The following is a 113,457-nucleotide window of genomic DNA, read 5'->3' as shown; positions in this document are numbered from 1 at the left end:
AGAACATAATCAGCCTGCTCCCCGACAATCTGATCAGCGATTTTGTACTGACAGCCCATTGCATCAATCGTGACAGTGGAACCTTCAATATCCAACAAGCCCAGTTCGATAATCGACAAACGGCTATCATGGACGCTGCTATTGAACAAAGCGAGCCCATTCTGGAAAAAAAAGCCGCTGTTATTGCGTCATCTTATGTCAATTGTGTACTTCATCAGGGACGTGAAATACCCAGTATTATTGCCGCCTTAGCCGGTTCCCCTGAGCTGGAAAAAATCAAGCACGAATATGCAAAAATTTTTATAGAAAAATGCCGGATAACACTGACCCCATATACCAAAGGAGGAACTATTACAACTGCAAGCCTCTGGGCAATGCTTGGTGCAGCAGAAGTATTATCCTATGCAGCCGCTAACGATGACATCACTGCTACCCAAGCGGAAAAAGAACTGTTCGCAGTCATCGTTGCGATGGTTGAAAGAAGCCTGTAACTGCTTCCCCGTTGGAATGTCACCCGCAAAAAATCAACTGCATAAAGGCCAAAAAAGGAAGAGAAATAGAACTTCTCTACTTCATTCTTTCAAAAATTCTTTGTGGTTCCTCAGCGACTAAAAACACTTGGAACACAGAAACAAGAGAGGCATTTAGCCTCTCCTATTATTTCTTGTTCTTACCCTATGACAGATTTGGAATTAGGCAACAAAAGCGGCTGTCCAACCTTAGCAGGTTGTATATTTTGCTGTAGCTGCTCATAAGCACCGCCGATATCAGGGAATGAAGCCATAGCCTCGCTCAGCTTGACCAGACTCGGGCTTTCCGCCTCTAAAACAGGAGTGACGGTATGAGCGGCAATATCTGGCTGCCTACTGACCCAGGATAAATCCACTAACATATTATGAGTATCTTCTTGTTTACTCATGCTCTCAACTAGATGCGCCACGTCAATCATCGAAGTAACGCCCGCCAGATTAATATGTAAATGCTGATGAGATTTGGCCTGGTTACCAAATACCTGACGTACCACCAATGCTGTTCCAGTGCTGGAATCAGTCAACATCAGGTCGTCATCGTGTCGGTTAACGAGAATACTTTCCGGATTGGCTAGCGGTAAGATCAGACGATCTAAAGATTGTCCCTGATCGTCATTATCGATGATCACCGTACGGTAATGAGTCCACATCTCTTTACTGAGCTGATAGGTATCGTGATTGGCCCCACCATACAGCACCAGACTATCGATACCATCAATAATCGGTAACGTTAGATTATCACTGGCCTCACCTCCTTGGAGTAATAAGGACGAATTGATTCGCTCTATTCCAATAGATTTATTGAGTATTTTTACCCCACTACTATCGCTCTGGTATAACTCCTGAGTCAGTTGGTTATACACATACGCCGCTTTATTTTTGGCATCGATTCCCAGAAAACGCAAATTGCCTGAGGCAGGAATTCCATTCCCTGAAAATATCTGACCGCTGTCAACATCAAACCAGTCTTGCATATTGTTATTCTGCAAGGTCAGAACCCCTTTGGCATGCCATTGATTGGCAAGTTCAGTCAGTGCCTGTGACAAGTGAGCCGCATTATTCTGGTGCCAATCTTTGTCAACGCCGATTAACCGCAATTCACCGTTATTAGCTCGTACCAGGATCTCGCCCTTGACTGTGATCAGACGTATGCCAGCATCTACCTGTTGCGCCGCCTTAAGAGACAACTCAGGTGTCAACTCACTGGCAACAGGAAGTTGTGCCGAAGCATTAAGTACGAAGCCGGAGTCAAAAGCATCAGCCAATGCTTTCGTAGCCATAGTTGGCTGGCGATATAGCTTACCACTTTCAGGTTCAAAGAGCCGTGCAGAAGTACCATCAGCTTCGAACCCCAGAAATTGTAGTGATTTACTCTGTAGCATTGCTGAAGCCATCACAACTTGTCCATTGTGATACCACACGGGCAACAAGCTTTTGCCGTCAGTGCCTTTGACTCCAAATACTGCCAGAGTGGCCCCGCTATTTGTGACACTAGCCAGATCCTGCCACCAGTGGGTATGCCCCTTGAGCCAATGCTCGTTAACTGCTTCGTAGCTAAGCTGCCCCAATGCATCAAGTTGCGCTACGCGCCCATCCTCGGTGATAGCGAGCAGGTTACCATTCAGGTTGACTACATTGGCTAACGGTGGTGTGTTGATGCGCAAGGCAGTGGGTTGATTAGCATCAAGAACAGCCTGACCTGGACCTTCCTGACGGAACAAAGCATTCTGCTCTTTACTGTAGAAGAAAAACACTTCCGTGCCAGAGGGATGGGAAATACTCCCCGCTAACACGAGATCAGCCGGGATCTGCCAGGCACTGCGAGTCTGTTCGTACTCTTTAAAGTACAAGGTTTGTTCTTTCGGTGGTGCCAGATTCGGTTTAATCAGTGTTCCATCACTGGTACGTATCCAATAGCGGTGTGCCACACCGGCTGCATCCGTACCGAATAGGGTGACCAACTCGGCACTGGTCGGTTCGATCAGCCGATCACCCAATGTATACACCGAAGTTTCACGTTGAGTGCTATTGCTCTTGTAACCCTGAAGTATAGTCTTAAGTTCTTCATCATGCCGATCTGTGCGTGCGGAAAGCTGGAGTAACTCATCATCACCCACCACACTCACTAACTCCATTCGGTCACCGACGATCCGGTAGCCCAACTCAGCTTCTCTCTCCTTCAACTGATAACGGCGCGCCAGATAGACCGCATCTCCTTCTTGCCATAACCGACTGATCTGGCCAGCATTCTGGTTGAACCATGGCTCAAACTGCGCGTTGACTTGTCCAGTGGCAATGTCTACCCTCCACGCTACCGCATTATCGGCATCATAGAAATAAGCATGGTCGCCCATTACTGCCCCCAATTGGGCATGTTTAGCTTTTTCGTGAGTAGTATCGGTGAACAGCATTCGCTTGTTGGAGACGTCATAGAAAGCCCGGCCAACATCATGCCCGTTGTGATTGTAGTTCTCCACTACCACATACTGCCCGTGTAACTGATGCGCCTTGGCCAGATCATTTAAGTGTTGCTCAATTTGCTGTCCAGGTACTTGCCACTTGCTCGCATCCTCGCTTATCACCTGAGTTGTCAGATTGGAAAAATCGACTTCACTAACTTCATTCTTGCCGTTAACTATCAATACCTGACCATTTTGAGAGGGATCGAGTTCGACCACTACGCCACCGACTACCAGTCGGTTTTTCGAAACGCTGATAGTATCACTGGCGAGCTGGCTGCTATCGATGATCCAGCGCGACGGTACATTACTACTGCCATCCGCATTGGTGACATCACTGATGAGCTTCACGCTGGTGCCTTCATTCAACCCTATCAGGTACTCACCTCCTGCCCCCTTGATTTCGTAATGCAGATAGCCTTGCAGTTCCTTGGGGAGCTCAGGCACTATCAGTTTCCTGTGGTGTTGATCGAGCACCACTTCGATCGGCGTTGCTACATACTCCTGATGAATCCTGCGGATCGTCGCTTCACCTGGGAAGATGTAGAAATCGTAATCGAAGCGTTTATCCTCTTCGAGTCTGCGAATAACATCAAAACCCGTATCGTGACGTGTTGTTGCACCAGGAAGTTGCATATATTCGTACCTGATGAAGGATTTAGGTGTCCCCGGCAGGATGAGTACGCTGCTATCACTGTGATCAAGTTTATGAGAAACATCCTTGTAACCGATTCCGCTACGTACCTCGATCGCCTGGCTGCGATCATGAACCATCTTGGGAAAATCGCCGATCCAGAAGAAATAATTGATTTTTCCTGAACCAGTAGGGCCTGAATGGGTGCGATAAATGTACTGACTGTCAAAGTCAATCTGATTATTGCGTAAATCCAGAGTCTTAATCACAGCGCCGGCTAATGGTATCAACACCTTCTTCTCGCTGTCATACCGATAGCCATTGCCCTTGTAAGCCTTGTCGAGCGTATCGAAGTAACGGCCTACCGCCTTAACATCCTCAGCAACAGCACCAAACGCTTGCGCCAGCGCGGTAAAGCCCACTGCGAGCCCGCCAAGGATCACTCCTGCGCCACCAAGTACAGCAGAGGCCGTCGAGGCGCCAACCAGCCCTGCACCAACCCCGGCAGTACCTGTAACGAAACTGGCTGAATCGAACGCTAGCTGGGTTCCGAACACAGCCTTCTGTGTATCCGTTTCGGCATGGGCGAGCTCATAGGCATCCAACCCAACCAGAGCCCCACCAAGAAGCACGCCTATGCCTTCATTAGCGGTATGAGCCAGAGTTGAAGAAAACTGATTGAGTGAGGTTTCAGCAACCATCACTTCACCACGTAATGCCGTGCGCACCAACTTGATAACGTTGGTGACATCGTTCGCTCCTGCGTGAATCATCTGGGCGTAGTTAAGGTAACTATGGATCTTAAGTGCGGTGGCCAGATCAGGCGAAGTACTCCCATGTGCCGCATCGTTGCGCTTCTTGTCAGCAAACCACTGGATTAGCGTCTGTACTGCAAATCCAGCATTCAGGCCATCAACCGGAGCTGCCTCACCGCTTATTCCATTGAACCGTAACTGGCCGCGCTCAAGGTTAAAATGCTTGTCCAAAGTGAGGATATGTTCATCAACGAAACGACGGAATTCGAAAAAAGTGGCATCATTGCTGTTCACCAAACGCGTCTTCTCCAGGTGATCGCGATTGATGAATTGGATACTGTAACGGCCTTCCCCCTGCTCCTCAATACTGCTAATTACTGGCATCCAACGCTGGTCAAGATTATTTTCCTGAGTAAGCTTTGTAATGGCCTTGTCGAATTTTGCCCCCCACTGCTCAGTATCAAGGGTAGTCAATGCGGTGCGTAACTGAGCATCCTCAGCAATTTTTACTTGGGCATTGACCGCTTGCTTGACCCATTGTCGTTGTTCTATCACAGTGGCAAGTTCGTCGGGACGGATCAAGTCAGCAACATTTAAGCCATTGCCTACAGGTACTCTTGCCATCTTGGTGGGATCGATCTCCACCAGATTAAAGGTAGGAGCAGACTTACTACCAAACGCACTGTAGTGAACAGCCAAGCCACGCTTGACTAAATGTTTTTCCATCGCATGTAAGAGATTGGCTGAATTATCGAATGCGAAAATCCCGAAATTTGGATCATAGAAATAGTAACGACGCCCTTTAACTCCGACAGTGCTCCCCACCATCATGGCATGGTTTTGGGTATTAAGGGCGAACGTCGAAGTGCCCGTCGCTTCCTTCAACAAAGAAACAACCTTAGACAAGGTAACCTTCTCTTCCAGAGCTTTTGACGCTTGACTGGCCTCAATATTAGAGTGCAGTCTTACCAGACTGTTTTTTAGCAGCGTGGAACTGCCAGCCTGAGGGGAAGCCGCGGCAAAGAAGAGTTTCTCCACCAGACTATTGATACTTGCTTCACCACCGCTGGCTAGTGCTACCGCCATAGCTCTGACCAGGGGATAACAGCGACCACCAGATGCATCTCCAACCAACGACAGATAAAAATCTTGGGGTATCAGACGACTGAAGCTGCTACCGGCACTCTGAAAGTCCTCGCTGAACACCGCTGTCTGCTTCAATACTTTGTCGATATATTCAGCCCGGCTAACTTCAGTGATACGACCACTCAAAGCTCCCCGCTGTTTAGGGGTAAGCGGGCTGTCAAGAAACAGTTTTTTCATCTCCAGGATTGACATTCCATCGTTAAAACCTGGAATGGTAGTATCCTGAAAGTTCTGTAATCCATCGGTGAACTCAATACCCCTCGGTCCACTCCGCTGGTAGGCTTCGGCAATAGCATAACGCTCACCCACGTTATAGTCGCGTTCCTGACCGCCGCCCTGAATAGATGTATCATCAATACGCACCACTGCATCTATACCGTTCTTGAACTTGATTTGCTGCCATAACCAGCTTTGTTCGACAGAGAACACTTCGCGCAAAACCGAATCGTATTTTTCCTTGTAGTACTCCAGTGTGATATTGATATACTTTATCTGTTCATCAATCTGAGCAATCTTAGAACTGTTTCTGGTGTTTCTCCGAACCTCATAGAGTGCACTTCTTTCATCTACCAACTGCTGAGTTTCTGCTCCTATCGCCTCTTGGATCTTATTACGCAACCCAATCCACGCAGAAATTGCCGGATGATGAGGAGAAAATTCTCCCTGTTCATATACACTACTAGAAACCCCTTCAACGGACACACCAAACTGAGCAGCAATCTTTTTGAGTTTTTGATGAATTTCCTTACGATAAGTAGCGAATTGAGCCTTGTTACGCTCAGTCGCTTGACTGTCAGCGTTCTGGATCAATATCGGTTCCTCACCACTGCGCAATTTCGGCCAAATATCCTGACCTTCTCGCTGATACTCCTGGCGTTGGAATACCAATTGCCATTGACCCTCAACGTATTGCATATATGCCGCGGCGAGACCTTCAGCAGTGTTTGCTACCTGATAATCCTTAAAATCCACTGCCATGACCACGTTATCGTATAGCAGCGAACTGTTGACTCGTCCGTCGTGATAGACTCGGTAAGTATCAGCATTAAGATCGGTCACCACCAGTGAACATCCTGACAACGATCCAGTGAACAGAAAACTTCCCGGAATTGTATGCTTGGGAATGTCTACATAGGCCGGCAACACATTAGCCTGGTTTGCACCGTTGTAGCCAAGGAAATAGGCTGGTACGCTGTTAGCATCACTCCTTGCTATCTCATTCGAGCTTCGATCAGAGTATTCGATCTCATATACGCCTGACTTAACTTTTACCAATTTGGCGTTTCCCTCTGCCGGAAGTCGTCCTGCTCTAACCAGTGTCTCAGCACTGATAGTGTTGGATTTCGCAAATAACTCAGGATTGCTAGCAAACTGTTGGATATCAGCGCTACCTTGACGGGATACCGCCTGAGCAGACATAAGCAGCGATTGATTGCTGTTATTGGGCATGACAATTCTCCTTATAAAAAAATCCTACTGATGATCTTTACGGGGTTACTTTTTCTTTCATCTGCAAGGCCCACAGTCGGGCATAGAGCCCGCCTAAAGCGAGCAATTGCTCGTGGCTACCCTGCTCAACAACTTGCCCCTGATCGAGTACCAAAATCCGATCAGCATGGCGCAAGGTATTGAGGCGATGAGCAACACTGATCACAGTGCGACCTTGAGCAATGTGCTGCAAGTTAGCTATCACCGCCGCTTCCGATTCATAATCCAAGGCACTTGTGGCCTCATCCAGCAGCAAAATACCGGGATTAGTGAGCAAGGCTCTGGCCAGAGCGATGCGCTGACGCTGCCCACCAGACAGGAGTGCTCCCTTCTCACCAACTTGGGTGTTATATCCTTGTGGCAGGTTGCGAATAAACTCGTCTGCCCCAGCCAAAGTTGCTACCTGAATAACTTCAGCATCACTGGCTTGCGGTCGACATTGGCGGATATTTTCTGCGACCGAGCCTGAAAACAGTAAACTCTCTTGTGGTACGACACTCATGTTGCGACGCAGCTCTACCGGATCTGCAATTGCCAAGTCGATCCCATCTACTAATACTTGTCCATGCTGGGGAATATAAAGGCGCTGTAACAACCGTGTCAGGGTTGATTTGCCCGAACCTGATGGCCCGGTAATACCAACAAATTCACCAGGACTAATTTCGATATTGAGGTTACGCAATACTTCCTGACCTTCCTCATTGTAGCGAAAGCGCACACCTCTGAAGCTCACCCCACCCTGTAATCTGGGGATTGAAGCCAGACCTCCGCTACCGCTTTCTTCCTCTTCATCGAGGATGTCACCGAGCCGGTTCAGTGAGATTAAAGTGTGTTGAAAATCCTGCCAGATTTGGGCTAAACGCAGGATCGGTTGGGTAACGTGCTCAGAAAGCATATTAAAGGCCACCAGCTCCCCCAAACTGAGTTTTCCCTCCATCACCATAATAGCTCCCCACCACAGTAACAGGGCGGAGGTCAGTTTCTGGATCAGCCCTATCCCTTGTCCGGCGAGGAGTCCTACCACTTTGGCGCGAAACGAGGAACGAACAAACGCAGATAGCTGGTGCTCCCAACGGCGCGCGAAACCCGCCTCAGTAGCGCTAGTCTTAATCGTTTCAATGCCGGTCACTGATTCGATCAGGAAAGCGGTGTTGTCAGCCCTTAACTCATATTCCCGCAACACACGGGCACGCAGCACAGGCCCAACTACCATCCAGAATAGGAAATAGAGCACCAGAGAGCCGAGTACCAGCCATGTTAGCTCAGGGGCATAGAAAAACATCACCGCCACAAACAAGCCGACAAAAGCTAAATCCAGTACCATCGTCAGTGCAGAACCGGTAAGAAACTGTTGTATCTGACTCATTTCGCGCACTCTGGCAATAATTTCTCCCGTCTGACGCTGCCGGAAATAGTCCATTGGCAGGGCGATTAAGTGCTGATAGAGACGACTGGAGAGCTCAGAATTGACTTTACTGGCAAGGTTAGCGAACAGCCAGGAGCGGAGGAAACTATAAACAGGCTCGCACACGGCCAGGATCAGCATGGCAAACCCTAGCACCTGTAGACTTGACAGGCTGCGACTGACCAAAACCCTATCGATCACATTCTCGAACAACATGGGAGTGACTAAGGCAATCAACTGTAGCATCAAAGACACGAGGAGAACGTTTCTGAACTGAGCGGCATGTTTACGAATGGAAGGCATAAACCAGCTAAAGCCGAACTTCTGTCGTTTCGGTTGCTCAGCCGCTTCCGCCAGCAACACAACCCTGCCTTGCCAGTGGTCGGCGAGAATAGTCCGGGGATAGTGCTTCTCTTTACCCAGATTTGGCTGATACAAGACAACAAACTCGCCTTCAACCCTTTCCAGTACTAACCAACCTTGTTCTGTATCCAATAAGACAGGCAGGGGAAGATGTTCGAGACGGCTCATATCTGTGGTGATATAGCGAGCCCTCAAACCGATCCACTGGGCACAACGGCAAAGATCTTGGTAGTCCGTGCTCCCTTGGGTACGTCCGAGACGGTGACTCAATAACTTCGGCTCCACCGCCACATTGAAATGGTGAGCGGCGTAGGCCAGAGCCAAAAAACCACTATCTACTACTGTGGACTCGTCTCCGTTAGATGGCTCTAATAGGATAGATTCGATGGTTGGCATTATCGTTCCCTCAATGCTTCGGACTGGTACTGTTGCAGCGGGCTGATCAAGTAATCGATCACCCGTCTATCCCCGGTACGGATTTCAGCGGTAACACTCATACCTGCTTGTAATGCAACTTCGCTCACATCCACTGCGATAAAGGTTCGTTCCATTCGAACCCGTGCCGGAAATACCAGCCCCAGTTGCTCATCCTTAACTGCATCCTTAGAGACATGAGCTACCTTACCCCGTACGGTGCCATAACGGGTATAAGGGAAGGCATCGACTTTAATTTCTACCGATTGACCAGCGTGCACAAACCCCACATCCTTGTTCAATACCATCACTTCGGCTTCAAAGAGCGTATCATCAGGGACTATCACCATCAGTTGTTGGGCTGATTGCACTACGCCCCCCAGCGTGTGGATCGCCAATTGCTGCACCACACCATCGACTGGTGCCCGCAGGGTATACAAGCGCAATCTCTCACGGGTTTTAATTAACTGCTGTGTCATAACAGCAATTGCAGCCTGCGCTTCATTCAATTGGTCATAATATTCACGGTTGATCTTGGCCAGATAGTGCTCTCGCCTTTCCTGCAATCCCTGATATTGCTGTTCAAGGACAGTCAATTCGGCATGTTGTTGAGAAAGAGAACGTTCTACTTCCAGCCTTTCTCTCTCTTGCCCCAATAGCTCAACTTTTGATAACAATTTCTTGGTGGCCAGAATTCGGTGCGCTTCAAGGCGCACCTTGATATTGACAGCAAGATCCTCCAACGCGGAGATATCAGCACGACGAGCATATTGGTTCGCTTGGTTAACCTTCATTTCGCCATCCAAACTTTTTAGATTGGCAACCACTTCTTTCCAGGTACTCGCCAGATGTTCTCTCGCCTGCACGGCCTGTGCTGGCGGCGTACTTTGCGGAACCACAAAATGTTCGATAGGGGCATCGGTCAACAGGGCCCGTAACCTCGCCTGCTCCAACTGTTTGAAGTTAAGCTGCTCCTGCAACTCCTTCAATTCGGCTTCAACGCCTATGGTGTTGAGTTTGATAAGTACATCTCCCGCTTTTACTCTCTGGCCGTCGCGAACCAATATCTCCGCAATTTCACCGACTTCAAGGGGCTGAATCACCTTTGAATTGCTGGACACAAGTAGTTTTCCCACAGCATTCGCATGAATATCCAGACGACCAACAATTGACCAGATTAAAGCGATTAGAAGTATCAGAGTCAGTGCCACCGCAGTGAACCTTGCCCAAGGTGCTGGAGGACGTTCGACGATCTCCAGGTAGCCAGGTTGAAACTCGTATTCGTCACGGGTACGCTTCGGTGCCTTGGGTGAACAACGTTCTTGACGCCAGATCAAAAAGGTGGATTTCAGGTGCTTTAATGCCATCACACAACCTCCTTCCGTAATTCCTGTTGCAACTGCCACAGTCTGGCGTAGCAACCCTCCTTAACCAGCAACTGGTGATGGCTGCCCGATTCAGTGATCTGGCCCTGTTCTAAAGTGATTATGCGGTCACAATCACGCACCGTAGACAGGCGGTGAGCAATGGTGATAACGGTGCGTCCCTGAGAAATCTCAGCCATGTTGGCCTGGATTAAGGCTTGAGACTCATCATCAAGGGCGCTTGTCGCCTCATCAAAAATCAAAATCTTGGGATTAGCTATCAGCGCCCGAGCGATAGCAATACGTTGGCGCTGCCCCCCGGACAGAGAGCTACCCGCCTCAGCCAGCACAGTGTCATAACCCAGAGGTAACTGGAGGACAAAATCATGAGCACCCGCTAATTTGGCTGCTGTTATCACTTCCTCCAACGAAGCAGTGGGATTCTTGAGTGCAATGTTATGGCGCACACTGCGGTTGAACAGGTAATTCTCCTGCAACACAACCCCGATCTGGCTACGTAGGCAGGTAGGATTTAGTTGATGTAGAGGAATGCCATCGATCAAGATCTCTCCTCCATCTGGAGCATAAAGTCTCTGTAGCAGGCGGGCCAGAGTACTTTTTCCTGAGCCAGAAGGACCGACTATTCCCAAGGACTCGCCAGCGCTGATATGCAGAGTTATCCCTTTCAATACAGGCTCTTGATCGGGTTGATAACGGAACACCAAATTACGCAGCTGTAAATCACCGTTGAGCGGCGTCTGGGGATAAATATCTCCCTGTGCCTGCTCAACAGGCAGATTGAGCATGTCGCCTAGTTTGTCAACAGCGACTCTGGTCAGGACAAACTGCTGCCACAGGTCGATCAGTTTAGCGATAGGTTGGCTGATGTGTGACACCATCATATTGAACGCGATTAGCTGACCAATGGTAAGCTCCAGAGCAATAACCATATTCGCCCCTAACCAGATAATCCCGACACTCGTTACCTTCTGTAGCAACATTACCCCGTGGCTGACGAAACTATTAAGAACCTGAGTACGAAAACTAGCTTCAACCATATTTGCAGTCTGGGACTCCCACCGTCGCTGCATATTTGGCTCCACTGCCAAGCTCTTGATGGTTTCGACACCGCTAACAGATTCGTTCAAAAAGGAGGTATTGCAGGCCGCAGTCTGGAACTGCTGTTCAATCCGCTGTTGCAGTGGTTTAGAACTCAGCCAGGCCAATAAGAAATAGAGGGGTAATAACGCCAGCACCACACAAGTTAGAGGCAATGACAGCCAGGCCATTACCCCGAAGAAAACAAAGGTGAATGCGACATCCACGCATAAGGTCAGCATAGAGCCCGTCAAAAAGTCACGAATACTGTCAAGCTCTTGCACCCGAGTGATGATAGCGCCTACCTGTCGGTGCTTAAAATAGAGCAGAGGCAAACCCAGCAAATGCCGGAATAGTTTAACGCCCAAGGCAATATCGATACGGTTAGCAGTATGAGCGAACAGGTATTCACGCAACCCTCGGAGTATCACCTCGAACACCCCTACCACTATTAGCACTATCACCAGCACGTCCAGGGTGGACAATGCCCTGTGTACCAACACCTTGTCCATCACTACCTGAAAAAGCAAAGGAGCCGCAAGAGCGAGTAGTTGCAGCATCAGGGAGAAAATCAGTATCTCACCGAGGAGGTGGCGGTGATGAATAAAGGCAGGAATAAACCAGGAAACATCGAACCTGTGGCAACCTTCCCGCAACTGGATCACTTCACAACTCCATCTGGCTTCAAGCTCATCAATGGGAAGTACTTCAGGTGAAGCGGAATAAGGAGACTGGGTCAGAGCCTGATCAGGAGAAAGGCGTACTAATACAACAAATCCTCCCTGTTTGTCTCGAAAGGCTAAAGGTAGTTGTTTTGGTGTTAGCTTATGGAATTTTAAACGGCATAATGCCATATCAACATTATGTATTTTACCGTATTCTTTTACTGCAAATTTCAGCTTGCTATCAGAGGATAAAGAAGGTGTTTCTTGAGCTTCACCTTTAATCAACTGCAACAATAGTCGACAACAGTCAAGGGCAGAAGACAACGTATCGGCAGATATATTGTCCTTATCAATCGCAGCTCCCATCATGTGATTCCATTCTCATATTATTGGAAAAAAAACATATTAGTAAGATGGTTAATCCACATTAACTAACGATATCTATATGGCTGTGGAAAAAAATTTTCCATAGTCAAAATAACTCAAATTTATGATTACCATTGATGATAATTATCAATACTATAATTATTGCCAACGTCAATCCAGAAAAATAATTCCATTTTAAATCAATAAATTAATTTAAAATGGCAATATTTGTTATTGGATTGTTTTTTATTTCCGCCTGTTTTGTATCTAAATATGGTGCAATAAATAAACCTCGAAAAGAGACTATTTATTGGCAGAAACCTCCATGAAAGATATAAGTCAGCAATAATTGTCATGTCCTGCTACAGGAGACTATATAACATCCCCTTGTACCAGATAGGTTGGATATATGACGATGATTAAACAACGATTAAATGCCCTTCTCCATTACATTGATAAACATATCGATACACATATGGATGGAGAAAGTTTGAGTAACATTGCAGCTTGTTCCAAGTACCACTTTCACAGATTATTTTCCGCAAATTATGGTATCGGTGCTGCTGCATATATCAGGCAAATTCGATTGAAGAGAGCTATTTATGAGCTGGCATATAACGATAATTCAGTAATCGATATGAGAAATTATCTCTTGTTGAAGTAAAAATCGTCAATTTTCCAGAAACCACTGTGGCAGTTATGGAACACAAAGGTTCACCATCAAATATTGGCAACACAATTAGGGAGTTCAAGGAGTGGAGAATAAGTAACAAATTATCCCCAGAGCGTTACCGAACTTTTAATCTTGTTTATGCAGATCCTGCAAACATTGCTCCACAAGAATATCAGTTTGATTTATGTGTAGAAGTTTCGTCGAAGTTTGAGGTTAAGAACGCAAAAATCATACTAAAGACCATTCCATCAGGAAAATGTGCTTATATTAGATACACTGGCTCAGATGATGGAATAACCTCCATAGTCAATTATTTGTATACAAATTGGTTATCAGAACACAATCAAGAAGTTCGGGATTTTCCACTATTTTTTGAACGGGTAAAGTTGTTTCCAACCGTGACTGAAGCCGAAGCTGTCACTGATATTTACCTGCCCCTAGCGTAAGACGTCTTGTAAGTTATTGCTAAGTTAGCTTGTATATATTGGCTTGATGATAGTTCCAGTCTCTTAATCAGATACCTCCGATTAAGAGACTGGCTACTATACATTGCCCTGGTGTGGGCGAGTAACATTTTAATTCAAAATAACGAAAATAATTTGTCTGCATAGAAGGAGAAGTGTCTCCCTAATCTAATGTTCAGACAAAATATAAATTTTATCTTATGTTTTGATAATGAAATTAATACACCAGACAAATATCAAAATCAACATATAAAAACACAAATGTTGATTTTTATGATGAACAAGTGTGTCATTATTTAATGATGAATAAACAAAAAAACAAATAAATAAAATTAACTTACTGATATTATTAAATATTATTTAAACCATGATATATCTGTTGTCAATAGCAAGGCAAAAAACAAGCATATTATTTACCTCATATATAACATGGTTATTAACCACTAAGTTGTATAAATATTCACATGATAAATCTATGTGACAAGGGGGTTTTCCCATATCTAAACCGTTCTTCCACTATATCTCCAATGATTATCCAATTATCCAGATTCTCTCTATTCGATTCTTTGAGATGAAACTGCTGCTGTTTTGGATCGAAACCTAGTTTAGGATTGTTATTCTGGTAATTACCTCTCCTGATTATTAATAAATCTCCTTCATTATGTTTACCTGATAAATCATCCTCAAGTAAAACGGCAACAATATTAGGCCCTGTGCCAAAATAATAGGTCAGTTGCCTGCCAACAATTAGGGAGCCTATTTTACCGTCCAAAAATTCAGAAGTAATACATTCAGATTGCATAAATAATGGAACAGCACAGGGATTCATGTTCCCTTCATAAGAAACGATCCCATCCAAACGCTCTTTTTCTGCGATATCAGTTGATTCAATTTCACTATATGATATGCCAAAGAAATTGGAGATTTTCTGTATTGTGGAAGAGTGAACGTTTTGAACCCTATCTTCTAAGATATTATAAATAGTTGTACGATTAAGACCTGTTTGCTCACAGAGCGATACTCTTGTTTCCCCTCTGGAATCAAGCAAATATTGTAAATTTTTTCTCAGGTGTTCCATTTTTTGCTTCTTATACATACTAACGCCCAGAAAAATATATAACTAGCTAATTTATATTAATTTTTAGACTAATCTCTTTTTATAAAGACAAGAAAGGGTGAAAAACACCCTTGCCATTGAGCAGTAAATGTGATAGCAATTTTTCGTGAATGCAATTATTTAATAAAAATTAAAAATTATTTAATATAGAAAATATTAATTGAGTAAGTTATATTTTAGGAGAGATTAGCAAAAAAGCAGAAAAAAATAGAGGAAATATGACTTATTCCGGTATTTTAGATTTCTATTTACCAATTACCTTGAAAAATTAACGTTGATGAATATGGAATCAATAAAAGTAGAAAAATAAATATAAACATCCTTATTTGCAATGAATAAACTAACAATTATTTGAGATAAAGATGAGCTTATCCTATAAAAATAATGAACCCTATTTCAAAGGGCTAATTGCCATGATGGAACATCTCAGCGATCCTTGGGGTATTAAGGATTTGGGCTCCAGACATATCTATATGAATAAAGCGGCTTATCTTTACACCAACACACCAAAATACTTTGACATTGAAGGTAAGCTAGACTGTGAATTTCCAACTGATTGGTCTGACGACCAATTTTCACAAGATCTCAAAGAACATGACCGGAGAACCGAGGAATCAAAAGATAGAGTTTCCATTATCGAAACACATTATTGGTATGGAAAAATCAGTTTGACCCCTTTTATCAGTGAAAAATTTCCCGTGTATAACGATGAAAAAGAGTGCATTGGGATAGTTTGGAATGCTAAACCACTAAATAACCTCTCTCCCTTAAAATACATTAATCGCCACAAACCCAGCACACTCACCACAGAAGCGACTACAGACCTGTTTACTCGTAGTGAGCTGGATATCATCTTCTTCATGCTGCAAAGACGCACAAATAAGGAAATTGCCCAAATATACAACGTGAGCCATAAAACAATAGAAAATAGAGTTTATAACATCTATCAAAAAGCGAATGTTCATTCACTCCAGCAATTTGAGGAGTTTTGTAGACACCTACAATTAGATAGCTACATCCCAGAACGTCTAATTGAAAAAGGCGTTCTATTTCTCTAAAAAAAGTCAAAAAAAGTGATGGTGATACTAAAAATTGAGCACTGTCCACTAAAGCGGGTACCACAAACACAACGTGTATCACTGTTAAGCGTGGCTATTGTGCATATGGGCATGTTGACGGCATTGGATCAATTTATGCTTGGAGCTGTGCTCGGTGACTCGATGGCTTTGATCGATGCCTTTATTGCTATTTTTATTGGCAGCTTGCTCTTCGGTATTGTCACGTTTGGGCTTGGTTTTGCGGGAATGCGCGAAGGCTTATCCGGCAGCCTATTAGCTCGGTGGTGTGGTTTTGGCCGCATAGGGTCTGTATTAATTGGCCTCATGGTTGCAATCAGCTTATTAGGCTGGTTTGGTATCCAAAATGCAATTTTCGCCCATTCCCTTAATTTTGCCTCCGGCGATAGACTCGGGTTTGGCTGGGCTGCGGCGTTCTCTGGCACTTTGTTGACAATACTGGTCGCCTTTGGTTTTAAGGCATTGCGTTTTACCGCCAGAATCGCTGTTCCTCTGTTTATTTTGCTGATTGCTTATATCTCCACTACCGTGCTATCTGGCAATACTGGTCAACAGCTACATGAGATTATCAAGTTACCTCATTATGGTGACACTTTAACCATTAGTGCGGGTATCACGATTGTCGTGGGTGGTGCGATTGTTGCAAGCTTAATGACGCCTGATCTGACTCGCTACACCAAATCAGGCAAGCATGTTTTGGGGATCACCTTGCTGACCATTATTGTGGGAGAATTTGTGATTAATGGCTTGGCTATCCTTATCGCAAAAGCTCTGAATACATCAGATGTTGTTACTATTATGTCGCAAGCCGCAGGAGGCGCGGGGCTTTTAGCTGTCGTTTTCTCCACATTGAGGGTCAACGACTTGAACCTGTATTCTTCATCATTAGGCATTATCAACGCCGTAGAGGGTATTACTGGCAAAAAACTCCGTTATCCCCCAACAACCGCAGTGATTGGAATATTTGGAACGCTACTTTCTATTCTGGGTATCCTGGAACGGTTTGTGGATTTCCTGACTGTATTAGGCGTTGTTTTCCCACCCATTATTGGAATTATGTTGGTTGATTACTATATTCTGCGTTCCCATCGCAAGGTGTTGGATGAGAGCCGAGAACAAGGCATACTTCCGTATGAAACGCCAACTATCGGCTGGGCTGCCATTATTGCCAGTGTTATAGGCAGCGTGATTGGTCTGGAAGCAGAATGGGGTGTTCCAGCAATTAATTCATTATTGCTAGCGAGCTTAACCTATGGGCTATTTAAGTCAGTTTGTAAACATGTTTAGCATAATGCATCTATGATGATATTGCTCCCCGAATGGGGAGCAATACTTAACGGCTAGCATGTTTCTCTGCATATTCTTTACCATTAACCCATTGATGATCTTTTTCCCAGGTAAATAACCATTTGCGTGTCGGGCCAGCCATAACATTGAGGTAGTAACTGTCATAACCCGCGATGGTAGCCACGGGATGATACCCTTTTGGCACCATCACTACATCCTTGTTATAAACCGCCATTGTTTCATCCAACGAGCGATCGTCGGTAGGCGTGCAAATATCAACAACATCAATATTCGGATCAGCAACTAATTCGCGCCAGTCACCTGTCGAGCGCCTAAAATCGAGTGCTTTTGCCTGATTGCCAGCATGTTTTGCAGTCACATCAGCAACCATTTCACGTATCAATCGACCCCTGAGCGGAAATACTGTATTAGGTATGCTCTCCAGCTAACCAACTGAAATTTATCGTAAATACACCTTACCCTTTATGTGAAACATTTATTCCAAATTAAATTTAAATTTCAATTCGTAATCCAGTAAGGACAATAAAGGGGTTGTGTCAGGGAAAATCAGCTTTTATTTTTTCGAAATAACTCCCTGCCTGTCTGGTAGAAAAAATAACCCAATATGCAGGCTGCAAATACATAATAGAGCGCCATCACATAAGCTGGCACGTTCTCGGCAAGGAAAATATACATGGAGACAACAATCAGTGTAATTAGACACCCTGCCGGTTTAACCATCGACCAAGGTGTAATATCCACCTGTTCTGTATACACTTCCTGATAAGATTCGGCAGGGAAAAAATACCCAATCGTCAACATGAAAATGATATTCACGACAAACAGAATGCCAACTAAATGGAAGAAGTGAATATTGAATTTCAGGATAAAGTGACAAATGATGTAAGCCGACATACCAAACAAAAGCCCCAATTTTGCTGCAATTGGGGGAACCCGTTTTGGCTTCAGTGGCATTCGGATTGATTCGCGGCTTGTAAATATTGACGGTAAATAAGGTCACGGAAGAGTTCAGACCACCGCTGAATGTCGAAAATACGGCTCCCACAACTACTGCTGCAAAGAAACCAACCAGAACTTTGGGTAATACCAGTTGCACTAACGCAGGATAAGCATTATCTGGATTATCTATTTGACCATTAAAAATATGGAATGCAATTATCCCTGGTAAGATAATAATGGAAGGAATAATGAGCTTAAATAAAGCACATAGCATTACGCCTTTTTGCCCTTCAGCCAGGTTCTTGGCGCCCAATGATTTTTGCACAATGGATTGATTGGTACACCAAAAGAACATATTAGAGATAAGCAGCCCCGTGAACAGAGTCGAGAATGGAACAAGTGAATCTTCACTGCCGATGGAATTAAACTTCTCTGGGTGGGTCTGATAGACATCATTTAATCCTTTCCATACACTGCCATCTCCCACATACAACAGGGCAAATACCGTTACCATCAAGCCGCCCACAATCAAGCCTACGCCATTAATGGTATCGGCCACTGCAATCGCTTTGATCCCACCAAAGATTGCGTAAATTGCCCCCAATCCTCCCACGCCCCAAACCATGATCCAGAGTGCCGTGGTTTTATCGACCTGAAAAACCCGGGAAACCTGAAACAGACTTTCCAGAGCAATCGCGCCGGTATACAGAACGATAGGTAATAATGAGATCACATACATCGCCAAAAATAGAATTGAGGTAATTAGCAACGTATTTTTGTCAAACCGACGCTCAAGATATTCAGGAATGGTCGAAATGCCTAATTTCAGATATTTCGGCAAGAAGTAAATAGCAAATAGGGCAATAGTTAGAGCCGCAATCACTTCCCACGCCATAACAATTAATCCAGTTCTGAACGCCAGTCCATTCAGGCCGACCAAATGTTCTGTAGACAGATTCATAAGTAACATGGAGCTACCGATATATATTCCAGTTAAGGAACGCCCACCAAGAAAATAACCTTCGGTCGAATCACTTAATTGTTTGTTTCGCGTTTTATAATAAGCAAACCCGGCTACCAATAAGGTAAAGCCAATAAAAGAAAGAAAAGCTAACATATATCCTCCACCCTGATTAACCGTTTTCAACGCCTTGAAATCTATTTTGGGGATAAACGGTCTGTCACAGTTACGGTGGCTGGAACAGATATGGTAATTCTGATGAAATAAATGTTCCAGCAATGTTTATTATTGAATTTTATGGTTATAGTTTGATTTTTTTACCGGATTGCAAGGATTCAAACGCTTTGTCTGCGAGGTATAGAGCCCGTTCTCCATCAATACCACTAGTTTCAGGCATTGCCCTTCCAGCCATGACATCAACAAAATGGCTCCATTCTGCGATGTATGCCTCACGGTAACGTTGCAAAAAGAAATGCTCTGGCTTCGCGGTGGTACAACCGTTTTCTCCCCAGAACTCCACACTGTTTTCCTTTATATTTCCGGCAGTCAGAAGTCCCTTCTCACCATGTAGTTCTAATCGTTGATCGTAACCATAACCAGAACGACGGCTATTGGTGATAGTTGCCATTGCCCCCGATGGAAATTTCATGACAATAAATGCAGTATCTATGTCGCCAGCCGTACCTATAGCAGGGTCAACAAGATTGCTTCCCTGAGCATAAATAGCACATGGTTCCTCACCAAGAATAAAACGCGCCATATCTAAGTCATGAATGGTCATGTCTCTGAACATACCACCAGACACACGAACATATTCTGCGGGTGGCGGGGAAGGATCACGGGAGATAATAAGTAAGGATTCTGCCTTACCAACCGTTCCTGCATCAAACAGGTTTTTCAGCCGACGAAATTGCGGATCGTAGCGACGATTAAACCCGACAAACAGAGGAACCTGACACTCTTTTACCGTCGCAAGACACTGATGAACTCGTTCAAGATCAAGGTGAACCGGTTTCTCGCAGAAAACCATTTTATTGTGTCGGGCAGCCAGTTCTATCAGATCGGCATGGGTGTCCGTTGCTGACGCAATCAGCACACCATGAACATCAGGATCTGACATCGCTTCTTCGGTAGTCTGTATTTTGGCCTGATATTGATGTGCCAATGTCTTAGCACTTGTCAGATGTGGATCTATCACAGAATAGAGGTGAGTTTCTTTATGGTTAGCAATGTTAACAGCGTGAACCTTCCCAATTCGCCCAGCGCCAAATAATGCAATATTGAACATGAATGCTCCTTGATACCTTGGTATCTGCTTTTTGGTGTGGATGAAAACATATCAAATAAAATATTTATTTCAATTTTGTTTTATTTGAAAATTTTATTTTTTAGAGCTGGCTCATATAACTTTCATCTGGGAACACCTTGCCAATAATTTCCTTCATGATTTATTTCTCAATATTGTCATTTTAGGTAAATTATAGTTTTTTTTCGTAAATATGATTTTTTAATAAATTTAAAAAGCTAGATTGCCATTTTTCATAAAAATATTTTCTAAGGCTATGCATGCAAGATTTCTTAATAAACAAAATGAGTTTATCCGTAAATAGTGAAACTCTTGAACATATACATGCGTTATTGATTAGCCAAGGAGGAACATTATTGGCAGAAGAATATTTCTCAGGTCATGACGAAGTATGGGGTGAAGATATTGGCAAAATAGATTTCAATAAAGATACCTTACATGACATAAGATCAGTGACAAAAAGCATTGTCTCTATTTTATATGGCATAGCTATGGAATATCAGCAGGTTCCTCATTTAGGAAGCCCGATAATTGAGCACTTCCCCGAATATCGCAAAGATGCTAATTTCGATCATATTAATATAGAACATGCGCTTACTATGACAATGGGCATAGAGTGGAATGAAAATTGCCCTTATCATGATATCAGCAATGATGAAATAGGTATGGAATTGGCACAGGATAGATATGGATATATTTTTTCCAAAGCAGTGACAGGTAGAGCTGGTGAAACATGGTGTTACTCGGGGGGAAGTACTGCTCTCTTAGGTCGCATAATAGAAAAATATACGCATTGCACTTTGCCTGAATTTGCCAATAAAGTATTGTTTAAGGAATTAGGTATTACGAACTTTAAATGGCATAAAGGAATAGATGGCGTCGCATCTGCGGCTTCTGGATTACGTCTAACTGCGAGAGATTTATTGAAGATAGGTCAGTTGATATTAAATAAAGGCAGATGGTCAGGAAATGACATTGTTCCTGCCATATGGATAAAAGAATCTATTACCCCCCGATTTTTCACAGGGACAGAACATTATGGCTATCTTTGGTATATTGATCAATATAAATCCCCTGTAAGTGGTCATACATATGATTGGTACGCGGCATTTGGCAATGGTGGACAGATATTATTGATTATCCCTGATCTAGAATCTGTTATTGTTATTTTCAGTGGCGAATATAATAAAGTTGACATATGGAACAGTTTATTTTCCTTGTTAGAAGAAATTATATTCCCTAGGCTAGAGGAATTATTTTATTGATATCATATCTTCTTGAATTTACTCATATTAGCGTAGCCACCAGCCAGCATGCGCGATATGGTTTTATGCCGCAATACCTACAACAAAATCAGACAAAAAGTGAGCACCTACGTTTTTAGCCCAAGGACAAAGAAGACATTGATGCATTTGATGGCCTTGCTGACACCTTTCAATATTGTGGTTACATGACCGATGAGAAGCTTTAAAAACCAAACAGTTACGAGTATTTTCGATTAATAATTAGGAATTAAAGATAGTGCAAATTAAACAATAAGCCTTGTTTACTGATAATCATTTCTATCTCTTATTAGTGAGACGAAATTCTCACTAGTTTGGGCTATGCAGTTGAAAAAACCTGCTAATATTTTACTAAATAGAATTTAGTACAGAAAATTCAAATAAATATATTTATACAAGTAATGGTATGAATAGTAAATGGAGCATATATGAGTAACAATAAATTGGTTTCGATTATAATTCCAGCATACAACTCTCAAGATTGCATAAGCAGAGCAATTAATAGTGTGCTAAATCAAACATATAAGGATATTGAAATTATCATCATTAATGACGGCTCAATTGATAAAACAATAGATATTTGTAAGAATTATGCTAAAAATCACAAAAATATCAAATATATATCACAAGACAATAAAGGAGTATCCTCCGCCAGGAATAAGGGCATTTCTTTGTCTACAGGTTATTATATTTGTTTTCTTGATAGCGATGATACGTATGAACCTTCTTTCATTGAAAAATTAATAGAACAAGTGGAGTTAAATAACAGTGATTTCTCTTATTGTTCATTTAACAGTCTACATAAAGACCAAAAATTAGAGGCTTCAAAAGCCTATCAAAACTCCTATAACATTATACTGGATTTTTTAAATTTTGATTATTTTAATATATGTTGCTTATTGATAAGAAATGATTTCTTAAAGGGAAAAAGAATAACTTTTGATGAAAAACTCCCTATTGGAGAAGATGTACTTTTTATTTTGGAATGTATTTGTCATGGTTCTTATTCTTATGTACCAATGCATTTATATAACTACATATATAGAAACGGATCTATAATGAACAAAAAATGGACAACCAATGATTACTTAAAAGAAATAGAGGCGTGGGAAAAAATAAATACAAAACTAAATGAATTATATAATAAAAAAGACAAACATGATATTTTAAAAAAAACCAGGGCAAAAAAATCAAGCCTACAGATACAGTTTATGTGGAAACTATTATCATCAGGAATGTATAAAGAACTTAACAATTACATTTCCAAGTTCAGTTATGAAAAAGATGATTTAAACTTAACAAAAAAACCCAAAAAAATGAAATTCAGATTAAAATTAATCTTGTCAAAAAATAGATTCATTTGGTCTATTTCAAGGATATTATTAACTCATAGAAAAAATACCATATCTGACTAAGTAAAAATCTTATAACTCTTTAAACAATCAATAACATATAAGGCCTGAATAAACAGGCCATTACGTTATCGGCTAATACTGACGCGCTTTTTTCTCCACGTATTCCCTGATTTTTTCCGCTGATGCAGCAATTTCTGGATTATCAGCAAGCTGCGCAGTTCCTGTTCTCCACCATGATGCATAATCATGTGTCATGGTTTTGGGCAGTACTTTAATATCGATTAGCGTCGCACATGGCTGCTTCTGCGCATCCTGCAATGCTGCGATCAGTTGTTGTTCATCATGCACCCGATAGCTTTTACAACCATAACTTTCCGCATTCTTGGCAAAATCCACCGATATCAAAGCGCCGTCCAACCTGCCATTTTGCTGATTACGATAACGATTTTCCGTGGCAAAACTTCCCATGCCTTGGCTCATTTGTAAGTTATTGATGCAACCAAATCCCGCATTATCAAACAGTAGCACGGTGATCTTAATGTTTTCCTGAATAGCCGTTTGTAATTCACTGTTTAACATCAAATATGAACCATCACCGACCATTGCGTAAACTGGCTGTTCAGGACAAGCGAGTTTTGCCCCCAATGATGCAGCAATTTCATATCCCATACAGGAATAGCCATATTCAAGGTGATAAGTATCAGGCACTTTCGGTTGCCAAACACGCTGTAAATCTCCCGGCAGAGAACCCGCAGCCCCCACAATGATAGCGTTGGGTTCCAAATACTGATCCATCAAGCCAAGCACACGGGTTTGAGTCAGATTGGTTTGCAACGTTTCGCTGTACTCTTCCAATTTTTCATCCAAATGCCCCGCGATCTCCGGCTTAAATCCAGCCTGATATTGAATGGAAAATAATCGTTTCAATTCCCGTTGCCAATTTGCCTTCGCCTGAACAATTTCTTGCTGCCACTCTGAACGCCATTCTGTTTTTGACAGTGCCTGTGTGATGGCATTGAGTCCTTCCCTGGCATCTGCCAGTACACCTACGGCATCTAGTTTGCAGGCGTCAAACTCTGCTACATTGATGGTAAGGAATTCCACTTCCGGGTGTTGGAACAGTGATTTTGAGGCCGTCGTAAAATCGGTAAAACGGGTGCCAACACCAATAATCAAATCGGCTTCCTTAGCAAGCTGGTTCGCCGCCAAACAACCCGTTGTGCCAATGCCGCCGCAATTCAGTGGATGGGCAGCCACAACCGTACTTTTTCCCGCCTGAGTTTCAGTAAATGGGATATGGAAGGTTTCAGCAAAATGGCGGAAAGCTTCATGAGCTTCGGAGTAACGTACACCACCACCACAAATCAACAGCGGCTTTCTCTTGCGCTGAATCAGTGTAATTGCCTCTTGAATACGCACCTGAGAAGCTGGACGGCGTTCAATCTGGTGAACCCGTTTCTGGAAGAAGTAATCTGGGTAATCCCATACTTCTCCCTGAACATCTTGCGGAAGGCAGATCGTGACAGCACCCGTATCTGCCGGATCTGTTAATACTCGCATAGCGTGCAACATGGCTGTCATCAATTGCTCTGGCCGCGAAATGCGATCCCAATAACGGGATACCGGACGGAAGCAATCATTGGTGCTAATGGTGCCATCGCCATATTGTTCAATCTGCTGTAAAACGGGATCAGGCTGGCGGCAAGCAAAGGTATCTCCCGGCAATAATAGTAATGGAATACGGTTCGCTGTTGCCGTTGCAGCAGCCGTCACCATATTGGCCGCCCCAGGCCCGACAGAAGAGGTTACGGCAAAAATCTGCCGACGCTTTTTCTGTTTGGCAAATCCCGTCGCAATATGTGCCATTCCCTGTTCATTACAGCCCTGATAAACGCGAAGATGTCCCGATTCCTGTTCCAATGCCTGCCCTAAACCCACCACATTACCATGACCAAATATCGTGAGCACACCTCGAATAAAAGGGTATTCTTCTCCATCAACATTGATATATTGCTGGTTAAGGAATTTGATCAAGGCTTGAGCCATTGTCATTTTCTGCGTGTTTATTGCTCTGTTCTTCATAGGATAGCTACTCCATCGTTGGCATCACAAAATGGCTATCGTGATGTTCCAAACGCACACTGGCGTGCCGTTTCGCCATCACAGGTAAATATTGCCGCTCCATTGCCATATTCATGCTGGTTAATCAAGTTCAATGCAGTGTCATAATCCGGTACGCGGACAATGGCAAGCACAGGGCCGAAAATCTCTTCTTTATAGATTTTCATTTCTGGCGTGACATAATCAAACAGCGTCGGTCCCACGAAATAACCATTTTCATGGCCTGCTACCTGATACTCTCGCCCATCAACCAGCAATTTTGCTCCCTGCTCTACTCCACTGCAAATGTAGTCATAAATTTTTGCCCTGTGCTGCTGAGAAATCACTGGCCCCATGTCATTTTCTTTCCCATTGGTAATGCCTATTTCTCGGTTAATACCAGGACCAACTGACATTTGGACTATTTGTTGCCGGAGTTTTTCTACCAATGTATCAGCAACTTCATCCCCAACCGCTACGACAACAGACAATGCCATACAACGCTCTCCTGCCGCACCGAATGCCGCCCCCATGATGGCATTTGCAGCCATGTCCATATCTGCATCTGGCATCAAGACGCTATGGTTCTTTGCACCACCTAATGCCTGACAGCGTTTCCCGTACGCTGATGCAGTGGTATAGACATATTCTGCAATCGGGTTTCAATGGGGGTATTTTTGACCATTCCTGAAAAGCCAGATGGGCAGATTCAATGGCATGTTCAGTCTCATGAACTGTACTCAGGGCAACTTTTCGAATCTCCTGTCCTGTGGCTGGATTGAAAATGAGTGAAATGCGATCACTTTGGCTATCAACGAGTTGCCCGCCAATAAAGTTTTTAATCTGTTCCATTCTGAGCCTCTCTAAATACAATGACCTAAATTTAATTAAGATTGAACTATAAGCGTTTAATCACGATGCTACAGATATATGAAATATATATTTCATTTTCAATTGAATTTGAAATGCTCTTCAATTAATGTGATCAACACGCTATTTTTGCATATGGGGGACTGATGTCTGCTGCGTCTAATCTGAATGAACTTCAAGAACAAGTACGATCCCGTTATGGTGAGTTAAGTAAACGGTTACAACAAGTTGCAAAATATGTACTGGATAATACTAATAGTGTCGCATTTGATACTGTTGCCGTTATTGCCAAAGAAGCCAATGTTCCACCTTCTACCTTGATCCGCTTTGCCAATGCCTTTAATTTCAGTGGATTCAATGAAATGAAACAGCTATTTCGCATGAATTTGGTGGAAGAAACAGCCAGCTATACTGATCGGGCACGGCTGTTTAAAGAGCTGGATAGCGATCATCAAATACCAGAAAATCCTCAGCATATTTTGCAGGAATTTGCCCATTCCAACTCTCAAGCCATGCAACAACTCGCAGCCCGCACACCCGCAGAGGATTTGAATAAGGCAGTGAGTTTACTGGCGAATGCCCACAATATTTACATTATCGGCCTGCGCCGTTCTTTCAGTGTTGCCTCATATCTTGCCTATGCCCTCAGTCATCTGGAATGCCGTCCCCTGCTCATTGATGGCTTAGGTGGTATGTTTCGCGAACAGATGAATATGATTGGCCCTAAAGATGTTGTGGTATCTATCAGTTTTACGCCGTATGCCGAAGAAACGGTGATGGTCAGTGAAAAAGCTGCACAGGCTGGTGCAAGGCAAATTGTCATTACTGATAGCCAAATTAGCCCACTCGCTAGTTTTAGCGATATTTGCTTTGTAGTGAAGGAAGCCCAGGTTGATGCATTCCGTTCTCAATCTGCAACTTTGTGTTTGGTACAATCCTTGGCGGTAGCACTGGCATATCGGCAGGAGTAATGGGGAATTCAGGTAAAAAAGTATCCATAAAACTCGAAATAAGTGTAAAGCGTGATCATATGATAATAAGGCATATTGATCACGCCAAATTATTGCTGCATCAAGCGGTACATGACTACTGTTTATTTACTACACTACGGCTTATTCAAAATCCTTAAAAGTTGGGCCCTGGAAATAAATCGCTTTAATGTGGCAACTACGGGGTTGAGTGATAACAAACCGGATGGTTTCCCACACTGAACGACCATTAAGCAATTGCTCTCCCATTTTTTTCTGATTATCCAGAATTTCATCAAAACCATTAAGTTCAAAGTCAGGTGGATAAAGCCCGGTCACGCGAATATTTTCTTTGCTTAAATGATGGGCCAAGTTCTGGCTAAAACCACTCATAGCATGTTTGGCGGCGAAAAATGCCGGATGAGCGACAGATTCAGTAAATTGGGGAATACCACAAACCGAGACCATAGCAACAATATCGGCACCCTGTGACTGTCGCAGGCTAGGTAATAGCGCTTTGGTCAGCAAGATAGAGCCTGTTATACCTGAATTCACCGTACTAACAATGTCGGCGTCATTGTCACCTTCCCCTAAATACCCTTCCAGCCACTGAGCCGCACTTAAGATCAAAATATCGATGGGTTGATTGTCTTTTAGTAACTGAGTAGCAAAACCACTAACGGACTGAGCGTTACTCATATCACATTGATAACCTCTGGCTATGCCACCTTCACGACGAATAATTTCACATGTTGCTTCTGCACTGGCTAATTGGCGGGCACAGAGATCAACATATGCACCTTCTCGTGCCAACCAAACAGAAACCGCTTGTCCAAAATCGCGTCCTCCGCCTGTTACGACAACCCTTTTACCTTTCAAAACATTCGAACTGTCAGCTTCATTGAATATCATGTTGGCTTTCCTTATATCAGTTATCAAAGCTGGATGAGTAACCGTCACTCTGTCGGTCAGATTTATTGATAATTCACTGTTTAGAAAACCAATCTTACTTGAGAGTTTCCACCATAGTTCTATTATTTTGTGCTATTTTGTGCTCATCGCTCTTATTTGCAGAAGATCACATTCAAGAAAAAAATAAATAAATAAAGAGCCAACCAGCACATACTTTGGCCCAGCCTGCCCTGCATATTCGTCATATTCTATTTCACGACTGACTCAGAGAGCATCCCGAAAATCGAAAATGTTTACATCTGCTAAACTTTAGGCAACAGATAATGTAAATCGTGTGCTCTGGGTTACTGTCATGCTTAACCATCATTCTTAACACCATAAAATCACAACCATCACCTGTGAAGGGGGTTATATGAAAGCACTTGTTTATCATGGAGCCGGAAAAAAATGCTGGGAAGAAAAAACACCGCCTCAACTCATTGAACCAACAGATGCTATCGTCCGCATCGTCAAAACCACCATCTGTGGCACAGATCTGCATATCCTCAAGGGAGACGTTCCCACTGTCGAGCAAGGCCGAACTTTGGGTCATGAAGGTATTGGGATCGTTGAATCAATTGGGGAATCTGTCCGCAATATCAAAGTCGGCGATAAAGTGATTATTTCCTGTATCACCGTTTGTGGTAGTTGTGCCTATTGTAAGCGCCAGCTTTATGCACACTGTAAAGATGGTGGCTGGATCTTGGGACATAAAATTGATGGTACACAGGCAGAAAAAGTACGTATTCCTCATGCTGATAATAGCCTGCATCGTCTGCCAGAAGGTGTTGATGAAAAAGCGGCGTTAATGCTCAGCGATATTCTGCCAACAGGTCTTGAAATTGGTGTTATCAACGGCAAGGTTCAACCAGGACAGACTATCGCCTTAATTGGTGCAGGGCCAGTCGGGTTATCAGCATTACTGGCATCACAATTTTACTCGCCGGCACATATCATCATGATCGATACTGATGATAACCGCCTTAGCGTCGCCCAGCAGTTTGGTGCTAACACGGTTATCAACCCGGCAAAACAAAACGTCGTTGACGCCATCAACAAACTGACTGATGGTATTGGTGTAGACGTCGCCATTGAGTGTGTGGGGATCCCCGCAACCTTCAAAATATGTCAGGACATCATCGCAGCAGGAGGAGCCATCGCCAATGTTGGTGTCCACGGCAAATCCGTCGACCTACATCTGGAAAGCCTCTGGATCAAAAATATTACCATTACCACGGGACTGGTAAACACAAGCAGTACACCCATGCTGCTGAAGAGCGTTCAATCCGGCAAAATTGCACCTGAAAAGCTGATCACTCATCATTATCCATTAAGTGAAATAGAAACCGCTTATGAAGTATTTGGTAATGCAGCCCAAGAGAAGGCATTGAAAATTGTCCTGTCAGCATAATTATGGGTAATGCATTTCGAATGATATAGAAAAGCCGCCGCAATATACTGCATCAACGCTCTTATGCAATTCATTACGGCGGCCTTTATACTGACTTGATTAGCTAACTAATTAATATATTAACAAACCTTCAATCTACAGTTCGCGCTCTTCATCCAAATCTGCTTGAGAGAGGTTCCCGATAGCAATAAATTCATCCAATAACCCTAAAAGTTGGGACAATTTTTCTGGAGAAAAAGCGTCCTCAATTGCCTTATATCCCTCAGAAATTTGCCCTTTTGCTTGTTCATAGAGTTCCTGGCCAGCCGGAGTCAAAGAAACATACAGCTTACGCTGATCATTCATAGGCTTCAGGCGGAAGATAAGCCCATCACGCTCCATACGTGTCAGAATGCCTGTCAGGCTTGGACGCAAGATACAAGTGAGACAAGCTAAGTCATGAAAATCAATAGAACGGCTACTCGCAAGTACACGAATAATACGCCATTGTTGCTCAGTTAAATTATAGCTCTTCAAAATAGGCCGAAAAAAACCCATAGCGGTTTCTCTCGCTTGAAGCAATGCAATTGTTAAGGATTCATGCATAAGTAAAAGTGACTCTTTAGTTAATCGCTAGTCATTTTCTATAAGTTCAATGCCCACGCTATTTATTATAGACAACATGAACACCAAAAAGCCTAACATGCTCAAAATCATCCACAAAGAGGAAAGACTTCAACATTAACAAATAAATAAAACTATCCCACCCTTAAAAAGTTAAAAAAAAGTTAAATCCAATCTCAAATGACCTTGATTAAAAATATAACAAGCTGATCTTTATGTAGTAAAAATAATCATCAATAAAGTGTTGTTACATAGATCACAATTAAAATTAACAACACCTTTAACATATTGAAGATTGCTCACACATGGTTTATTAATATATTAATAAGCAAGCTTGCAAACACGTCATCCAGGTTTCGAGGAGTTGTCTATGAAAGGCACTGTCTTTGCCGTTGCCCTCAACCATAGCAGCCAGATCAATTTCTGGCATGAGGCATTTAATAAAGAACCTTATAAAATACCACCCAAAACGCCTATTTGGTTTATCAAACCCCGTAATACCGTGATTAATTCAGAGGATATTATTCCTCATCCTGTCGGAGAAACAATACAAAGCGGCGCAACCCTGGCACTGTTGATTGGAAAAACAGCACGCAAAATTTCAATTCAAGATGCCGAACAATATATTGCTGGTTACGCATTGGCAAACGAAGTTAGCCTGCCTGAAACGTCATTCTACCGCCCTGCCATTAAAGCAAAATGTCGGGACGGTTTTTGTCCGATAGGCCAAATGATCAAGACCCACTCAGTAGAATCACTCGATATCGTGACTGAAATCAACGGCCAGGAAGTTGATCGTTGGTCTACCCAAGATCTCATCCGTTCTGCACCAGAATTATTGGCAGCACTAAGCGAATTCGCCACCTTAAAAGAGGGTGATGCAATTCTATTAGGAACTCCCCACCAGCGCGTTACTCTCCATCCAGCCGATAAAGTCACGGTCAAGGCTAAGGGCTTCCCTGATTTGGAAAATAGCGTTGTATTAGCAGGAGGTCAGGCATGAGATACGCCAAAATTCATTATCAAGGCCAGAATCTTAATGTCACCGTTGACGAACAAGAAAATGTCCTCTTGCCAGATGGAAATAGAGTAAGCGGTGAAGAGGTTGTATGGCTTCCTCCTGCCAGCGGAACGCTATTCGCGTTGGGGCTAAATTATGCCGATCACGCAACAGAGCTGGAATTTAAGCCACCAGAAGAACCACTGGTATTTATCAAGGCAGCCAATAGCTTAACCGGTCACTGTCAGGTTTCTGTCCGTCCTGATAATGTGGAATATATGCATTATGAAGCAGAATTGGTTGTCGTGATAGGTAAACCCGCTCACAAAGTTTCCAGAGAAGAGGCCATGAATTACGTTGCGGGTTATACCGTTTGTAACGATTACGCCATTCGTGATTATCTGGAAAATTACTATCGTCCTAATCTACGGGTAAAAAGTCGCGATACGCTCACTCCAATCGGTCCGTGGATCATAGACCAACAGCAGATCGCTGACCCGCACAATCTAACCTTGAAAACATGGGTGAACGGTGAACTCCGTCAACAAGGTACAACCGCCGATTTGATCTTCGACATTCCCTTCTTAATCACCTATCTCAGCGATTTCATGACATTGCAACCAGGCGACATGATCGCTACCGGAACGCCCAAAGGGTTGTCCAATGTTGTTCCTGGAGATGAAGTCATCGTGGAAGTCGAAGGTGTTGGGCGCTTAGTTAATCGCATTGTCAGCCAGCAAGAATATGAGGAGAGTTTGTCATGACCATGATTAACCATTGGATCAACGGCAAGAATGTCGGCAGCAAAACCTATTTCACAACGACCAACCCTGCAACAGGCGAGGTGCTGGCTGAGGTTGCATCAGGCGGGCAGGAAGAGATCGCCCAAGCCGTTGCGGCTGCCAAACAAGCTTTCCCCAAATGGGCAAATACCCCAATGAAAGAACGCGCTCGTTTGATGCGCCGTTTGGGTGAATTAATCGACCAAAATGTTCCCGATATTGCAGCGATGGAAACCAAGGATACGGGTCTTCCCATCCATCAAACACAAAATGTCTTGATCCCACGGGCTTCACAAAATTTCAATTTCTTCGCTGAAATTTGCCAGCAGATGAACGGGCGTACTTATCCCGTTGATGACACAATGCTCAACTATACTTTAATCCAGCCGGTTGGTGTTTGCGCATTGATTTCCCCATGGAACGTGCCTTTTATGACGGCTACGTGGAAAGTCGCGCCTTGTCTGGCTCTGGGAAATACGGCCGTTTTGAAGATGTCCGAACTTTCTCCGTTGACGGCTAACCGTCTGGGAGAATTGGCGTTAGAAGCCGGAATTCCGGCTGGGGTATTAAATGTGGTACAGGGCTACGGTAACACCGCAGGCGATGCACTAGTAAAACATCATGATGTGCGCGCGGTCTCTTTCACCGGTGGGACAGCAACGGGTCGCCTGATCATGCAAAATGCCGGACTGAAAAAATACTCGATGGAATTAGGCGGAAAATCCCCTGTCCTCATTTTTGAAGATGCAGATATTGAACGCGCACTGGATGCCGCCCTGTTCACCATTTTTTCTCTCAATGGCGAACGCTGTACGGCAGGTTCCCGCATTTTCATCCAGGAAAGTATCTACCCCGAATTCGTCAAACGCTTTGCTGAACGCGCTAATCGGTTACGTGTCGGTGATCCCCAAGATCCGCAAACTCAGGTTGGCAGCCTGATAAGCCAGCAACACAGGGAAAAAGTCTCCAATTATATCCGGTTAGGAATCGAAGAAGGCGCCACACTGCTGGCTGGAGGCCCCGATAAACCCGCCGATTTACCTGTTCATCTGAAAAATGGCAACTTCTTACGCCCTACTGTCCTGGCAGATGTGGATAACCACATGCGCGTGGCACAAGAAGAGATCTTCGGCCCTGTAGCTTGTCTGCTGTCGTTCAAGAGTGAAGAAGATGGGCTGCGGATGGCCAATGACGTGGAATATGGCCTTGCCTCTTATATCTGGACACAAGATGTCAGCAAAGTTTTGCGCCTGGCACGTAGCATTGAGGCAGGCATGGTGTTTGTTAATTCCCAGAATGTTCGCGATCTTCGTCAACCATTTGGTGGCATAAAAGCTTCTGGTGTGGGACGTGAAGGCGGGGAATACAGTTTTGAAGTGTTTGCTGAAGTGAAGAACGTATGTATCTCAATGGGAGAGCACCCTATTCCTCGTTGGGGTGTTTGAATAACTGCCATCCTGATACCAAGTGAGGGTTTATGGGAAAGTTAGCGTTAGCAGCGAAAATTACACATGTGCCTTCTATGTACCTGTCTGAATTACCAGGCAAGCATCACGGTTGCCGACAAGGCGCTATTGATGGACACAAAGAGATCAGCCGACGCTGTCGTGAGATGGGTGTCGATACGATTATTGTCTTCGACACGCACTGGCTGGTTAACAGTGCCTATCATATTAACTGTTCTGACCATTTTTCCGGCATCTATACCAGTAATGAGTTGCCACATTTTATCCGCGATATGACCTATGAGTACGATGGCAACCCAAAGCTAGGCAGGATGATTGCGGAAGAAGCACGCCAGATGGGTGTTCGTGCCCAATCACACGAGATCCCAAGCCTGAAACTGGAATATGGCACGCTGGTGCCAATGCGTTATATGAACGGCGACCGCCATTTCAAGGTGATTTCAATTTCTGCCTTTTGTACTGTCCATGCATTTGAGGACAGCCGCAAACTGGGAGAGGCTATTTTACGGGCGATTGAGAAATACGATGGCACGGTTGCAGTATTGGCAAGCGGTTCTCTGTCACACAGTTTCATTGAAGATCAACGTGCTGAAGAAGGCATGAACAGCTATACCCGTGAGTTCGATGAACAGATGGATCGCCGTGTTGTTCAGCTTTGGAAGGAAGGCAAGTTCGATGAGTTCTGCAAAATGCTGCCGGAATATGCGCAATATTGTCGGGGAGAAGGCAACATGCATGATACTGTGATGCTACTGGGTCTGCTCGGATGGGACAAATATGACGGCAAAGTGGAGTTTTTGACAGAATTATTCGCCAGCTCAGGGACAGGACAGGTTAACGCGGTGTTCCCGCTGCCAGATTATATTGTTAATCAAAATAAAATGAATGCCTGACAGGAGAAAACTATGCCACATTTTTATGCTGAGTGTACTGAAAATATCCGTGAAGAAGCCAGATTGCCAGAGTTATTTACCAAAGTGAATCAGGCGCTGGCAGATACAGGGATTTTTCCGCTGGGCGGTATCCGCAGCCGTGCCATTTGGTTGGATACCTGGCAAATGGCGGATGGTAAACAAGATTATGCCTTCGTTCATATGACACTGAAAATTGGCGCCGGACGCAGCCTTGAAGATCGGCAAAAAGTCGGAGAAATGTTGTTTGGCTTAATCAAGGCGCATTTCAGTGAATTGATGGCACGGCGTTATCTGGGGCTCTCTTTCACTATGGAAGAACTCGATCCCATACTGAATTATAAATCCAATAATGTTCATAGCCTGTTTAAAGCAAAAGAGTAACGATTTTAGTGAGAGGAAACTATGGCAAATCATCTGGATACCCCATTGCTGCGTCAACAAGCCCATATCAATGGCCAATGGGTTGATGCAGAAAATAAAGCAACTTTTGCAGTGACTAACCCAGCTAATGGTGAAGTTATTGCTAATGTCAGTGATCTTGGCGCCAAAGAGACACAGTCTGCTATTGAAGCCGCCCAAAATGCCCTTCCTGCATGGCGATCACTGACAGCAAAACAGCGTAGCCAAATGCTCAAGCAATGGTTCCATCTGGTGATGGAAAACCAAACCGCCTTAGCAGAAATACTAAGTACGGAACAAGGCAAATCCCACACCGAGGCAATGGGAGAAATTGCTTACGGTGCTAGTTTTATCGAATGGTTCGCCGAGGAAGGCAAACGTATTTATGGCGAAACACTGCCTTCCCCAATGCCAGGCCGTCGTCTCGCTACCATCAAACAACCGGTTGGTGTCGTTGCAGCCATTACACCGTGGAATTTCCCCAATGCGATGATCACCCGTAAAGTTGCACCTGCTCTGGCTGCGGGATGCACAGTGGTTCTGAAACCTGCTGCTGAAACGCCCCTTTCTGCGCTGGCTTTAGTCGTCCTGGCGGAACAGGCCGGCATTCCGGCTGGAGTCTTCAATATCGTCACGGGAATGGATGCCAAAGCGATTGGCGAAGTGCTGACTTCAAGCCCTATCGTGCGGAAACTTTCGTTCACCGGCTCTACGCGGGTTGGTAAGTTATTAATGGCACAAAGTGCCGATACTGTGAAAAAACTTTCCCTCGAACTGGGTGGTAATGCACCTTTTATCGTGTTTGATGATGCCGATCTTGATGCTGCGGTAGAAGGTGCAATGGCTGCGAAATTCCGTAACAGCGGGCAAACTTGCGTTTGTGCCAACCGTATTTTGGTACAAGAAAGTATTTACGATGCGTTTGCAGAACGTCTGGCACATGCGGTGAAACAGCTTCATGTTGGGCCAGCTACTGATAGCTCATCACAACAAGGCCCACTGATTAATCAAGCAGCAGTAGAAAAAGTACGGGAGCATATCAGTGATGCGGTCTCCAATGGCGCACGCATTCTGGCAGGAGGAAAATCCCACCCACTGGGTGGTTTGTTCTTTGAGCCAACGGTATTGGCAGATGTTACCGATTCCATGTTAGTTGCTCACGAAGAAACTTTTGGTCCTCTGGCGCCACTACTCAAATTCCGTGATGAAGATGAAGCCATCCATATTGCCAACAACACTGAATTTGGCCTGGCCGCTTATTTCTATTCCCGCGACATTGGCCGAATTTACCGTGTGGCCGAAGCGCTGGAAAGTGGCATGGTAGGCATCAATGAAGGTTTGATCTCCAACGAAATTGCGCCATTTGGCGGTATCAAGCAATCGGGGCTGGGGCGTGAAGGTTCACGTTACGGTATTGAGGATTATCTGGAAGTGAAATACCTCTGTTTTGGAGGGTTGGAAGCTAAAGGAGCTTAACCCCTATGCTACAACAAGAAATCGTATCACGGGTCGCACGCCGTTTACATCAGGCAGAGCAAAGCCGTGAGCAAATCAGACAAATCTCCCTGGACTATCCAGAGATAACTATTGAGGATGCTTACGCCATTCAACGTGAATGGGTAGATTTAAAAATCAAGGAAGGCCGAATTCTCAAGGGACATAAGATTGGCCTGACATCTAAGGCCATGCAAGCCAGTTCACAGATTAGTGAACCGGATTATGGTGCCCTGCTGGATGATATGTTTTTTCAAGACGGCGGTGACATTTCTTGCGAACGTTTTATTGTGCCCCGTATTGAGGTCGAACTGGCTTTTGTGCTGGCAAAACCCCTGACTGGCCCAAACTGTACGCTGTTTGATGTGTATAACGCGACAGATTACGTTATTCCCGCACTGGAACTTATCGATGCCCGTTGTCACAACATCGATCCCGAAACACAGCGTCCACGCAAGGTATTCGATACGATTTCTGACAATGCCGCCAATGGCGGTGTGATTATTGGGGGGCGGCCGATCAAGGCAGATGAACTGGATCTGCGCTGGGTTAGTGCCCTGCTCTACCGTAATGGTGTGATTGAAGAATCCGGCGTGGCAGCAGCAGTGCTCAATCATCCCGCCAATGGTGTGGCATGGCTTGCCAATAAACTGGCACCGCATGGTGTTCAACTAGAAGCAGGCCAGATTATTCTGGCAGGCTCCTTTACCCGCCCTGTTCCTGCTCGTAAAGGTGATACCTTTCATGTGGATTATGGCGTGTTAGGTTCAATTAGCTGTCACTTTGTTTAAATCTATTGAGGTAACACCATGGATCAGCTAACAAACAAATTTAAACATGCTCTGAAAGCAGGGCATCCACAAATCGGATTATGGCTTGGGCTATGTAGTGGGTATAGCGCAGAAATACTGGCAGGAACGGGATTTGATTGGCTGTTGATTGATGGTGAACATGCTCCCAATGATATTTCCTCCATTCTTGCCCAATTACAGGGAATTGCCCCTTACCCAAGCCAGCCGGTTGTTCGTCCGGCATGGAATGATCCGGTGATCGTCAAACAGTTGCTGGATATTGGTGCACAAACGTTATTGTTCCCGATGATTCAAAATTCAGCGCAAGCACGTGAAGCGGTCAGGGCGACTCGCTATCCACCCGCAGGTATTCGTGGTGTAGGCAGTGCCCTGGCACGCGCTTCTCGCTGGAATCGCATTCCTGACTATTTGTCCCGTGCTAATGACGAAATATGTGTATTGGTGCAGGTAGAAACCCGTGAGGCCCTGCAAAACCTACCGGAAATAGCGGCTGTCGATGGTGTCGATGGCGTATTTATCGGTCCGGCAGATCTCAGTGCAGATATGGGACACATCGGTAACCCGCAACATCCTGAAGTCCAGTCTGCCATTGAACAAGCCATTGTTCAGATCCAGTCTTCCGGCAAGGCTGCTGGAATTTTGATGACCAATGTTGATGCAGCTAAACATTACCTCGATCTGGGTGCGCTATTTGTTGCCGTAGGGGTTGACACTATTCTGCTGACCGGAGCAGCCAACACGTTGGCAAGGCATTTCAGCAAATAATCGACAATGGTGTTTCGACAAAATAGTGTTTCGACAAAAATGATAACTCAATAATGGCTGATGTTACGCGCGACATCTGCCATTGCAGTTGAAGTTCCTAATTGCTGTGCAAACAACCATATATAGCCGATAGATTTTCAATCCCTGCAAAAAGGAAAACCAAGCAACTCACAAAACAAGGAAACAACAATGAGCATTTCACCTGACACTATACCAAAATCAGAAGATCCACCCCATCAACATAAAAAGCTGACCACCCAACAGCAAAGTGTCATCAATAAATTATTCCGACGCCTGATCCTCTTTCTCTTTGTCCTGTTCATTTTCTCTTTTCTGGATCGCATCAATATTGGCTTTGCGGGTTTGACAATGGGAAAAGATCTCGGATTAACATCCACCATGTTTGGTCTGGCCGCTACATTGTTTTACGCCACTTACGTCATTTTCGGCATTCCCAGCAATGTGATATTGAGCATTGTGGGAGCTCGCCGCTGGATTGCTACCATTATGGTGTTATGGGGGATCGCTTCCACCGCCACAATGTTTGCCACCGGCCCCACGAGCCTGTATATCTTGCGTATGCTGGTAGGTATTGCAGAAGCAGGCTTTTTGCCGGGTATTTTGGTTTATCTGACTTATTGGTTTCCAGCCTATTATCGCGCGCGTGCCAATGCGCTGTTTATGATCGCCATGCCTGTAACGATGGCGTTTGGTTCACTCATTTCCGGTTATATTTTGGCAATGGATGGCATCTGGAATCTGCGTGGCTGGCAGTGGTTGTTTTTGCTGGAAGGCTTCCCTTCTGTTTTGCTCGGTTTTGCTGTCTGGTTTTATCTGGATGATTCACCAGAAAAGGCCAAATGGTTAACTCGTGAAGATAAGCAATGCCTCCAAGAGATGATAGAAAACGATAAGCTTGCTATAACGCAGCCCAGTGAGCAGATGCAACAACAAAAAACCAGCTTATGGCGTGAAGTTTTTACCCCAATTGTATTAATGTACACCTTCGCTTATTTCTGTCTGACCAATACTTTAAGTGCTATTAATATCTGGACACCACAGATTATGCAGAGTTTCAATCAGGGCAGCAGCCATGTAATGATCGGCATTTTGACTGCCATTCCACAATTCTGCACTATTTTGGGTATGGTTTACTGGAGCCGCCGCTCAGACCGCCTGCAAGAACGCAAAATACATACGGCCTTGCCCTACCTGTTTGCTGCCGCAGGCTGGATTTTAACTTCACTGACTGATAACAGTATGGTGCAATTACTTGGGATCATTATGGCTTCCACCGGATCGTTTACGGCTATGGCAGTCTTCTGGACAACACCGGATCAATCGATCAGCTTGCGTGCCCGCGCAGTGGGGATCGCCGTGATCAATGCTACTGGTAATGTCGGCTCAGCCGTCAGCCCTCTGCTGATCGGTTGGTTAAAAGATCAAACAGGTAATTTCAGTGCTGGACTTTATTTCGTCGCTGGATTACTGATCATCGGGGCGTTAATTGTTTTTCTGATCCCAATGAAACATGCACGGCTACAGGTAACCTCGTAAATAACGAGCAACATGTTGATATACCTTAAAGGTACAGGAGAAAACCGATGCCTGCATCCAATACGCTCAGAGCCAACAAGTCCATCATTTCTAATATTGATATCAGCAAGGATTATGACGAAACCCAGGGATCGGATGATATTCACTATCAAACTTTTGGTCGCATGGCTGCATTTTTCGGGCGTGATATGCAGGCGCATCGCCATGATGGTTTTTTCCAGCTACATTATCTGGTGACAGGGCGGATCGAACTGCAATTAGACGAACAACATTATTCCGTACAAGCTCCGCTGTTTATCCTGACCCCACCTTCCGTTCCTCATGCTTTTTTTACTCAGGAAGATACCGACGGTTATGTACTGACCGTTCGTCAGGAACTGATTACACCATTACTCAGTTCGCTTTATCCCACCCATCGAGAACTGGTTGATATTCCAGCTATTTGTCTTTCCGTCGCGGATAAATACGATGAATTGGAAACATTCAACCATTATTGGGCACTGATTGGGCGTGAGTCTGCTAACCAATTTGCCGGACGAGAACAATCGCTGACTTTCCTGGCTCAATCTCTGTTTACCTTTTTGCTGCGTAGTATTCCCCTTGATGATCATCGTTCCGGTGGTGTCAGAGGAGAATTAAAATTGTTTCAGCACTTTAACCAATTGATTGATAAACACTATCATCAACATCTTGCCGTGCCAGAATATGCAGAAAAATTGAGAATTACCGAATCACGCCTAAAGGATATGTGCCGACGCTTTGCCAATCGACCACCCAAAAAACTGATCTTTGACCGACTACTGCGGGAAGCAAAACGGTTATTGCTGTTTAGTGATAGCCCCGTATTTGAGGTGGCGTATCAGCTTGGGTTTAAAGATCCTGCTTATTTTACCCGATTTTTTAATCGGTTAGTGGGGTGCTCACCGAGTGTTTGGCGAGAGAGGAATGTAATTGGGGAATAAAATAGGTTGTTGACATCCTCCTCACCTGAAGGACGAAGTTTTACGGCGCACTGGATAAAAGTGACTAAAAGGGAAGTCTTATATGCAGCGAGAACACCTCTAAATCTAGGTCGTGTATTCAAAACGTTGAATACACGACCGCCAAGATTATTGGCATATCAGTTATAACCTTAAGTATTACAGACATAACTAAAAAATAAGACGTTAATGCTGAGAAAATCGCTTACAGCTGTAGTACTAAGCACCTGAATGCCACTCTGGCAACAATTGTAAAATAGTTGGTATTGTTACCAGGGCAATAAGCAGAGAAATGATAATGGAAAAAGAAATAATTTCCTGTTTAAATCCATACTTATTAGCAAAAACATAAACTCCCGCTCCGATAGGCTGTGCAGCCATGACAATCGCGGTAATCAGCCAAATATTATTTGCCTGCTGCATACCGAATAGATAGTAAGCACAGATAAACGTAATCAACGGCTGTATCCCTAATTTAAGTAACAACATAGGTATAACCAGTTTTAACGCCTCTCCATTGATATGTTCTTTGACCTTCAGCCGAGATAACCCTAACCCCAAAGCGAACAATGCTGTTGGACCTGCAGCATTACCAAGAAATTCAGCAAATGTTTGCAAAAATATCGGAACGGGAATACCGAAGCAAACAAATATCAATCCCGCAATTACTGAGATCGTCAAGGGATTGCTCAATATCGTCTTTAATGCCCCAACGAAACTTTGGCTAATGGATATTCTTCCACCTGATTGACGGGTAGAAAAAATATCGTAAGTAATAATCACAGCCATGATGGCAGGAATATTATGCAATATTGTAGCAATAGCGGCAGGAAGCGCAGCGGATTCACCATAAACGGCAATCAGTATTGGAACCCCCATATATCCAGTTGTACCATAACATGCCCCCATACTTAGAATTGATGATTGTGGTAAACCAATACCCATGATTTTTGCCGCCAACATTCCCAAAACATACACTACACAAATACCAACAAGAGTGGCGGCAATAAAACCCCACTGTTGCAGCTCACTAATATCTGCACGAGCAATAGCAAGAAACAATAAGGCAGGGAGTGCAATATAGAGTACATAATCATTGATTAATTTATCGGAAAGCCCACTATCAGGACGCAAACGTCCAAAACAATACCCAATAAATATAACCAGAAATATTGGCGCAACTATCATAAACATTTAAATCCAACCCCATATTAGTTTAAAATATGACAACATACTCCCCCAAATTTAACTGGGGGAGTATGTTATTTTAAGAACTCCCTAGTATATTTTCCAACAGAAGATGTATATAAGACATCTGTAGCATAGAACTTATCTAACTGATTTCTAATTTGCTCAAATTCCTTTTCTTTTCTTGAATAAATTTCAACCAATATGCTATCAAATCTTTCTTTTACTTGCTGAACAAGACCAGGATCATTCGCAGCATCAAACAATCCTTCATCAGACATGATTTTTTGTAATGTTGCATCATGTAATCCTGTACTGTTCAAAAAATAAGGAATATCACGAGCAGCGCCAAGGAATGAAGGAATATTAGCTACTCCCATATTTTCTTGCTCAACAATATGTCCACTGACTGGTCTATACAAATCAGGAATAGATAAAAATGTACGCTCAGTCAACCGTGCTGCATCCAATACAAGAGAACTATCAATATATTTACTATTAATAGAAATTGATTTCTCTTTGAAAATAAAATTTAGAATTTCAATTGCGGGCAACCCAGATCTATTTCCAGTACCAGCAAATCCTCCTTCAATTAAATTGAAGCCGTTATAAATAGATACTAAAGCATTTTGTAATCCCAAACCTCTATCATTATGGGCATGCAAGCAAAAATTAACTAAAGGGTAATCATGACGTAGGTTAGCAGCCAATATAGCCATTGCTTCAGGATATATCGTTCCTAATGAATCATTAATTCGAACTACATTGATATCCATATGTAGTGTTCGATCAATCTCTTTTATTATTTTTTCATAAGATACTTCATCCACTCCTGAACTAAAATTGTTTAGCAAACTCACCCTAAAATTTGTAAAACCATAGCCACGAAGTTCCTCCGTTGCTCTTTCAAATGTTTTTTCATCTGATTTATGTGAAACCATTCCAAAGCTGATAGTTACATATTTTTTAAATTCATCAGGAAAATATTTAAATTGCTTCATAAGAGGTTCATGGCAATTTAATAGCATTATAAACGAAAATTTAGCATCAGATGGAAGTTTATCTTGATGAACAAGTTGCTTTATAACAGAGGCTAAATCTGTTGGGTCTTTTGGACCAGAACCAAAAACAATGTCTCTTATTCCTGTTTTAAATATAGTTGATATTAAAGGTATTTTTCTATCTGTTTGAACCGAAAAAGGACATCTTTCAGATCCTTCTCTCAGCGTTTCATCCAAAATACCATCAATATTAAAATTTGAGAATCGTGGTTTATGATTCTTAGGTAGTGTCAATAAAGCCATGTCGTAACCTCTTTCTTAATTTAATTAAAAAATATTCGGCCTAACAATGTTGCTTGAATGTTCTTATTTTGTTAAATTAATAATTTCTATTTTATTATTGAATTTATCAATAATTCAATAATAATGACAAGGGCGGTGCTATGAAGCAGGATATTAGTACTAATCGTTTCGATGGACGCAGTATTACTCTTGAGCAATTACGTGCTTTTGTGTTTGTTGCTACACATGGGGGATTTGCTAAAGCTGGTGAAGAACTGGGAAGGACACAATCTACACTCAGCTTCAGTATTAAACGGCTTGAAGACAATATCGGTTGTCGTTTAATCGATAGACGTCATGGGTATATTATCGGATTAACTCATGAGGGAAAGCAGCTTTTACCTGCAGCAAAGGAAATTCTTTCCCGTATGACGCAAGCGCTACAATTAGTGAAAAAGCTCCAATTGAGAGGCAAAATTACGCTCGGTGTACCTAACGATTTCAGTATTACAAAACTGCACAAAGCAATTTCTTACTATCTGGCTGAACATCCTGAATTGAAAATAGAGATTACTGCAGCCTCATCGCCTGTACTTTCTGCGCTATTGGAAAACCAACAATTAGATATGGCGATAACAAAAGAAATAGCAGGACGGCCGATTAACACCAATGATAAAAGTATTTTACTCATTGAGTCATTGCATTGGGTTGCCTCAAAATACTTATATTTCAGAGAATTACAAGAAATCCCTCTGGTTATTTTTCCCAAAGGTTGCATCATCCGCCAATATGCTATAAAAACGCTGGAACATGTGAATAAACCGTACTTCTTTTCATATGTCAGTTCTTCATTTGAAAACATAAAAAGTGCAATAGCATATGGGTTAGGAATTGGATTATTGCCACGTAGTGTATTAACCGATGACCAATGTATATTATCCACAGAACATGGAGTACCCAGTGTTCCAGCCATTCAGCTTGTTTTACATGTTGCAGTTCAGGGTGATTTACACACACTTTTCGCTGATTATCTGCGTTCCTCATTATCAGAATAATGACGGTATAATCACAGAGCAAACTGGCACTGGATGATTGTTTGACCAAGAAACTATTGGAAAGCGATCTTTACCAGCGGTTCGTTATACATAACTCTTCACCAGCCATGTATTGATTAGCGGGGAAAAAGATTAAATACATCCGGGTATGGCCGTTTTAGGATCACCACTCACGATTTCACTGATCACATTCAATGCAGGTATCCCCGCTTTTACAGGTTTCCACCACTGGCAGAAGTCGGGAACGGTACTGTTCACCCGGTAGGAACTTGTCCCAAAGCAAATTTTTCGCATGAGTTACAGAACTGTGGCAAGGGAAAGAATCTTCAGAAACATAGCCAACTATGTAACTGGGAGTGAGAAAGCAGAAAAATAATTATTATCAAAACACAAAGCCGATCACATTTACGCAACAAACTCTCTGCTTTTATCGAAAAGTACCAGTAAATCCTCCGAAAGTCTCTTCAAGAGGAGCCGTTTAGTCGCTTCAATCAAACAGTGAAAGAAACATAAAATTAACAACCATCCCCATATGGATAACAAATCAAAATAAGGGGATTTTTTGGAGTATGAGGTTGCTATGAGACTAGAAAATTTGCGTGCTGATCATAAACGCCCATTTACCAGTAAAGAATACCTGAGTTCACTTCAGGATAGCCGCGAAATTTACATCTATGGTGAACGGGTCAAAGATGTCACAACACATCCTGCTTTCCGCAATGCGGCTGCTTCAATTGGTCAACTGTATGATGCCCTTCATGCTCCAGAAACCCGCGATGTACTCTGCTGGGATACCGATACTGGAAGTGGTGGCTACACACATAAATTCTTCCGCTTCGCCACCAGCGCTGATGATATCCGCCAACAGCGTGATGCCATTGCCGAATGGTCACGCCTGACCTACGGCTGGATGGGACGTTCACCCGATTATAAAGCGGCATTCTGCTGCTCATTGGGTGCTTATCCTGAATATTATGGACAATTCGCTGACAATGCCCGTATCTGGTATAAGCGCATTCAGGAAAGCTGCATCTATTTCAACCATGCGATTGTTAATCCACCGATTGATCGCCATATGCCAGCCGATCAGGTCAAAGATGTTTTTATCAAGATAGAAAAAGAGACAGACGCCGGCGTGATTGTCAGTGGCGCTAAAGTCGTCGCAACCAATTCAGCCCTGACTCACTATAATTTCATCGGTTTTGGCTCTGCACAGGTTATCGGGGATAACCCTGATTTTGCCCTTATGTTTGTTGCGCCAATGGATGCCGATGGCGTGAAATTAATTTCCCGCGCCTCTTATGAATTGGTGGCCGGTGCTACTGGCTCCCCCTTTGATTATCCCCTTTCCAGTCGGTTTGATGAAAATGACGCCATTCTGGTGATGGATAAGGTATTAATTCCGTGGGAAAATGTGTTAATTTATCGCGATTTTGATCGAGCCCGTAATTGGGCAGTGCAAAGTGGTTTTGCGCGGCTATTTCCCATGCAAGCTTGCGTACGCCTTGCCGTTAAACTGGATTTCATTACGGCATTGTTGCAAAAAAGCCTTGAATGCACTGGCGTGGTGGAATTCCGCGGTGTTCAGGCCGATCTGGGAGAAGTCGTTGCATGGCGCAATTTGTTTTGGTCACTGACAGATGCGATGTGGGCAGAAGCCAAGCAATGGGAAAATGGCGCCTATCTGCCCGATACCCAAGCCATTCAAACTTATCGCGTGATGGCTCCCATGGCTTACACAAAAATCAAAAATATTATTGAAAGCAATGTCACCAGCGGTTTGATTTATCTGCCATCCAGTATACGTGACATGAATAATCCAGAGATCAATAAGTATCTTGAAAAATATGTCCGTGGCTCTAATGGGATTGACCATGTGGAACGAATCAAGATTTTGAAATTAATGTGGGATGCCATTGGCAGTGAATTCGGTGGTCGCCATGAATTATACGAAATTAATTATGCCGGCAGTCAGGACGAAATTCGCCTACAATGTCTGCGTCACGCCTATGGCTCCGGCAATATGAAAAAAATGACAGAATTGGTGGATCGCTGTCTTTCTGACTATGATGTGAATGGCTGGACCCGTCCCCACTTACACAATAACTGTGATATTAACCTGTTAGATAAGCTGCTGAAATAAATCAGTAGTAGGAGGCCTATTATGTCTGTAGAAAATAAACATCGCTTGCGTTTCAGGGATGCGATGGCAAGCCTTTCTGCGGCGGTGAATATCATCACCACGGATGGTTCTGCGGGGCGCTGTGGTATGACTGCAACGGCGGTGTGCTCTGTGACAGATACGCCTCCGACTCTAATGGTATGTATTAATCGCAATAGCGCCATGAATCCGGTATTTCAGAAAAATGGCCATCTTTGTGTCAATATCCTGAATCATGAACAGGAATTGATGGCACGCCATTTTGCTGGCATGACTGGTATCAGCATGGAAGAGCGCTTTAAATGGGATATCTGGAAAACTGGCATACTGGGACAACCCTTGCTACAAGGGACACTCGCCAATTTAGAGGGATGTATTAAGCAAGTACAGGAAGTCGGTACTCACTATGTATATCTAGTAGAAATAAAACAAATTATTGTTTGTGAAGAAGGTCATGGGCTTATTTACTTTAAGCGTAGTTTTCATCCAGTGATAGATAAAACCGTAGCTACCACCGTTTAAAGTATTATTCTATCGGATTGAGGTTTGGGCTGTAAGGCGGGAGGTAATGCAATTCAATATTAAGGACATACGCAATATCTTTCACCAACTCGGCTCGGTGGTAACCCGCTCCATCCAGAATGAGGTGGATTTTTTGCGAAAGCGGGTAAGTTTCCCGGAGCGCACCGAAGAAATATGCAATATTTTCAGCATTGATACCTGGATATTCACGGATCACGGGTCTTCAATCCGTTGTAAATTCAGCGCGCCCAGAATATTGAGACGGGTACGACTGCCGGTGGTTTCAACCCCTTTTACCTGATTTTTCCCTGCTTTCATCCAGCCATAGCTGAGCTTTGTGGACTGTGAAGGATGCACCGCATCAATAAACAGGATCGGTTCATTCTGAGCCGCCCTGTCTTTCAGCACCTTGTAGTCATCAATAAATTGCTGCTGTTTATCCGCATCGAATTTATGAGGCACTCCCTTTGGCTTTTTATAGCTGAAACCCTGGGGTGAAGCCATTTCGTCATGCCGCCCACGCTGAAAGACACCTGCCAACGTGCCTGGACATAGGCCACAATTTGGGTTGTGGTATGCATCAAATTGGTGGTCAAATATTCAATCAGGTCAGCGGGTTGTTCGGCAGAGAGACAGCTTTCAGAGCCCCCATTTTCCGGCGTCAGCTTTTCCTGAGCGATGAAATCTTTTAGGTGACGGCTGACCGTACTTTCATGAATACGCAAGGCCTGGGCTATCATCTGAGCTGTCCAGCCTTCGGAGGCCAAAAGCACGGCCTTGATGCGATCACAGACTCGACTGTCACGCGTGGTATCATGCATCAATTCAAGGGCGCGTTTTTGTTTTGGTGTCAGAGGAATTTTCATGGTTGCAAGCATGATCTGATTTGGATAAGAAATCAAGCATCTTCAATGGCGATTAGTATAAAATCAGAAATCTATTGGATATATTAAAATAAAACAAAAACAAAATATAAAAAATATAAATAAAAAACATGAAGAAAAAATATGATTTTTTTTCAAATCAACATTGAAACAAAAAAACAACATGGTATAACTTAAGAGAAATAACCTCTTAAACACTCAGCAACAATTATAAATTTAGTAAAAAAAGAACACACTTACCAAAAAATAAAAAATAAAGCGTAGTACTAATATAAATAAAAATTATTACTCTTCACTAAGAATTACTAATTATGGTAATTAACTTTATTTACACTAACATTAAAAATTATGAGGGCAGGCATGAATACAATATCAAAAAACAATTACAGCATATCATTTTACTTGCCAACAAAAATAATTTTCGAAAAGCACTCATTAGAAAAATTATTCCTATATCTTAAAGAAAACAAACTTACTAAAACCTTATTAATTATTTCGCAAGGGACATTAGAACGATTACCAACTCTGATGAGCTTATTTAACAAAATAAATTCAATAACAGGAATAAAAATAACTCCTTATATTATAGAAAGTCATACCAAAGCATCAACTCAAGAATTGTTGAAAATAAAAAAACGTTTATCCAGTGAAAATTTTGATTCTCTGATTTCAGTGGGTGGGGGAAACATTCTCGATTTAGGTAAAGCTGCTTCAATCTGTGTCGATGAATCAGTACAACTTGAAACCTTAGTCGGTAGTACCTTTGAACACGTGAACAAAAAGCTATTTCATATCGCAGTTCCCACCACATTTGGAACAGGTTCAGAGGTAACCAAAGGTGCAATCATTCTAGATAGTAGTAATGGTAATAAAGATGGTGTCCGAGGAAGGGCTATTTTTCCAGACATCGCCCTGATTGACTCGACTCTGGGTCATACATTACCTGATAATGTCTTACGCGAAACGATATTCGATAGCTTTACTCATGCTTTTGAAGCTATTCAAGCCGTTAAGCAAAACAGGTTTATTGAATTATTCGCCTTAGAAGCACTATCTTTAATTAATAATATTGTAGATAAATACGCCAAAGGTAATATTGACGATCAATTTTACGATGATATCGCTTATGTTGCTTTATTGGGAGGCATCTGCGTTTGCCATAACAGTACTTGTTTACCTCATCGATTTGAACAAGCCTTATCTCCTATATATAAATTATCTCATGGTGCTGGTTTGGCCGCATTTTATCCAGAGTGGATAAAATTCTTGATTGAATACCATGTCGAAAAACCCTTACCCAACAATATTACGCAAGGTATGCCACTAAATAAATACGTTGAAAAAATACTCAGAAAATTAAAATTAAATACTTTGATAGATACACTAAAAATGTTAGATATGACACCAACAGATATTTCAAAAAGGATAAAAGGCAATATTATCAATGATCCTTTAGTAAATAAAATAGGTAACGAGGTAATAAATCTATTGGCTATTAATTACTCAGGGAAAAAATCATGAATTATTCTCTAATATGCATAGAAAAAGACTATCAATCTTATCAACAAGAATCTCTATCCGAACTCAAACCTGGTTTTTTATTACTGGAAATTCAACAAGCAACTATTTGTGGTTCAGATTATATGGTTCTCCACGGAAATCACCCTTACAAACAATATCCAGCCATTCTTGGTCATGAATTTATTGGCAGAGTAACAAATACCAACAATATTTCAAGATTTAAAGACCAACAACTCGTAACAGCACTATCTTATGGTTATTGTGGGAATTGTGAATTATGTCAGATTAAACGTTATAATCACTGTTTAAAAAAGATCACTTATAATACCGCAGGTAGTGGTGGTGCATTCTCTAAACACATGGTTGTTCATCACAGTTCATTAGTATCTCTTCCTGATGATTCAGATTCACATTTATTCGTTCTCGCTGAACCTCTTAGCATTGTTATACATGCAGTTAACAAAGTTAGTATTATTCCTACGACAAAAATATTAATTATTGGTGCAGGAGCAATGGGTCAGCTAAGTGCCATTGTCTGTCAGGAAACTTACGGTGCCTGCGATATAGTTTTCGTAGAAAAAAATCCAACCAGACGAGATTTTGTTGCAGGACTCGGATTCACCACAATTGATGAATACGCCGCATTAACAAAAAATCACTTTGATATAATGATTGTCGCAGGTGGAAGTCAATTGAATTTCAGCCAAATACTTCGACTAATGGCCATTGGCAGTACTATATTGTTAATTTCATATTTTGACACTATCAGCCAATTTGACATGAATATTATTGTACGCAAGGAATTAAAAATCAGTGGTTCATTCCTAAGTATTCCCGATGATTTACACAAAGCTGTTGACATTCTGAATAACGCTACAGCCAAGCGCTCAAAATTAGAAAAAATAATTACTACTAAAATTCATTTCAATAAGCTTAAAGATTACATGCTTACTGGATATTCAAACGGAAAAGTATTAATTGAATCAATAGGACATTTAGAATGAAAATTACAGTATTTGTTATCGGCGCAACAGGTTGGACTGGATGTGAAGTTATTCGTTTATTAACTTCCCACCCCTATGTGAAAGAAATTTATCCCATCTCTCGAGAAATGAATATCGATCTTGAATCGTTACATCCTAATCTAATAGGCATTGCTAAAAAAACATATACATTAGAAGAAATACAACATGTAGAGCCTGATGTTATATTCCTTTGCTTACCATCTGGTGAATCACATGCTGTAGCCCTCTCCTTCAGCCATACCAATGCCAAGATCATTGACTTAGGTGCTGACTTCCGCTTTACGGATCCCGCTCATTTTGAAGAAATCTATGGAAGACCACATGGAGCAAAGGAATTACAAAAGAAATTCACTTACGGTTATATTGAAGAATACAGAGAAATTATCAAAAAAAGTCACTATATTGCTAATCCTGGATGCTATGTCAATGCAGCTTTGTGTGGTTTGATTCCCCTGATTAAAGAAAATATAATAAATACCGACACAATTTTTATTAGTGCCGTTAACGGAACTTCAGGAGCCGGAAGTTCTTATAAGAAAGAATTACTTCATTACAATCAGTTTGGCAACATGCTAGCCTATTCCCTCAATGGCCACCGCCATACTGATGAAATAGAAAATATTATTAAAGAAACCACGGGGAAACTAGCAAATATTTCATTAATTACTTCACATGGAAATTTTGCCAGAGGCATTTTCATGGTACAAGCCATGAAATTAAATACCGAAATAAGATATGACAGGTTTCAGATTCTGAAGTATTTACAAACCTATTATCAAGCTAATCAATTTGTTTCTATTATTGGATTAAATCAAGGTTCTCAAGGTATTGAAAAGGATTACAGTATTTATCCTCAACTTGCCAAAGTCATTGGTTCAAATTCCTGCCATATCTCTATTGATATCGTCCCAAAAACCCGTGAATTACGTATTGTCAGCGTCATCGATAATTTAGTCAAAGGTGCAGCAGGAACCGCCATTCAAAATATGAACCTCATGCTAAATATCAAAGAATCCACAGGATTAACACGCTATGGCCTCTAAATTGAGAATCCTAATTGTAGATCCCATCCATATAAAATTAAGAAATTATATGGAGAAGAACTTTATCGTTACGATAAAACATCCCATTACACAACAAGAATTAATAGATTGCATTAAAAAATACGACGTCTTAATACTCCGCAGTGGGGCACAAGTAAGCAGTAAATTTATTGAGCAAGCAAAGCATTTACGGGCAATTATACGAGCTGGGACAGGAGTCGATAACATCGATCTACAGTCTTTACGTGAGACAGATATCTTGTTTTACAACACACCGAGCACTAATTCCAGAGCTGTAGCAGAACTCAGCTTTGGCTTAATACATTGTCTTTTTCGTCATATAAAACATGCAAGTACAGAAATAGAAGCCAACATTTGGAATAAAAAACTACTGATGGGCTTTGAGCTGACCAATAAAAGTTTAGGACTGATCGGTTTTGGTAGTATAGGACAAGAAATTGCCCGCATTGCCAAAGGATATGACATGCAGGTTTCTTGTACAGTTTCTCATTACACCGCAGAACGTGCAGCTGATCTGAAAACAAAAGGTATCACTTTATTTGATAACCTTGATGTTTTGATGGCATTTAACGACATACTAGTCGTCTGTTGTCCATACATTGAATCGACAAAAAATCTACTAAACAAAAATAACCTATGCTATTTGCAACCAACATCAATTTTGATCAATGTTGCCAGAGGTGGTGTGGTTTCTGAACAAGACCTTTATCGGTCGCTGGTTAATGGAGATATTTATGGTGCAGCCAGTGATGTTTTCGAACGTGAAGGTCAATTCTCTCCATTATTCACTTTAGATAATTTCATTGGTACGCCACATATTGGTGCGATGACAAATGAATCACAAGAAAAAATTTCTGATCTAATCATCCAATTTCTAGAGGAGAAAATTTTAAAATAAACATATTAGTTAATCATTATTAAATGTAACTAAAAAAATAACAGATAAGCCATAATCTAGGAGTTGTAATAATGAATATTCAAGAAAGATTAAAAAACAAAAAACAAACACAATTTATGGAAGCACATAATGGATTAAGTGCAAAAATTGTCGAACAGGCTGGCTTTGAAGCTATTTGGGCATCGGGGCTTTCTATTAGCGCTTCAATGGGGCTTTCTGATCGTAATGAAGCTTCGTGGACACAAGTGCTCAGTGCACTAGAGCAAATGTCAGACAATGTTAATATTCCAATACTAGTTGACGGTGATTCAGGATTTGGTAATTATCTAAATGTAATACGCTTTGTAAAAAAGCTCACTCAAATTTCTATCAATGCCCTGTGTATTGAAGATAAACTTTTTCCCAAAATAAATTCTTTCATCGGCGAAAAGCAGGAACTCGCACCCATTGAAGAATTTTGTAATAAAATCAAAGCAGCTAAGGATGAAGGAGGAAGTAATTTCACACTGGTCGCTAGAGTGGAAGCGTTAATTTCCGGCAAACCTATGACAGAAGCTTTGGAGCGAGCTGAAGCATATAGGCAAGCAGGTGCCGATGCTATTCTTATTCACTCAAAGAAAAACACTGCAATTGAAGTATTTGAATTTTCTCAACATTGGGGAGGAAAGCTACCTCTATTTGCAGTTCCAACAAAATATTACAATACAAGATATTCAGAGTTTATTTATCATGGTATTGATAATTTAATCTGGGCGAATCATCTCATCAGGAGTTCTATTTACAGTATGAAAAAAACTGCAGAAAAAATTTACAATGAAAAATCTCTTATAAATGTAGAACACAATGTTTCAACATTAGAAGAATTATTTGAATTAACTAACGAGAGGAATATAGATAAATTAGAAAAATTATATAACTCTTCAAATTAAAAATAGAAAAAATTTTTAAAAGATTTTTTATATCCTTTTCATCATGGATATATCCCCATATTCGGCTAAAACATGGAGAATGAAATGACTAGTATTGCAATAATCGGGGGTGGCCCTAATGGTATGTATCTTCTTAATGGTTTATTAGGTATATTGAATGAAAACCCAAAACAAAAACTAAGTATAACACTATTTGATAAATATGGTGACTTCGGCTCTGGTTGGGCACACTCTCCACGGCAGCCTAAAACCAGCATGCTAAACCGTATCGTTGGTCAGCTTGCTTATGCTCCCGATAAATCTAATAATATATGTGGATTTTTCCCAAAATCAACTAATATAACTTTCAATGAATGGTGCAAAAGAAAATATTCTCTTACTCGGGATGAAAGGTATAACAAGAATACAGACGAATTTCCTACACGTGAATTATACGGCGAATCATTAAAAGAAATTTTTCATGCTTTGGTCAATGAACTATTGACGGCTGGAGCTGATATAAAACTTATAAAAGATGAAGTCAATGGTATAAAAAAAGAATCAGGTAATAGATACAAACTCAGTACAATAACCAACTCAGAAGAGTACAACTTTGATATTGTGATTCTCGCCACTGGGCATCAAGAATTGAAGAATAACTTCGTTTTGTCCAAACAATTACAAGCATGCACAGAGTACTATAATTTTGCTTATCCTCTATTTGATGTAACACAATGGCAAGAAAAACGAATTGGTATTATAGGTATGGGGCTTACAGCCATTGATATAATGCTTTACTATACCGAAAATAAAGGCGGGAAGTTTATCCGTGAAAATAACCAACTAAAATATAAATCGTCGGGGGAAGAGCCTAAAAAGATCTTCGCACTTAGTCGATCAGGGTATTTCACCTACAGCCGCCCACATAATTTCAAAGAAGTTGATTTACAAAAATATGAACACAACGGGTATTTTTACACACGTCAACTTGTGGATAAGCTTCGCGAAAAATTAGGCACTCCTGCTCATTCGGATAGTTCTCCTGTCAACCATTCAAAACAGCTAGATTTTGATCGCCATATTTTTCCCGTACTACTACTAGAACTCAAACTATGTTATTACCGAATTCTATTTGGTCAGGAAATATTAGAACTCATGCTCGAGCAAACTAGGCCATTAGTGGATATTTTTAGTTCTGGTCATAACCAACACAACATGCAAAAAGATACAGCGATTGAATTCTTGACTAAAGCTGTTGATATTTTGGCTAGAGAGACTGTTTTCAAAATTAGACGTTATCTTAATGATCAAACCACTACCTTTATCCAACATATTCCCATAGAATCCGCAGTTAAACGATTTATCTATGTTGTTTATGGTCAGAATGTTGCAGAAAGCGACAATATTATTCAGCTAGTTCAACAACTCTCATCAATGAACAGTCCTTGGGGACATAGTACCGAGCCTGAAGCACATTTGTTCAATTGGGATTTCATTGTCGATCCCATTACACATATGAATTTTAGTCCTAATACACCATACCGTAACAAACTTCTTAAATTCATGGAATTAGATCGCTTACAATCAGAACAAGGTAATCTAGATAATCCATATAAAGGCGCTTGTGACGACGTTTTCCGCGATTTGCGTCAATGTGTTGTTTATGCTGTTGATTTTGGAGGAATCACACCTTCTTCCTATCACTGGATGCTGAAAGATTTCTATGCTGTACATAACCGTGCGGCCAACGGTAATTGCATTGAACTCATGGAAAAAATTGAAGCTCTTATTGAAGCAAATATTGTTGATGTCACTTATGCTAAATCAAATATCCAGATCGATGATAATATCGTCTATCTCCATAGCCTGAGTGATCCTGGAAGTTTGACTACACTTGACACCATGATCGATGCTAAATTGCATAACTTCGATGTCAAAAAGGCCAAAAACCAACTATTTACTAATCTTCTTAACGAAGGTATAGCATCCTGCTGGGTTCATAAAGATCAGAATGGTGTTGAGTATCCCATATCAAGTTTCAATATCACGCGTGAATTCCAGTTTATTAACTGTCATGGTGAAAAAGAGCTGGTCTTTTGTATCGGTCAACCCTCTGAAGGAATTATGTTCTTTCAAAATGGCTCCATTCGTCCAAATGTTAATCACCATGTCGCTAATGACGTGTTGACCTGCATCAATGCAGTGAAACGGGAATTAAGCAAACGCACCGATAAATTTGGTACAGAAGCATCGCTGAATAAGCAAGAAATACATCCCTCAGCATAAAAATTCCAAAACCAAAAATGTAAGCCTAAACCTGGGCTACAGCTTTACACGTAACAACATTATCCCATTGCCAACGTAGCAATGGGTATTTAACACCGAGGTTTATTATGAACTATATGTACCCGTTTAAAGGATTCACTCCAGATTTACCTAAGGTTGTTTCAGGAAAAGGAATATGGTTATTTGATGAAAATGGCAAGGGATACATTGATTCTTCATCTGGCCCAATGACTGTCAACTTAGGTCATTGCCACCCAATAGTGATTGAAGCAATAAAAAATCAAGTTGAACGTCTTCATTTTGCATATCGTTTTCACTTTCGCAGTAATGAACCAGAAGCTCTCTCATTACGTTTAATCCAATTGTCAGACGATAACAAACGCTATGCTTTTTTTCTCAATGGAGGTTCGGAAGCATCAGAAGCAGCATATCGTATTGCATTAGATTACTTTCGTTATAAAGGGCAAGAAGACAAGGTTTACGCACTGGGACGAGAGATAACCAATCATGGTAATACAATCCAATCTCTTAGCTATGGAGATGACCAAGCCCGCAGACATAATTTATTGGGCAGCCCCCTTGACCTCGTAACCAGCAGCGTAAAATTGACACCTTGCTATTGTTTTCAATGTCCATTGGATAAGTCATCTGATAGTTGCCAGCTTGAATGTGTCACTGAATCACTAAATACTATTGATAAATTTGGGTCTGAACGTATCGCATGTGTTTTCATTGAACCAATTACAGCATCATCCGGTGGTGCCTTAGTTCCACATAAAAAATACATGCAAGCATTGAAAAATGGCCTTAAAGAACGAAACATTCTCCTAATAGCTGATGAAATTGTCACTGGCCTGGGGCGTACCGGAGAATGGTTCAATATGAAAACATGGGGCGTTGAATCAGATATTACAGTGATTGGGAAAGGCCTTGGTGCAGGTTTTTCCCCCATTTCGGGGCTATTGATCTCAGAAGAAATAGGCCATTTGCTAGCATCTCAATCAACGCCACATTTTATCGGTCATACCTATTCTGGTAACCCGTTATCAACTGGCGTAGCTCTATCGGTTTTAGACGTACTAACAAATGAAATCGATATGCATGCTATCAAAGCCAAAGGTGAATATTTCGGCTTGCTACTTAATGAGATGCTATCCAATATTCCTTGTATTGTGGATATTCGTGGACAAGGGTTACTATGGGCACTTGAAACAAACCTCCATCAAAGTATGAGCGCAAAATTCATACCATCAGGACACAAGCATGGCATTAACCTGTATGCTTGCCGCTCTTCTGGAAAATATAAAGATTCACTCACATTATTGTTCACACCACCATTTATCATTACCCAACATGAACTATACGAACTAGTATCTAGAGTTAGAAAGGTATTCAGAGATAACTTATGAAAAATAGAAATGTGATTTTGTATAGTGCTGGGCTCAATATTGATGAGGGAGTAACATCTCACCCTCGCATTGATGAAGAAGTTAACTCTTTATTACCTTTGTTGAAGACTAATAAAGCGATTGCACTCATAAATCATCAAGGAGATTTCAAAAAAAATAGTGCCAAACAAACACCTTATATAGCCCAGATACTATCCCAGAGGTTGCAACAAAAAGTTGACTATTTTGAACATTGCGTTGGCGAAGAAGCAATAAGACGTTCTCATCAAATGCAGCCTAGAGATATTATCTTATTCAGTAATACTCGACTATATCCAGAAGAACAAAATAACGATATCAATTTCGCAAAGCAACTGTCTCAATTAGGTAATGAACTTATCATTGGAGGTTTTTGCAAGTTACACCGTACAAACGCATCAAATACTGCAATCAAAACGTTTTTGCCCTGGAGTTACTCAGAAGGTGTCCAGCAAGAGTTGAGAGCTTTGCAAACATGGCGTAAAAAACTTTTTTCTAACCAGAAAACGCTATTAATTCTAGGAGGAAATAAAATAGAAAAGGTTAAGTTTCTACTTGCTCATAAAGGTATTTCAAACGTATATAAGATCATTATTGGGGGCCTGGTTCTCAATAGCGTATTAAAAGCGATAGGTATAAATATTGGCAGATCCACTTATTTTAATATCCCACCCCCTACTACTTTGTTATTTAAAATATATATCCCAAGACTACTTATTGTAGAAGATATGGAAGGCAAACGAAGCGTACGAAATTTTACTGACATCAAACCACAAGATAAAATTATAGATTTTATTTTTGAAAGAGAGTACTTAAACAGTGTTTTTTCATCGCCTAAGCATTATTCCTTCTTTGCCGCAGGCCCATTAAGTGTAGCCGATAGCTACTACGCAAAAGAATGTTACTATTTACTTCATAAGGCAGGTGTAGAGGGATTATTCATGGGAGGCGATACACTAACTGAAATAGATACATTCTCCAATACCTCATCTGGTGGTGGTGCATCTCTCAAATTTTTCTCTACGGGGTATCAGTAGCCATAGAAAATATAACTAGGAAATTTTTATTTAGTCTATTAAACTCTTCTATATATATGACTCCTTCACAAAGAGTCAGACAGCATCAGGTTTAATTGTTTGTAGCCTGATGCTTTCCATATATATCGGCATCAACTGACAATAAATACCAGAGGAAACTATGTCTGAAGATCCAATATTAAAATTCAAGATTTGGTGGGATGAAGTCAAAAAAAACCTGAATTTGAAACATCCCAATGCAGTTTGTGTTTCTACCCTCGATGAAAAAGGCTTCCCTTCAGGACGTTTTGTTGACTTGAAAGCAGTAAACAATAAAGGTTTTATTTTCTGTACCTATTTGAACTCCAAAAAGGGGCAAGATCTGCAACGTAATCCGAAAGTCTCCCTAACATTTTGGTGGGAAGGTGTTGGCTACCAAGTTCGCGTCACAGGTCTCGCCTTTGAAATATCAGAATCAGACGCAGAAAAGTATTGGCATTCTCGTACCCGAGATGCCCAAATAACCACCCTAAGCTGCCAACAAAGTCAATTATTAACCTCAGAACAAGAATTACGTGAGCAAGTTACTCAAATGATAGACATATTGAGTGATAACCCCATCCCAAAACCAAAAAATTGGGGAGGATACCAAGTGGAACCTAATGCAATCGAATTTTTAACTTTCAAAGAAGATCGATTACATCTACGTGAACTTTATCTAATCCAAAATGGAGTTTGGCAAAAGTATTTGCTACAACCTTAAAAGTTCAGATACGATGCTGCAATCAATAAATGTTCATAATATGTTTATATTTTGCATTTATAGAATAAAATCAATTTACTTACTCAATAATATCTTTTCTAAATGCTATGTAAAACATGTCTAACTATTAATTAACAATATATAACCAACATGGATAAATCATTTAGAATCGATATTGAAAACAGATAAGGTCACTAATAAAAATTCTTTACATAACATCCTAAACATGTTAAATAACATTGTATAAGGAATAATAAATAGGTAATCTTTTGAATATTTTTGGCTTTATTCTCACCATATTACCCATCGCTTTATCCCCTGGTGCGAGTTTTACTCTCGGTATGACCAATGCGATGAATAGAGGAATAAAAGGTTTGTTTTCCATCATAATAGGAACATCATTGGGGATTTACACTCATGCATTACTGGTTGGCTTAGGCATCACAGGCATAGTGATAAAATATCCATTCATTATAAATACCATACAGACAATAGGAACTGTTTATTTAATCTATCTTTCTTATACATTAATAAAAAACGGAATATATTCAGAAAAAAAGGTTACGGAAAAAGAAACAAAAACTGCAACAATAAAAGATGCCTATATTGCTAATATAATGAATATAAAAGCAATCATATTATATCTTACTGTAGCACCAAACTTTTTAACATCAAGCTGTATTAATGTGTCAAGTTTTATTACTCTTGCTTCTATTCATATTATTATAATGACAATATGGTTATTAGCTTTCGGCTATATCATTATATTTGCTGCAAGAAAAATAAATTTCAGCTCTGTAAGTCGTTTTATTAACATTATAGGTGGAGTCTGTTTATTATACTTTTCTCTTTCTCCGTATTTTCTATAATATCTCCTTCATTTTTCAGGATATATTTTCCTCGTTTACTACAGCTATACTACATCAGTCACATTCCACAAAAAAAATTAATATATAGATTCTAGTGATGATATGTAATAAGCAATCTATCTTCTATCACTCTTACCAATAAATAACAAGCTCATTTTGATTTTATATTAACCTAATTGATTTATTTATAAACAATTAGTTCATGCATTAATACTTTTTGATATTAATTTAGTGAATATTCTGTCAGATCTGGTATTACTCTTTTTAGTTAGTGTGATCAATCGTTGAGAAGATACCATACCAGTGTATTAACCTCCCTCATTTCACGATCACCTTGAATAAATAAACAAGATATCAATTTGCGCGATACATTTAAGTAACAAATATGTTAACAACAGTATAATTATCTGAATATATTTTTATCTGAGTGTACTGCCCATCTGATGATTGCAAACAGAGGCATCACTATGAGTAAAACTGCTCCGATCGGTTTATGGGATCAACCCAAACCTTTCTTCATGATATTTTTTGTAGAACTATGGGAACGATTTGGCTACTACGGTGTTCAAGGTATTCTGGCTGTTTACTTCGTTCAACATCTCGGTTTTTCAGAAGCACAATCATTTATCACTTTTGGTGCATTTACTGCGCTGGTCTACGGCCTGATTTCCATCGGTGGATATGTTGGTGATCACTTACTGGGGACAAAACGAACCATTGTTTTGGGTGCTATCGTACTGGCGATAGGCTACTTCATGATTGGCCTTTCCATCATAAATCCTGAGCTGATTTTTTATGCCCTGGGAACCGTCGCTGTTGGTAATGGCCTTTTCAAAGCTAACCCAGCCAGCCTGCTGGCAAAATGTTACCAGCCGCAAGATCCGCGTTTGGATGGTGCATTTACGCTATTTTATATGTCTATCAATCTTGGCTCTCTGGTTTCCCTCTCTCTTGCCCCCGTCATTGCAGAAAAATATGGTTATGCAGTCACCTATAATATCTGCGGTATCGGTCTGATTATTGCCCTGCTGGTTTATATCGCCTGCCGTCGTATGGTACATAACATCGGTTCAGAGCCAGACCATGCCCCTTTGCGCTATATCGCTTTGTTTTTGGTCTTAATCGGTGCAGTTGTAATGATTGGTATCTGTGCATGGTTATTGCACCATATCAAAATTGCCAATATTGCCCTTATGGCGATCTCAACTATCGTTGTGATGATTTTCTTCTGGCAGGCATTCAAACAGGACAGAGTCAGCCGCAATAAGATGTTTGTGGCATTTATTCTGATGCTTCAGGCTATCGTGTTCTATATCCTATATAACCAGATGCCAACTTCCCTCAACTTCTTCGCCATCAACAATGTTCATCACCAGATTCTGGGTTTTAATATCAACCCCATCAGTTTTCAGGCACTTAACCCATTCTGGATCATCGTCGTCAGCCCTATCTTGGCCGTGGTTTACACTAAACTGGGTAACAAAGGTAAAGATTTTTCCATGCCAACAAAATTCACCTTCGGCATGTTCTTGTGTTCTCTGGGGTTCCTGACCGCCGCAGCCTCTGGTTTATTTGCCGATGAAAATGGTATTACATCCCCATGGTTTATTGTGCTGGTGTACCTGTTCCAGAGCATCGGAGAGTTAATGATCAGCGCATTGGGACTGGCAATGGTAGCAACGTTTGTTCCTAGCTATCTGACTGGTTTTATTCTGGGTATGTGGTTCCTGTCACAAGCCGCAGCATCAGTGTTGGGTAGTTATGTGGCAACCTTTACTGCCGCCCCAGAAGGCGTGACTAATCCACTGCAAACTCTGCCAATTTATACTAACGTATTCGGTAAAATTGGGATTGCAACCCTGATTGTCGCTGTGATTATGGCCTTTATGGTGCCATGGTTGAACAAGATTATGAAAGCGTAATCTGTCTAATCCTGCTTGATTAAACAAATTTTCCGCTCGTTGATAAGTCAAATAACGGGCAGGAAATACTGGATTGAGCTGGCTAATTCAAGAAGAACTTAGCCAGCTTTTATATTAGCTAAGTAATAAATTTTATATAAATAACAATTTATTACAGCACATCAACTGCATTCAGTTCTTTAAAAGCCTGCTCCAGACGAACAACCATGGAAGCCTGAGCAGCACGCAGCCAAACACGTGGATCGTAGAACTTCTTGTTAGGCTTATCTGCCCCTTCAGGGTTACCTAACTGGCCTTGCAGGTAACCTTCATTCTTTTTGTAGTAGTTCAGGATACCTTCCCAAGTTGCCCACTGGGTATCGGTATCGATATTCATTTTCACTACACCATAGCTCACGGCTTCCTGAATCTCTTCTGCAGTAGAGCCAGAACCACCGTGGAAGACAAAATCCAGACTGTTGTGTGGCAGGTTGAATTTTTCAGAAACGTAGTCCTGTGAATTGCGCAGAATTTTTGGCGTCAGTTTAACGTTGCCAGGTTTGTATACACCATGAACATTACCGAAAGAAGCCGCGATGGTGAAACGTGGGCTGATAGCGTTCAGTTTCTCATACGCATAGGCCACATCTTCTGGCTGTGTATACAGGGAAGAGCTGTCCAGATGGGAATTATCAACACCATCCTCTTCACCACCAGTACAACCCAGTTCGATTTCCAGTGTCATGTCGATTTTCGCCATACGTGCCAGATACTGGCTGCAAATCTCAATATTTTCTTCCAGAGATTCTTCTGACAGATCGATCATGTGAGAGGAGAACAGAGGCTTGCCCGTTTGTGCGTAGTGTTTCTCACCCGCTTCCAGCAGGCCATCGATCCATGGCAGCAGTTTACGTGCACAATGGTCGGTATGCAGGATAACAGGCACACCATAATGTTCTGCCATCTGGTGAACGTGGTGAGCACCAGAAATAGCACCAATAATCGCTGCTTGTTGACCTTCTGCTTTCAGACCCTTACCAGCAATGAAAGAGGCACCGCCGTTAGAAAACTGGATAATGACCGGAGCACGTACTTTTGCCGCCGTTTCCAACACTGCGTTGATGGAATCAGTACCGACGCAGTTAACCGCTGGTAACGCGAAATTGTTTTCTTTAGCGACAGCAAAGACTTTTTGAACATCATCACCAGTGATGACACCCGGTTTTACGAAATCAAAAATTTTAGACATGTTACGTGGTCCTGTATTGACATTGAACAGGCAGCCAATACTGCCTGTTATTACAACTTAATTACTTTTAGCACGTTCTTCCAGCATCACAACGGCTGGCAGTTTTTTGCCTTCAACGAATTCAAGGAAAGCACCACCACCAGTAGAGATGTAAGAGATCTTGTCAGCAATTTCGAACAGATCGATTGCTGCCAAAGTATCACCGCCCCCTGCGATAGAGAAAGCATCACTCTCAGCAATTGAACGGGCAATAATTTCGGTTCCTTTACGGAAGTTAGGGAATTCAAAAACACCTACAGGACCATTCCACAAAATGGTCTTGGCGCTTTTCAGGATTTCAGCCAGACGTTCGGCAGAAGCATCACCCAAGTCAAGGATCTGCTCTTCATCTTGAATTTCGCTGGTGGATTTCAGCGTTGCTTCCGCAGTCTCAGAGAATTCTGTCGCAACACGAACATCGGTAGGAACTGGGATGTCACAGCTTTCCATCAATTTTTTCGCTTCTGAGATCAAATCATCTTCGTACAGCGAACGACCAACATTGTGTCCTTCTGCGGCAACAAATGTATTAGCAATTCCACCACCCACAATCAGTTGATCGGCAATTTTGGACAGCGAATCAAGAACGGTCAGTTTGGTTGAAACCTTAGAGCCTCCCACAATTGCCACCATTGGACGGGCAGGATTGTGCAGTGCTTTACCCAAAGCTTCCAGTTCACCAGATAGCAGTGGACCAGCACAAGCAATAGGGGCAAACTTAGCAACGCCATGAGTTGACGCTTGTGCACGGTGCGCAGTACCAAAAGCATCCATTACATACACATCACACAGTGCAGCATACTGTTTTGATAACGTTTCATCGTCTTTTTTCTCACCTTTGTTGAAGCGAACGTTTTCCAGAACCACTAATTCACCTTCCGACACTTCAACACCATCCAGATAGGTTTTTTCCAGACGAACAGGAGAAGAAAGTGCTTCTTTCAAATAATCAACGACAGGTTGCAGTGAGAACTCTTCGTTGTATTCTCCCTCAGTTGGGCGTCCCAGGTGAGAAGTAACCATGACCTTGGCTCCCTGATTCAACGCAGCCTCAATTGTTGGCAAAGACGCGCGGATACGTGCATCAGAAGTCACTTTGCCATCTTTTACAGGCACATTCAGATCAGCACGGATCAATACGCGTTTACCCGCCAGATCTAAATCAGTCATCTTAATTACAGACATGGTGAATCCTCTCATTGATTCTTTATAAAATTACTCAATCTTCTGCTGTGTGCCGTTTGTGACACAACAAATGATTATTTGAAACCGGTTGCGGCCATTGCCAGTGTCGTATCAATCATGCGATTGGCAAAGCCCCACTCATTATCACACCACACAAGGGTTTTAATCAGGTGCTTCCCGCTGACCCTCGTTTGTGTGCCATCCACAATAGCACTGTGGGGATCGTGATTAAAATCCGTTGAAACCAGCGGCAGCTCTGTGTAATCCACTATACCATGAAACTCCCTGGCTGCTGATTTTTGCAGGAGCTGGTTCACATCTTCCACACTCACTGGCGAACAAACTGTTACGCTCAAGTCAATGGCTGTCACATTGATAGTGGGTACCCGAACAGAAATCGCCTCAAACCGATCATTAAATTTAGGGAAAATACGTGTGATCCCCGCAGCCAGTTTTGTATCAACAGGAATGATGGATTGACTGGCCGCTCGGGTTCGACGTAAATCACAGTGATAAGCATCAATCACGGGTTGATCATTCATCGATGCGTGAATGGTTGTCACTGTACCAGACTCAATATTGAACGCATCGTCCAACACTTTAATGATTGGAATGATGCAGTTTGTTGTACAGGATGCATTAGAAACAATGCGATCTTCGGCAACCAATGAATGGTGATTAACACCATATACTACGGTTGCATCCAGATTATTTCCTCCTGGATGCGCAAATAGGACTTTTTTGGCTCCGCTGGCGATATGAGACTCTCCGTCTGCCCGTTCACCATACTTACCTGTGCAATCAAGAACTATATCAATACCCAACTCTTTCCACGGCAGAGCCGAGATATTCGGTTGATGAAACAGCCGGATGCTATCGTCTCCTATTTGCAATAAATCATTATTCAGGCGTACATCCCATGCAAAACGCCCATGACTGGAATCGTATTTCAACAAGTGAGCAATGCCTTGTGCATTTGCCAACTCATTGATAGCGATCACTGAAATTTCAGCTTGACGCCCTGATTCGTAAAGAGCACGCAAGACGCTACGCCCTATTCTTCCGAAACCATTAATCGCTACCCTGATAGTCATGTTACTCCCTGAATTTCTCTATAGTCACGCGACCGCTTAGGATAACTGAGCAATGTCTACTTGTACTGATAATTCATCACAAAATTAACCAGATTGTGACAGACAAGACATTTTATTATCTCATTTATGCACTCAACTGAAACGGTTCAGCAACCATAAAAGCAGATTACGAGAAAAAAAGAGTGATGGCAAGTGCCATTCGTCACATTATGGAGGAAAAGTTGAACAAAAAAAGAGCGCATTCGCCCTAAAATTGATGCGAATGCGCTTAATAGGATTATTTGGCGATTATTTCAGCAAAGCTGTTGCCTTGGCTACTACATTTTCAACAGTGAAACCGAACTCTTTGAACAGAACATCAGCAGGTGCAGATTCACCGAAAGTGTTCATACCGACGATAGCGCCATTGATACCAACATATTTGAACCAATAATCAGAAATACCCGCTTCGATGGCAACACGGGCAGAAACTGCCGCTGGCAGTACCGCTTCACGGTATGCAGCATCCTGCTTATCGAAAGCATCGGTAGATGGCATAGAAACCACGCGAACCTGACGACCTTCGGCAGTCAGTTGATCAGCCGCTTTCACTGCCAATTCCACTTCGGAGCCCGTTGCAATCAGGATCAATTCAGGCTGGCTTGCGCAATCCTTCAGGATGTAAGCCCCTTTCTCGATATTCGCCAATTGCTCAGCAGTACGATCCTGCTGTGCCAGATTTTGACGGGAGAAGATCAGTGAAGTTGGGCCATCTTTGCGCTCAATTGCATATTTCCACGCAACCGCAGATTCAACCTGGTCACATGGGCGCCATGTGCTCATGTTTGGCGTTACGCGCAAGCTAGCAATTTGTTCGACTGGCTGGTGAGTTGGGCCATCTTCACCCAATCCGATGGAATCGTGGGTATAAACGAAGATGCTACGCACTTTCATCAGTGCCGCCATGCGTACAGCGTTACGGGCATATTCCACAAACATCAGGAATGTTGCGCCATAAGGCACAAAACCACCATGCAATGCGATACCGTTCATGATGGCAGACATACCGAATTCACGCACACCGTAATGAATGTAGTTACCGTCCTGAACTTCGTTCAGTGGCTTGGAGCCAGACCACATGGTCAGGTTACTTGGTGCTAAGTCAGCAGAGCCACCCATGAATTCTGGCAGAACTTTACCGAATGCTTCCAGTGCATTTTGTGATGCCTTACGGCTGGCAATGGAGGCTGGGTTCTGTTGCAGTTTTTCAATGAATGCTTTGGATTCAGCTTCCCAATTCGCTGGCAGCTCACCGCTGGTACGGCGGTTGAATTCAGCAGCCAATTCTGGATAAGCTTGCGCATATGCAGCAAATTTCTCTTCCCAGCTTGCTTCTTTGGTTTTGCCAACTTCCTGGGCGTTCCAGCCAGCATAAATGTCTTGAGGAATTTCAAAAGCAGGATGTTCCCAACCCAGCGCTTTACGGGTTGCTTCAATTTCAGCATCACCCAGCGGGGCACCATGACATTCTTCTTTGCCTGCTTTATTTGGTGAACCAAAGCCGATGACGGTTTTGCACATCAACAGGGATGGTTTGTTTGTTTCTTTGCGTGCTGCTTCGATAGCTGCCGCAATAGCGTCAGAATCATGACCATCTACGCCACGGATAACATGCCAGCCATAGGCTTCAAAACGCGCTGCGGTATCATCAGTGAACCAACCTTCTACCTCACCGTCGATAGAAATACCGTTATCATCATAGAATGCAATTAATTTGCCCAGTTTCAGTGTACCCGCCAAAGAGCAAACTTCATGAGAGATCCCTTCCATCATACAGCCGTCGCCCATGAACACATAAGTGTAGTGATCGACGATATCATGGCCTGGACGGTTAAACTGCGCTGACAGCGAGCGTTCTGCAATCGCAAAACCTACTGCATTGGCGATCCCCTGTCCCAGTGGGCCAGTAGTGGTTTCTACGCCTGGAGTATAGCCATATTCTGGATGGCCTGGCGTTTTAGAGTGCAGTTGACGGAAATTTTTCAAATCATCAATAGAAACATCATAACCCGTCAGGTGCAGAAGGCTGTAAATCAGCATGGAGCCGTGGCCATTGGATAACACAAAACGGTCACGATCAACCCAACCAGGATTCGAAGGGTTATGGTTCAAATAATCACGCCACAGCACTTCGGCAATGTCAGCCATTCCCATTGGTGCGCCAGGATGCCCTGATTTTGCTTTCTGCACAGCGTCCATGCTCAAGAAGCGGATAGCATTAGCAAGGGTTTTACGAGTGGTCATTCTTTACTCCAAGTCGGATAAAAGCGTTAGTGAACTAAGGACTAATTTTCGCAGCGCAGCATACAAACCGCAATCATTAATACCAGATAATTAATGCCAGATGATAAGAAAAACTATCTTAATTTCTCCTTGGCAATAATTATTTGATTTACCTTGTTGTTTTGGTTCTCTGTCAAGACCAAGCTGACAACTAAAGGTGATCTTGCGCAAATAAGAAATAATTTCCTGACGTGATTTGCGCAATAGAAAGCCACGTATTAGACACGATACCCAATAGGTTAATCAAGGCCAAAAAGCTCCATTTTTCTGCTAAGTTAGAGTAATGAACAAAATTCACTTGTAATATATTTTTATTGCTGGATAAGCTCGAGTAAATTGCAGCCAATGCGATTTCAACAGCCTATTGTTTCGAAAAGCGATAAATACCTGTACTACTATTGGAAAAAGAAGCTGTTTTAATATCGTATTGTTCAATAATGTAAAAATAGCTTAGATAATATTCCTTCAACAGTTCTGCTTCATTTTTATTATTGATATATGCATTTATTTTCATATACATGGCAAAGATCTTACTGTATGGTATTTAATCACCACTTATTCCAAAATCAATAGCAAATGATAAAATCTGCTCCTCTATCTGATTCAATATTAGCCCCAATTATCATACGATTAGATTCCACCAATACAAAACACGATGGACTTATTCATTTACTACATGATTGTGTCAAAAGTAATGCCTCCATCGGCTTTATTGCTCCCTTGGAAGAGAACGAAGCAGAACAATACTGGCAAAATGTCGAAGCAGATCTCACAGCAGGTCATCGATTACTACTTGTCGCGCTAGAAGGTGAAAACATCGCAGGATCAGTGCAACTTTCCCTCTGCAAGAAAAAGAATGGTCTTCACCGCGCTGACGTGGAAAAACTGATGGTACATACCACCTATCGCCAGCGTGGGATTGGTAGAAAGTTGATGAATGAACTTGAGCACTTGGCGAGACAACATCAACGTCATTTACTGGTATTGGACACGCGCACTAACGATCCAGCTTCTACACTTTATCGAAAATGTGGTTTTATTGAAGCTGGGCAAATCCCAAATTTTGTTATCGATTCCAACGGGGAATTTTCAGGAACAACGTATTTTTATAAGTTGATTTGAAATGTTCTGTAAAAAATTAAAAGCCCCGAGTCAAAAACTCAGGGCTTATAAATTCTGGCGGTGCGGACGGGACTCGAACCCGCGACCCCCGGCGTGACAGGCCGGTATTCTAACCAACTGAACTACCGCACCGCAGGGCGTTCTGGTTAAGAACGGGGTGGATAATACGGGCTACGATGAAATCCGTCAATCGCTTTTTATAACAAAACAGTTCATTTGCACAGTTTTTCGCCTCAGCTATGCATTTACCACCATTTTACCACTGTTTTTCAATGTATCTGTTCAGGTTTTGAACGCCAAAGGCAACTTCCCCCTTTCTTTTCCACCAAATCCAAACGAGATTCATGTTGAATTAATTCTTCATCGGAAGCATAAACAATTTTCAGTCCCGCCTGCGGGCGAGTAATTTTCTGGATTTCTGCAACCTGGATATTGCCTGATGTTTCCCCTTCCATCGAAAAAGCCAATGATGTCTGGCCACCTGTCATTGCCAGATAAACATCAGCCAGAATCTCAGCATCGAGCAATGCCCCGTGAAGAGTACGTTTGGAATTATCGATATGGTAACGATCACACAACGCATCGAGGTTATTACGCTTACCAGGGAAAAGTTTTCTCGCCAATACCAAACTATCAGTAATGCTACAAAACTCAGCGGTTGGTGGAATATTTCGATTCAGTTTACTGAATTCATAATCCATAAAGCCGATATCAAACGTTGCGTTATGAATAATCAACTCAGCACCACGGATAAACTCAATGAATTCATCAGCAATATCCGCAAATTTTGGTTTATCCTGCAAAAATTCATCACTAATCCCATGAACTTCAAACGCTTCAGGATCAACTAAACGTTCTGGTTTGATATAAATATGAAAATGGCGTCCTGTCAGACGACGGTTGATAACCTCCACGGCACCAATTTCAATGATGTTGTGTCCCTCATAGTGAACACCTAACTTGTTCATACCGGTTGTTTCGGTATCGAGGACTATTTGGCGGGTAATAGCAGTGCTCATAATGTTTTTTTGTGTCAGACTTAGATTTTTGATTAAAGACAATATAGGAAGAGTCTACCAAAAATGAACAAACAGGTAGAAATTTTCACCGATGGTTCTTGCCTCGGCAATCCTGGTCCTGGCGGATATGGCGTTTTACTCCGCTACCAACAGCAAGAAAAAACCTTGAGTGGCGGTTATTTTCACACAACCAATAACCGCATGGAATTAATGGCAGCCATAATAGGGTTGGAAGCTCTCAAACGTCCCTGTACCGTGATCTTGACGACGGACAGCCAGTATGTACGCCAAGGGATCACTCAATGGATCCATAACTGGAAAAAACGTGGCTGGAAAAAAACTGACAAATCTCCTGTTGTCAATGTCGATCTCTGGCAACGACTCGATAAAGCTATCTCGCTGCATGACATTGATTGGCGCTGGGTCAAAGGCCACGCCGGACATCAGGAAAATGAACGATGTGATGAGCTGGCTCGCACGGCCGCTAATAACCCGACTCAAGCGGATGATGGCTATATCGAAAGCGAAAATTAACCCGTCAATTAATAGCGTCGGTGAATATTTTTCGCCGCCCCCAACGCACTATTGAATCTTGGTTTCATCAATGTTGCCCGCATAGGGTTTAATGTCAACGGTATTGTCCGTTTGCGGGCAATAATTACATTCAGACAACCGAATATTGACATACAGGAGTTATCAAGAAGCGTTCCGCTATGCCACGGTAAAACGTGGAAATTAGCATGATGAATAACTTCATAATTAAGAAGACGCAGCCAATCCGATTGGCGCAGCATTGAAAACATTTGGGCTCTGCAAGATTGCCGACGATATATCGGGGCAATCATTTTCCTGAAACCTAATATACTCATTGGGTTAAAACCACTGATAACCAACCAACCATCGTCTATCATTATCCTATCGACCTCTCTCAAAAGCCAATGTGGATCAATACTATAAGTCAACATATGTGCCAACAAACAGGCATCAACAGATTTAGTTGCAAAAGGGAGGTAATTGGGATCAGTGATGACATCCATATTTTTCCCTTGTAATCCTATATTGACTTGATGGCTGACCAAACAGGAACGAGTATCAATCTCGGCGCTTAAATTACCGATTTTCACTAAATGAAAACCAAAGATTTTTGGCCACCACGGTTCCAATTGACGTTCCAGGGCAACGCGGTAATATTCTCCCCACGGTAACTCGGCCCAAGAAGCAGGGAGGGTTATTTGCTTGATTGAACGTGCTGATCGCATGTCATCTTCCTTATCAACCTACTATAAAAATGAGGCGTATAATGGAGCTTATCAGGATACCAGCCCTTTCAGATAACTACATTTGGTTACTTTGTGATGAAAACAAGCATTGTGTCATTATCGATCCCGCTGAATCACAGCCTGTCATTGATATTCTAGCAACAAATCAACTTATTCCCGCTGCAATTCTGCTGACACACCACCATTATGATCACGTTGGTGGTGTTCCTGGACTACTCGAACAATATCCTGAGTTACCCGTATATGGCCCTGAAGAAACAGAAAATAAAGGGACAACTCATATTGTCCATGAAAATAATACCGTTGAGATAGGAAGTTTTTCTTTCCGAGTCATAGAATTGCCAGGACATACACTTGGCCACATTGCATTCTATCAGGCTCCCTATCTGTTTTGTGGAGATACTCTGTTTTCTGGTGGTTGTGGACGTCTATTTGAAGGTACAGCCGAACAAATGTTTTCCTCTCTGGGGAAAATTTCGTCATTACCCGATGATACATTGATCTGCTGTGCTCACGAATACACAGCGGCAAATATGAAATTTGCAAAAGCAATATTACCTGACAATCAGGTTATTCACGATTATTATCAAGAAATTCTTAAATTACGTGAAAATAACCAAGCAACAGTCCCAACAAATTTACAAACAGAGAAAAAAATCAATGTTTTCTTAAATTGTCATGATATTGATTTACAAAAAAATATCGGAATCAAATCCAACTCTATGCCACTTTCTTCTATTTTTCAGCAACTAAGAGCTTATAAAGATCGATTTTAATTTTATTGGGTTGTCTTCTACGTAATAGGCCAGTATCATTGCTCGCCTTTTAATCAAGCATCAGAAAAGAATATGAAGACAAAAGTGATCTTGTTCAGCTCTGTTCTTCTTGCTGGGTGTCAATCGAGCCTACAAACAAAGGCTCCTTCCCAGCAACAAGCACAGAAGATGTCTTCAACGAATCAGAAAGCAAACGGTATTGCAGAACCAGATGATCCTGCAAACTGGAAGGTGAATCCGACAGCCCAACAAGATTTGTGGGGACATATTCGCGATGAGTTGAAGATGGAAATTCCTGATAATAGCAGGGTGAGCGAACAGCAAAGTTACTATTTGAAACACAAGAGCCATATCCAAAGCGTGATATTGCGCGCTGAACCATACATTTATTGGATAGTTGAGCAACTTGATAACCGACATATGCCAATGGAATTGGTATTGCTGCCTATAGTGGAAAGTGCTTTTGACCCTCATGCTACTTCCTACGCTCAGGCGGCAGGATTATGGCAGATTATCCCAAGCACAGGCCGTCATTATGGTCTGAAACAAGATAAATGGTACGATGCCCGCCGTGATATTGCAGCATCAACAACAGTCGCTCTTGATATGCTTGAATACCTCAACACACGATTCAATGGTGATTGGCTTTTGACCATTGCCGCTTACAACAGTGGCGAAGGCAGGGTTATACGTGCAATCAAAGACAATAAAGCACAAGGGAAACCAACAGATTTCTGGGCGTTGTCACTGCCAAGGGAAACAATGCACTATGTTCCCAAGATATTGGCACTGAGTAATATCATTCGCCATAACGAGAAATTTAGTTTCAAGCTCCCTAAACCTAACAACCAATACGCACTGACGAAGGTTGAAATAGGGCAACAAATCATGCTGTCACAAGCGGCTGAATTATCTGGGCTATCGTTGACATCAATCAGGGCATATAACCCAGGCTATAAAAAAGGCATGACATCTCCTCATGGACCGCATTACATCATGCTGCCAAGAAAGAACGTCAACCAATTTAAGGCATCCTTGACAGATAAAAACATCTTGAAAAGTATCCGCCTGACGGTTGAACACAAGCAAAAAAGCCATTATACAGTTCGTGCCGGAGATACATTGTCAGCAATTGCGAAGCGCTTCAACACGACTCACCGAGAGTTGCAAAGACTGAACAGCTTAAAAATGGCTGATCAGCTCAAGATTGGTCAAGTGCTGAAAATCGATGATAATAGCTCAGTCACCTATCATGTACGCAAAGGTGATTCATTTTTTAGCATTGCTAAACGTCATGGTATAAATATTAATGATTTGATCAATTGGAATAAAAACATCAAAAGCAAAGAGATAAAACCGGGCATGGCTCTAACGCTTTATCTTAATTAAATGAGTTTATTTTCTCCAATGTATAACTCTCTGTCCTGAAGAACAGAGAGTTTATTTTATTGTAAATAAAGTAATAAATTTGTACTGTATAACTTCGTATAAGTAATCACTCCCTGTTGATTTATTAGTATCAAGAAAGAGGAAATACAAATTGGCATCATTAAAACAAAGTATAAATAATCTACCTAATATCTTTATCGAAATAAAAGAGTATCTTCTACTTCCTTCTGCATTCCCATTAACATCCACTCCATATCTCGAAACAGAAAGCGGTGATTATAGTGCTATGCGCCTTCAACTAGATGGTAAATCGATAGTTTTTCGTCAAGCTAAAACAACACCTAATAAACAAGGGCAATTTGTTACTCTTTGGAAAAGGCCTGCTCCAAACTCAGAAATAACGCCTTTTGAAAAAAGTGATAACATTGATTTTTGTCTAATAGCGACTTTTTCGGAACATCAAAAAGGTATTTTTCTATTTAACTCACACGCCCTAATAAAACAAGGTATTTTCTCAAGTCAAACTAAAGCGGGTAAAAGAGGTATTCGGGTCTACCCTACATGGGTATCTCCTACATCAAAACAAGCACTCCAAACACAAAAATGGCAGTCTTTATATTTTATAAATTTCGATAAACAGGAAGCTGCCATTGAGAGATTTAACAATATCTTCTTAAATTATAATCCCATGAATTAATAATTAAATTTTTAGTTATTATAACTTGTTTAATACTTACATCAAAAAATACAATGCTAATACATATGCATAATATTGGGTATCTTTTCACAGCAGAAATTAGGGCTAATGAAAATGCAGATTTTGATGTCGTTGTAAAAACACTAAAAATCTGGTCATGCATTCAATCTGTTGATGAGTATCAAATATAGTAATTAACCTGATTTGACAGTGGGACAATATGAGGGCGGCGCATTTTCATTCGCTCGGCGGGGATTTGCCAGAGATCGTTATCAAAATCGAATTCAGTCCATTCCGATTCTCTCAGCTCAATAGTACGTACTCCGGTCAGCATCAGCATACGTGTCGCTGATTGAGTGACCAGACTTCCACTATAACCACTCAGGGCGATAAGAAAATCATGTAGTTGATCGGTTAAAAGGTGTGGGAAGTGTTTTTGCTTGGGAGCCTTCAGTGCGCTGGCAAGGTCAGTAACGGGATTGAACTCTGCCCGACCAGTAATAACGGCATAGGTGAAAATTTGCCGACAGGCCTGTCTGGTTTTTTTCAGTTTATCCAAAACGCCGCGTTGCTCCATTTTTCGGAGCACAGCCAGCATTTCAGCAGGTTTAATCTCGGTAACAGCACGTTTACCAATATACGGAAAGATGTCTTTTTTCAGATATTCCAGAATATCTTCGGCATATCCTTTTGACCAGTTGGGACATTATAATCGTGCCATTCAATAGCGATGGATTCAAAACTATTACTGACCGCAAAGATTTTGGCGGCCTTTTCTGCTCTCTTTTCTTCTATTGGATCATTACCATCCGATAGCTTCTTCCGCGCATCATTTCTCTTGGTTCGTGCTTCGGCAAGGGAGATTTCAGGATATACCCCCAATGCGAGTAATTTTTCTTTACCTGCGATCCGATACTTTAACCGCCAATAACGAGAGCCATTAGGGTTAACCAATAGATATAGTTCGCCACCATCTGCAAGTTTGTAGGGTTTTTCTTTCGGCTTTGCAGTGTCCACCTGTCGGGCTGTTAGCTTCATGGGGTATCTCACTTCATTGAACCTGAACGTACCCCTAAATATACCCCTATAAGATCGTAGATTTCAACATACCTTACTAGACCACAAGAGAACGGGAAAAGGCCAACACTGCGTATTTATTGGGATTTTGTAGACTTTGGAAGACGTTACGATATGAATGGATGGTACTCCCTACAGGATTCGAACCTGTGACCTACGGCTTAGAAGGGCAATTTTTATAGATTTCAGGTGATTTCTAGTTATTTCATTTTGTTTCATCATAATGATTAAAAAGGATTTTATCATGTTGAATAATTTCATTTCATGTCATAGTATTTCATTACTAAGACACCCGTTAGAGCACCCATGATTATGGCTGGATTACTACTTACCGATAGCAAGATAAAAGGTATCAAACCTAAAGATCAGGCCTACTATGTTTGGCAGGCCTCAGCTACTCGCGGAACAGGTAGATTGGGGCTTAAAATCTACCCCTCTGGTAGAAAGGTTTTTGTTTACAAGTATCACCTTAATGGTTCGAGAAAATTTCTAACCTTGGGTGATTACCCCACACTTACTTTGGCGGAGGCGACATCAAAGGCTCAAGAATCTCAAGAAAAACTATCCTCTCCTGAAAAAGCCATCATAGAGCACGCCACAGTCGAACAACTATTTAATGATTATATCACCGATCAGAAACGTCGCGGTAAAAGAGCGTATGACAAAACTCAGTACAGACTAAATCAAGTACTGGACAGTCAGCACATTGATAGAAGCATCCCTGCAAAAGATATCACGCCAGATCACATTAAAAGAGTACTTGCTGAATTCATATCGCGTGGTGCTGTTGCTGGTTCAAATAAGGTGCGTTCAAATCTTCATGCTGTATTCAATTTTGGACTATTCGCTGACAATGACCCCGCCAAGCTAAACGATAAAGTTATTTATGGCCTCGATAGAAATCCTGTAACCGTCGTTCCACGACAAGAAGGTGCAGATAAGGCATTGGATAGGTTTCTATCATGGGATGAAATGCAGTCGATTCTGAATCTATTCCAAGTTTCTACGGTAGCGTGTCCAATCAACCCAAATTACGGGCGTCTGTTGTTGCTCTGCATTTTTACAGGTGGTCAACGCCCTTGGGAAATTATGACCAATACAAAAGATAATTGGGATAAAAAGAATAATACATTAACAGTGCCCCCTCACATATCAAAGAACGGCGACTATCACGTAATCCCATTATGTGAATCTGCCACCAAGATATTAGAGCAGCAAGTCAAACAATATCCAGACTCAGAATTCTTGTTTCCAGGAAAAACTAAAGAAGGCCACTTACTGGCGGCTGAATATGCTAAACAAATACGCAAATTTTGCGCTCGCTCTGGCTTTGATAGGTTTACTCCAAGGGATATCAGGCGAACCTTTAAGACACTTGCAGGGGAAATGGGGATCAGTTCTGAGATGAGGGATAGATTGCAAAACCACAAAAAACCCGGTGTTTCAACCAAGCACTATGACCGTTACGACTACCTGAAAGAAAAACGGGAAATTGTAGAGCAATGGGAAAGGAAGCTACTATCACTATAGGGCAGAAATCCACCCTTTAACCTACGGGATAATCCCGCATCTAAAATCTGTGTTATGCAGGAGGGCTTGAATCTAAGCCCTCTAATAAAAGCGCTGGACAAATGCAATAAATTCACTGTATTTCAGTGTATTACTTGGACACAACGAGCTGAACAAAACGACTTAACCCTTTGCCTCCGACTCACTCGTGCGCACCTCTCCATGAACTATCACTTAAATGGGCTTTCAAATCCCACATCTCCGTTTGAAACGGAAGGAAAGCGGGGTTGTCGACCAGTAAAAATAATAAAATCAATATGTTTAATCCTTTTGTCCAGCACGTAAATCAACTATTGGGATTTCCCTAATGGTTGAGCCAAAGTGACGGCCTCGAACAAATCAATGGGTTACAAAGGCAGGAAATCCCACCTTTAGCTAACCTGTTGATTTTACTCATTTCCTGCACAGAGCAGGAATTCAATTAAATCAATAAGTTAAGGTATATCAAGGTCATAAGGTCGCGTAAAAGTTTTACGTGAGCCTGTGGGTTAAATTTCATCATATGTCTGATAAATTCTATTAATTCCCCACCTGTCATTTTATGTCATCCTGCCAACAAAACATGCAACCTATCAAATATTAGTCAAGCCGTACTCTCCAGTATTGATGAACCGATTTTATTGATGTTCACGGGCGGAGAAGTATCCCACCGCCTTCATGTTACTTAGCAATTGTATTGTTGATGAAATGAGGGAATAAATATGCAAGATAAAAAACCTGACGTAATAGCCTTAGACGATGATGGCCTTGTTGTCGTTGCAACTCCACAATATGTCAAAGAAGCAATTGAAGAACACGCCCAAAGCCGCAATCATCCAGATGCCACGCTGCAAGATAAAGGGTTTGTTGTCCTGAGTAATGATGTGGGTAGTGATAGTGAAACGATGGCTGCAACACCAAAAGCAGTGAAAGCAGTGTATGATCTAGCTATCGCAAATCAAAATGCTCTCAATTCACACATGGGTGACTGCAATTTACCTGTTGGCGTCCCCGTCCCTTGGCCGACAGAAACACCACCAGAAGGTTGGTTGATGTGTAACGGTGACTCATTTGATATAGCAAGATATCCAAAACTTGCTATTGCTTATCCATCTGGTGTGCTGCCTGACTTACGCGGCGAGTTTATTCGTGGTTGGGATGGGAGGCGTGGAATAGATAACGGGCGCCAGATTTTATCGGAACAGACTGATGCGTTGCAAAATATTACAGGATCACTCGGAATGGTAAAAGGGGTTGAGGCTCCGCGCGCGAATGGAGCTTTTCAGGCGAGATTTAATACGATTGACTGGGCAGGGCATGGCGTAGGATCATTCGCTACAAACGGTGATTGGAGTTTTGATGCATCTAGGGTTGCTAGAACCGCATCAGAAACTCGCCCTCGTAACGTAGCCTTCAATTACATAGTCAGAGCTGCTTAATTCCGAGTAACCATCCAACCCGCGACTTCCTGCGGGTTTATTATGCCAATCTCATCAATAATAACCATAAAATACAGTTTTAAATTGAAATATATTTTTTATCACATTTCGATAAATTAGCGCTCTTTTCACTTCACGGATTAGGAAAATTCCGATCACATATTAAGGAAAGTTAATTAGTATGACAAACTATACAAAAATGCATGAATGATGTGGCATGTAGCTTAGATAGGATTAACGAACCTCTATCAAAGATAGGTAAAACCGAATTGACGATTCTTAAGATAGAAGCGAGTATTAGTCATATAGCACTATTTTATGGATAACTCTAGATGGCACAGGCAATTATTAATAACAGTATGTTAACATGGGCGAGAAATCGAGCATTTCTCTCCGTGCAATACATTGCTGAAAAATTCGATAAGCCTGTCGATATTGTAATTGGTTGGGAAGATGGTAAAGAGTCCATTACCTTCTCTCAAGCGCAGAAGTATGCTGATTTAACTCACATTCCTTTTGGTTATCTATACTTAAATGAGCCACCATATGAACAATTGCCTATTCCTGATAGGAGAACAATTGGTAGTATAGGTAAGCCTGTATCTTTAGAACTGAAAGATACATTAAATGATGTATTAATAAAACAAGACTGGTATAGAGAATATGCCAAAGCAAATGATTTTAATGAAGTTGATGTAGTTGGCGCACTGAGCATCAATAACTCTGTAACAGATATTGTTAATTTAATAAAAAATAGAATTAATATTCCCATACCACCAGCAAGAGGTAAGTGGACAGATTTACTTTCTTTACTGGTAAAAAAAATAGAATCTCTCGGCATTTTAGTCATGAGAAATGGCGTGGTTAAAAACAATACTCATAGGCCATTGAGTGTTGAAGATTTTCGTGGATTTTGTATTGCTGATAATTATGCACCTGTGATATTCATCAATACAAATGATGCTAAATCCGCACAGTTATTTACTTTAATTCATGAACTTGCACATCTAATTATCGGACAATCTGCTATATCTGATCTATCTAACTATTCTCATGCTAAAGAGGAGGTATTCTGCAATGCTGTTGCGGCTGAATATCTAACACCTAAAGAACTGTTTCTAAAAGAATGGGTGATCCATATTGATTTAGGGGAAAATATGGATCATATGGTGTCTACGTTTCGAGTAAGTAGATGGGTTATTGCAAGAAGAGCTTTAGACCTTAAATTGATAGCTCAGGAAGCACATGATGCGTTTATCAGTTCTATCAATGAAAAGAATCCATCAACTGGAAGAGGTGACTATGCTAGAAGCCAAAAAGTAAGGATTAGCGAGCGCCTTGCTGTGGCAGTAGCAACGCAAGCCCTAGAAGGAAAAATATTGCTTAGAGAAGCCCAGCAACTAACAGGAATTCGCCCGAATAAATTATATGCGTTTGCTCAGAAGGAGTTGGGACTTTGATTTATCTTATTGATTCCAATATCTTTATCCAAGCACAACAAGACTATTACTGTTTCGATTTATGTCCTGGGTTTTGGGATTTCATGGAATCAAAATTTGCTGAAGGACAGGTGATCAGCATAAAAAATGTATATCATGAACTACAGAAACAGGATGATGATGTGTATTCTTGGATCAAGAATAAAAAGTCTTTTTTTCAATCTGTTGATGATGAACTAACACAAAAGACTTTCACTGAAATTGTGAACTACGTTTATACCGAATATTCACCAAGACACAGAAATAGCCTTCCTCATATAGAAAAATTCCTTGGCGCAGCTGATCCTTGGATTGTGGCTAAAGCTAAATCAATAAATGCTACTGTTGTTACTCATGAAGTTAGAGACAAAAACAATGGCTGTCGTCCCAAAATTCCTGATATATGTGATCATTTTAAAGTCCCAATAATTAGAACAAAAGAAATGCTAAGAGACTTCCAGATAAAATTTATATTATCTCAATCTTCGAATTGACTCCTAGCCCTCACCCACGAGGGCTTTTCCCATCACGTCCCCACCTCCCCCTGCCTCACATTCCACACCGAATCGGCCGGCATCTGCACCATCATTCCCCAACTCATATTTTTCCCACCTTAACCCGTAATATGCCACTGCCGTCAAAGACCGCCAGTCCGGTGTGGTCTAGTGCTACCCGCGCCCCGCTTGCCGAACTGCGCATCTCAAATGCACCGGATTTTGGCAGGTTCCAGCCACCGTACGGCCAGTTATCCGAGCGCAACCCATCAGCGATTTTTGCCATCGTAATAGAGGCGTTTGAGATTTTGGCGTTAGTAATGCTACCATTCTCAATAAACCCGTCCCCGAAAAACACCTGACCGTTCTTGATTACAAAGACCGGTTCCAGTTTTCCATTATTGGGATTCACTACGGTAAACTGGTTCGCCCTGACACCGAAATGGGTTTCAACGCGACCGTTTTTCACCTCAGCACCAACGACCATGCCAGCACCATAATATTGTCCCCTGTAGTTCACGCCCGCCCCGATATCCTTGATAGCATAACCGTTGCCGTCGATATCAAAGATGGCTGTCGCTTTCTCACGGAGAATCGCCTGTTGTTCACCAAATTGCGCCTGCACCTGTTGTGCCGATTCAGCCACTGCTTTCTGCGTACTGGATACCTAAGACGACGTTGAACAATCCAGCCCGCTTGCTACCTGTGATCACGGGCATAATATGGATAACCGCCTCGCTTAATACCAGTGCGTTATCATCAGCCGCATCGGTTACCTCTTCTTTCGGGATGTGAAGGGTTTTTCTGTCGGTATAATTCAGGGCATATTGAATGGCGGCGTTTTCGTATTGCCGGAGCAAGGCATCATCAGAGGGTGAATCTATCCGGCAATGATCTTTAATCATTGAGAGGGGTATCATCCGTCACCTGTCATAAAAAGGCGGCCTGTGACCGCCTAAAAGTGTGATTAGCCTTTGGTGGCCGCGGAAACAGTGAAATCACCGTAAATGAAGGCCTCCGGACGTTTTACCGCCAGCGCCAGACGCTCTTCGCAACGAATGGAAATCATGTTTTTCTCAAAGTCGTCCGTGTTCTCGCTGGAAATCACGATGTTCATTTGTTCGCGGTCAAAAATCTGGGCGGCGGAATCAAAAGCCCCCACCAGGAACTTACCGCGGAAGGCGGCCACATCCGTAGCAATGACAGGCAAGCCCCACAAGGTCGGTGTAGTATAGCCTTGCGGGTTGGACAGCAGATAACGGCCGAGGCTGTCCTTGATCAACTCTACCGTCGCCCAATCAACAAAGTGGGTGACAATCCCCGACGGCGGCAGCAGTGCCAATTGCGCCTGCAACATAGCCAGGCGGATATCATCAATGGCGGTCGCTTTCTCCACCTTGATTTCCGCCTTGTACTGGCTGGCCTGCGGGACAATGCCCTTGATATTGCCATTCGCCCCGTCACCAAACAGGATTTGCTGTTCTTCGACAAATTTCAGGCCGTAACGCATTTCGCTGTCAATCAGTGACTTGAGCTGCCCGAAATCGTCCAGCACCTGCTTAGAGGCCTTGAACATGTGCGCCAGTGTCGCTACGGGGGTGATTTGCGTCGCAAAGGCGATGTCACTGTAAGGCTTTGCGGTGCCCTCAGGCACGGCGGCAGCTTTATTGGTGAATCCGGTTTGCTGCACCCAGAAAATGGCGTTAGAGGTGGTTGTCCCGCCAGCAATCAAATCACGAATAAACAGGCGATGCCGGGGTTTTACATCGATTTCTGGCAAGCGGTGTGGCTCGATAACGCGGTCAGGCAGTTGCGGTGTTGTCAAGGCCGCCTGCACAGGAACCGGGATGCGGCGGTTAGCGGAAATATTGCCGTTCACCTCTTTCATCAGCTCAGCAGAAATCACTTGCTGCCCCAATGTCTGTGCAACGTGTACAGCATTTTGCAGCGGCATTTGCGCAACATGTTGTTGCAGTTCACCCAATTCCGCCTTGATGGATTTTTCCGCTTCACGCAGCGTGTTCAGCTCAGCCGCCATTTTGTCAACAGACGCCTTGGTTTCAGTGGACAGGCCGCCGACCTTCTTCGCTTCGTTCAGGGCTTCTTCGGCTTTGGCGTTGAACTGACTGTTGGCCGCTTCAATTTTGGCGGACAAGTTTTGTAACATTTCAATCGTATTAGACATGGTGAGATCCCGAATTATAGTGAGTTGGGAGTAAAGTTGTTAACAGCGTTTGCCAGTTCGGCCAAGGCTGCATCGTTGATGTCATCGGCAGCGCCCGGCGTGCCGTTATTGTGGGTCGTAGCGCCCGGCATACGCCCATTTAAAGCATTTAACAGTTTCCTGCGTTCCGCGCGCGGTACGCTGGATTTCGCCAGCAACGCATCCAGTTTGCGCAGGGCGGCTTGCGGACTGTCGTTGCCGTCGTCAATCACATCAGCGGTTAACAAACCATCAGCAAAACCCTGTGTTAGCGCGTCGGTGTGGTTGATAAATGTTTCACCGTCCATCATGTTGACAATGGTATCTTTGTTAATACCTGTGCGAGCGGAATAGATATCGACCAGCGAGTCATCAAACGGCTTGAGCGCCTCAGCAACCGCGATCAGGTCATTTTTATTGCCACAACAACATGTCCAGGCGTTATGGATCATGAGGAATGCCCCGCGACCCATATTGATTTCATCGCCTGCCATCGCAATAATTGAGGCCGCGGACGCCGCGAGTCCCAGCACATTAACCGTGACTTTCCCGCTGTGGTTACGTAGCAGGTTGTAAATGGCGATACCCTCAAACATATCACCACCCGGACTGTTGATATTGACGATGATGGGTCAGGAACTGCATATTCATACCTTCCAGTGACGACGCCCAACTGGATTGCTTCGTTGAATGGCCTACCATCACGGGCGGCACCCTGAACCAGCGACAAATCTCTTCAACGCTGTAAGAGCGGCTTTGCAGCAGTTGCGCGGCTTCCGGGTTCATCGTGATATTCTGGTACGTGAGATCAGCGGGCAGCACCATCATTTTTCCGGCGTTTTTCGACCCGGTGAACGTTTTGATATGTTGTTGAATAACTTTGGTTTGGTCTTCGGTTAAATCCGTCTTCGCTGAAATGAAGCCTGAGCTTTGCAGCCCATTTTCAAAGACTTTCGCCGCGGCTTCATCCGTGGAGAGTGCCGCGCCAATCACATCACGCCCGGTCTTAATCGGGATCAGTCCACTCAGGCCGTCAATACCGAATCCCCGAATGTGCATCATGCTTTTAGCTGGGATAGTCCGGCGCTCGCCCGGGTTTTTCCCTGAACTGTCGGCGTAGCTGTATTCAATGTCACCGTTCGGTAACCGCTTGACGTTCATGTTTTGCGGCAGCAGGGGGATTAGCGCCACCAGTTTGTTTCCAATGAACTTCTTTTCGATGAACGCGTTACCCCGCAGGCAGAGACTGGCGACCACCGTTAACATGAATCGGGAGGGTGTCATCTCCAGATTGGGGCGGTTGCACAAGATAGCGTAAACAGGGTGATTTTTCGCCAATTCGCGCGAGCCGTCATCCTTTGACTTGTATAGCTTTAGCGGCAATGTTGACACGGTTTCACTGAGTAACCGAACACACGCCCACACCGTGGATAATTGCAGTGCACTGGCCCCATACAATAACCAATACAGAGCGTCTATATCTGGGCGCTCGAAATTGATTATTGCCCAATTTGCCACCGCAATCACTCCCAGAACCTCAGTCTCTCCTATTGCGGCTGGCATCCTATTCACTACAACTCACAGGGGCGAACCCATTTCACCCCACGGACGCCCATTGCTCAGATGGGGTGGAATATGAAGATGAAAGAAAATCCTGATTTATGGGCTGACATATTAAACGGCCTGAAAAACTCATGGCCGCAAATATCCGGCTCTGTTTTGGCGGCATTAATTTGTTACGGGCGCCTGATTTATGACGGCGTGGAACGAAAGAACCGCTGGGTCGAGGCACTGCTGTGTGGTGCGCTGTCATGGAGCGTATCCAGTGGATTAGAGATGTTCGGTAAACGCCCGTTACTGGTCGCTATCAGTACACAGGCACCCACGGATGCCAATTTATTTAGTATCTGGCTCGACGATGCAGCGAATTCTAACGATCCGAAAATTGTGTCACATGTTCACTCCGCACCGATGGACTTGGAAATTACCGACCCTGACGCGTGGAAAGCCGCCAATCCTGCACTGGATATCTTTCTGTCATTGGAAGAGGTTGAAGGGCAGGCCAAGCGTGCCGCCCGGATGCCATCGGAAGAGAACAGATTTCGTAATCTGGTGTTAAATCAACGGGTGTCACTGGTGTCGCCGTTCATTTCACGCAATGCGTGGATGGCCTGTGCTGGCGAACTGGAGCCTATCGTCGGCAAATGTTACGCCGGGCTTGATCTGTCGGCGGCAAAAGACCTCACGGCGCTCGTCATTATCGGCAAATCCGCGTCGGGTAAATGAAATGTTCACCCGTTCTTCTGGACACCGGACAAGACACTGTTAGACAGGGCGAAAACGGATCGCGTGCCTTACGATGTGTGGAAGAAACAGGGCTTTCTGCGTACTACACCGGGGGCGACGGTAGATTATGAATATATCGCTAAAGAGCTCGTTGAAATTACAGAACGATTCGATATCGAAATACTCAACTTTGACCGATGGCGGATCGACATCTTTAAGAAGGAAATCAGGCGGGTCGGCTTATCCCTGAAAATGGAACAGTTCGGGCAGGGTTACAAAGATATGTCCCCGGCGATGGATAAAACGGAGCAATTATTACTGGAGGGACAAATTAACCACGCCAACCATCCCGTATTAACCATGTGTGCCGCTAATGCCGTTGTTGAGCAAGATCCCGCTGGCAACCGAAAGCTCGCGAAAGATAAATCCACCGGACGTATGGACGGCATGATCGCACTGGTGATGGCTGCGGGGGCGCTGAATAACGCGAAAAGCACATCAGGTCTTGATGCCTTCCTCAAAAATCCAATCATGGTGGGTGTGTAAATGGCAAAAAAAATAGGCAAGATTAAGAGCGCCCTCCTGAGCTGGATGGGGATACCAATAGGCCTGCTGGATGGGGCGTTCTGGCAGGAATGGATAGGGGTGAGTAGCAGTGGTAAGGCGGTCAGCGCGGACAGCTACAAATCCATGCTGACCTCGACATACTGTGCGAACCGTGTCACCTGTCAGCGTGGTGATGTAGGCCTGATCTGTCTTCTTGATCTCGTGATTAATCAAATTGCCGTTCTGGGTATGTTCGACACGGGCAATAACGCCCCCAGCGACACCTTTCGGGTAAAACTCCAGACGGTACATGTCTCCCAAGATCCATGACTCTTCTACTGAACGACCATTTTTTTCTGTGATTAGCTTTAGTGCGTACATGGGTAATTTCCTCATTGCGTAGGTAACAAAAAAGGCCACTGAGTGACCTTCGATATAATTTGGTGGAACCTCTCGGAATCGAACCGAGTCCTGATGCTCTTCAGGCATCCGCGCGAACCCTCTACGCCAAAGTTCCAGATACAAAAAAAGCTACGCCATGCGCAGCCTTGAATAATGAGCCGTTCGGAATTCCTAACTATTTGAATTTGTTTCGATGCCGGAATTCCGATATCGGGATTTTGAACTACCGAGGATTCTTCGGTAGTTGGATTTACTACGGGTAGATAGCAAAAAACCCCGCGGGTGCGAGGCTTGGATACTGGTGTAGATTTGAGTAATTTATTTACCAACCCAGTGGAGGCAAAAGTTTTGGGGCTGCCCCGTTTTTTGCATTTGTTGCAATAAAACGCCTAGCCTTTGTGCCTCAGCGTTTTGATACGAAAATTCGTAATCATAAGGTCCATCCCCCTCATGATGCCCTAGTTGTGCCTTGCCAAGATTATAAGACTCATTATTAACTACTACCCGAAGTTCTTTATTCTGGAAGAGGAACCCTACCTTCTGGTAACTCCCCTTATCTTGTTTTGTAGATGAATTAATATAAAATGTGTTACTTATTTCACCCCAACTGAATGATGATATTTCCGTAATATCTATCTCATTGTTTGAAGTTATATTTAAAGCGCCCATAGTATGCGGCCAGCCAACTAGTTTATCTGATATATACCCCCAGCCCACATTCCCAAAATGACTAGATGTTTCAGTTCCTGACGTAAGGTCAAAAGACAACATGCAATCCATCAGATCCCAATCACACGCTAGCATATCTTCCTGTGTTGACTGCCAGTGTGTTGAGTTACCTGAATTATACTTCTCAATATAGGGTGAATCATCAGGTACACCAGCGAGACGTATATATTCAACAGGGAAATTCCAGTTACTACGGTATACTTTCTTACCTAAATATACCTGAACTATCGCCCACGGGAATGAGCCGAATGGTACAACCACATCTTTATTCTGGTATTGATCAGGGTTAAACGGACATTGTTTATTTTCAGACATCATTTCCTCACTTATTTATCGTTAAAGTTAAAGGTCATTTCATCCTACTGCTAAACCGCCAGTTGATATTACTTAAGGCAAATTTTTATCTCAATGGGATGCAGCCACACAGCAGCTAATACGCATGAATATGTGGTGATGCATTATAAAATCTGCCTATTCGCCAAGAGAGTAATCCGCTGGAGTGTAAATTTGAAATTTGCTGCTGATCCTGGATACCTTTACTGAATACAGGGCAACAAAAAACCCCGCCGAAGCGAGGTAAAATGTCTGAAATAAACCAGTAATAACACTATGTCACTGTTTCTCGTCTATCGAGAAAAGCCAATAAGCTACGTGACATAGCTATCACCCTTATCACAATAGCAGCGTTTTTACGTACGTAAAGATTTATTTTTAAAAGTTGCTGCATAGTTGGTGTTGGTTGATATCCAGTGGCTCTTTCTGGACGTATTTGTCCATTTCCAGTGAAATATCCAGCATCATTAACATGCCCTCAATAACACCCTCTGCCTTTTGTAGTTTCTTCCCGATATGACCATCAGAGCAATGATGGTCACATGCCAACTGCATAAACGTCTTGCCAAATACGTAATAGTCGAACAATAAATCATGAGCCTCGCTATTGTTCTTGTTCAGTCTTGCCATGCAGCCGGAAATAATGATGGCATCATCATCACAGCACTGCGGGCGTGACTTAACCTTGTTTGGGATTATGGTCAAGCCATAACTAGCATAGGCTATGACTGGTGGGATTCTGACAAAGACGAGTGGTTTGAACACGAAAACAATGAAGTCACACACTGGTGCTATATGGATGATATCCCTGCTCCAGTAGTAGAAGGAGCATTTTAATGAAAATCAAAACGAGTGCACTAACGGGACGGGCGTTGGATTGGGCTGTGGCAATGGCAATTGGAGCTAAGCCTGTTGCGTGGGAGAAAAGAGGGAAAGTATTAGAGCTACCTAATAGAGATTATTTTGTTGCCGCCGATGGTTATTTTTATACATTTAAGCCGACCACCGATTGGGCGCAGTGTGGGCAGTTGATTGAGGCGTACAAAGTTAAATCAGAACACAGTGAGCACATTTGGTATGCAAGCTGCAAAAGAAGAATGCTTGCTTTAGGTAGAACCCCACAAATCGCCATTTGCCGTGCTGTGGTCGCTGCACAATTGGGCGATGAGGTTGAGATACCGGATGAGCTGGTGGAGAAGAGCCAATCATGAGTAGTAACGAATTCACAATGAGATTCAAGGCTGACGACACTGAGGATTCTGATAACTACTCAATGTCAGCATTAATGAAACACAGTAAAGAGCAGTTAATGGAATATTACGCTATCGGAAGATTATTGCCTGCCAATGAATATTACCAATTAACAGGTATGGACGTGGCTCGCATGGCGTATGAACTGTTAGAGGCGCGGGAAAAGCTCGCTGAGTACGAAATGGGAATAAAGAAAAAAATGACCAATCACTCACTCCACCTCACTCAAATCATCGCCTCAGTCTGGGGCGATCCTGCTGATATCACCGATGCAGTATGGCAGGCAGGATACCGTAAGCCAGAACGAGGAGAAAAGGAAATCGCCGAACTCGTTATTGACGTCATGAACGGGGTGCCCGATGAGGTGCCCTACTCTGAAAGGCCAAGGAATTTGGAGGATATTCTCACTACGGAGCTGTACACCATCATTTTTGAAGGGGCACTTAGTGTTATGGCAACTCCGGCAATGGTAGCGAAGATGATTTTGTGGAATGGGTATCGGAAAGGAGGGGAGTGATGGCTACAAGATATATCGGTTTGAAAGAAATGTGTAGATTGACAGGCAAAAGCCATCCTACCCTGTGGCGAATGTGGGCAAAGAGAAATGAATTTCCAAAGCCATCAAAGACACAAAGTGGAATTTTCTTGGGCTGGACTGAAGAAGTATATGAGGAATGGGTTAAAGCTGAAAAATCCTAAAGACACCCGTTAGAACACCCGTATCTTTTGCGACACCCGTTAAAGTGCGGGTAACTCATTGATTTTATGGTACGCCCTACAGGATTCGAACCTGTGACCTACGGCTTAGAAGGCCGTTGCTCTATCCAGCTGAGCTAAGGGCGCATTACGGTATATAGAATAAGAAACATTATTAATGCCTTAACGCAGCACCGGATTATACGGGCATAATGGAATGAGTCAATGCCCTTTTCGCTCATATGTTCATTTTATGATTATTAATAAAACTGACAGGCGGTTCATGTTCTGACAAAATAGTCCCCATTCCTATACTTGATAGTGGAATCTTAAATACATGTCAGCAAAAATTATTGATGGGAAAACGATTGCGCAGACAATCAGAAACGAAGTTGCAGAAAAAGTCAGGCAGCGTGTTGCCGCCGGAAAACGAGCGCCAGGTCTTGCCGTCGTTTTAGTAGGAGAAAACCCTGCTTCTCAAATTTATGTCGCCAGCAAACGTCGCGCCTGTGAAGAAGTCGGGTTTATGTCCCGTTCTTATGACCTACCTGATACTACCAGCGAAGCTGAATTACTCTCCCTGATAGATGATCTGAACGCCGATACGCAAATCGATGGTATTTTAGTTCAACTCCCTTTACCTGCCGGCATTGATAATGTCAAAGTACTGGAACGCATTCATCCCGATAAGGATGTGGATGGTTTTCACCCTTATAATATCGGTCGTCTGTGCCAGCGCGCCCCGAAATTGCGCCCTTGTACTCCCCGTGGAATTGTAACTCTACTTGAACGCTGCAATATCAATACGTATGGTCTAAATGCAGTTATTATCGGTGCTTCTAATATCGTTGGGCGCCCGATGAGCCTTGAATTGCTATTGGCAGGCTGTACAACCACAGTAACGCATCGCTTTACCAAAAATTTACGTCAACATGTCGAACAGGCGGATTTACTGGTCGTTGCTGTTGGTAAACCAAACTTTATTCCTGGTGAGTGGATTAAGCCGGGTGCAATTGTGATTGATGTTGGCATTAATCGACTGGAAAATGGCAAAGTCATCGGTGATGTGGATTTCGATAAGGCGTCAGAACGTGCCAGTTGGATCTCCCCTGTGCCTGGTGGTGTCGGACCGATGACCGTTGCAACATTGATTCAAAATACCTTGCAAGCTTGCGAGGAATATCATGATGTAGATACAACTGAAGGTTATTGATGGAAATTTTTTATTTAGATGGCCACCCTTATGTCGAGTTATGTGACTTGTTGAAATTTCAAGGATGGTGTGAGAGTGGTGCTGCGGCGAAGGCCGTGATTGCAGAAGGTTTGGTACAAGTTGATAGCGAACTCGAAACTCGTAAACGCTGCAAAATTACCGCCGGTAAAGTGATTGCCTTTAATGGCGAATCTGTTCGCGTTGAAGCGTAAATCAGTAGATAAACATTAACACTAATACTTTTCAGAAAGACAGTACCTTGTGTATTAAGGTGCTGTTTTTTATTTTATAAATAGAATTTGATTTTTTATCACTGATTTATATAAACCAGAACAAGGTGATATATAAATATTAGACAATATAATGTCAATAATAAGGACAATATTATTGGCTGTTATCCTTACCATCATGATTTGCAACTTATTCTAATATAAAGATCCCCAAGAAACCCATAGTACAAGCAGATAAAAATAAGCACCATAACATTATTTCTCTGGTTACAGAGTTACCTAGTTTTATTCGCAAGATATGTGACATTGACGATATATTGACAAACAATCATATCAATTTTCTAATAAATCGCTATACTGGGAAGCTTATGTACAACTGAAACGGAGTTAATTATGTTAAGTAATAGAGCTGCAAGAAGGTTGTTAGGTTTGCCTTATAAATTAAGTAACTCTAAACGTAGAGTAAAAATTTCTCTTCTTAATCCTGCTTCCAGTGATAGCACACATCAAATACCAGAGCATTTGAGTAATTCTTCTTTCGTTGCCATGAAACGGGATGTAGTTTCTGGAAAAATCACGTATCACGCTGGAAATGCTTTCTATCCTAAGCACTTAAGTCGTCATCAATAAATCTGCCGGTTTTTATTCCGCTCATTTATACGCAAGTATTACAACCCAGTACTACAACTAAAAAATCCCGCTATGAAAGCGCAAAGACATTAAAAAATGAACCGCCCGTCGAAGGGGCGGTTCTGGTGTTCAATAAATCAAAAATCGATTATTTACGACGCCATGTTGTTCCTTGTGGACCATCTTCCAGCTCAATTCCCATGTCATTTAACTGATTACGCGCCGCATCAGCCAATGCCCACTCTTTGCTTTTACGAGCATCGTTACGCTGTTTGATTAATGCTTCGATTCGGGCAACATCGTCGTCCGCCTGTGCCCCGCCTTGCAAAAAGTGTTCTGGATCTTGTTCCAAAAGACCAAGAATACCGGCCAATTTGCGTAATCTTGCCGCCAGACCATTAGCTGTGGTCATGTCTTCTGTTTTCAGTCGATTAAGCTCACGCGCCATATCAAATAAGGCTGAATACGCTTCCGGTGTGTTGAAATCATCGTTCATTGCTTCAACGAAACGGGCTTCAAATGCTTCTCCACCAGCAGGTTGGGCAGATTTATCTGTACCACGCAGGGAAGTATACAGACGTTCAAGGGAAGTACGCGCCTGTTTCAGGTTCTCTTCCGTATAATTCAACTGGCTGCGATAGTGACCGGATAATAAGAAATAACGCACGGTTTCAGCATCGTAATACTCCAGCACATCGCGGATAGTAAAGAAGTTGTTTAATGACTTGGACATCTTCTCTTTATCCATCATGACCATGCCGGAATGCATCCAATAATTGACATAAGGACCATCATGGGCACAAGTTGATTGAGCAATCTCATTTTCATGGTGCGGGAACATCAAATCAGAACCGCCACCGTGGATATCAAAGTGGTGACCAAGCGTTTTGCCATTCATAGCGGAACATTCAATATGCCAGCCCGGACGGCCTCCTCCCCACGGAGATTCCCAACTCGGCTCACCCTGTTTGGACATTTTCCATAATACAAAATCCATCGGATTACGTTTTACATCTGCCACTTCAACACGGGCACCAGCCTGCAATTGTTCCAAATCCTGGCGGGAAAGCAGGCCATAATTAGAATTGGTGTCAATGGAAAACATGACGTCACCATTAGCGGCAACATAAGCGTGCCCGCGCTTAATCAGCTCTTCCGTGATTGCAATGATCTCTGGGATATGTTGCGTTGCACGAGGCTCTAAATCCGGACGCAGAATATTCAATGCATCAAAATCGCTGTGCATTTCGGCCAACATGCGTGCGGTCAAATCGTCACAACTTTCGTTATTTTCGAGGGCGCGTTTAATAATTTTGTCATCCACGTCAGTAACGTTACGGACATATGTCAGATCATATCCCAGATAACGCAGATAACGGGCAATCACATCAAATGCCACAAATGTTCTGCCATGACCAATATGACACAAGTCATAAATGGTAATGCCACACACGTACATGCCCACTTTTCCTTCGTGAATCGGCTTAAATTCTTCTTTTTGGCGGCTGAGAGTGTTGAAAATTTTTAGCATCAGTGAGTTTCCGTAAACATTAACGTACGTGTAATAAAATCAAATGAATTGGCTGATTATAGGCTTCTTTATCAGCAAGATAAATAAACGAGAATATAGAGAAGCCAGACACGATATTTCACCTTGATATGCAATGGCTTGCAAGTGCCGTAAGCCCTCTTGTTCTAATACAGTTCCAGAGTACTGACTCAAAATCTGAGATATGATATAACAGCGGTTGTTCCGAATCCCCTAATTACAGGGCCAATCAAAACTATTACTAGGATTTTTATTATGGTGACTTTCCACACCAACTTTGGCGATATCGTAATCAAAACATTCGCTGATAAAGCACCTGTAACTGTTGAAAACTTTCTGAGTTACTGCTCGGAAGGTTTTTATGACAATACAATTTTTCACCGTGTTATCAATGGATTCATGATTCAAGGCGGTGGCTTTGAACCAGGTATGAAGCAGAAAACAACTAAGGCTCCTGTAAAAAACGAAGCCAACAATGGCCTGAAAAACAGCCGTGGCACCATCGCTATGGCACGCACCAACGATCCGCACTCTGCAACAGCCCAGTTCTTCATTAACGTTGTAGATAACGATTTCCTGAACTTCCGTTCAGAGCGCCCAGATGGATGGGGTTATTGCGTATTTGCCGAAGTTGTTGAAGGCATGGACGTGGTTGATAAAATTAAAGGTGTTTCCACTGGCCGCAGCGGTATGCACCAAGATGTACCGCATGAAGATGTGATCATTGAACGTGTTACTGTTGGCGAATAATTACTGTTAGACGCTATATGAGTACACTGTTTATTGCGGACTTACATCTCAGTGAACAAGAGCCGGCAATTACTGCCGGTTTTCTGCGTTTTTTACGTGAGGATGCAATCCACGCTGAAAGTCTTTATATCCTTGGTGATTTTTTTGATTATTGGATTGGTGATGATGACCCCAACCCATTACACTCTAAAATCTCTCAGGCACTTAATGAATTGAAACAACAAGGTATTCCCTGTTATTTCATTCATGGCAATCGTGATTTCTTGCTCGGCTCCCGTTTTGCCAGAGAGAGCGGCTTGATTCTACTGCCACAGGAAAAAGTGCTAGAGTTGTATGGTAAACGTATTCTGATTTTGCATGGCGATACGCTATGCACTGATGATATCAATTATCAGCAGTATCGTAAGCGAGTACATACTCCGTGGATACAACGGCTATTCCTGCTTCTCCCTTTATTTATCCGCTTGAAAATTGCAGCCAAAATGCGAGCGAGTAGCCAATATGCTAACAGCCAAAAATCGGCGTCTATTATGGATGTCAATCAAGAGGCTGTTATCGAGCATTTTAAAAAATATCAGGCAGATTGGATAATTCACGGGCATACTCACCGCCCCGCAATACACGATATTCAGTTTGGCGATAAAACCGTGCATCGCGGTGTATTAGGAGCATGGCATGACCAAGGTTCGATGTTCAAAGTGACAGAAACGGTTATTGAGTTGATATCTTTCCCCTTATAAACTCTCCTTTCACCTATTTTGTAAAAATCGACAAATCAAACGACGCAAACGTTTTCCTCATGTAATTAGCATGATATGATCCGCCGTCTGAAATTTCATCTTTGTTCTGGTAGACACCCAATACAGGAGCATCTGATTTATGACGTCCAGCTCTGATCCCACAACAACTATTACTCCGACAATGACTTTTCCAACAGAAATAGAACCCCAAAACCACGCCAAAATTGCCATCGTCATGGGTTCTAAAAGCGACTGGGCAACAATGCTACATGCAGCCGATATCCTGACCGACCTCGCTATTCCTTTTCATATTGAAATTGTTTCGGCACACCGAACACCAGATAAACTTTTTCGTTTTGCAGAACAGGCGAAAGAAAACGGTTTTGATGTCATTATCGCTGGTGCAGGTGGAGCAGCACATTTACCGGGGATGCTGGCAGCCAAGACCTTAGTGCCTGTATTTGGCGTTCCGGTACAAAGCGCTGCACTTAGCGGTGTCGATAGCCTGTATTCTATCGTCCAAATGCCAAAGGGTATCCCCGTTGGTACATTGGCTATCGGCAAGGCAGGAGCAGCAAATGCCGCATTGCTGGCTGCCCAGGTTCTGGCATTGCATGATAGTGCGCTGTTTCAACGTTTATCAGATTGGCGTAGCGCACAAACCCAGGCTGTTTTGGATAACCCAGATCCACGGGAGGATGCATGAAGCCTGTTTGTGTATTGGGAAATGGTCAGTTAGGCAGAATGCTGCGTCAAGCTGGTGAACCATTGGGGATCGCTGTTTATCCTGTTGGGTTGGATGCCGAACCGGAAGCTGTGCCTTATCAAAGCAGTATTATCACCGCAGAAATTGAGCGTTGGCCTGAAACCGCATTAACCCGCGAATTGGCTCATCATAAGGCTTTTATCAATCGCGATATTTTCCCGCAACTGGCGGATCGCTTACCACAAAAGCAGCTTATGGATATATTGGGTTTAGCGACCGCACCGTGGAAACTGCTTTCCACGCCCGATCAATGGCCACAGTTATTTGCGGAATTAGGGGATTTTATCATTGTTAAGCGACGGACTGGAGGCTATGACGGGCGTGGCCAATGGCGTATCTGGCCGGGTGATGAAACGACTCTTCCACCTGAAATTTACGGTGAATGTATTGTAGAACAGGGTATTCCGTTTTCGGGGGAAGTCTCGCTGGTTGGCGCCCGTAATGCCAAAGGTGAATCAGTATTCTATACACTGACTCACAATTTGCATCAGGAAGGTATTTTACGTACCAGTGTGGCTTTACCTGATAATGGTGCCGATAAGCCATTTCAACAGCAAGCAGAGCAGATGCTATCTGCCATCATGAATCACCTGAACTATGTTGGTGTTATGGCGATGGAGTGCTTTATTGTTGGCGATCATTTGCTGATCAATGAACTGGCTCCGCGGGTTCACAATAGCGGTCACTGGACGCAAAACGGCGCTTCTATCAGCCAGTTTGAACTTCACCTGCGGGCAATCTTGAATCTCCCTATGCCACAACCAGAAATCTTTGCACCATCCGTCATGATCAACCTGATCGGCACGGGGGTAAATCCCGCATGGCTGAGTTTGCCGCTGGTTCGTTTACATTGGTATGAAAAAGAAGTTCGTTCGGGACGTAAGGTGGGGCACTTAAATGTGACTCATACGGATAAGGGGACATTAAAAACGACGTTGCAAACGTTAGCTTCGCTATTGTCAACAGAATACCAACGCAGCCTTAAATGGGCACAAGATAAATTAAGTTAATCGGTTATTTTAGGAAGTGGTAATGATTAAAATAAGCTACCACTTCCCAGTCCAGTGAGAGATTATCGCATTCTTGATAGCGTTCGGGATAGTGTATCCACAATGGTTCTTGTTGTCTGATCTATTTCATAATTGAGGAAATCACCGACCTTAATCTTGCTGAGATTGGTCATTCTTAATGTTTCCGGGATCAGATTTAAAGCAATTGTCTTATTTTCTTCATCAATGTCGTTGATGGTTAAACTACAACCGTGTAATCCAATAAAACCTTTCAGGAAAAAATATTTAATGTTGTTTTTAGGGACGCGAATAACTAACCGATAGGTTTCACCAGTTGCAGTAAACTCTACCACTTCAGCCATACCCTCTACATGTCCATAAAGATTGTGCCCGCCATTTTCTTTATGCATCTGATGTGAGCGTTCAATGTTAACTTCATCCCCAACGGAAAGAAACTTTAATGTGGTGGTATCAGCAGTAAAATCTGAGATATCAAAAGAAACGCTATCGCCACTAAATTGAGTAACAGTCAGGCATGTGCCATCAATTGCGACACTAGCTCCGACCGTAACATCATCAAAAAAATGGTTATTATTGCTAATAATCAGTGTACTAAATCCATTACTTTTATTGAGCGATAATATCCTTTCTTTGCCTTGTACAATGCCTGTATACATGATTATCCTCTTTTGCTAAAGATAAAGTTATTTCAATCTCAATGTTTTTATCACGATTTATGTGTTTTATTTAATTATAATTAAATAATTGTGATGCACTCTTGCATAAGATATATGAAATAACACCTTATGAAAATAAAAAACAGCACTGTATTCTAAAAAGAATTTATTTATTTTTCTATTTATAGAAAAAATATCCTTAATTCATTTTCGTTTTTTAAGGAGAAAGTTTTTTCTCTACATGACTACAAAGGCGGCAACAACATCTATTATTATAAGTTTGTGCCAAGGCTCAGTGCCAGAAAAATCACAGGGTATGATCTGTCCTATGGCTCATTAAAGGATGTGCTGTTTGCTCAATAGATAGCCAAAACCAATAACTTAAAAAATATGACTATTTCCCCGGTATCAGCTTTGATTGGAGATACACCTGGCTTTCGCACGAATCAATTTAGCTATGGCATGTTTATTCGATACAGCTTTTTCTAATAAACACATAAAATAGAGCCGCTTTTAATCGTTTATATCCTTGATGGGGTCACAATGTCCATTCAACACGACAAATTCGGGCGTACTTATCAGTGGTTTTTGCTGATACTTTTAGGCATGGTCTATTTTTTATCCACAGCAACAACCTTTACGTCATTGGGTGTTGTCCTACCGAGTATGATTAATGAACTTGGCTGGAGTTGGACAAATGCGGGGTTAGGGTTCACACTGCTTGGCCTGACTTGCGGGCTATCCAGTTTTCTGCCAACAGTATTTATCCGTAAAGTTGGCGTTCGTTTCACCCTGTCTATTGGCCTGCTGGTTTTTCTGGCAGGTTTCTACAGCCTTTATCATACATACGCTATTTCATCGTACTTTATTGGTACGGCTTTAATTGGTATCGGTTTTACTTTTTTGGCGACAGTACCAGGCACTTATGTGATTTCACGACTATATGAGAAACAGTCCCTTGCTTTTGGTTTCTACTTCACGATAGGTGGACTAGGCGGGGTAATTGGCCCATGGATCTACTTTCTGGCAACTCGTATTTGGGGAACATGGCGAATGCATTGGATGATTTCCGCCATTATCCTCTCCATCTTCGTGATCCTGACGATTATCCTGCTTCAGGAAGGTAAACGGGAAGTCGCCCACGCCAAGGCCGTAAACCAGAAACATAGCAATCAGGATACTCCCAGCATTTATCGCACCAGGCAACGTTGGACCGCACGCCAAGCACTACGGACATGGCAGTTTTATATGATTGCTGCAACTTACACCGCATTTTTATGGTGTGGTATTACCGTCAACAGTTTTGCAGTTGCTCATATTATCGAAAATGGTTTCAGCGAAGCTATCGCCGCAGGGTTATTAAGCACAATGGCCTTTATCAATGCGTTTTCCAGATTAGCCGGTGGTGCCGTTGGAGAGTGGGTAGAACCGAAAAAATTACTGATTATCAGCCTGTCCATTATTATCCTTGGCTTGATTGCACTGAGTATCGCCTCTTCATGGCCGTTCTTGGTTGCGTTCACATTGTGTGTCGGGATGGGATATGGAATGACCTTCCTTGCATCCAGTGTATTGCTGGCTAACTATTTTGGCCGCAAACCTTATCTGGAACTGTTTTCTATCATGAACCTGATATCCACTCTGGCTTGTCTGGCACCTTTTTTTGCAGGTGCTATCAAAGATTATTCTGGCAGTTTTACCTCTGCATTTCTGATTATTGCCATTCCCGTATTTGTTGTTCTTGTCGTAACATTAATGATGAAACCACCTGCTCATAAAATGAGAAAACACGCGGTTGAAAACAGCCAATTGACTGAATAAGGTAAAAATGAACTGCAATAACGGACAAACAAGGTTGAATCCATCACAATGATGGCAGAGATTGCCGAAGCCAAGTTAAGAGAAGAATTTGCCTGATAATATTTGGTCAAATGATCGCTGATAAACCAAAGAGGTTTATCAGCGGTGTGAAAATTACTCAGGCAAGCGCCGATATTGCCCTTGCTTCCGTAATAACCTAATTCCTAACCAGCCACCACATAGTGAAAGCAGTAAGCTACTGATGATAGGAAGCAGAAACCACATCTGCCATTGTGGCTGCCACGGGAAATCAAAGACCTGAGTCTGTAACAACCAAAGTGCGATTTCTACACCAAATGCCGCAGCCACACCAGCCATAAAACCAAGCAGGGCAAATTCACTCCACAATGTACGACGCAAAAGTTTTTTGCTTGCCCCTAATGTGCGATATACCACCAATTCAAGTTGTCGCTGGCTCATACCGACCTGAATTTGTGCCAATAACAGCAATCCGCCACACATCATCACCAAAACGACCATAACTTCTAATGCTTTGCTAACTTGCTGCAAAATGCCTTGTGCTTGTTTGAGTATCGAACCAATATCCAACATGCTGATGGTTGGGAAATGGCGGTTAATTTCGGTTAACAGCCTTCCATCGCCTTCATAATGAAAGCTGGTTAACCACATTCTGGGCTGATTTTCCAACGTCTCTTTGGCGAAGATAAAAATGAAATTCGGATTTATGCTCTCCCAATCCACTTTGCGAATACTGCTTACTGTGGCATGAAACGTTCGGGTATCTCCGGTGAATGTGAGCCTGTCTCCCAAGTTGATTTTTAACCGTTCAGCGACGCCTTGCTCCATGGAAACTTCGTTAGATTTTGGCGGCCATGTTCCCGCAATCAAGGTATTAAAAGGCGGAAGTTCTGCTTTCCATGTTAAGTTCAATTCACGGCGCACGGTAGTACTATTAGGGTATTTTTCATTCGCCCATTCCAGCGCAGATTGTCCGTTCACTTCCGTCAAACGTGCCAATACCACTGGATAAAAATCGGTCGGTTTCACCTGATATTTAGCCAATAATTCATTAATTTGAGCAGATTGTGGTTGGGTCATGTTAATCAGGAAATAATTAGGGCTATCCGGTGGTAATTGCTGTTGCCACTGATTCAATAAATCTCCCCTTGCCATAATCAGCAAAGCCAACAACATAAATGACAGGGAAAATGCCGCCAATTGGGTCATGGTCTGAAAGGGTCGACACAGTAACCGGTTAACCGCCAGACGCAGGCTTAACTGACGGAACGTCACACGGCGCAGTAGCCATAATCCTCCCCATCCCAATAGTGCCAAAAACAAGGCGACAATCGGCACTCCCGCTAACAGCGACCATAACAACGGCTTAGTGCCTGCCAATAATACCAATCCTCCCGTTATTATGAATGCCACCGCAGGCAAATAATAACGTAATGGCCAGATGGATGCCGTTACATCACTTCTCAATACCCGTGAAGGCTGGGTAGCCATGAGTTGACGATAAGGGCGAATACCTACCAACACGGCAATACCAAACAGAGCAGCTATCGCCCATACCCACGGCCACATGCCCGCAGCCGGTAACATCTTAGGTAGCATGCCTGCCAAAATTCGAATCAATGCAGATTCAAAAACCAATCCTAAAATGGAGCCTACCACTATGGCGGCAAGCAATATCACTAGCCATTGCCCAATGATCCATTGACGCAAGGCCCAGCGCCCTGCCCCTAATGTTTTCAGGATAGCAATCAGGTTATGTCGGCTACGGCAGTAATGCGCCATAGAAACTGCCATTGCCGCTATAGCAAGTAGTAATGTTAACAAAGCTGACAGCAGTAAAAATTGCTGGGCACGCTCAATAGATTGCGCCATGACACTATTATCTTGTTTCAATGTCAGCCAGCGTTGATCCGCTCTTAGTTGCGGTTCAACGAATTGCTGGAATGATTGGATGGCGGCAGGAGAACCCGCAAACATATAACGATAAGTCAAGCGGCTACCAGGTTGAATCGCCCCAGTAGCCTGAGCATCATCAATATTGATCAAAATTCGGGGAGAAATCTGGAAAGGATTGAAACTGCTGTCAGGCTCTTGCAGTAATTCCCCACGAATCTGCAACGTGGTATCTCCCACGTCAATATTATCTCCAACCCTAACGTCCAATAGTGTCAACAATCGTGGAGCCACCAATACAGAACCTTTTTCTGGCTTTAACCCACGCGGATTGGTTTCCAGTTCGCCATACAGAGGATAACGCTCATCTGCGGCTTTCACCTGAGCCAGTTGCGGAATATCTCCCGCATATGTCATGGTCGAAAATGAGATTTGGCGACTTAATGTCAACCCCTGCTCTTGTGCCTTTTGCAACCAAGTTTCATCAACGGGATACGAAGCCCTTAAGACAAGATCACCCGCCAGAAAATCACGGCTTTGATAATGCACACTTTGATCAATGCGATCACTAATACGCCCTAATGCCAGTACACAGGCCACCGCTAAGGTCAGGGATAACCAAACAATCAGGAGAGAAGGTGTACGCCATTCACGCCAAAACCAGCGCCAGATCATGCTTCCTCCCGTAATTTTCCATCTACCAGACGTAAACGACGCTGGCAACGCGCCGCAAGTTGATTATCGTGCGTGACTAAAATCAAAGTGGTGGCGTAATCATGATTAAGGGAAAAAAGCAAATCGGCGATGCGATCTCCTGTCTGGCGATCAAGGTTACCCGTTGGTTCATCAGCAAACAAGATTTTGGGACGAGTACAGAATGCCCGTGCCAAAGCCACCCGTTGTTGTTCTCCCCCCGAAAGTTGGGCCGGCATGTGTTTCAGGCGTTTTCCCAATCCTAACTGTTCGAGCAGTTCAATGGCTTGTTCACGGCTTTGGTTTTCCGATTCACCACGCAATAGTGCCGGAAGCTGGACATTCTCCAATGCATTCAAAGTGGGGATCAACATAAATGACTGAAAAACAAAACCTACATTTTCTGCCCTTAACTGCGCGCGCTGCTCTTCATTCATACGGCTGATATTCTGCCCCAACAGATGAATATCTCCTTCGCTACCATCATCCAATCCGGCAATAATGCCCAGAAGCGTTGATTTACCTGATCCTGATTCACCAATTAATGCAATTGTTTGTGCTGGCTCGACAATCAACTCAATACCTTGCAATATATTAATTACCTGTTCCCCTTGTCCTACATGTTTAGTGAGATGATGAACTTCAAGAATACTTTCTACAGCCATGTATTTTTCCTTTTATTGTTGGTGCTATGCAGTGCCAGAGCAACGGCGGCAGATACCCTGCTAATATTAGGTGATAGCCTCAGTGCCGGATATCGTTTGCCAGTTGAGCAATCATGGCCTGCACTGATGGCAAAACAGTGGCAACAAACCGGCAAAAAAACAGTCATTGTTAACGGCAGTATTAGTGGTAATACCGCAGCACAAGGGCTTGAACGTTTGCCTGAATTATTGAAACAGCACAATCCAAAATGGGTTTTGATAGAGCTTGGTGCGAATGATGGACTGCGTGGTTTTCCCATTCAAAACATAGAACAAGATTTGCAACAGGGCATTACTTTGATTAAACAAGCCGGCGCACAACCGTTGTTAATGCAAATCCGAATTTCACCTAATTATGGAAAGCGATATACCGAATCCTTTGCCAAAATTTATCCTGAGCTTGCTGAACGCAACCAAATTCTTCTGCTGCCATTTTTCATGGAGCACGTTGCTATCAAACCAGAATGGATGCAAGATGACGGATTACATCCCAATCAAGCCGCACAACCCTTTATCGCTGATTGGATGTCCAACAAATTGTCGATATATATCAACTCTCCTTAAGTAAAAATATTTCTTAATAGTAAATCATTTATTTCCATAAATTGATGCAGGTGAACAGGTAAAGTTATGCAAAAAGCCATTTTTATTACTGGGTGTTCTAGCGGGATCGGGTTAGTCGCGGCCAAAACCCTCCACCAACGTGGTTACCGCGTACTCGCAGCTTGCCGCAAACCCTCTGATTTGGCACATATGCGTGAGTTGGGGTTCGAGCCCATCGAATTGGATTTAGATGATAAAGAAAGCGTAGAGCGCGCAGCCAGAAAAGTCATCGAATTAACCAACAGTCGTTTATTCGGGCTATTCAATAACGGGGGATTTGGTGTCTACGGTCCATTGGAAAGCATCTCCCGCGAACAGATGGAAAAACAGTTTTCCACCAATTTCTTTGGCACCCACCAACTGACGTGCCTGCTACTGCCAGCTATACGCGCTTATGGCGCCGGGCGGATTGTCCAAACCAGCTCTGTTATGGGATTGATCTCGACGCCAGGCCGTGGGGCGTATGCTGCCAGTAAATATGCCCTTGAAGCATGGTCGGATGCCTTACGTGGAGAATTGGCAGAAACAGACATTAAAGTCAGCCTGATAGAGCCTGGTCCAATTCATACCCGTTTTACGAAGAATGTCAATCAAACACAGCAGGATCATCCGGTTGAGAATCCAGGCCTTACTCGTCGTTTCACGTTGATGCCTGAAGATGTCGTTTCTAAACTCATTCATGCGCTGGAAAGTCCCAACCCGAAATTACGCTATTCTGTTACGTTATTGACTCATGTAATAAAAATAATGCGCCGTCTACTCCCTGAGCGATGGCTCGATAGAATCTTGCGCTGGCAAAGTAAATAGACATTGAAAAACGGACAAACAAGTCTTATTTATTCATGTAATCACCTTACAACGACTCAGAGAAAAATTCCATGGAACCAACCGTTAATACAAACAACAATACTGCCCATATCATTAATATTAATGAATCGAATATTGCAGAAGTTGTACAGCACTCTCTCAACCAACTTGTCGTATTCTACTTCTGGTCTCCACAGGACCTACATTGCCATGAATTAGAAACCACGCTTGATAAAATAGCCCATGAATATGCAGGGCAATTTGCTCTGGCTAAAGTCAATTGTGACCAACTTTACCATATTGCTGCACAATTTGGTGTACGTAGCTTACCTACTGTACTGTTTGTAAAAGAAGCTCGTCCTGTTCAGGGTTTTGAGGGCATCCAGACTGATGAGGCTATCAGAAAAATTTTTGCCACTCTCCTTCCTCAAATGGAAAAATCACCATTAGAGCAAGTTAACGAGCTACTTGTAGAAGGTAAGGATCAGGAGGCATTACCTTTACTGAAAGAAATCCATCAAGAAAACCCGCAAGATACAGAGATTACCCTATTGCTAGCCCAAGTGAACCTTTCACTCAATCATCTTGAAGAGGCTCAAAAAATAGTGGATACCATTCCATTAGAAGCACAAGATGAACGCTATCATGAGTTACTTGAATACCTTAAATCCCAGAAAGAGGCGGCTGATTCACCTGAAATTCGACAACTGCAACAAGAGTTGGCAACTCAACCAGAGAATGCAGAATTAGCCGTACAACTGGCTTCAAAATTACACGCAGTTGGCCGTAATGAAGAAGCTCTGGAATTGTTATTTAGTTTTCTGAAAAAGGATCTTTCTGCTGCCGATGGTGCAGTGAAGAAAACGATGATGGATATTCTCTCTGCACTGGGCATTGGAGATGCTCTGGCGTCTAAATACCGTCGTCATGTATACTCTTTACTCTATTAAGTAAAGAAGATTTATATATTCCATAATTAACTTTAATAAGGCAATTGTTATGGATTTACTCTCTTTTGGTGCTGTACCGATTTTAATCGTTATCGCGGTTGCTATCGTCTTTACTTGTGTCAAGACCGTGCCGCAAGGTTATCAATGGACTGTTGAGCGTTTTGGGCGCTATACCCGCACATTAACGCCCGGCTTGCACATTATCATGCCATTTGTTGATCGTATCGGTCGTAAAATCAATATGATGGAACAGGTTCTGGATATTCCATCACAAGAAATCATTTCTCGCGATAATGCCAATGTTACCATTGATGCCGTCTGCTTTATTCAGGTTGTCGATCCCGTACGTGCTGCCTATGAAGTCAGCAATCTGGAACTGTCCATCATCAACCTGACTATGACCAACTTCCGTACTGTGTTGGGCTCAATGGAACTGGATGAAATGCTGTCCCAGCGCGATTCCATCAACAGCCGGTTGCTGGCAATCGTCGATGAAGCTACTAACCCGTGGGGCGTTAAAATCACGCGTATTGAGATCCGCGATGTGCGTCCACCTAAAGAGTTGATCTCCGCAATGAACGCCCAGATGAAAGCAGAGCGTACCAAACGTGCAGATATTCTTGAGGCAGAAGGTATTCGTCAGGCAGCCATTTTGAAAGCGGAAGGGGAAAAACAGTCGCAAATCCTGAAAGCAGAAGGTGAGCGTCAGTCAGCCTTCCTTCAGGCAGAAGCCCGTGAACGTGCCGCTGAAGCAGAAGCGCGTGCAACCAAAATGGTTTCTGACGCTATTGCTAATGGTGATATGCAGGCAATTAACTACTTTGTTGCCCAAAAATATACCGATGCCCTCACCAATATTGGTGCCTCAAATAACAGCAAAGTGATTATGATGCCACTGGAAGCCAGCAATTTGATGGGCGCCATTGGTGGTATTGCTGAATTAATTACCGAAAGCAAGAAAAGCAAACAGGATAAATAGCCATACAGGATAAATAGTTATGATTGAACAGATCGCCGCTCAGCCAGCCTGGTTCTGGCTCTGTTTTGGTGGCCTGCTTCTGATTGCAGAATTGCTGGGAACAGGAGGATATCTGTTGTGGACAGGAAGTGCGGCCGTCGTTGTTGCCCTGATCACATGGATTTTCCCTAATATGGGCTGGGAATTGCAAGGCACTCTGTTTGCTGTATTGACCTTGCTTTCTGTTATTGCATGGCGTAGCTGGCTACGCCATCGCCCACGTCAGGCTAGTGATAAGACGCTCAATCAGAAAAACCACCAGTTAATTGGAATGCGTACCCGTTTAATCACGGATACCGAAAACGGTTTTGGCCGCGTCAAACTGGCCGATGGCAGTTGGCGCGTTCATTGTGACCGAGAACTTCCAGCCAATACCGAAATTGAAGTCATCGCCGTTGACGGAATCACATTAAAGGTGAAACCGGTTCCCCATCAACCGTGATGCTTACAGCAGCCAGATAAATGTTCAATGATGGGACAATCAGCCCCATCATCTCCCGGGCATTCAGCCACCAGTGCCAGTAATTTTTCCTTTATCTTTTGCAATTCCAACATCGTTTTTTCTATTTCCGCCACTTTTTGCAGGGTCGCCATTTTTACATCGGCACTGTGACGGTGAGGATTGCGAAATAATCGCAGCAATTCGCGACACTCCTCCAACGTAAATCCGATCTCTTTTGCCTGACGCAAAAGCATCAGTTCATCAATGTGCCTTTTCTGATAATGACGATAACCATTATCTCCCCGCTTTGGTGCGGTAATGAGATCTTTTTCTTCATAAAATCGAATCGCTTTGCTGGTTAAACCGGTCTTACGGGCAATTTCACTGATATTCATTATTTCCCCTTGACCTTCCCCTTGCAGGAAGGTTTAGCCTTAATGATAAGTATATCACTCTGTATCAGGAGATATTGTTATGTCCACAACCACCATTCTCGCACTTCAAGGCCTAACTTGTATGCATTGTGTTGGCAGGGTTAAAAAAGCGCTGGAAAGAATACCCGGCGTTGAGCTGACGGATGTGAACCTCAATTATGCCAAAGTTATCAGTAATGTTTCACCTGATGAATTGATTGCCGCCATTGTTGCCGAAGATTATCAAGCCACTGTTGCCACCCAGCCCGATGCTGTATTGCGTTTGTCAGGTTTAAGCTGCATGAAATGTGCAAATAAGACACAAAAGGCATTGGAAGCAGTAGAAGGTGTTATCGCCACAGAAGTTGATACCCAAACAGCAAAAATCTATGGTAAAGCAGAGAACAGTGCTTTAATTCATGCAATCGAACAAGCCGGATATCACGCTGAATTAGCAACGGAAGCCGATTGCCCAAAAACTGAGCCGCTGGCAATACATGTTCCACAGACTCCGGAGTCTTTGGCAGCGGCAATATCTTCGACTCCGGTAGAAACAGTTTCTGTTGAGCACAACAACAAAAATGATGCGAGTCATAATGACAGTATTCAGCTCCTGCTGGATGGCATGAGCTGTGCAAGCTGTGTCAGCAAGGTACAAAAAGCCCTGCAATCCGTTGATGGCGTGAAACATGCCAGAGTCAATCTCGCGGAAAGAAGCGCATTGGTCACAGGCCACGCATCACCAAATGCCTTAGTTGAAGCAGTCACCAAGGCTGGTTATGGTGCGGAAATCATTCAGGATGAAACAGAGCGCCGTGAACGCCAGCAACAAGTAGCACAAGCTAATATGCGCCGCTTTCGCTGGCAATCAGCCCTTGCGTTAGTAGTTGGGGTGCCTGTCATGGTGTGGGGAATGATAGGCGACAATATGATACTCACATCAGCAAACCACACCATTTGGCTAACTATTGGTTTGATAACGCTGGGTGTTATGATATTCGCAGGTGGGCATTTTTATCGTAATGCGTGGCAAAGCCTAAAAAATGGCAGTGCAACAATGGATACCCTTGTCGCTCTGGGTACTGGCGTAGCGTGGCTCTATTCAATGAGCGTCAATTTATGGCCAGAAATTTTTCCACCCCAAGCCCGCCATCTTTATTATGAAGCCAGTGCCATGATCATTGGTTTGATCAATCTCGGACATGCCTTGGAACAACGTGCCCGCCAACGCTCTTCCAAGGCTCTTGAGCGATTATTGGATCTGACCCCACCAACAGCGCGAGTGGTTACCACTGAAGGCGAAAAAACAGTGCCACTGGCCGATGTGATGCCCAATATGGTACTGCGCCTGACAACAGGAGATCGTGTTCCGGTTGATGGTGAAATTACTCAAGGCACAGTTTGGTTGGATGAAGCCATGCTGACAGGTGAACCCATTCCTCAACAGAAAACAACTGGCGATACCGTCCATGCCGGCACTGTAGTTCAGGATGGCACAGTATTATTTAAAGCTAATGCGGTTGGCAGCCAAACAACTTTGGCACGCATCATAAAATTAGTTCGTCAGGCACAAAGCAGTAAACCTGAAATCGGCCAATTGGCCGATAAAATATCATCAATATTCGTGCCTATTGTTGTTGCTATTGCCCTGATTGCTGGCATGATTTGGTATTTTGTCGGCCCTGCCCCGCAAATTATGTACGCACTAGTCATCATAACAACAGTTTTGATTATCGCCTGCCCTTGCGCGCTTGGGCTGGCAACCCCTATGTCCATCATCTCAGGGGTAGGACGGGCAGCCGAATTAGGTGTATTGGTGCGTGATGCTGATGCCCTGCAACATGCCAGCCACCTGGATACAATTGTCTTTGACAAAACGGGCACCTTAACTGAAGGTATGCCGCAAGTGACAGAGATCCACACCTTTAATGGTTTCACCGAAGAGCAAGTATTGTTATGGGCTGGTGCATTGGAAAACGGCTCAAATCACCCTCTGGCAAAAGCTATTTTACTGAAGGTTGAGGGACAAAAATTACCCGAAGTGCAAACATTCCACACCCTCGCAGGACTGGGTGTTAAAGGGGGAATTGGAGACGTCACGCTGTTATTGGGGAATCAACGATTACTTGAACAACATCAAATTGAAACAGCAGAATTAAAGCCACTGGTTGCGGCACAGGCAGAAAAAGGCATCACTCCCGTTATTCTGTCAGCTAATGGGAAAATCGCCGCCCTATTTTCCATCCGCGATCCCTTGCGCCAGGATACCGTTTCTGCCCTGCAACGCTTACATCATCAAGGCTATCGTTTGGTTATGTTGACAGGAGACAATCCGACCACGGCGAATGCTATCGCCCAGGAAGCGGGTATTGATCAAGTTATTGCCGGTGTTTTACCTGATGGCAAAGCAGCGGCCATTCAGACAATTCAATCAGAAGGCAGAAAAGTGGCAATGGTCGGTGATGGCATAAATGATGCTCCTGCATTGGCGCAAGCGGATGTCGGCATTGCAATGGGAGGCGGCAGTGATATCGCCATAGAAACCGCAACAATTACCCTTATGCGCCATAGCCTGCATGGGGTTGCTGATGCAGTTGAATTATCCCGCGGTACATTACGCAATATGAAGCAAAACCTATTTGGTGCATTTGTCTACAATACCTTGGGCATTCCAATTGCAGCCGGCATTTTATACCCTTTCACAGGCACTTTATTAAACCCTGTCGTTGCAGGTGCAGCCATGGCATTGTCCTCTATTACTGTTGTCAGTAATGCCAATCGCTTATTACGCTTCAAGCCTAAGTCCTGACCTAACATCCAGGAAATTCTATTTTCCCCATGAAAAGCTAAACGGAATATGTTTAGCTTTTCATCCCGCACTTTTCCCTCTTTCCTGTTGGCTATGAACAGGTTAGCATACCGTCCAATGCCAGCTATTGGAGTATGCAATATGGAAAAATTAATGACATATTTCAGTAACATATTGGGATTTAATTCCCAACGGTATTACCCTTATCCTGCTTTTGACATCAATTTAAATAAAAACAAACAATTACATATTGTTGGCAGCATTCATATGGGTACTAAAAATATGTACCCACTTTCTGAGGTATTGCTGGAACAATTGGAGCAAGCGGATGCACTGATTGTCGAAGCTGATATCACTCAGGTCAATTCCCCTTTCAAGGAAACGTTTCCTGAGCAGCCCGAACTATCACAACGTTTATCTCCCGAACATTTTGCCTGTTTACAACACTATTGCCGAGAAATTCAACATCCTGTCACGTTGCTGGATCCATTACCATCGTGGCAGATTGCATTGATATTACAGGCTGCTCAAGCCCAGTATTTAGGGTTACATTCGCAATATGGTATCGATTGCCAATTACTGAACAGCGCAAAAGCTATCAATAAACCCATTATCGAGTTGGAAGGCACTGATGCACAAGTTAACCTTCTCATCAATTTACCAAATGGGGGGATCTCTCTATTAGAAGATACCATCATCCATTGGCATACCAATGCCCGCGCTTTACAAACTATGATTAGTTGGTGGATGAATTACAAACCTGAGAAACAAAATCAGGTAATACCAATGACATTCTGCGAAGAGATTTATCAAACCCTAATGTCTGAACGCAACCGTCAATGGAGTGAGCAATTACATCGCTTACCGGCAGGAAAATATTTAGTTGCAGTAGGAGCCTTGCACCTTCACGGCGAGAACAACTTACGACAGATGCTGGCAAAACCAAAAATATAGCAACTTCACTTACCTGTTTCATTCTGAAAAACAACCATTACGGATAAGCAGTTATAAATTGATCGTTATAGGAAAAAATATGACTCCCGCTATTGTCTTGCTGGAAAAACAGAAAATTAATTTCAAACTTCACCCTTATGACCACGATGTTAATGAACATAATTTTGGTGATGAAGTGGTGAAAAAACTCGGTTTAGATGCCAATCAAGTTTTTAAGACATTGTTGGTTTCATTAAATGGCGATCCCGAAAATCTTGTTGTCGCTGTTACGCCTGTCTCTGGGCAACTCGATTTGAAAAAAGTGGCTAAAGTTTTCAAAGTCAAGAAAGCAGATATGGCCGATACTCAACTGGCACAAAAGGTAACGGGTTATTTATTGGGTGGCATTAGCCCGCTGGGACAGAAAAAACGTCTACCTACCGTGATTGACAGTCAGGCGCAAACCTTGCCAACCCTATTTATTTCTGGTGGTAAACGTGGTTTAGATATTGAACTGTCCCCCACAGATTTATGCCAATTACTTAACTGTTCATTTGCTGATATTGCTAAAATTTGAAAATTAATTGCAATTCCCGCTTAATTTTTTCGAGCCGGCTCTGTTTTCTTCAAAACAGGGCCTTGTGATAAACCATAATGCCGATATACTTTCTTCACAGCGCAAAAATCACTAATTACCATTTCAATTAACTTGGTTTATTTAAATAGAAGAGGAATAAAATGGCCACCTCATCATTTTTTCGACAAATGGTTATCACTGATCCAAAAGCAATTAAAATGCTTAGAAGGGCTAATAGGAAGCCAAGAAAAAACAATTTTGAGGAAATCGATTTTGAAGCACAGCAAAAGGAGGCAATAGAGATATTAAAACGAAAATTCTCACTCTAAGTAAAATTCTTGCAGCCTTTGGTAATGACAGAACAAAAGAATATTTGCTCTCATTCTCCTGTCCATCTAACCATGACGTAGAATCATTTTTACATTTAAAATCAATTAGATTTGAACAAGCAGACGCAACAAGAACCTATTTAATTGTAGATAAAGAAGGATTTTTACTGGCTTATTTTTCTTTAACATTTAAGGAGATATCAACAAGCAATCTTGCCATTTCAAAGACAAAGATAAAAAAACTTAACGGTATTAGTAAGAACGCAAACTCTCTAAAAGTTTATTTAATTGGCCAAATAGCCAAAAACTTTTTATTACGTGAAAACCCAATAAAACTTAAAGATATTTTATTTCATATCAATATCACCATTGAAAAAGCTCAAGAGTTAATAGGAGGAAGAGTTACTATTTTGGAATGCCAAAACAATTCAAAAATCATCACTTTATATGAAAAAAATGGACTTGAAAAACTACCAACTAAAGGAGAAAACAATTCATTAATTACCATGCTATTTAATAATTAGATTATTATTCAGTCTTAACCGTTCCTATTATAGATTATGCATAACACTCCTTATTGATAATAAAAGGCCATCTGTCTCACAGATGGCTTTTTTATGCAGATAACTAACAACAATTTATTGATTAGTTGTTATTATTTATACGAATCTCACCTTTCGGTTCATAATCAGAGTCTTTTAATGGAGAATGTTTTTCAATATATCCTTTTAATACTTCAGCATCGACAAACCCCGTGTCAACATAACCAGGCAAATTATCAATCCGTGGATAACCATCTCCTCCAATCGCGTTAAAATTCAACGTCGCCATGCGATAAGTTTTATTTGGATCTAATGGATTACCACCAATTTTTACCTCACTGATATTCTTACCGTTCTTCACAAAGCTCACATTATAAAACTGCCCATAGGCGCCAGAATCCTTTTCCATATTTGCAACAGCCGTCAAATAGGTCAAGACTTCGCTACCTTTGAAGTCCACATAAACCACTTGGTTAGCAAATGGATGAACTTTCATAACATCCTTGTAAGTAATATCCCCTGCTTCAATCGAGTCACGAATTCCACCACCGCTCATCACTGCAAAATCAGCGTTTGTTCGTTCCATCTGGGCAGCCAATACAAGATGTGCCATATTTGTTTGCACGAAACGTACCTTACTGCGATCACCTTCTAATTTGTTATCTACTGAACCTATTTTTACATTAAGTATCCGGCTGCCCTTGTCTTCATAAGGTGTCAGCAGCTTAAGCATTTCAGGATTTTGCTTAATTTCATGTGTATAGTAAACACGTTCCGTACTGCCATCTTCTTTTGTCACTTTATTCTTTAGATTAATAGGGATCAATTGATAATGAACCAGCTTGAATTCACCATTACGGAATTGAAAATCAGCCCGGCCTACGTATTTTCCCCATTCATGAGCCTGAACAATCCATGTGCCATTTTGGCGATCGGGAGAACAAGGTGTACCCGGAACATAATCTACTTGTTTATAGTTTTTATTCTCCGCAGACATACATACCGGATCTTGTGAATGGCCACCCACGATCATATTTAAATAACCCGCAGGCAAACTGCGTGCCATTTCAACATCTCCCGGCGCATTCGTGCCATGATGACCATCGTCATAGTGCCCCATATGGGTTGCCGCAATAATCACATCTGGCTTTTCATTCTTTTTCAGCTCTTCAATAACTTTTCTGGCTTCTTCAGCAGGAACGCGGAATTCAACATCCGGAAAATTAGCTGGATTACCTATTTTCGCAGTATCATTAGTTGTCAGGCCAAGCACAGCTATTTTCACGCCTTGTTCATCAAAAATGACATATGGCTTAAACAGGCGCTTGCCTGTACTGGTTTGGTAAATATTGGCAGAGAGAAATGGGAAATTTGCCCATTTTTGTTGTTGGAACAATACATTTAAGGGCTTATCAAATTCGTGGTTCCCTAATGCCATCGCATCATATCCCACCAGATTCATGCCCTTAAAATCTGGCTCAGCATCTTGCATATCTGATTCCGGTACGCCAGTGTTAATGTCACCACCTGACAATAACAATACGCTCCCCCCTTTCTTGGCAACCTCCTGACGAATGGAATCTACCACCGTTTTTTGGGCTGCCAAACCATACTCACCATAATCGTTATGCCAGAAGTGACCATGATGATCGTTAGTATGCAAGATGGTAATGTCATAGGTTTTATCTTGTTCCCAGGCGTTTGCAATTAGCGGTGCCAATGATAGAGAAACAGCAAGGGCACATACTGACGCTTTAAATGATAATTTCATGGGATATCTCCATGTATTCTAAAATTTCTGTTGGTTATATGGCGATGATGGATCATCCCTTTCAAACCGTTGCTTAAAAGATTTCACCTTTTTGAAATTGCGGTCAAATTATATAGATATAAATAATAATTTTGTTAATTATCTAAGATGTATTATGGTATGAAAATTAAACAGCAACTCAACAAACCTAAAAAAATTTACCCCTGCACACTTTGTTGATAATGACATTGATAAGCGAATAAATATGAGTGAAAAAAGTAAAACGGCCTCTTTTCCAACATCACCAACAAAAACACATCAAACAGTTTTTTCAATTCTTGGTGCCATCAGCTTATCCCATATGCTGAATGATATGATTCAATCACTGATTCTGGCTATTTATCCACTGCTGCAATCTGAATTTACTCTCAGTTTTATTCAGGTTGGCATGATAACGCTAACCTATCAAGTAACTGCCTCCCTATTGCAGCCCCTTATCGGTTTGTATACTGATAAACATCCTCAGCCCTATTCACTGCCTATCGGCATGGGATTTACCTTATCTGGTTTGCTTCTATTAGCTTATGCTGAAAGTTTTTCAATTATATTAATAGCCGCCGCACTGGTCGGTACAGGGTCATCCGTTTTTCATCCAGAATCGTCACGAGTCGCACGCATGGCTTCAGGTGGACGTCATGGTCTGGCACAATCTTTATTTCAAGTAGGGGGAAACTTAGGAAGTTCATTAGGTCCACTGTTAGCAGCTATTTTCATTGCGCCTTACGGCAAAGGAAACGTCGGTTGGTTTTCCCTGGCAGCATTGTTAGCTATCGTAATCCTCTTGCAAGTCAGCCAGTGGTATAAGATGCAGCATCGGGTTATAACCCCGCTATCTTCTCATACCAATTCCCTGCCAAAGCTGCCTAGAAAAACTATCATAAACTCTTTTGCCATTCTTTTGTTACTGGTTTTCTCCAAGTACTTTTACCTAACTAGTATCAGTAGCTACTATACTTTTTACCTGATACAGAAATTTGGCTTATCAGTACAAAATGCCCAAATCCACCTATTTATATTTTTATTTGCAGTAGCAGCAGGTACCCTGATTGGAGGGCCCGTTGGGGATAAGATAGGTCGGAAATATGTCATTTGGGGTTCAATTCTTGGTGTTGCACCTTTTACCCTGCTGTTACCTTATGCTTCCTTATTCTGGACAAGCATATTGACGGTTATTATTGGTATAATATTGGCCTCTGCGTTCTCTGCTATTTTAGTTTATGCTCAAGAGCTCATTCCTGGCAAAACAGGCATGATTGCAGGTTTGTTCTTTGGCCTGGCCTTTGGTATGGGTGGTATTGGGGCTGCCGTACTTGGTTATGTCGCAGATAAAACCAGTATAGAATTGGTTTACAAAATTTGTGCTTTTCTACCTCTTCTTGGTATTTTTACTCTGTTCTTACCAAATCTAGAAAAGAACACTTAAAAAAGACAAGGAAAACTCTGGATAATCACCATATTTATTACAACATCTTTCTTTGTAAACTAGCGTAAATAATTGCAATATATACATTAAATTACATTAAAATAGTATTTATATAGATCACTCTCGCTTTTACCACTCAATATATTTTTTTGTAATCTTTAATTATTTATAGAATGTATTATTACCTCACCTAACTACAAAATTTATATACTCACCACCCAGAAGGAGATTTGATGGAGCACTCGACACCTCTTATCACGACCATTGTTGGCGGTTTTGTTCTTGCCTATCTGCTTGGCATGCTTGCGCAGCGCCTGAGAATCTCACCTCTGGTAGGATACCTCGTAGCAGGTGTACTAGCGGGTCCCTTTACTCCTGGTTTTGTTGCCGATACATCTTTAGCTCCAGAACTTTCAGAAATTGGCGTGATCTTACTGATGT

Annotated in this window: 95 protein-coding genes, 3 tRNA genes and 9 pseudogenes (1 of these 107 cut by a window edge); 67 read left to right on the top strand and 40 right to left on the bottom strand. The window is 42.6% G+C overall.

Annotated elements, in window-relative coordinates; all coding sequences use genetic code 11:
- On the top strand, positions 1-491 hold a 491-nt coding region (locus Xentx_RS06270; RefSeq protein WP_208607544.1), incomplete at its 5' end, for a TetR/AcrR family transcriptional regulator.
- A gap of 179 nt (positions 492-670) precedes the next feature.
- Here Xentx_RS06270 and Xentx_RS06265 read toward each other — a convergent pair.
- From Xentx_RS06265 to Xentx_RS06250, 4 genes are read right to left on the bottom strand one after another with little or no spacing between them, the layout of a single operon-like run.
- On the bottom strand, positions 671-6,973 hold the full coding sequence (locus Xentx_RS06265) for a TcdA/TcdB pore-forming domain-containing protein (RefSeq protein ID WP_083600894.1): 6,303 nt from the start codon (positions 6,971-6,973) through the stop codon (positions 671-673).
- 37 nt (positions 6,974-7,010) lie between these two features.
- The gene (locus Xentx_RS06260) at positions 7,011-9,176 is read right to left on the bottom strand and encodes a type I secretion system permease/ATPase (protein ID WP_074019407.1); all 2,166 of its coding nucleotides are present in this window, start codon (positions 9,174-9,176) and stop codon (positions 7,011-7,013) included.
- Complete coding sequence (locus tag Xentx_RS06255; RefSeq protein ID WP_083600893.1) at positions 9,176-10,561, bottom strand: HlyD family type I secretion periplasmic adaptor subunit; 1,386 nt, start codon at positions 10,559-10,561, stop codon at positions 9,176-9,178. The genes Xentx_RS06260 and Xentx_RS06255 overlap by 1 nt, the downstream gene beginning before the upstream one ends.
- Positions 10,561-12,690: a type I secretion system permease/ATPase gene (locus tag Xentx_RS06250; protein WP_083600892.1), complete on the bottom strand. Its 2,130-nt coding sequence runs from the start codon at positions 12,688-12,690 to the stop codon at positions 10,561-10,563. Before Xentx_RS06250 ends, Xentx_RS06255 begins: the two co-directional genes overlap by 1 nt.
- A 406-nt stretch (positions 12,691-13,096) precedes the next feature.
- Here Xentx_RS06250 and Xentx_RS06245 point away from each other — a divergent pair, with 406 nt between their 5' ends.
- Together Xentx_RS06245 and Xentx_RS06240 are read left to right on the top strand one after the other, a co-directional pair.
- Positions 13,097-13,351, top strand: coding sequence for a helix-turn-helix domain-containing protein (locus Xentx_RS06245; RefSeq protein ID WP_074019404.1), 255 nt, complete (start codon positions 13,097-13,099; stop codon positions 13,349-13,351).
- Positions 13,352-13,353: 2 nt separating this feature from the next.
- Positions 13,354-13,806, top strand: coding sequence for an AraC family transcriptional regulator (locus Xentx_RS06240; RefSeq protein ID WP_279625081.1), 453 nt, complete (start codon positions 13,354-13,356; stop codon positions 13,804-13,806).
- A 478-nt stretch (positions 13,807-14,284) separates the two neighbouring features.
- Here Xentx_RS06240 and Xentx_RS06235 read toward each other — a convergent pair whose 3' ends face one another.
- Positions 14,285-14,920 carry a helix-turn-helix domain-containing protein gene (locus Xentx_RS06235; protein WP_074019402.1) on the bottom strand — a complete coding sequence of 212 codons (636 nt, stop codon included), beginning with the start codon at positions 14,918-14,920 and terminating at the stop codon, positions 14,285-14,287.
- Between the two features lie 383 nt (positions 14,921-15,303).
- Here Xentx_RS06235 and Xentx_RS06230 point away from each other — a divergent pair, with 383 nt between their 5' ends.
- Together Xentx_RS06230 and Xentx_RS06225 are read left to right on the top strand one after the other, a co-directional pair.
- Positions 15,304-15,999, top strand: coding sequence for a helix-turn-helix transcriptional regulator (locus tag Xentx_RS06230; RefSeq protein ID WP_074019401.1), 696 nt, complete (start codon positions 15,304-15,306; stop codon positions 15,997-15,999).
- Positions 16,000-16,023: 24 nt separating this feature from the next.
- A complete protein-coding gene (locus tag Xentx_RS06225) occupies positions 16,024-17,304 on the top strand; it encodes a cytosine permease (protein ID WP_139292439.1) in 1,281 nt (426 codons plus the stop codon).
- A 46-nt stretch (positions 17,305-17,350) separates the two neighbouring features.
- On the opposite strand, the pseudogene Xentx_RS06220 reads toward Xentx_RS06225, so the two are convergent.
- The 3 genes and pseudogenes from Xentx_RS06220 to iolG all read right to left on the bottom strand — a co-directional run.
- Positions 17,351-17,566 (bottom strand): annotated as a pseudogene (locus tag Xentx_RS06220) (5-deoxy-glucuronate isomerase); the annotation flags it as partial.
- A gap of 471 nt (positions 17,567-18,037) precedes the next feature.
- Positions 18,038-19,381, bottom strand: a complete 1,344-nt coding sequence (locus Xentx_RS06215) for a solute:sodium symporter family transporter (protein ID WP_244149828.1) — start codon at positions 19,379-19,381, stop codon at positions 18,038-18,040.
- Positions 19,382-19,526: 145 nt separating this feature from the next.
- Positions 19,527-20,513, bottom strand: coding sequence for an inositol 2-dehydrogenase (gene iolG, locus Xentx_RS06210; RefSeq protein WP_074019399.1), 987 nt, complete (start codon positions 20,511-20,513; stop codon positions 19,527-19,529).
- Between the two features lie 278 nt (positions 20,514-20,791).
- On the opposite strand from iolG, the gene Xentx_RS06205 reads away from it, so the two are divergent.
- From Xentx_RS06205 to Xentx_RS06195, 3 genes are all read left to right on the top strand, one after another.
- Positions 20,792-21,796, top strand: a complete 1,005-nt coding sequence (locus Xentx_RS06205; RefSeq protein WP_074019398.1) for a serine hydrolase domain-containing protein — start codon at positions 20,792-20,794, stop codon at positions 21,794-21,796.
- A 48-nt stretch (positions 21,797-21,844) separates the two neighbouring features.
- Complete coding sequence (locus Xentx_RS20075; RefSeq protein ID WP_083600891.1) at positions 21,845-21,985, top strand: IS1 family transposase; 141 nt, start codon at positions 21,845-21,847, stop codon at positions 21,983-21,985.
- A 257-nt stretch (positions 21,986-22,242) separates the two neighbouring features.
- Entirely contained in the window at positions 22,243-23,229 is a 987-nt protein-coding gene (locus tag Xentx_RS06195) for a glycosyltransferase family 2 protein (RefSeq protein WP_074019397.1), read from the top strand.
- A 72-nt stretch (positions 23,230-23,301) separates the two neighbouring features.
- Here the strand turns inward: Xentx_RS06195 and iolD are convergent, their stop codons facing one another.
- The 3 genes and pseudogenes from iolD to Xentx_RS20070 all read right to left on the bottom strand — a co-directional run bounded on the left by iolD (position 23,302) and on the right by Xentx_RS20070 (position 26,121).
- Positions 23,302-25,236, bottom strand: coding sequence for a 3D-(3,5/4)-trihydroxycyclohexane-1,2-dione acylhydrolase (decyclizing) (gene iolD, locus Xentx_RS06190; protein ID WP_208607547.1), 1,935 nt, complete (start codon positions 25,234-25,236; stop codon positions 23,302-23,304).
- 74 nt (positions 25,237-25,310) lie between these two features.
- A pseudogene (locus tag Xentx_RS06185) lies at positions 25,311-25,928 on the bottom strand (aldehyde dehydrogenase family protein); the annotation flags it as partial.
- Entirely contained in the window at positions 25,849-26,121 is a 273-nt protein-coding gene (locus tag Xentx_RS20070; RefSeq protein ID WP_415843295.1) for an aldehyde dehydrogenase family protein, read from the bottom strand. The pseudogene Xentx_RS06185 and the gene Xentx_RS20070, both read right to left, overlap by 80 nt.
- Positions 26,122-26,285: 164 nt before the next feature.
- Here Xentx_RS20070 and Xentx_RS06180 point away from each other — a divergent pair, with 164 nt between their 5' ends.
- Entirely contained in the window at positions 26,286-27,110 is an 825-nt protein-coding gene (locus Xentx_RS06180; RefSeq protein ID WP_074019395.1) for a MurR/RpiR family transcriptional regulator, read from the top strand.
- A gap of 141 nt (positions 27,111-27,251) precedes the next feature.
- Here Xentx_RS06180 and Xentx_RS06175 read toward each other — a convergent pair whose 3' ends face one another.
- Complete coding sequence (locus Xentx_RS06175) at positions 27,252-28,019, bottom strand: SDR family oxidoreductase (protein ID WP_074019394.1); 768 nt, start codon at positions 28,017-28,019, stop codon at positions 27,252-27,254.
- A 412-nt stretch (positions 28,020-28,431) separates the two neighbouring features.
- Between Xentx_RS06175 and Xentx_RS06170 the strand changes: the two genes are divergently transcribed.
- Entirely contained in the window at positions 28,432-29,469 is a 1,038-nt protein-coding gene (locus tag Xentx_RS06170; RefSeq protein ID WP_074019393.1) for a zinc-dependent alcohol dehydrogenase family protein, read from the top strand.
- Positions 29,470-29,604: 135 nt separating this feature from the next.
- On the opposite strand, the gene hpaR is transcribed toward Xentx_RS06170, so the two are convergent.
- A complete protein-coding gene (gene hpaR, locus Xentx_RS06165) occupies positions 29,605-30,054 on the bottom strand; it encodes a homoprotocatechuate degradation operon regulator HpaR (protein ID WP_074019392.1) in 450 nt (149 codons plus the stop codon).
- 388 nt (positions 30,055-30,442) lie between these two features.
- Here hpaR and Xentx_RS06160 point away from each other — a divergent pair, with 388 nt between their 5' ends.
- The 10 genes from Xentx_RS06160 to hpaA all read left to right on the top strand — a co-directional run bounded on the left by Xentx_RS06160 (position 30,443) and on the right by hpaA (position 40,223).
- Positions 30,443-31,075 carry a fumarylacetoacetate hydrolase family protein gene (locus tag Xentx_RS06160; RefSeq protein ID WP_074019391.1) on the top strand — a complete coding sequence of 211 codons (633 nt, stop codon included), beginning with the start codon at positions 30,443-30,445 and terminating at the stop codon, positions 31,073-31,075.
- A complete protein-coding gene (locus Xentx_RS06155; RefSeq protein ID WP_074019390.1) occupies positions 31,072-31,836 on the top strand; it encodes a fumarylacetoacetate hydrolase family protein in 765 nt (254 codons plus the stop codon). Before Xentx_RS06160 ends, Xentx_RS06155 begins: the two co-directional genes overlap by 4 nt.
- Positions 31,833-33,299: a 5-carboxymethyl-2-hydroxymuconate semialdehyde dehydrogenase gene (hpaE, locus tag Xentx_RS06150; protein ID WP_074019389.1), complete on the top strand. Its 1,467-nt coding sequence runs from the start codon at positions 31,833-31,835 to the stop codon at positions 33,297-33,299. Before Xentx_RS06155 ends, hpaE begins: the two co-directional genes overlap by 4 nt.
- 32 nt (positions 33,300-33,331) lie before the next feature.
- A complete protein-coding gene (gene hpaD, locus Xentx_RS06145) occupies positions 33,332-34,213 on the top strand; it encodes a 3,4-dihydroxyphenylacetate 2,3-dioxygenase (protein ID WP_074019388.1) in 882 nt (293 codons plus the stop codon).
- A gap of 12 nt (positions 34,214-34,225) precedes the next feature.
- On the top strand, positions 34,226-34,615 hold the full coding sequence (locus tag Xentx_RS06140) for a 5-carboxymethyl-2-hydroxymuconate Delta-isomerase (RefSeq protein ID WP_074019387.1): 390 nt from the start codon (positions 34,226-34,228) through the stop codon (positions 34,613-34,615).
- Positions 34,616-34,636: 21 nt separating this feature from the next.
- Positions 34,637-36,109: an NAD-dependent succinate-semialdehyde dehydrogenase gene (locus tag Xentx_RS06135; protein ID WP_074019386.1), complete on the top strand. Its 1,473-nt coding sequence runs from the start codon at positions 34,637-34,639 to the stop codon at positions 36,107-36,109.
- A 5-nt stretch (positions 36,110-36,114) separates the two neighbouring features.
- On the top strand, positions 36,115-36,918 hold the full coding sequence (hpaH, locus tag Xentx_RS06130) for a 2-oxo-hept-4-ene-1,7-dioate hydratase (protein WP_074019385.1): 804 nt from the start codon (positions 36,115-36,117) through the stop codon (positions 36,916-36,918).
- An 18-nt stretch (positions 36,919-36,936) separates the two neighbouring features.
- On the top strand, positions 36,937-37,704 hold the full coding sequence (hpaI, locus tag Xentx_RS06125; RefSeq protein WP_074019384.1) for a 4-hydroxy-2-oxoheptanedioate aldolase: 768 nt from the start codon (positions 36,937-36,939) through the stop codon (positions 37,702-37,704).
- Between the two features lie 189 nt (positions 37,705-37,893).
- On the top strand, positions 37,894-39,261 hold the full coding sequence (hpaX, locus tag Xentx_RS06120; protein WP_074019383.1) for a 4-hydroxyphenylacetate permease: 1,368 nt from the start codon (positions 37,894-37,896) through the stop codon (positions 39,259-39,261).
- 47 nt (positions 39,262-39,308) lie between these two features.
- Entirely contained in the window at positions 39,309-40,223 is a 915-nt protein-coding gene (hpaA, locus tag Xentx_RS06115) for a 4-hydroxyphenylacetate catabolism regulatory protein HpaA (RefSeq protein WP_074019382.1), read from the top strand.
- 237 nt (positions 40,224-40,460) lie between these two features.
- On the opposite strand, the gene Xentx_RS06110 is transcribed toward hpaA, so the two are convergent.
- Both Xentx_RS06110 and Xentx_RS06105 read right to left on the bottom strand, forming a co-directional pair.
- Complete coding sequence (locus Xentx_RS06110; RefSeq protein WP_074019381.1) at positions 40,461-41,435, bottom strand: AEC family transporter; 975 nt, start codon at positions 41,433-41,435, stop codon at positions 40,461-40,463.
- Between the two features lie 68 nt (positions 41,436-41,503).
- Complete coding sequence (locus Xentx_RS06105) at positions 41,504-42,733, bottom strand: beta/alpha barrel domain-containing protein (protein ID WP_074019380.1); 1,230 nt, start codon at positions 42,731-42,733, stop codon at positions 41,504-41,506.
- A 140-nt stretch (positions 42,734-42,873) separates the two neighbouring features.
- Between Xentx_RS06105 and Xentx_RS06100 the strand changes: the two genes are divergently transcribed.
- The 3 genes from Xentx_RS06100 to hpaC all read left to right on the top strand — a co-directional run bounded on the left by Xentx_RS06100 (position 42,874) and on the right by hpaC (position 46,450).
- Entirely contained in the window at positions 42,874-43,767 is an 894-nt protein-coding gene (locus Xentx_RS06100) for a LysR family transcriptional regulator (RefSeq protein WP_074019379.1), read from the top strand.
- Between the two features lie 580 nt (positions 43,768-44,347).
- Complete coding sequence (hpaB, locus tag Xentx_RS06095) at positions 44,348-45,910, top strand: 4-hydroxyphenylacetate 3-monooxygenase, oxygenase component (protein WP_074019378.1); 1,563 nt, start codon at positions 44,348-44,350, stop codon at positions 45,908-45,910.
- Between the two features lie 21 nt (positions 45,911-45,931).
- Positions 45,932-46,450: a 4-hydroxyphenylacetate 3-monooxygenase, reductase component gene (gene hpaC / locus Xentx_RS06090; protein WP_074019377.1), complete on the top strand. Its 519-nt coding sequence runs from the start codon at positions 45,932-45,934 to the stop codon at positions 46,448-46,450.
- Between the two features lie 7 nt (positions 46,451-46,457).
- Here hpaC and Xentx_RS06085 read toward each other — a convergent pair.
- Positions 46,458-47,316: pseudogene (locus Xentx_RS06085) on the bottom strand (IS630 family transposase); the annotation flags it as partial.
- 378 nt (positions 47,317-47,694) lie between these two features.
- Here Xentx_RS06085 and Xentx_RS06080 point away from each other — a divergent pair.
- From Xentx_RS06080 to dtpB, 11 genes are all read left to right on the top strand, one after another.
- The gene (locus tag Xentx_RS06080; protein WP_074019376.1) at positions 47,695-48,855 is read left to right on the top strand and encodes an iron-containing alcohol dehydrogenase family protein; all 1,161 of its coding nucleotides are present in this window, start codon (positions 47,695-47,697) and stop codon (positions 48,853-48,855) included.
- Positions 48,852-49,859, top strand: coding sequence for a zinc-dependent alcohol dehydrogenase (locus Xentx_RS06075; protein WP_074019375.1), 1,008 nt, complete (start codon positions 48,852-48,854; stop codon positions 49,857-49,859). The genes Xentx_RS06080 and Xentx_RS06075 overlap by 4 nt, the downstream gene beginning before the upstream one ends.
- Positions 49,856-50,923 carry an N-acetyl-gamma-glutamyl-phosphate reductase gene (argC, locus tag Xentx_RS06070; RefSeq protein ID WP_083600889.1) on the top strand — a complete coding sequence of 356 codons (1,068 nt, stop codon included), beginning with the start codon at positions 49,856-49,858 and terminating at the stop codon, positions 50,921-50,923. Before Xentx_RS06075 ends, argC begins: the two co-directional genes overlap by 4 nt.
- On the top strand, positions 50,913-51,842 hold the full coding sequence (locus Xentx_RS06065; protein ID WP_074019373.1) for an NAD(P)-dependent oxidoreductase: 930 nt from the start codon (positions 50,913-50,915) through the stop codon (positions 51,840-51,842). Before argC ends, Xentx_RS06065 begins: the two co-directional genes overlap by 11 nt.
- 71 nt (positions 51,843-51,913) lie before the next feature.
- A complete protein-coding gene (aepX, locus tag Xentx_RS06060; RefSeq protein WP_074019372.1) occupies positions 51,914-52,771 on the top strand; it encodes a phosphoenolpyruvate mutase in 858 nt (285 codons plus the stop codon).
- Positions 52,772-52,855: 84 nt separating this feature from the next.
- Positions 52,856-55,036 carry an FAD/NAD(P)-binding protein gene (locus Xentx_RS06055; RefSeq protein WP_074019371.1) on the top strand — a complete coding sequence of 727 codons (2,181 nt, stop codon included), beginning with the start codon at positions 52,856-52,858 and terminating at the stop codon, positions 55,034-55,036.
- Positions 55,037-55,143: 107 nt separating this feature from the next.
- Positions 55,144-56,445 (top strand): aminotransferase family protein, encoded by a 1,302-nt coding sequence (locus tag Xentx_RS06050; RefSeq protein ID WP_074019370.1) that lies wholly within the window; start codon positions 55,144-55,146, stop codon positions 56,443-56,445.
- The gene (pgk, locus tag Xentx_RS06045) at positions 56,442-57,500 is read left to right on the top strand and encodes a phosphoglycerate kinase (RefSeq protein WP_074019369.1); all 1,059 of its coding nucleotides are present in this window, start codon (positions 56,442-56,444) and stop codon (positions 57,498-57,500) included. The genes Xentx_RS06050 and pgk (Xentx_RS06045) overlap by 4 nt, the downstream gene beginning before the upstream one ends.
- A 160-nt stretch (positions 57,501-57,660) precedes the next feature.
- Positions 57,661-58,242: a pyridoxine/pyridoxamine 5'-phosphate oxidase gene (locus Xentx_RS06040; RefSeq protein WP_074019368.1), complete on the top strand. Its 582-nt coding sequence runs from the start codon at positions 57,661-57,663 to the stop codon at positions 58,240-58,242.
- 269 nt (positions 58,243-58,511) lie between these two features.
- Positions 58,512-59,111 carry a LysE family translocator gene (locus Xentx_RS06035; protein ID WP_074019367.1) on the top strand — a complete coding sequence of 200 codons (600 nt, stop codon included), beginning with the start codon at positions 58,512-58,514 and terminating at the stop codon, positions 59,109-59,111.
- A gap of 467 nt (positions 59,112-59,578) precedes the next feature.
- On the top strand, positions 59,579-61,033 hold the full coding sequence (gene dtpB, locus Xentx_RS06030; RefSeq protein WP_074019366.1) for a dipeptide/tripeptide permease DtpB: 1,455 nt from the start codon (positions 59,579-59,581) through the stop codon (positions 61,031-61,033).
- 151 nt (positions 61,034-61,184) lie between these two features.
- Here dtpB and fbaA read toward each other — a convergent pair whose 3' ends face one another.
- From fbaA to tkt, 4 genes are all read right to left on the bottom strand, one after another.
- Entirely contained in the window at positions 61,185-62,261 is a 1,077-nt protein-coding gene (fbaA, locus tag Xentx_RS06025; RefSeq protein ID WP_074019365.1) for a class II fructose-bisphosphate aldolase, read from the bottom strand.
- Positions 62,262-62,318: 57 nt separating this feature from the next.
- Positions 62,319-63,485 carry a phosphoglycerate kinase gene (gene pgk, locus Xentx_RS06020; protein WP_074019364.1) on the bottom strand — a complete coding sequence of 389 codons (1,167 nt, stop codon included), beginning with the start codon at positions 63,483-63,485 and terminating at the stop codon, positions 62,319-62,321.
- Between the two features lie 74 nt (positions 63,486-63,559).
- Positions 63,560-64,579: an erythrose-4-phosphate dehydrogenase gene (gene epd, locus Xentx_RS06015; protein ID WP_074019363.1), complete on the bottom strand. Its 1,020-nt coding sequence runs from the start codon at positions 64,577-64,579 to the stop codon at positions 63,560-63,562.
- Between the two features lie 288 nt (positions 64,580-64,867).
- Entirely contained in the window at positions 64,868-66,862 is a 1,995-nt protein-coding gene (tkt, locus tag Xentx_RS06010; RefSeq protein WP_074019362.1) for a transketolase, read from the bottom strand.
- A 615-nt stretch (positions 66,863-67,477) separates the two neighbouring features.
- Between tkt and Xentx_RS06005 the strand changes: the two genes are divergently transcribed.
- Complete coding sequence (locus tag Xentx_RS06005; protein ID WP_083600887.1) at positions 67,478-68,023, top strand: GNAT family N-acetyltransferase; 546 nt, start codon at positions 67,478-67,480, stop codon at positions 68,021-68,023.
- Between the two features lie 55 nt (positions 68,024-68,078).
- Here Xentx_RS06005 and Xentx_RS06000 read toward each other — a convergent pair.
- Together Xentx_RS06000 and dnaQ are read right to left on the bottom strand one after the other, a co-directional pair.
- Positions 68,079-68,155 (bottom strand) — tRNA-Asp (locus Xentx_RS06000).
- Between the two features lie 137 nt (positions 68,156-68,292).
- Positions 68,293-69,042 (bottom strand): DNA polymerase III subunit epsilon, encoded by a 750-nt coding sequence (gene dnaQ / locus Xentx_RS05995; protein ID WP_074019361.1) that lies wholly within the window; start codon positions 69,040-69,042, stop codon positions 68,293-68,295.
- Between the two features lies 1 nt (position 69,043).
- Here dnaQ and rnhA point away from each other — a divergent pair.
- A pseudogene (rnhA, locus tag Xentx_RS05990) lies at positions 69,044-69,576 on the top strand (ribonuclease HI).
- 8 nt (positions 69,577-69,584) lie between these two features.
- On the opposite strand, the gene Xentx_RS05985 reads toward rnhA, so the two are convergent.
- A complete protein-coding gene (locus tag Xentx_RS05985) occupies positions 69,585-70,301 on the bottom strand; it encodes a class I SAM-dependent methyltransferase (RefSeq protein ID WP_074019359.1) in 717 nt (238 codons plus the stop codon).
- 41 nt (positions 70,302-70,342) lie between these two features.
- On the opposite strand from Xentx_RS05985, the gene gloB reads away from it, so the two are divergent.
- From gloB to Xentx_RS05970, 3 genes are all read left to right on the top strand, one after another.
- A complete protein-coding gene (gloB, locus tag Xentx_RS05980) occupies positions 70,343-71,098 on the top strand; it encodes a hydroxyacylglutathione hydrolase (RefSeq protein WP_074019358.1) in 756 nt (251 codons plus the stop codon).
- 72 nt (positions 71,099-71,170) lie between these two features.
- Positions 71,171-72,487, top strand: coding sequence for a murein transglycosylase D (mltD, locus tag Xentx_RS05975; RefSeq protein WP_074019357.1), 1,317 nt, complete (start codon positions 71,171-71,173; stop codon positions 72,485-72,487).
- A 151-nt stretch (positions 72,488-72,638) separates the two neighbouring features.
- On the top strand, positions 72,639-73,184 hold the full coding sequence (locus tag Xentx_RS05970) for a MepB family protein (RefSeq protein ID WP_074019356.1): 546 nt from the start codon (positions 72,639-72,641) through the stop codon (positions 73,182-73,184).
- A 196-nt stretch (positions 73,185-73,380) separates the two neighbouring features.
- Here Xentx_RS05970 and Xentx_RS05965 read toward each other — a convergent pair.
- Positions 73,381-74,222: pseudogene (locus Xentx_RS05965) on the bottom strand (tyrosine-type recombinase/integrase); the annotation flags it as partial.
- A gap of 345 nt (positions 74,223-74,567) precedes the next feature.
- Here Xentx_RS05965 and Xentx_RS05960 point away from each other — a divergent pair.
- The 4 genes from Xentx_RS05960 (at position 74,568) to Xentx_RS05945 (ending at position 79,220) form a co-directional block, all read left to right on the top strand.
- Complete coding sequence (locus tag Xentx_RS05960) at positions 74,568-75,791, top strand: tyrosine-type recombinase/integrase (RefSeq protein ID WP_244149827.1); 1,224 nt, start codon at positions 74,568-74,570, stop codon at positions 75,789-75,791.
- 740 nt (positions 75,792-76,531) lie between these two features.
- On the top strand, positions 76,532-77,248 hold the full coding sequence (locus tag Xentx_RS05955) for a tail fiber protein (RefSeq protein WP_244149826.1): 717 nt from the start codon (positions 76,532-76,534) through the stop codon (positions 77,246-77,248).
- A 332-nt stretch (positions 77,249-77,580) separates the two neighbouring features.
- Positions 77,581-78,708 (top strand): ImmA/IrrE family metallo-endopeptidase, encoded by a 1,128-nt coding sequence (locus tag Xentx_RS05950; RefSeq protein WP_074019354.1) that lies wholly within the window; start codon positions 77,581-77,583, stop codon positions 78,706-78,708.
- Positions 78,705-79,220 (top strand): DUF4411 family protein, encoded by a 516-nt coding sequence (locus Xentx_RS05945; RefSeq protein ID WP_074019353.1) that lies wholly within the window; start codon positions 78,705-78,707, stop codon positions 79,218-79,220. Before Xentx_RS05950 ends, Xentx_RS05945 begins: the two co-directional genes overlap by 4 nt.
- Positions 79,221-79,323: 103 nt before the next feature.
- On the opposite strand, the gene Xentx_RS05940 is transcribed toward Xentx_RS05945, so the two are convergent.
- From Xentx_RS05940 to Xentx_RS05920, 5 genes and pseudogenes are all read right to left on the bottom strand, one after another.
- The gene (locus tag Xentx_RS05940; RefSeq protein ID WP_074019352.1) at positions 79,324-79,866 is read right to left on the bottom strand and encodes a DUF1983 domain-containing protein; all 543 of its coding nucleotides are present in this window, start codon (positions 79,864-79,866) and stop codon (positions 79,324-79,326) included.
- On the bottom strand, positions 79,859-80,140 hold the full coding sequence (locus Xentx_RS05935) for a head-tail connector protein (protein ID WP_074019351.1): 282 nt from the start codon (positions 80,138-80,140) through the stop codon (positions 79,859-79,861). Before Xentx_RS05935 ends, Xentx_RS05940 begins: the two co-directional genes overlap by 8 nt.
- A gap of 47 nt (positions 80,141-80,187) precedes the next feature.
- Positions 80,188-81,405 (bottom strand): phage major capsid protein, encoded by a 1,218-nt coding sequence (locus Xentx_RS05930; protein WP_074019350.1) that lies wholly within the window; start codon positions 81,403-81,405, stop codon positions 80,188-80,190.
- A gap of 14 nt (positions 81,406-81,419) precedes the next feature.
- Positions 81,420-82,019 (bottom strand): head maturation protease, ClpP-related, encoded by a 600-nt coding sequence (locus tag Xentx_RS05925; RefSeq protein ID WP_415843294.1) that lies wholly within the window; start codon positions 82,017-82,019, stop codon positions 81,420-81,422.
- Between the two features lie 31 nt (positions 82,020-82,050).
- Positions 82,051-82,986, bottom strand: a pseudogene (locus tag Xentx_RS05920) (phage portal protein); the annotation flags it as partial.
- Positions 82,987-83,046: 60 nt separating this feature from the next.
- On the opposite strand from Xentx_RS05920, the pseudogene Xentx_RS18465 reads away from it, so the two are divergent.
- Positions 83,047-84,255, top strand: a pseudogene (locus Xentx_RS18465) (phage holin, lambda family).
- A 138-nt stretch (positions 84,256-84,393) separates the two neighbouring features.
- Here the strand turns inward: Xentx_RS18465 and Xentx_RS05905 are convergent.
- From Xentx_RS05905 to Xentx_RS05890, 4 genes and pseudogenes are all read right to left on the bottom strand, one after another.
- Positions 84,394-84,636 (bottom strand): annotated as a pseudogene (locus Xentx_RS05905) (hypothetical protein); the annotation flags it as partial.
- 60 nt (positions 84,637-84,696) lie between these two features.
- Positions 84,697-84,772, bottom strand: a tRNA-Phe gene (locus Xentx_RS05900).
- A 203-nt stretch (positions 84,773-84,975) separates the two neighbouring features.
- A complete protein-coding gene (locus tag Xentx_RS05895) occupies positions 84,976-85,701 on the bottom strand; it encodes a Thoeris anti-defense Tad2 family protein (RefSeq protein ID WP_074019347.1) in 726 nt (241 codons plus the stop codon).
- Between the two features lie 396 nt (positions 85,702-86,097).
- A pseudogene (locus tag Xentx_RS05890) lies at positions 86,098-86,418 on the bottom strand (antiterminator Q family protein); the annotation flags it as partial.
- Positions 86,419-86,555: 137 nt separating this feature from the next.
- Between Xentx_RS05890 and Xentx_RS05885 the strand changes: the two are divergent.
- The 3 genes from Xentx_RS05885 to Xentx_RS05875 are packed head-to-tail and all read left to right on the top strand — an operon-like array spanning position 86,556 to position 87,669.
- Positions 86,556-86,930: a phage protein NinX family protein gene (locus Xentx_RS05885; RefSeq protein WP_074019346.1), complete on the top strand. Its 375-nt coding sequence runs from the start codon at positions 86,556-86,558 to the stop codon at positions 86,928-86,930.
- The gene (locus tag Xentx_RS19520; RefSeq protein WP_244149825.1) at positions 86,927-87,487 is read left to right on the top strand and encodes a hypothetical protein; all 561 of its coding nucleotides are present in this window, start codon (positions 86,927-86,929) and stop codon (positions 87,485-87,487) included. Before Xentx_RS05885 ends, Xentx_RS19520 begins: the two co-directional genes overlap by 4 nt.
- Positions 87,487-87,669 carry a helix-turn-helix transcriptional regulator gene (locus tag Xentx_RS05875; protein ID WP_074019345.1) on the top strand — a complete coding sequence of 61 codons (183 nt, stop codon included), beginning with the start codon at positions 87,487-87,489 and terminating at the stop codon, positions 87,667-87,669. The genes Xentx_RS19520 and Xentx_RS05875 overlap by 1 nt, the downstream gene beginning before the upstream one ends.
- A gap of 67 nt (positions 87,670-87,736) precedes the next feature.
- Here the strand turns inward: Xentx_RS05875 and Xentx_RS05870 are convergent.
- Positions 87,737-87,813: transfer RNA gene (locus Xentx_RS05870), tRNA-Arg, on the bottom strand.
- Between the two features lie 190 nt (positions 87,814-88,003).
- Here Xentx_RS05870 and folD point away from each other — a divergent pair.
- The 3 genes from folD (at position 88,004) to sra (ending at position 89,739) form a co-directional block, all read left to right on the top strand.
- Complete coding sequence (gene folD / locus Xentx_RS05865; protein ID WP_074019344.1) at positions 88,004-88,879, top strand: bifunctional methylenetetrahydrofolate dehydrogenase/methenyltetrahydrofolate cyclohydrolase FolD; 876 nt, start codon at positions 88,004-88,006, stop codon at positions 88,877-88,879.
- Positions 88,879-89,091: a ribosome-associated protein YbcJ gene (gene ybcJ / locus Xentx_RS05860; RefSeq protein ID WP_074019343.1), complete on the top strand. Its 213-nt coding sequence runs from the start codon at positions 88,879-88,881 to the stop codon at positions 89,089-89,091. The genes folD and ybcJ overlap by 1 nt, the downstream gene beginning before the upstream one ends.
- 411 nt (positions 89,092-89,502) lie before the next feature.
- Positions 89,503-89,739 (top strand): stationary-phase-induced ribosome-associated protein, encoded by a 237-nt coding sequence (gene sra, locus Xentx_RS05855; protein ID WP_074019342.1) that lies wholly within the window; start codon positions 89,503-89,505, stop codon positions 89,737-89,739.
- A 148-nt stretch (positions 89,740-89,887) separates the two neighbouring features.
- Here the strand turns inward: sra and cysS are convergent, their stop codons facing one another.
- The gene (gene cysS, locus Xentx_RS05850; protein ID WP_074019341.1) at positions 89,888-91,270 is read right to left on the bottom strand and encodes a cysteine--tRNA ligase; all 1,383 of its coding nucleotides are present in this window, start codon (positions 91,268-91,270) and stop codon (positions 89,888-89,890) included.
- A gap of 273 nt (positions 91,271-91,543) precedes the next feature.
- Between cysS and ppiB the strand changes: the two genes are divergently transcribed.
- The 4 genes from ppiB to purK all read left to right on the top strand — a co-directional run bounded on the left by ppiB (position 91,544) and on the right by purK (position 94,554).
- A complete protein-coding gene (gene ppiB, locus Xentx_RS05845) occupies positions 91,544-92,038 on the top strand; it encodes a peptidylprolyl isomerase B (RefSeq protein ID WP_074019340.1) in 495 nt (164 codons plus the stop codon).
- 17 nt (positions 92,039-92,055) lie between these two features.
- A complete protein-coding gene (lpxH, locus tag Xentx_RS05840) occupies positions 92,056-92,778 on the top strand; it encodes a UDP-2,3-diacylglucosamine diphosphatase (RefSeq protein ID WP_074019339.1) in 723 nt (240 codons plus the stop codon).
- 181 nt (positions 92,779-92,959) lie between these two features.
- The gene (gene purE / locus Xentx_RS05835) at positions 92,960-93,484 is read left to right on the top strand and encodes a 5-(carboxyamino)imidazole ribonucleotide mutase (RefSeq protein ID WP_074019413.1); all 525 of its coding nucleotides are present in this window, start codon (positions 92,960-92,962) and stop codon (positions 93,482-93,484) included.
- The gene (gene purK, locus Xentx_RS05830; protein WP_074019338.1) at positions 93,481-94,554 is read left to right on the top strand and encodes a 5-(carboxyamino)imidazole ribonucleotide synthase; all 1,074 of its coding nucleotides are present in this window, start codon (positions 93,481-93,483) and stop codon (positions 94,552-94,554) included. Before purE ends, purK begins: the two co-directional genes overlap by 4 nt.
- A gap of 62 nt (positions 94,555-94,616) precedes the next feature.
- On the opposite strand, the gene Xentx_RS05825 is transcribed toward purK, so the two are convergent.
- On the bottom strand, positions 94,617-95,231 hold the full coding sequence (locus tag Xentx_RS05825) for a riboflavin synthase subunit alpha (protein WP_074019337.1): 615 nt from the start codon (positions 95,229-95,231) through the stop codon (positions 94,617-94,619).
- A gap of 543 nt (positions 95,232-95,774) precedes the next feature.
- Between Xentx_RS05825 and Xentx_RS05820 the strand changes: the two genes are divergently transcribed.
- Complete coding sequence (locus Xentx_RS05820; RefSeq protein WP_074019336.1) at positions 95,775-97,052, top strand: MFS transporter; 1,278 nt, start codon at positions 95,775-95,777, stop codon at positions 97,050-97,052.
- Positions 97,053-97,205: 153 nt separating this feature from the next.
- Here the strand turns inward: Xentx_RS05820 and ybbP are convergent, their stop codons facing one another.
- Positions 97,206-99,638 carry a putative ABC transporter permease subunit YbbP gene (gene ybbP / locus Xentx_RS05815; RefSeq protein WP_074019335.1) on the bottom strand — a complete coding sequence of 811 codons (2,433 nt, stop codon included), beginning with the start codon at positions 99,636-99,638 and terminating at the stop codon, positions 97,206-97,208.
- On the bottom strand, positions 99,635-100,321 hold the full coding sequence (gene ybbA / locus Xentx_RS05810; protein ID WP_074019334.1) for a putative ABC transporter ATP-binding protein YbbA: 687 nt from the start codon (positions 100,319-100,321) through the stop codon (positions 99,635-99,637). Before ybbA ends, ybbP begins: the two co-directional genes overlap by 4 nt.
- Here ybbA and tesA point away from each other — a divergent pair.
- From tesA to Xentx_RS05785, 5 genes are all read left to right on the top strand, one after another.
- Positions 100,292-100,924 (top strand): multifunctional acyl-CoA thioesterase I/protease I/lysophospholipase L1, encoded by a 633-nt coding sequence (tesA, locus tag Xentx_RS05805; protein WP_208607546.1) that lies wholly within the window; start codon positions 100,292-100,294, stop codon positions 100,922-100,924. The genes ybbA and tesA overlap by 30 nt on opposite strands.
- Before the next feature lie 66 nt (positions 100,925-100,990).
- On the top strand, positions 100,991-101,770 hold the full coding sequence (locus Xentx_RS05800) for an SDR family oxidoreductase (protein WP_074019333.1): 780 nt from the start codon (positions 100,991-100,993) through the stop codon (positions 101,768-101,770).
- A 71-nt stretch (positions 101,771-101,841) separates the two neighbouring features.
- Positions 101,842-102,720, top strand: a complete 879-nt coding sequence (locus tag Xentx_RS05795; protein WP_074019332.1) for a co-chaperone YbbN — start codon at positions 101,842-101,844, stop codon at positions 102,718-102,720.
- 49 nt (positions 102,721-102,769) lie between these two features.
- Positions 102,770-103,699, top strand: coding sequence for an SPFH domain-containing protein (locus Xentx_RS05790; RefSeq protein ID WP_074019331.1), 930 nt, complete (start codon positions 102,770-102,772; stop codon positions 103,697-103,699).
- A gap of 19 nt (positions 103,700-103,718) precedes the next feature.
- Positions 103,719-104,180 (top strand): NfeD family protein, encoded by a 462-nt coding sequence (locus tag Xentx_RS05785; protein WP_074019330.1) that lies wholly within the window; start codon positions 103,719-103,721, stop codon positions 104,178-104,180.
- Here the strand turns inward: Xentx_RS05785 and cueR are convergent.
- On the bottom strand, positions 104,171-104,575 hold the full coding sequence (gene cueR / locus Xentx_RS05780; RefSeq protein ID WP_074019329.1) for a Cu(I)-responsive transcriptional regulator: 405 nt from the start codon (positions 104,573-104,575) through the stop codon (positions 104,171-104,173). The two genes, Xentx_RS05785 and cueR, sit on opposite strands and share 10 nt — an antisense overlap.
- 79 nt (positions 104,576-104,654) lie before the next feature.
- Here cueR and copA point away from each other — a divergent pair, with 79 nt between their 5' ends.
- The 5 genes from copA to Xentx_RS05760 all read left to right on the top strand — a co-directional run bounded on the left by copA (position 104,655) and on the right by Xentx_RS05760 (position 109,765).
- Positions 104,655-107,402: a copper-exporting P-type ATPase CopA gene (gene copA, locus Xentx_RS05775; RefSeq protein WP_074019328.1), complete on the top strand. Its 2,748-nt coding sequence runs from the start codon at positions 104,655-104,657 to the stop codon at positions 107,400-107,402.
- 141 nt (positions 107,403-107,543) lie between these two features.
- Positions 107,544-108,356 (top strand): TraB/GumN family protein, encoded by an 813-nt coding sequence (locus tag Xentx_RS05770; protein WP_074019327.1) that lies wholly within the window; start codon positions 107,544-107,546, stop codon positions 108,354-108,356.
- Positions 108,357-108,435: 79 nt separating this feature from the next.
- Positions 108,436-108,912: a Cys-tRNA(Pro)/Cys-tRNA(Cys) deacylase YbaK gene (ybaK, locus tag Xentx_RS05765; RefSeq protein ID WP_074019326.1), complete on the top strand. Its 477-nt coding sequence runs from the start codon at positions 108,436-108,438 to the stop codon at positions 108,910-108,912.
- A gap of 161 nt (positions 108,913-109,073) precedes the next feature.
- Positions 109,074-109,241, top strand: coding sequence for a hypothetical protein (locus Xentx_RS19095; protein ID WP_167366716.1), 168 nt, complete (start codon positions 109,074-109,076; stop codon positions 109,239-109,241).
- A gap of 44 nt (positions 109,242-109,285) precedes the next feature.
- Complete coding sequence (locus Xentx_RS05760) at positions 109,286-109,765, top strand: acetyltransferase (RefSeq protein ID WP_244149824.1); 480 nt, start codon at positions 109,286-109,288, stop codon at positions 109,763-109,765.
- Between the two features lie 121 nt (positions 109,766-109,886).
- Here Xentx_RS05760 and ushA read toward each other — a convergent pair whose 3' ends face one another.
- A complete protein-coding gene (gene ushA / locus Xentx_RS05755) occupies positions 109,887-111,554 on the bottom strand; it encodes a bifunctional UDP-sugar hydrolase/5'-nucleotidase UshA (protein ID WP_074019324.1) in 1,668 nt (555 codons plus the stop codon).
- A 244-nt stretch (positions 111,555-111,798) separates the two neighbouring features.
- Between ushA and Xentx_RS05750 the strand changes: the two genes are divergently transcribed.
- Positions 111,799-113,016, top strand: coding sequence for an MFS transporter (locus tag Xentx_RS05750; RefSeq protein ID WP_074019323.1), 1,218 nt, complete (start codon positions 111,799-111,801; stop codon positions 113,014-113,016).
- A gap of 233 nt (positions 113,017-113,249) precedes the next feature.
- A protein-coding gene (ybaL, locus tag Xentx_RS05745) for a YbaL family putative K(+) efflux transporter (protein WP_074019322.1) crosses the window boundary here: on the top strand, positions 113,250-113,457 show its 5' portion. 1,505 nt of this gene lie beyond the right edge of the window; 208 of the gene's 1,713 nt are visible here — the first part of the coding sequence; the start codon lies at positions 113,250-113,252; its stop codon lies beyond the right edge, outside the window.

Origin of the sequence: Xenorhabdus thuongxuanensis (genome assembly GCF_001908095.1) — a bacterium.
GTDB lineage: Bacteria > Pseudomonadota > Gammaproteobacteria > Enterobacterales > Enterobacteriaceae > Xenorhabdus > Xenorhabdus thuongxuanensis.
Note: the sequence above shows the minus strand (reverse complement) of the source record. Positions and strands in the feature narration are given on the sequence as shown.

Excerpts from the sequence above, each read along its gene's own strand:
- Xentx_RS05800 (WP_074019333.1), top strand. The coding sequence starts at position 100,991 with ATGCAAAAAGCCATTTTTATTACTGGGTGTTCTAGCGGGATCGGGTTA.
- tkt (WP_074019362.1), bottom strand. The coding sequence starts at position 66,862 with ATGACCACTCGTAAAACCCTTGCTAATGCTATCCGCTTCTTGAGCATG.
- Xentx_RS06065 (WP_074019373.1), top strand. The coding sequence starts at position 50,913 with ATGGCCTCTAAATTGAGAATCCTAATTGTAGATCCCATCCATATAAAA.
- Xentx_RS06255 (WP_083600893.1), bottom strand. The coding sequence starts at position 10,561 with ATGGCATTAAAGCACCTGAAATCCACCTTTTTGATCTGGCGTCAAGAA.
- fbaA (WP_074019365.1), bottom strand. The coding sequence starts at position 62,261 with ATGTCTAAAATTTTTGATTTCGTAAAACCGGGTGTCATCACTGGTGAT.
- Xentx_RS06160 (WP_074019391.1), top strand. The coding sequence starts at position 30,443 with ATGAAAGGCACTGTCTTTGCCGTTGCCCTCAACCATAGCAGCCAGATC.
- lpxH (WP_074019339.1), top strand. The coding sequence starts at position 92,056 with ATGAGTACACTGTTTATTGCGGACTTACATCTCAGTGAACAAGAGCCG.
- Xentx_RS05955 (WP_244149826.1), top strand. The coding sequence starts at position 76,532 with ATGCAAGATAAAAAACCTGACGTAATAGCCTTAGACGATGATGGCCTT.
- ybbP (WP_074019335.1), bottom strand. The coding sequence starts at position 99,638 with ATGATCTGGCGCTGGTTTTGGCGTGAATGGCGTACACCTTCTCTCCTG.
- hpaR (WP_074019392.1), bottom strand. The coding sequence starts at position 30,054 with ATGCATGAATCCTTAACAATTGCATTGCTTCAAGCGAGAGAAACCGCT.
- Xentx_RS06075 (WP_074019375.1), top strand. The coding sequence starts at position 48,852 with ATGAATTATTCTCTAATATGCATAGAAAAAGACTATCAATCTTATCAA.
- Xentx_RS06100 (WP_074019379.1), top strand. The coding sequence starts at position 42,874 with ATGAAGCAGGATATTAGTACTAATCGTTTCGATGGACGCAGTATTACT.
- pgk (WP_074019369.1), top strand. The coding sequence starts at position 56,442 with ATGAAAAATAGAAATGTGATTTTGTATAGTGCTGGGCTCAATATTGAT.
- Xentx_RS05875 (WP_074019345.1), top strand. The coding sequence starts at position 87,487 with ATGGCTACAAGATATATCGGTTTGAAAGAAATGTGTAGATTGACAGGC.
- Xentx_RS05925 (WP_415843294.1), bottom strand. The coding sequence starts at position 82,019 with ATGTTTGAGGGTATCGCCATTTACAACCTGCTACGTAACCACAGCGGG.
- dnaQ (WP_074019361.1), bottom strand. The coding sequence starts at position 69,042 with ATGAGCACTGCTATTACCCGCCAAATAGTCCTCGATACCGAAACAACC.
- Xentx_RS06215 (WP_244149828.1), bottom strand. The coding sequence starts at position 19,381 with ATGTTAGCTTTTCTTTCTTTTATTGGCTTTACCTTATTGGTAGCCGGG.
- Xentx_RS06110 (WP_074019381.1), bottom strand. The coding sequence starts at position 41,435 with ATGTTTATGATAGTTGCGCCAATATTTCTGGTTATATTTATTGGGTAT.
- hpaC (WP_074019377.1), top strand. The coding sequence starts at position 45,932 with ATGTCTGTAGAAAATAAACATCGCTTGCGTTTCAGGGATGCGATGGCA.
- Xentx_RS06265 (WP_083600894.1), bottom strand. The coding sequence starts at position 6,973 with ATGCCCAATAACAGCAATCAATCGCTGCTTATGTCTGCTCAGGCGGTA.
- pgk (WP_074019364.1), bottom strand. The coding sequence starts at position 63,485 with ATGTCTGTAATTAAGATGACTGATTTAGATCTGGCGGGTAAACGCGTA.
- gloB (WP_074019358.1), top strand. The coding sequence starts at position 70,343 with ATGGAGCTTATCAGGATACCAGCCCTTTCAGATAACTACATTTGGTTA.
- ushA (WP_074019324.1), bottom strand. The coding sequence starts at position 111,554 with ATGAAATTATCATTTAAAGCGTCAGTATGTGCCCTTGCTGTTTCTCTA.
- Xentx_RS06140 (WP_074019387.1), top strand. The coding sequence starts at position 34,226 with ATGCCACATTTTTATGCTGAGTGTACTGAAAATATCCGTGAAGAAGCC.
- Xentx_RS05795 (WP_074019332.1), top strand. The coding sequence starts at position 101,842 with ATGGAACCAACCGTTAATACAAACAACAATACTGCCCATATCATTAAT.
- hpaD (WP_074019388.1), top strand. The coding sequence starts at position 33,332 with ATGGGAAAGTTAGCGTTAGCAGCGAAAATTACACATGTGCCTTCTATG.
- Xentx_RS06175 (WP_074019394.1), bottom strand. The coding sequence starts at position 28,019 with ATGATATTCAATGAAGCTGACAGTTCGAATGTTTTGAAAGGTAAAAGG.
- Xentx_RS05985 (WP_074019359.1), bottom strand. The coding sequence starts at position 70,301 with ATGCGATCAGCACGTTCAATCAAGCAAATAACCCTCCCTGCTTCTTGG.
- Xentx_RS05820 (WP_074019336.1), top strand. The coding sequence starts at position 95,775 with ATGTCCATTCAACACGACAAATTCGGGCGTACTTATCAGTGGTTTTTG.
- Xentx_RS06055 (WP_074019371.1), top strand. The coding sequence starts at position 52,856 with ATGACTAGTATTGCAATAATCGGGGGTGGCCCTAATGGTATGTATCTT.
- ppiB (WP_074019340.1), top strand. The coding sequence starts at position 91,544 with ATGGTGACTTTCCACACCAACTTTGGCGATATCGTAATCAAAACATTC.
- aepX (WP_074019372.1), top strand. The coding sequence starts at position 51,914 with ATGAATATTCAAGAAAGATTAAAAAACAAAAAACAAACACAATTTATG.
- ybaK (WP_074019326.1), top strand. The coding sequence starts at position 108,436 with ATGACTCCCGCTATTGTCTTGCTGGAAAAACAGAAAATTAATTTCAAA.
- purK (WP_074019338.1), top strand. The coding sequence starts at position 93,481 with ATGAAGCCTGTTTGTGTATTGGGAAATGGTCAGTTAGGCAGAATGCTG.
- Xentx_RS06105 (WP_074019380.1), bottom strand. The coding sequence starts at position 42,733 with ATGGCTTTATTGACACTACCTAAGAATCATAAACCACGATTCTCAAAT.
- sra (WP_074019342.1), top strand. The coding sequence starts at position 89,503 with ATGTTAAGTAATAGAGCTGCAAGAAGGTTGTTAGGTTTGCCTTATAAA.
- Xentx_RS19520 (WP_244149825.1), top strand. The coding sequence starts at position 86,927 with ATGAGTAGTAACGAATTCACAATGAGATTCAAGGCTGACGACACTGAG.
- mltD (WP_074019357.1), top strand. The coding sequence starts at position 71,171 with ATGAAGACAAAAGTGATCTTGTTCAGCTCTGTTCTTCTTGCTGGGTGT.
- tesA (WP_208607546.1), top strand. The coding sequence starts at position 100,292 with ATGAACTTCAAGAATACTTTCTACAGCCATGTATTTTTCCTTTTATTG.
- hpaX (WP_074019383.1), top strand. The coding sequence starts at position 37,894 with ATGAGCATTTCACCTGACACTATACCAAAATCAGAAGATCCACCCCAT.
- copA (WP_074019328.1), top strand. The coding sequence starts at position 104,655 with ATGTCCACAACCACCATTCTCGCACTTCAAGGCCTAACTTGTATGCAT.
- Xentx_RS05930 (WP_074019350.1), bottom strand. The coding sequence starts at position 81,405 with ATGTCTAATACGATTGAAATGTTACAAAACTTGTCCGCCAAAATTGAA.
- Xentx_RS06005 (WP_083600887.1), top strand. The coding sequence starts at position 67,478 with ATGATAAAATCTGCTCCTCTATCTGATTCAATATTAGCCCCAATTATC.
- Xentx_RS05895 (WP_074019347.1), bottom strand. The coding sequence starts at position 85,701 with ATGTCTGAAAATAAACAATGTCCGTTTAACCCTGATCAATACCAGAAT.
- Xentx_RS06245 (WP_074019404.1), top strand. The coding sequence starts at position 13,097 with ATGACGATGATTAAACAACGATTAAATGCCCTTCTCCATTACATTGAT.
- Xentx_RS06170 (WP_074019393.1), top strand. The coding sequence starts at position 28,432 with ATGAAAGCACTTGTTTATCATGGAGCCGGAAAAAAATGCTGGGAAGAA.
- Xentx_RS06080 (WP_074019376.1), top strand. The coding sequence starts at position 47,695 with ATGAATACAATATCAAAAAACAATTACAGCATATCATTTTACTTGCCA.
- Xentx_RS06235 (WP_074019402.1), bottom strand. The coding sequence starts at position 14,920 with ATGTATAAGAAGCAAAAAATGGAACACCTGAGAAAAAATTTACAATAT.
- Xentx_RS06050 (WP_074019370.1), top strand. The coding sequence starts at position 55,144 with ATGAACTATATGTACCCGTTTAAAGGATTCACTCCAGATTTACCTAAG.
- hpaE (WP_074019389.1), top strand. The coding sequence starts at position 31,833 with ATGACCATGATTAACCATTGGATCAACGGCAAGAATGTCGGCAGCAAA.
- hpaI (WP_074019384.1), top strand. The coding sequence starts at position 36,937 with ATGGATCAGCTAACAAACAAATTTAAACATGCTCTGAAAGCAGGGCAT.
- dtpB (WP_074019366.1), top strand. The coding sequence starts at position 59,579 with ATGAGTAAAACTGCTCCGATCGGTTTATGGGATCAACCCAAACCTTTC.
- hpaA (WP_074019382.1), top strand. The coding sequence starts at position 39,309 with ATGCCTGCATCCAATACGCTCAGAGCCAACAAGTCCATCATTTCTAAT.
- ybbA (WP_074019334.1), bottom strand. The coding sequence starts at position 100,321 with ATGGCTGTAGAAAGTATTCTTGAAGTTCATCATCTCACTAAACATGTA.
- iolG (WP_074019399.1), bottom strand. The coding sequence starts at position 20,513 with ATGTTCAATATTGCATTATTTGGCGCTGGGCGAATTGGGAAGGTTCAC.
- Xentx_RS06135 (WP_074019386.1), top strand. The coding sequence starts at position 34,637 with ATGGCAAATCATCTGGATACCCCATTGCTGCGTCAACAAGCCCATATC.
- Xentx_RS06040 (WP_074019368.1), top strand. The coding sequence starts at position 57,661 with ATGTCTGAAGATCCAATATTAAAATTCAAGATTTGGTGGGATGAAGTC.
- epd (WP_074019363.1), bottom strand. The coding sequence starts at position 64,579 with ATGACTATCAGGGTAGCGATTAATGGTTTCGGAAGAATAGGGCGTAGC.
- Xentx_RS05950 (WP_074019354.1), top strand. The coding sequence starts at position 77,581 with ATGGCACAGGCAATTATTAATAACAGTATGTTAACATGGGCGAGAAAT.
- argC (WP_083600889.1), top strand. The coding sequence starts at position 49,856 with ATGAAAATTACAGTATTTGTTATCGGCGCAACAGGTTGGACTGGATGT.
- hpaB (WP_074019378.1), top strand. The coding sequence starts at position 44,348 with ATGAGACTAGAAAATTTGCGTGCTGATCATAAACGCCCATTTACCAGT.
- Xentx_RS06155 (WP_074019390.1), top strand. The coding sequence starts at position 31,072 with ATGAGATACGCCAAAATTCATTATCAAGGCCAGAATCTTAATGTCACC.
- Xentx_RS06195 (WP_074019397.1), top strand. The coding sequence starts at position 22,243 with ATGAGTAACAATAAATTGGTTTCGATTATAATTCCAGCATACAACTCT.
- cysS (WP_074019341.1), bottom strand. The coding sequence starts at position 91,270 with ATGCTAAAAATTTTCAACACTCTCAGCCGCCAAAAAGAAGAATTTAAG.
- Xentx_RS05935 (WP_074019351.1), bottom strand. The coding sequence starts at position 80,140 with ATGATACCCCTCTCAATGATTAAAGATCATTGCCGGATAGATTCACCC.
- Xentx_RS19095 (WP_167366716.1), top strand. The coding sequence starts at position 109,074 with ATGGCCACCTCATCATTTTTTCGACAAATGGTTATCACTGATCCAAAA.
- ybcJ (WP_074019343.1), top strand. The coding sequence starts at position 88,879 with ATGGAAATTTTTTATTTAGATGGCCACCCTTATGTCGAGTTATGTGAC.
- Xentx_RS05825 (WP_074019337.1), bottom strand. The coding sequence starts at position 95,231 with ATGTATACAGGCATTGTACAAGGCAAAGAAAGGATATTATCGCTCAAT.
- Xentx_RS05785 (WP_074019330.1), top strand. The coding sequence starts at position 103,719 with ATGATTGAACAGATCGCCGCTCAGCCAGCCTGGTTCTGGCTCTGTTTT.
- cueR (WP_074019329.1), bottom strand. The coding sequence starts at position 104,575 with ATGAATATCAGTGAAATTGCCCGTAAGACCGGTTTAACCAGCAAAGCG.
- Xentx_RS05790 (WP_074019331.1), top strand. The coding sequence starts at position 102,770 with ATGGATTTACTCTCTTTTGGTGCTGTACCGATTTTAATCGTTATCGCG.
- purE (WP_074019413.1), top strand. The coding sequence starts at position 92,960 with ATGACTTTTCCAACAGAAATAGAACCCCAAAACCACGCCAAAATTGCC.
- Xentx_RS05750 (WP_074019323.1), top strand. The coding sequence starts at position 111,799 with ATGAGTGAAAAAAGTAAAACGGCCTCTTTTCCAACATCACCAACAAAA.
- hpaH (WP_074019385.1), top strand. The coding sequence starts at position 36,115 with ATGCTACAACAAGAAATCGTATCACGGGTCGCACGCCGTTTACATCAG.
- Xentx_RS20075 (WP_083600891.1), top strand. The coding sequence starts at position 21,845 with ATGCGCGATATGGTTTTATGCCGCAATACCTACAACAAAATCAGACAA.
- Xentx_RS06180 (WP_074019395.1), top strand. The coding sequence starts at position 26,286 with ATGTCTGCTGCGTCTAATCTGAATGAACTTCAAGAACAAGTACGATCC.
- Xentx_RS06260 (WP_074019407.1), bottom strand. The coding sequence starts at position 9,176 with ATGCCAACCATCGAATCTATCCTATTAGAGCCATCTAACGGAGACGAG.
- Xentx_RS06205 (WP_074019398.1), top strand. The coding sequence starts at position 20,792 with ATGCAAGATTTCTTAATAAACAAAATGAGTTTATCCGTAAATAGTGAA.
- Xentx_RS05960 (WP_244149827.1), top strand. The coding sequence starts at position 74,568 with ATGATTATGGCTGGATTACTACTTACCGATAGCAAGATAAAAGGTATC.
- Xentx_RS05885 (WP_074019346.1), top strand. The coding sequence starts at position 86,556 with ATGAAAATCAAAACGAGTGCACTAACGGGACGGGCGTTGGATTGGGCT.
- Xentx_RS05770 (WP_074019327.1), top strand. The coding sequence starts at position 107,544 with ATGGAAAAATTAATGACATATTTCAGTAACATATTGGGATTTAATTCC.
- Xentx_RS06250 (WP_083600892.1), bottom strand. The coding sequence starts at position 12,690 with ATGATGGGAGCTGCGATTGATAAGGACAATATATCTGCCGATACGTTG.
- Xentx_RS20070 (WP_415843295.1), bottom strand. The coding sequence starts at position 26,121 with ATGGAACAGATTAAAAACTTTATTGGCGGGCAACTCGTTGATAGCCAA.
- Xentx_RS06230 (WP_074019401.1), top strand. The coding sequence starts at position 15,304 with ATGAGCTTATCCTATAAAAATAATGAACCCTATTTCAAAGGGCTAATT.
- folD (WP_074019344.1), top strand. The coding sequence starts at position 88,004 with ATGTCAGCAAAAATTATTGATGGGAAAACGATTGCGCAGACAATCAGA.